Genomic DNA, 87,582 nt, shown 5'->3' with positions numbered 1-87,582 from the left:
GCCCCTTCGGTTCAAGCCCAGCGCAGCGGCTAGGCCTCCTTGCTCAGATTGGGCCCGGCGCCGCCCGCCGCCTGCTCGATCGGCGGGACGTCCGGCAGCGCCGACTTCTCCTCACCCCGGAAGGTGAAGGTCGCCGCGTCGCCGTCGCCCTCGGTGTCCACGACCACGATGTGACCGGGGCGCAGCTCGCCGAAGAGGATCTTCTCCGACAGCGAGTCCTCGATCTCGCGCTGGATCGTCCGGCGCAGCGGCCGGGCGCCCAGCACAGGGTCGTAACCCTTCTTGGACAGCAGCTCCTTGGCGGACTGGGAGAGCTCGATGCCCATGTCCCGGTCCTTCAGGCGCTCGTCCACCTTGCCGATCATCAGGTCGACGATCCGGAGGATGTCCGCCTGGGTCAGCTGCGGGAAGACGACCACGTCGTCGACGCGGTTGAGGAACTCGGGACGGAAGTGCTGCTTCAGCTCGTCCGACACCTTGTTCTTCATGCGCTCGTAGTTGGTCTTCGTGTCACCCGAGGCCGCGAAGCCCAGGTTGAAGCCCTTCGAGATGTCCCGGGTGCCGAGGTTGGTCGTCATGATGATGACCGTGTTCTTGAAGTCCACGACCCGGCCCTGGGAGTCGGTCAGGCGACCGTCCTCCAGGATCTGCAGCAGCGAGTTGAAGATGTCCGGGTGGGCCTTCTCGACCTCGTCGAACAGGACCACCGAGAACGGCTTGCGCCGCACCTTCTCCGTCAGCTGGCCGCCCTCTTCGTAGCCCACGTATCCGGGCGGGGAACCGAAGAGACGCGACACCGTGTGCTTCTCGCTGAACTCCGACATGTCGAGGGAGATCAGCGCGTCCTCGTCACCGAACAGGAACTCGGCGAGCGCCTTGGACAGCTCGGTCTTACCGACACCGGACGGGCCGGCGAAGATGAACGAACCACCGGGACGCTTCGGGTCCTTCAGACCGGCACGCGTACGACGGATCGCCTTCGACAGCGCCTTGACGGCGTCGTCCTGGCCGATGACCCGCTTGTGGAGCTCGTCCTCCATCCGGAGCAGACGGCTGGACTCCTCCTCGGTGAGCTTGAAGACCGGGATGCCCGTGGCCGTGGCCAGCACCTCGGCGATCAGCTCGCCGTCGACCTCGGCGACGACGTCCATGTCGCCGGCCTTCCACTCCTTCTCCCGCTTGGCCTTGGCGGCGAGGAGCTGCTTCTCCTTGTCGCGCAGGGAGGCGGCCTTCTCGAAGTCCTGCGAGTCGATCGCGGACTCCTTGTCCCGACGGACACCGGCGATCTTCTCGTCGAACTCGCGGAGGTCCGGCGGCGCGGTCATCCGACGGATCCGCATCCGGGAACCGGCCTCGTCGATCAGGTCGATCGCCTTGTCCGGCAGGAAGCGGTCCGAGATGTACCGGTCGGCCAGAGTGGCGGCCTGGACCAGGGCCTCGTCCGTGATGGAGACGCGGTGGTGCGCCTCGTACCGGTCACGGAGACCCTTGAGGATCTCGATCGTGTGCGGCAGGGACGGCTCCGCGACCTGGATGGGCTGGAAACGGCGCTCCAGGGCCGCGTCCTTCTCCAGGTGCTTGCGGTACTCGTCCAGCGTGGTGGCGCCGATGGTCTGCAGCTCACCGCGGGCCAGCATCGGCTTCAGGATGGAGGCGGCGTCGATGGCGCCTTCCGCGGCACCCGCACCGACCAGCGTGTGGAGCTCGTCGATGAACAGGATGATGTCACCGCGCGTGCGGATCTCCTTGAGCACCTTCTTCAGGCGCTCCTCGAAGTCACCGCGGTAGCGGGAGCCGGCGACCAGGGCGCCGAGGTCCAGGGTGTAGAGGTGCTTGTCCTTGAGGGTCTCGGGCACCTCGCCCTTGACGATGGCCTGGGCGAGGCCCTCGACGACGGCGGTCTTGCCGACGCCGGGCTCACCGATCAGGACCGGGTTGTTCTTCGTACGGCGGGACAGCACCTGCATGACCCGCTCGATCTCCTTCTCGCGCCCGATGACCGGGTCGAGCTTGGACTCACGAGCGGCCTGGGTGAGGTTCCGGCCGAACTGGTCGAGGACCAGGGACGTCGAGGGGGTGCCCTCGGCAGGCCCGCCGGCGGTGGCGGTCTCCTTGCCCTGGTAACCGGAGAGCAGCTGGATGACCTGCTGCCGGACCCGGTTGAGATCTGCGCCCAGCTTGACCAGGACCTGGGCGGCGACGCCCTCGCCCTCACGGATCAGGCCGAGCAGGATGTGCTCCGTGCCGATGTAGTTGTGGCCCAGCTGAAGGGCCTCGCGGAGCGACAGCTCCAGGACCTTCTTGGCACGGGGGGTGAAGGGGATGTGCCCGGACGGGGCCTGCTGCCCCTGCCCGATGATCTCCTCCACCTGCTGGCGGACCGCCTCGAGCGAAATCCCGAGGCTCTCCAGGGCCTTAGCGGCGACACCCTCACCCTCGTGGATCAGGCCCAGGAGGATGTGCTCGGTGCCGATGTAGTTGTGGTTGAGCATCCGGGCTTCTTCCTGAGCCAGGACGACAACCCGCCGCGCGCGGTCGGTGAACCTCTCGAACATCGTTTATCGCTCCTCAGAGCGGTCAGGCACTGAGGGGACGCTCCCCTCACTGTCCTTCCGCAGCTTAGTCCCGCAAGCGGGGACCGCTCATTCCAACTGCCGACACCGTCCGGATCACCTCCGCTCTCGCGGAGACAGAGTCGCTGCCTCCTGAGCCCGAACGCCGACATCTGCTCCAACCCGATGGTGCGAGACGATGTTCCCGCAGGCCAGGTGGTTACCCTCACCATCAGTACGCCGATGGCGAACGCGAGACACCTTTTCCTGCGTGTCGCCCCCTCCCACTAGGGATGTCTTACCCGTAGGCACTGACACTCCATGCCGGATGCACCGGTTCCCTCCGCTAAGGGCGAACATCCTTGCGCCGGTTCCCACCGCGGATCGCCACCTTCTCCGGCACTGTACGCATCCGCACCGACACCCAGCGTAACTCCGGGCCTCTTCGCACGGTTGCTGCTGACATGACCATCGTCCCCCCTCCCCGCCAACCGCTCGACCCGAGCGATGTCGCGGTACGGCAGTGGTACGAGAACGATCTCTGCTGGGCGACCGTGCCCGGCGCACCCGTACACCTCATTACGGGCCTGCGCTTCGATGTGCTCGACGTCCCGGCCGAGGCGGGGTTCGCGGCGCTGAGGCATCTGGGCCCGATTCCGGGGCCCGGCTCGCCGGTGGCGCTGCACGGCGGGCGGATGCGGCTGCTGGTCGCGGCGGGCAGCGCGGAGGAGCTGCCGGGTCTGCTGGAGTGGCTGGACTGGGGCGGCGTCGACCTGGACCTCACGGCCGTGGGAACGGGCGGTCACATGGTGGCGCCGCTTCCTCCGGGCCTGACCGGGGGGCGCGGTACCGGTTCACAGGGGGCCGCCGATTGGCTGCGGCCCCCCGAGCCTGGGCGCGAGGTGGAACCCTCGCTGCCGACGATGTCGGCGTTGGGGGGCGGTGGGGGCGCCCCCGACCTGGTACGAGTGGTGGACACGGTGGCGACGCACTGCCACCGCGTCCGGCTGCGGCGCGCGAGCACCGGGCCGTTGGCCTTCTCTTAGGCTGCTCAGCCGTTGGCCTTCTCGTAGGCCTCGCGGATGGACGCGGGAACGCGGCCTCGGTCGTTGACCTCGAGGCCGTTCTCCTTCGCCCAGGCGCGGATGGCCGCGGTGTCCTGGCTGCCGCCGGAAGTGGCGCGGGCCTTTCCGCGTCCACCCGAAGCACGGCCTCCGGTACGTCGACCGCCCTTGACGTAGGGGTCGAGAAGTCCGCGGAGCTTGTCCGCATTGGCAGTCGTGAGGTCGATCTCGTACGTCTTGCCGTCCAGAGCGAACGTCACGGTCTCGTCAGCCTCGCCGCCGTCGAGGTCGTCGACAAGAAGGACCTGAACCTTCTGTGCCACCGGATTTCCTTTCATCGATAACTTCAGGGCCGAGGGCCGCGGCGCGAGCCGCTGTTTCACGTCCCCTTATATGCAGTACTGCAGTACGTCGGAAAGCAAACCGCTTTTCCAGAGAAAACACAAACCCCTGGGAGAGACCGGGGAGAGACCGAGGAGAGGGCGCGGAGAGACCGCGAGCTCCGGGGAAGACCGGAAACATGCGCGTTTCGGACATAGGGAACCCGGGCACGGCCACCCGCCCGGAATAGGTCCCGCCCGATGATCACAGATGCAGAAGCATCCGGCTGTTGCCCAAGGTGTTCGGTTTCACTCGTTCGAGACCGAGGAACTCCGCGACGCCCTCGTCATAGGAACGCAGCAACTCCGCGTAGACATCCATGTCGACCGGCGTCTCGCCGATCTCCACGAAGCCGTGCTTCGCGAAGAACTCGACTTCGAAGGTCAGACAGAAAACCCGGCGAACACCCAGCCAGCGAGCGGTGTGCAGCAACTTCTGCAGCAACTGGTGACCGACGCCGAGACCCTTGGCGGTGGGGTTCACCGCGAGAGTGCGGACTTCCGCGAGGTCTTCCCACATCACATGCAGTGCGCCGCAGCCGACGACCTCGGCGTTGTCGTCCCGTTCCGCGACCCAGAACTCCTGGATGTCCTCGTAAAGCGTCACCGTCGCTTTGTCGAGCAGGATGCCGCGCTCGACGTACGCGTCAAGGAGGGCGCGCACGTGCGGGACATCGCTGGTCCGAGCCCGTCGGACGGTGATGGCTTTTGCGGTGACTTCGGGACTCTCTGCTCGCATGAGCGGACGCTATCGCCCGGGACGATCCGGGGATTGGCCGGGGGTCCCCTCTGTTTCGCCGGACGATTCGACGGATTCGGGGCCCTGCACGATGCGTACGGCGTCCATGAGGGCCTGCCGCTGTTCCTCGCTCATCATCCCGAAGAAGGCGACGAGAGCGGCGGCGGGGTTGTCGCTCTGCGACCACGCCTCGTTCATGAGTGCGGCGGCGTAGGCGGCCCGAGTGGAGACCGCCTCATATCGATAGGCCCGGCCTTCGGCCTCACGGCGCACCCAGCCCTTCTGATGGAGATTGTCCAGAACGGTCATCACCGTGGTGTACGCGATGGACCGCTCCCGCTGAAGATCTTCCAGGACTTCTCGAACGGTCACCGGGCGGTTCCACTTCCACACCCGCGTCATGACCGCGTCTTCGAGTTCTCCCAATGGGCGAGGCACAGTTACGACGATATCCGGAGAAGGGGAACAAAATGGGCGTACGGCTCGAAAAGCACACGAGTCATACGCCCATGGGGCCTGTCAGGGGCCCAGTGAGGGGCCGGCGCCGAGGGAGCCCGGCGCCGGGCGGGACGTGGCGTCCGGCTCAGGCGCCGGAGTCCTTGCGGCTGGAGGAGGCCTGACGGGCGGCCTCCGCGCGCGCGTACGCCGCGTCGACGGCCGCGTCCTCCTTGGCCTTGTTCGGGCCGCCCTGGGTCTTCACGATCACCCTGATGACGCCGATGAACAGCACGGCCATCACGAAGGGGGGCAGCAGCGCGGAGACGTAGTCCATGCGGCAAGGGTAGCCAGGGCCGGGCGGGCCCGGGGAAGCGGGGCACGCCCCCGCGCCGCCGGGAATCCCGCCATCCCGCCGCATCACCCGAGTGCGCCCGGTCGCGTCACCCGAGTACGCCCGGTGCGAGGCGATACGGCAGCGCGCCGACGCACCGCACCGGGCGGCGCGGGAACGCGCCCCGCGCCCTCCCGAGCCCGCTCAGACGGCCGTCAGCTGGCGGGGCGGGTTCGCGGGCGGGTCGGTGGGCTTCCGCTTGGGCGGGAAGACCTCGCCCGGGGTGGGGATGGGGCGGCGGGCCGGGCGCGGAGCGTCGGGGCGGCGCACCGGGCCCGGCTTGTCGGCGGGCTCCGCGGGGCGGTCCGGCCGGGCGGGACGGGACGGTTTGGGCTTGGCGGGTTCATTGGCGGCGGCACGCGCGCGTGCGCTCCGCTCCGCCAGGCCGCCGGGGAGGGCGGTGAGTCGGCTGCGGGACCGGGGGCCGGTGGCGGAGCGGGAGGCCGGGACGACCACCGCTCCGGCCGTCTGCGCCGCGAAGCGGGCCCGCACGTCCTGTTCCGCGAGGGCGCGGCAGCGGTCCAGGAGGGCGGCGGCGGTGGGGTTGCCGCGCAGGGCGCGCAGCGCGGCCAGGTCGTCCGGCTGGGGACGGTACCCGGTGTCCAGGGCCTCCTCCAGGAGCGCCGCGTAGCTCGTGACCGTGCCCGGGAGCGCGGCGCGGTAGCGGGCGAGGTCGGCCAGCAGGAAGGCCCTCAGACGGGCGTCCTCGTGGGTCGCCTCGTCGACGGACTCGGCGAGCCGGAGACAGTCCTGCACGTCCTCCGCCGAGGCGGGAGTGGGGTTCAGGGCGAGGGCGAGGGCACGGCGGAGCACACGCAGCTCCTCAGCGCCGAACGCCATGCCGCCGCGGGTTCCGTGGGGCGTGGGCATGCACGGAAAGGTACGCGCTAATCAGACAAAAGCGGTGCGATGGGGACGTGTGGCGTGGGCGACCACCCGGCTGGGTGGACGGAGGCGTTCCCGCCCCCGCCCCTTCGCCCCCGCTACGCCTTCGAGCTCGGATGGAAGGGGCGCGGGGAACTGCGCGGCCAACCCCCACCCACCCGCACGTACAACACGCACCGCAGCCACCCCCTCTTCCCCCAGCGGGGTCGAAGGGGCGCAGCCCCTGGTGGGGGTCCCCCCGCTCGAGCGAAGCCGAGAGTGGGGGAGGGACGGGTAGGGGCGGCGGGGGCGAGGAAAACCCTCAGAGGCGAGACACGTTGCGCTCGTACACCAGCCGCAACCCGATCAGCGTCAGCCAGGGCTCGTGTTCGTCGATCACCGAAGACTCGCCAAGGACCATCGGCGCCAGCCCACCCGTAGCGATGACCGTGACGTCCTCGGGATCCTCGGCCAGTTCGCGGACCATCCGGCTGACCACCCCGTCGACCTGCCCGGCGAACCCGTACACGATGCCCGCCTGCATGGCCTCGACGGTGTTCTTGCCGATGACACTCCGCGGCCGGGCCACCTCGATCTTGCGCAACTGGGCGCCCTTGACGCCCAGCGCCTCCACGGAGATCTCTATGCCGGGGGCGATGACACCGCCGACATACTCGCCGCGCGCGCTCACCGCGTCGAACGTCGTCGCCGTACCGAAGTCGACGACGATCGCGGGGCCGCCGTACAGCTCGACCGCGGCGACCGCGTTGATGATGCGGTCGGCGCCGACCTCCTTCGGGTTGTCCGTCAGGATCGGGACGCCCGTCTTCACTCCCGGTTCGACCAGGACGGCCGGCACGTCGCCGTAGTAGCGGCGCGTCACCTCGCGGAGCTCGTGCAGCACGGACGGAACGGTGGCGCAGATCGCGATGCCGTCGATGCCGTCGCCCAGCTCCTCTCCGAGGAGCGGGTGCATGCCCATGAGGCCCTGCAGCAGGACCGCGAGTTCGTCGGCGGTGCGGCGCGAGTCCGTGGAGATGCGCCAGTGTTCGACGATGTCCTCGCCGTCGAACAGCCCGAGGACGGTGTGGGTGTTGCCCACGTCGATCGTCAGCAGCATGGCCCGTCCCCGTCCCTACTCGGCCGCGCGCAGGTCGAGGCCGATGTCGAGGATCGGGGAGGAGTGGGTCAGCGCCCCGACCGCCAGGTAGTCGACGCCCGTGTCCGCGTACGCCTTGGCGTTGTCCAGGGTGAGCCGGCCCGAGGCCTCCAGGACCGCGCGGCCGTCGACGACGGCCACGGCCTCCTCGCACTCGATGGGGGTGAAGTTGTCCAGGAGGATCAGGTCGGCGCCCGCGTCGACGACCTCGCGGAGCTGGTGGAGGGTGTCGACCTCGACCTCGATGGGCACCTCGGGGAACATCTCGCGCACGGCCTTGAAGGCCTGGGCGACGCCGCCGGCGGCGACCACGTGGTTGTCCTTGACGAGCGCCGCGTCGGACAGCGACATGCGGTGGTTGACGCCCCCGCCGCAGCGGACGGCGAACTTCTCCAGGGAGCGCAGCCCCGGCGTCGTCTTTCTCGTGTCGCGCACCTTCGCCTTCGTGCCCTCCAGGGCGTCCGCCCACGCGCGCGTGGCCGTCGCGATGCCGGAGAGACGGCACAGCAGGTTCAGGGCGCTGCGCTCGGCGGTGAGGAGGTCGCGGGTGGCGCCGGTGACGCTGAGGAGCTTCTGGCCGGCCTCCACGCGGTCGCCGTCGTCGACGTGGCGCTCGACCTCGAACTCGTCGGAGCAGGCCACCGACAGGACCGCCTCGGCCACCCTGAGGCCCGCCACGACGCCGCCCTCGCGCGCGGTGAAGTCGGCGGTGGAGCGGGCGTCCTCCGGGATCGTGGCGACCGTGGTGACGTCGACGCCGTGGTCGAGGTCCTCCTGGATGGCGACGTTGGCGATGTCCTCGACCTCCACGGGGTCGAGCCCTGCGTCGGCCAGGAGCTGGGCGAGCGCGGGGTCGAGCCCGCACTCCAGGTATTCGTCGTCCGTCTCGGCGCCGCAGGCGCAGCCGTCGCCGCAGCCGCCGCCGGAGGCGAGGGGAAGTTCGGGGGTGCTCACGTCTGTCACTGCTCCTGGTGATGCGGCCGGGTCGGGGGGAAGTCTGCGGTATCGGTGGTGTGTACGGCGAGCGTCCGGTCCGGATTCAGCCGTACGACGATGTGGCGGCGCCAGTCGGTGTCGTCGCGCTCGGCGTGGTCCTCGCGCCAGTGGCAGCCGCGGGTCTCCTCGCGCAGCCGGGCGGCGGCGACCAGGACGCGGGCCACGCACAGGAGGTTGGTGGTCTCCCAGGTGTCGACGCCGGGCTCGGCGGTCTTGCCGTTGACGTCGAGGGCGTCGCGGGCGTCGGCGTGCAGCCGGTCCAGGGCCGCGGCGGCGGTCGCCAGGGAGGCCTCGGAGCGCAGCACGCCGGCGCCCTCGGTCATGGTCCGCTGGATCGCGAACCGTATCTCCGGGGCGAGCAGCGGGTGCGCGGGCGTCTCGGCGTACGGGACGGGCTGGGGCACGCGCGCGTGGAGGCCGTTTTCGGCGTGCCCGGCGGCGATGTCGGCGGCGATGCGCTCGGCGTAGACCAGGCCCTCCAGCAGGGAGTTCGAGGCGAGCCGGTTGGCGCCGTGGACGCCGGTGCAGGCGACCTCGCCGCAGGCGTAGAGGCCCGGGACGGTCGTACGGCCGTGGGAGTCGGTGCGGACGCCGCCGGAGGCGTAGTGGGCGGCCGGGGCGACCGGGATGGGCCGGGTGACCGGGTCGAGGCCGTTGGCGCGGCAGGCGGCGAGGATCGTGGGGAAGCGGTGCTCCCACATGTCGGCGCCGAAGTGCCGGGCGTCCAGGTACATGTGCTCGGCGCCCTGCTCCTGCATACGGCGCATGATGCCCTTGGCGACGATGTCCCGGGGGGCGAGTTCGGCGAGTTCGTGCTGCCCGATCATGAAGCGCACTCCGTCGGCGTCGACCAGGTGGGCGCCCTCGCCGCGTACCGCCTCGGAGACGAGGGGCTGCTGGCCCTCGGCGTCCGCCCCCAGGAACAGCACGGTGGGGTGGAACTGGACGAACTCCAGGTCGCTGACCTCGGCGCCCGCGCGCAGTGCGAGGGCCACGCCGTCGCCGGTCGACACGGACGGGTTGGTGGTGGCGGAGAAGACCTGGCCCATGCCGCCGGTGGCGAGGACCACGGCGGGGGCGTGGACGGCTCCCACGCCGTCGTGCTGGCCCTCTCCCATGACGTGCAGGGTGACACCGGCCGTGCGGCCCTCGGCGTCCGTCAGGAGGTCCAGGACGAGCGCGTTCTCGATCGTCCTCACGCCCGCCCGTCGCCCGCCACCCCCCTTGGCCGGGAGCGCTTCGCGCTCGCCGCTTCCGATCGCGCGTACGGCCTCGACGAGTGCCCGGGAGATCTCGGCGCCGGTGGCGTCGCCGCCCGCGTGGGCGATGCGGCGGCGGTGGTGGCCGCCCTCGCGGGTCAGCTCCAGGCCGCCTTCCTCCGACTCGTCGAAGTGGGCGCCGGTGGCGATCAGGCGGCGTACGGCGTCGGGGCCCTCGGTGACCAGGAGCCGGACGGCGTCCTCGTCGCACAGGCCCGCGCCGGCCACCAGGGTGTCGTCCAGGTGCTGTTCGGGGGTGTCGCCCTCGCCGAGGGCCGCGGCGATGCCGCCCTGGGCCCAGCGGGTGGAGCCGTCGTCCAGGCGGGCCTTGGTGACGACGACCGTGCGCAGGCCGGCGGCCTCGCAGCGCAGCGCGGCGGTGAGGCCGGCGACGCCCGATCCGACGACCACGACGTCGGCGGCGATGGACCATCCCGGGGCGGGCGCGTGCAGTCGTATGCCTGTGGTGGTCACGAGGCGGCTCCGAAGGTCAAAGGGATGTTGTCGATCAGCCGGGTCGTGCCCACCCGGGCTGCGACGGCGAGGACGGCTTCGCCCGTGAAGTCGTCCGGGATCTCGGTGAAGTCGGTCGGGTCGACCAGGGCCAGATAGTCCAGGGTGAGCGGCGGCTTCATGCGCAGGGCGTCGTCGAGGACCAGGCGGGCGGCGGCGCGGACAGCGGCCGGGCCACCCGGCGCGGCCTTCGCCATGGCGTGCGCGTCGGCCGCCGCGCGGGACTCGCCGATGGCGCTCAGGGCCTCGGCACGCGCGCGCGTGGCGGGCGTTTCGCGGGCACGCGCGCGTAGGGCCTCCTGCGCGGCGTGCCGGTCGCGGCCGGCGAACAGGGCCTGGGAGAGCGCGAGGGCCGTACGGCGTTCCGCGGCGGACAGATAGCGGTTGCGGCTGGACAGGGCCAGGCCGTCGGGCTCGCGGACGGTCGGGACGGCGACGATCTCCACGCCGAAGTTCAGGTCCCGGACCATACGGCGGATCAGGGCGAGCTGCTGGGCGTCCTTCTGCCCGAAGAACGCCACGTCGGGGCGGGTGAGGTGGAGCAGCTTGGCGACGACGGTGAGCATGCCGTCGAAGTGCCCGGGGCGGGCGGCGCCCTCCAGGCGCTCACCCATGGGACCGGCGGTGATGCGGACCTGCGGCTCACCGCCGGGGTAGACCTCGTCCACCGAGGGGGCGAACACCACGTCCGCGCCCGACTGTTCGGCGAGCTTCAGATCGGCGTCCAGGGTGCGCGGATAGCGGTCCAGGTCCTCGCCCTCGCCGAACTGGAGGGGGTTCACGAAGATCGTGACGACGACCTCGCCGTCACCGCCCGCGGTCTCGCGCGCGGTGCGGATGAGCGTGGCGTGGCCCTCGTGCAGGGCGCCCATGGTCATCACGACGGCGCGACGGCCCGCACGCGCGCGTGCGTGCAGTTCGTCGGCGGTGCGCAGCACAGTGGTGGTCATCCGGCGTTCCCTTCGGTCCCGGTGGTCCCGTTGGCTCCGTTCGCGAGTACCCCGAGAAGGTCCTCGGCCAGCTCCGGCTTCAGCAGGCCGTGGGCGAGGGCCCGGTCGGCGGTCGCGCGGGCCATCGCGAGATACCCGGCGACGGTCGACGGGGCGTGCGCGCGCAGCTCGGCGACATGCGCGGCGACCGTGCCGGCGTCCCCGCGCGCGACGGGTCCGGTGAGGGCCGCGTCCCCGGAGCGCAGGGCGTTGTCCAGGGCGGCGCCCAGGAGCGGGCCCAGCATGCGGTCGGGGGCCGCCACACCGGCCGTGCGCAGCAGCTCCATGGACTGGGCGACGAGGGTCACCAGGTGGTTGGCGCCGAGGGCGAGGGCGGCGTGGTAGAGCGGCCGGTTCTCCTCGGCGATCCACTCCGGTTCGCCGCCCATCTCGATCACCAGCGCCTCGGCGGCCAGCCGCAGCTCCTCGGGCGCCGTGACCCCGAACGAGCACCCGGCGAGCCGCTGCACGTCCACGGGAGTGCCCGTGAACGTCATCGCCGGGTGCAGCGCGAGCGGCAGCGCCCCTACCCGCAGCGCCGGGTCCAGCACCTTCGCGCCGTACCGCCCGGAGGTGTGCACCAGCAGCTGCCCCGGCCGTACGGAACCGGTCTCCGCGAGGCCTTCCACGAGCCCCGGCAGGGCGTCGTCCGGCACGGTCAGCAGGACCAGGTCCGCGTGTTGCAGCACGTCGGCCGGGGACATCAGCGGCACGCCGGGCAGCAGCGCCCCGGCCCGCCGCCTGGAGGCGTCGGAGACCCCGGAGACGGCCACCGGGCGGTGCCCCGCCAGTTGCAGTGACGCCGCCAGCGCGGGACCGACCCGACCGGCACCGACGACACCGACGGTGAGCCGCGCGGGGCGGTCCTTCGGCTCTGGTTGCTGGAATGTACTCACTCGCTGGTGGCCTTCCCGTTCCAGTCCGCTCTGGGTACCGGACGATTTCTCGTCATGTTAACGCGATTGGTTCGAGGGTCGATCGGCTGTCCACAGGCTGTGGGTTTTGCCAGGAAATGTCCGCAGGTCTCGCGGGGACGAAAACCCGATGACGGGTGGTGCGGCGCGAGGGATGATCCAGGGATGACCGACACGGCGGATCAGGCGGCGGGAACGGCACACGGGCAACCGCTTTCCGGGAGCGAGGAGTCAGCGGTGCGGGACCGGTCCGGCGAGGAGGCCGCCGGGGAGGAGTCGACGGCCATGGCCCGCTACAAGCGGCGCCGCATCGCCCATCGGGCCGCACAGCGGGTGCTGTCGCGGACGAGTGCCCTGGCGACGGTCCGCGAGCGGCTGGCGCTCCTGGACGCGGCCGGGGACGTGTACGACCTGGACGAGTCGGCGGATCTCTACGGCAACGGGATCGTCGAGACGCTGGAGGAGCGGACCGCCGCGCTGCTCGGCATGGAGGCCGCCGCGTTCTTCCCGACCGGCACGATGGCCCAACAGGTGGCCCTGCGCTGCTGGGCGGCCCGTACCGGGAACCCGGCCGTCGCCCTGCACGCCCTTTCCCACCCCGAGATGCACGAGCGGAACGCGTTCAGTCAGCTCAGCGGGTTGCGGCCGGTCCGGCTGACCGGCGAGCCGCGGCTGCCCACCGCCGACGAAGTGCGCGACTTCGACGAACCCTTCGGGGCGCTGATGCTGGAACTGCCGCTCAGGGAGGCCGGTTTCGTGCTGCCCTCCTGGGAGGAGCTGACGGAGGTCACCGAAGCGGCACACGCGCGTGACGCCGTGGTCCACTTCGACGGGGCCCGGCTGTGGGAGTCCACCACCCACTTCGACCGCACCGTGGACGAGATCGCGGGCCTCGCGGACAGCGTCTACGTGTCGTACTACAAGTCCCTCGACGCGTTCGCCGGTGCCGCGATCGCGGGCCCCAGGACACTGATCGACGAGGCGAAGGCCTGGCGGCACCGGTACGGCGGCCAGCTCTTCCAGCAGTTCCCCACCGCCCTGTCCGCCCTCGTCGGCCTGGAACGGGAGTTGCCCCGGCTGCCGCACTACGTTCGCCACGCGCGCGTGGTCGCCGCCGCGCTCCGCGAGGGCTTCGCCGAGGCCGGACTCCCCTGGGCCCGCGTGCATCCCGAGGAACCGCACACCAACGAGTTCCAGGTCTGGCTCCCGTACGACGTCGACGTCGCCGCGGAGGCCGCGGTCCGCCAGGCCGAGGAGACCGGGACGGTCCTCTTCGCCCGCCCGTGGGACCGGGGCGGCCCGGGGCTGGCCGTCACCGAGGTGGAGATCCGGGCCGCCGGGCTGGAGTGGACGGCCGAGGACGTACGGAAGGCGGTCGCGGACTTCGTGACGCGGGTGGAGAAACTCCGCGGCGAATAGGGCCGACCAGTCCGTGCGGGGGCGTTGCTGCTGCGGTGGGGGCGGGCACGCCTGGTACGGCCGAGGCCGGCCGTCAGTCGAACCTGATGTGCTTCACCCCGATCCGCGCCTGCCGCAGCCGGGTCCGCAGCGCGCCCTCGTTGTTCGGCCTGAGCCTCAGCCCGGCCAGGACGGCGATACGGTCGGCGGTCTTGGGGACGGTCGACCGGTCGGTCCACAGGTGCTCGGCGAACTCGGGTCCCTGGAGCCGTTCGAGACAGTGGTCGAGTTGCCGGACCGCCCAACTCTCCCTGCGCAGCGAGCCGCGCTTTCCCGCGAGATACGGGAAGAGGTGCCCGAAGCCGCGTTCACGCAGTCGCCTCAGTACGGTCTCGCGCTGGGCGAGGAGGGCGAAGTGCCGTACGTCGTGGCCGAGTTCGCGCAGACGGCCGACGGTCTCTTCGAAGTAGGCGGGGTTGGTCACCGTCATGGGGGCGATCACCACGCCGTCGTGCTCGGTGAGGGCGAGGTCCAGCACCTCGACCACGCCCTGCCGCCAGGAGGTCAGGTCCTGGAAGTCTCCGCGCAGTTCGGGCGGCAGCATGCGGCGCAGGCCGAAGCCGGGGTGCTCGGGGTCGCAGATGACGCTGCCCGGCAGTCGGCGCTGGAGCTCGTGTGCCGTCTGGGTCTTGCCGCCCCCGAAGGGCCCGTTGATCCACAGGAGCATGCGCGCACCCTAGTCGGCGATGATTACACCGGGGTCACGCTCACCTGTGGCTCAGGCTCAGCCCTGTCCTCCGGCCCGTACCAGCCCCGTCTCGTACGCCAGGACGACGACCTGGACGCGGTCGCGCAGGCCCAGCTTGGTCAGGATGCGGCCGACATGGGTCTTCACGGTGGCCTCGGAGAGGACCAGGCGGGCGGCGATCTCGCCGTTGGAGAGGCCCTGGGCGACGAGGATCATGACCTCGCGTTCGCGTTCGGTGAGCCGTTCCAGCTCCTTGTGCTGGGGTTCGGTACCGGTGCCGGGCAGCATCGGGGCGAACCGGTCGAGGAGCCGCCGGGTGGTGGAGGGCGCCACGACGGCGTCACCGCTGTGCACGGAACGGATCGCGGCCAGCAGCTCGCCGGGCGGCACGTCCTTGAGCATGAAGCCGGAGGCACCCGCCTTCAGCCCGGAGAAGGCGTACTCGTCGAGGTCGAAGGTGGTCAGGATGATCACCTTCGGCGGATCGGGCTCGGCACAGATGCGACGCGTGGCCTCGACACCGTCCAGCTTGGGCATGCGGACGTCCATGAGGACCACGTCCACCTCCGTCGACCGCACCACCTGAAGGGCCTCGACGCCGTCGCCCGCCTCCGCCACGACCTCCATGTCCGGCTGGGCCGCCAGCACCATCCGGAACCCGGTGCGCAGCAGCACCTGGTCGTCGACGAGCATTACGCGGATCGCCATCGGGGTCCTCTTCCGTGTCCGTTGCCGGGATGTCCGTTACAGGTGTCAGTGACTGACATGGCTGTGTCAGTGTGCGGGCTTCAAGGGCAACAGGGCGCTGATGCGGAAGCCGCCGCCGGGGCGGGGGCCCGCGTCCAGCGTGCCGCCGACCATACCGACACGCTCACGCATACCGATGAGCCCGTGTCCCCGCCCGTCGGCGCCGCCCTCCTCGTACAGCTCGTGGGGCGCGCCCTTGCCGTCGTCCTCGACGAGCAGGCCGAGGCCGTCGTCGAAGTAGACCAGCCGGACGCTCGCACCCGCGTTCGGGCCGCCATGCTTGCGCGTGTTGGTGAGGGCCTCCTGGACGATGCGGTACGCCGTCAGCTCCACACCGCTGGGCAGGGGGCGCGGGGTGCCCTCGACCTTGAAGTCCACGGGCAGTCCTGCGGTGCGGCACTGCTCGACGAGGTCGTCGATCTGCTCGACGTCGGGCTGCGGGACGTACTCGCCGCCCTCCTGGTGCTCACCGGTGCGCAGGACGCCCAGCAGGCGGCGCATCTCGGCGAGGGCCTGGCGGCCGGTGGAGGAGATGGTCTCCAACGCCTTCTTCGCCTGGTCGGGGGCGGCATCGAGGACGTACGCGGCGCCGTCGGCCTGCACGACCATCACCGACACGTTGTGCGCCACCACATCGTGCAGCTCACGGGCGATCCTGGCGCGCTCGGCGGCGACCGCGACCTTGGCCTGCGCCTCGCGCTCCCTCTCCAGCCGGGCGGCGCGCTCCTCCAGCTGGGCGAAGTACGCGCGCCGGGTGCGCAGCGAGTCGCCGAGCACCCAGGCGAGCACGAACGGCACCGTCAGCACCACCGCGAGCGCCACGTTGCCCACGGTGCCCGCCCGGTCCTCGGACCAGCGCATCTGCGCCAGTGACGACGCGCACAGGGCGCCGACCAGGGCGAACCGGGAGGCCCAGCGGGCGCCGTTCGCCGCGACCGTGTAGATGATCACCAGCATCGCGAAGTCCGCCGGCATCCTCGGCACGTCGAGGACCAGCTGCGCGACGCCCGCCACGGTGGCGAGCACCAGCATCTTCTCCGGCATACGCCGTCGCAGCGCGATCACCAGGCAGAGCAGCGACGTGATCGTCACGACCGCGGCTTCGTTCAAGTCCGACGCGTAGTCCGGGTCGACCGATCCGACCACCAGGGACATGCCGAGCAGGACGAGGGCCCAGAAGCCGTCGACCCATGTCGGATGCCTGCGGAGGAAGTCATAGAGGCGCTGCACGTAACCCAGCGTAGGGAAGGGGGCCGTGTGCGGGGGTCAACCGGAGGGTCGATCCGTGACGGGGCCACGTACTCCCCAAGGTGGAGGCCGTGTTGTCCCTTCCGCTTAGGCTGACGTGGTGAGGGATCGCCTGAGAGGCCGGGAGGACATGTCGTCTCGGGAGGACATGTCGTCTCGCGACTGCGGGTGGTACGCGGCTGGTCGCGCCCACGCGGCGGAGCCGCGTCTGTCTCAGCCCCACACCCCTGATGGGGCGCGGCCTTGGCGGGTTGCGGTCGAGGAGGCGCTGTACGGGCCGGGCGGCTTCTACCGGCGGCCTGAGGGGCCCGCTGGGCACTTTCGGACGTCTGTGCATGCGTCCGCCCTCTTCGCCGGGGCCGTCGCGCGGCTGCTCTGTCGGGTGGACGAGGCATTGGGGCGGCCGGAAGAGCTGAGCTTCGTCGACATGGGTGCCGGGCGTGGAGAACTGGTGAGCGGGGTGTTGGCCGCGCTGCCGGCCGATGTGGTCCCCCGCACGCGCGCGTACGCCGTGGAAGTCGCCGAGCGGCCGGGCGGGGTCGACGAGCGTGTCGAGTGGGTCGCCGAGGCGCCGGAGCGGATCAGCGGGCTACTGTTCGCCAACGAGTGGCTCGACAACGTGCCGGTGGAGGTCGTCGAGGTCGACTCGGCGGGCGTACCGCGACTGGTTCTCGTACGGGAGGACGGGGTCGAACGGCTCGGGGAGCCCGTCGGCGGGGAGGACGCGGAGTGGCTGGCGCGGTGGTGGCCGTTGGCGCCGGAGGAGGGGCTGCGCGCCGAGGTCGGGCTGCCCCGGGACCGGGCCTGGGCCGCCGCCGTGGCGAGTGTGGGACGAGGACTCGCCGTCGCGGTCGACTACGCGCACCTCGCCGGAGCCCGACCGCCCTTCGGGACACTCACCGGCTTCCGGGAGGGGCGGGAGACCGCGCCGGTCCCGGACGGTTCGTGCGACATCACCGCGCATGTGGCGCTCGACGCGTGTCTGGGGGCGTCCGCGCCGCCGGGGGCCCGGCTGCTGAGCCAGCGCGAGGCCCTGCACGCCCTGGGCGTCACCGGCGGCCGTCCCCCGCTGTCCCTGGCCACCACCGATCCGATGGCGTACGTACGGGCCCTCGCGAGCGCGGGCGAGGCCGCCGAGCTGACGGCGACCGGCGGACTGGGCGACTTCGGCTGGCTGGTGCAGCCGGTTGGAATTCCGAACCCGCTTGACGCCTAGCTCCGCCGGACGGTTGGAATTCCAAACCCGCTCGACACCCGGACCGGCCCGGCCCCACGAGGCGGTTGGAAATCCAAACCCACCCCGTCGCCTACTTGTCGAGGTCCCCGCCTACTTGTCGATGTCCCCCACCACGAAGAACAGCGACCCCAGGATCGCCACCATGTCGGCGACCAGCGTGCCCGGCAGGAGTTCGGTGAGGGCCTGGATGTTGTTGTACGAGGCGGAGCGGAGCTTGAGGCGGTACGGGGTCTTCTCGCCCTTGCTGACGAGGTAGTAGCCGTTGATGCCGAGGGGGTTCTCGGTCCAGGCGTAGGTGTGGCCCTCGGGGGCCTTCAGAACCTTGGGAAGGCGCTGGTTGATGGGCCCGGGGGGCAGTTCGGCGAGGCGGTCGAGGCAGGCGTCGGCGAGGGCGAGGGAGACGTGGGTCTGCTCCAGGAGGCACTCGAAGCGAGCGAGACAGTCCCCCTCGTCGCGCGTGACCACCTTGAGGACGTCCTGGAGTTCCCCGTACGCCAGGTACGGCTCGTCGCGCCGCAGGTCGAAGTCGACGCCGGAGGCACGGGCGATCGGGCCGCTCACCCCGTACGCGTGCACGGTCTCCGGGGCGAGGACGCCCACGCCGCGCGTACGGCCCCGGAAGATCTCGTTGCCGAGGACCAGGTCGTCGAAGACGCCCATACGGGAGCGGACGTCGGCGACGGCGGCACGCGCGCGTGAGGCCCAGCCCGCCGGAAGGTCCTCCTTGAGACCCCCCACGCGGTTGAACATGTAGTGCATGCGTCCGCCGGAGATCTCCTCCATGACGTTCTGGAGCTCCTCGCGCTCCCGGAAGGCGTAGAAGACGGGGGTGATGCCGCCGAGCTCCAGCGGGTACGAGCCGAGGAACATCAGGTGGTTCAGGACCCTGTTCAGCTCCGCGAGCAGCGTGCGCATCCACACCGCGCGCTGGGGCACCTCCATGCCGAGCATGCGTTCGACACCGAGGACGACGCCCAGTTCGTTGGAGAAGGCGGAGAGCCAGTCGTGGCGATTGGCGAGCATGATGATCTGGCGGTAGTCGCGCGCCTCGAACAGCTTCTCCGCGCCCCGGTGCATATAGCCGATGACGGGCTCCGCGTGCGTGATCCGCTCGCCGTCGAGGACGAGCCTCAGCCGCAGCACACCGTGGGTGGACGGGTGCTGCGGCCCGATGTTCAGCACCATGTCCGTGCTCTCGGCGGCACCGCCGATACCGACCGTCGTCTCTCTGGTCTCCGTCGGGGGAGTCATGAACACAGTCTGTCGTACGTACGCTGGCGGAATGGAGACGGGGACCTTGGAAGACGGCGCCGAGCGCGGCGATGACGGCACCGGGCACACGGACCACAGCACCGGAACCGGCACCGGCACCGGGCACGCGGACGGCGAACCGGTCTGGATCGGGCTGCCGCGCCCGCTGTTGCGGATGAGGCGGCTGTTGCTGGTGCTGTGGCTGGGCCCGATCACGGTCGCCGCGGCGGTGCTGCCGGGCTGGCTGGCCGGGCCCGCGTGGGGGGCCTTCGCGCTGCTGCCGCTGGGCCTGATCCTGTGGTGCTGGTCGATGCTGGACCGCAACTGGCGGTCCTGGCGGTACGCCGAGCGGGCGGACGACCTGCTGATCAGCCGGGGCGTGCTGTGGCACGAGGAGACGGTCGTACCGTACGGCCGTATGCAGCTGGTCGAGGTCACCTCCGGGCCGGTCGAGCGGCACTTCGGGCTGGCGAGCGTACAACTGCACACCGCTGCCGCCGCCACGGACGCCCGCATCCCCGGCCTCGAACCGGCCGAGGCCGAACGCCTCCGCGACCATCTCACCGAACTGGGCGAGGCCCGATCGGCAGGGCTGTGACCATGCCGACGCAGGACGCCGACGACGCGGTACGCGAGGGGAAGCCGGACGTGGCCGGGAAGCCGGACGACGCCATGGGGGACGACGCCATAGGCCCGGACGCACCCGGAAGCTCACCGGTGCCGGTGCCGGTGCCCGAGCCGACGCCGGAGCCGGCGTTGGAGCCGGCGTTGGAGCCGGCGTTGGAGCCGGAGTCAGTGCCGGTCGTCGAGCATCGGCTGCATCCCGTGACCCCGTTCCGGCGGGCGTGGGCGCCGGTGACGGTGGTGATCGGCTGGGCGGTGCACGATCCCGACGGGGCCCAGCGGCACCTCACCCGGCTCGACACGACCACCCTGCTGATCGGGCTGGCGGTGCTGATACCGGCGGCCGGTCTGTACGGCTTTCTGACCTGGTGGTTCACCCACTTCGCGGTGACGGACAGCGAACTGCGCATCCGTACCGGCCTCCTCTTCCGCCGCACCGCGCACATCCGGCTAGAACGCATCCAGGCCATCGACGTCACCCGCCCCCTGCTGGCCCGGATCGCGGGCGTCGCCAAACTCAAACTCGATGTCGTCGGCACCGACAAGAAGGATGAACTGGCGTATCTCGGCGAGACCCACGCCAACGCCCTGCGGGCCGAACTCCTCGCCCGCGCCGCCGGTTTCGCCCCCGAGACCGCGCACGAGGTCGGCGAAGCACCGGCCAGGCAGCTGTTGAAGGTCCCGGGCGGCGTACTCGCCATCTCGCTGGTGCTCACCGGCGGCACGTGGGGAACGCTGGTGGCCGCGATCGTCGTCCCGTCGGTGCTGTGGCTCGCCACGGAGAGCGTGTGGACGGTCCTCGCGACCGCGCTGCCGCTGATCGGCGCGGCCGGGGCGAGCACGGTGGGACGGTTCGTCGGGGAGTACGACTGGACGGTGGGCGAGTCGCCGGACGGCCTCCGCATCGACCACGGCCTCCTCGACCGCACACACGAGACGGTGCCGCCGGGACGCGTCCAGACCGTACGGATCGTCGAACCGCTGCTGTGGCGGCGGCGCCGTTGGGTGCGGGTCGAGCTGGACGTGGCCGGGTCCTCGAACTCCGTGCTCGTACCGGTCGCCCCGCGCGAGATCGCCGAGTCGGTGATCGCGCGCGTACTGCCGGGGGTGACCGTGCCGGACGCCGCCACGCTGGTACGCCCGCCGCGGCGGGCCCGCTGGTGCGTGCCGGTGTGGTGGAAGGGATACGGACTCGCCGTCGACGACACCGTGTTCGCGGCGCGGCACGGGTTGCTGCGGCGCCGACTCGACCTCGTACCGCACGCGAAGGTCCAGAGCGTACGGCTGTCGCAGGGGCCGTGGGAACGCGTCAAGGGTCTCGCCGACGTCCATGTCGACACCGGGGCGAACAAGACGGTGACGGCGCGGTTGCGGGATGCCGGGGAGGCGGCGGAGCTGCTGCGCGCGCAGGCCGAGCGCTCACGTACGGGGCGGCGGGAGGCGCGGCCGGACCGCTGGATGGCCTAGGGCCTCGCGGTGGGTCGCCCGGCGCCTGGGGCTGAGCGACTGGGGCAGCCGGACCGCGCCCCGCAAGGGGCGCGGGCAACCGCGCGACCAGCCACGAACGACCCGCGGTCGCCGAATCACACTCACACCCGAGCCATTGGGCGCCCGGCGGTCAGGCGCCTGGGCGCCCGGCGGCAACTACGACGCCGCCGTACGCAACCCCTGTACGTCGATCTGCTCCGTCTCGTCGTGGGCCGTCAGGTCGATGACCTGGCCCACCCCACGCGACGCCTCGTCGGCCCGCTTGAACCGCGCCTCGGACTCGGCCTTGTGCAACGCGAGGGCCTCCTGGCCGACCACGTCGGCGAGGTCCTCGTTCTGCACGGCCGCGATGGTCTCCGCGCCCTTCTGCGTACCGAAGAAGTCGAACCCGCCCTCGACGGCGGCCCTCCGCTGCGGCGCGGCCGGGACGACGGCCACGGCGGTCGGCACGGTGAAGTGCCCGGACGGCCGAGCGGCCGGCAGAGCCGGAGCCGAGGCCTCGGACTGCGCGGGAACGGGCTCGGCGGCCGCGTGCTCATGCCCGCCGACCGCCCCGGGCTGCCCCGCCGGATCGTCCTCCTCCACGGCGGCAACCGGCACCGGCTCCGTCTGGACCTCCTGGGGACGCCCCTGGCGGGACCCCCCACCGGTCGGCCCGTCCGGGTCCCCCTTGGGGGAACCGTCCTCACCGGAGCCGTCCTTCGACGAACGCCCCTTGGCGGGTCCATCGACGGCGGGTCCATCGACGGAGGCGTCGGCGGACACGTCGTTCGAAGGCGCGCTCGCGGGATCGTTCGCCTGCTCACCAGCCCGGTCGGCGGCCTCGCCGACGGGCTCCTCCCCGGCCTCCGACTTGACCTCGGGCTCGGCCTCGTCCTCCGACACGGCCTGCTCCTCGGCCTCTACGCCGGCCTCAGGCTCGTCCCCGTTCTCGACGTTCTCGACCTCAACCGCGTCCTCGGCACCGGTCTCCGACCCACTCTCGGCCTCGACGTCAGAAACGCCCTCGATCCCGGTCTCGGCCACAGCCTCCGCTTCGACCTCAACCTCGTCGGCCTCCCCCTCAGCGGCCCCCTGCTCCGCCGCCCGCTGAGTGATGATCCGCTCCAACGCCGAGTTCGCCCGCAGGAACAGCGAGGAACCGGCCGGCGAAAACACCCCGGCGGCCACCTCCTTGCCCTCGGCTCCCTCTTCATCACCCTCGGCCTCGGCCGCGACCTCGGCTTCCGCACTCGCACCCTGACCGGCGGCCGAACCACCGTCAGCCCCACGAGTCCCCCAAGGAACCCCCGGCGCAGGCACCCCCTGCGGCGGCACCGGCGAAGTCTGCGCGAACGTACCGGCACCGACACCGACACCGGCACCGGCACCGGCACCGGCCGACAACGCCCGCCCCTCCCCCGGACCCGTCGTCTCGATCTCCAGCAGACGGCGGCCCTCCAGGGCGCTCGCCCGCTCGGTCTCGGCGGTGGCGTACCGACGCAGCAGCGCGGCATGCTCGTTGCGGAGGTTCGCCAACTCGGCCCGCTTGGCGCGCAGCTTGTGCTCCAGCTTGGTGCGCAGCTCGCGGGACTCCTCCAGGTCGGTCTCCAGTTCGGCGACCTTCTCCTCGTGCCGCCACTCGTCACTCGCCCGCGCGCGCGTGAGGTCCGCGACGCGTTTGCCCGCCTCGACGTCCCAGCGGCGCATCACGGCGGCGCCGACGGCCGCGGTCGCCGCGGCGACGGCGGCGGAGACCCGTAGCACCGCCGGCTCGGAGAACATCCAGGGCCCGAGGGCGCAGACGAGCGAGACGCCTGCGATCGCCGTGGGGGGCAGCAGCCTGTGCAGAGGCGGTGAATGGCGGTGACGTCCACGTGGCATGGCCAGAAACTTACCGCGCGTAGGCGAATGATGGTGCCCCGGGCCGTAAAAACTCAGCCGCCCCCTAAGCTCTCACAAGCCCTCACAAGCTCCCTCACCACCCCGGCACCAATGCGTCCACCGGCGACTCCTCTACTGGATCAACTCCCGCGATTCCAGATACGCCTTGGCCACATCGCGTTCTTTCCCCCACGGCTTCCGTACTGCTTCCCGCACGGCGGAATTCCGATGAATTGCGGACCCGCCCCGGGATCCCCCAGTGGTCGTCCCTCATCGGTCACTCAACCGCCCGCTGATCCACTGCAACGTCGCCGGGATCTCCCGCCGCCATGTGTTGAAGTTGTGTCCGCCGCTGTCGAGGATGATCGACGAGATCCGGGTCGGCTGTTTGTCCTTCACCAACTCGATGAACTTCAGCGTGGACTTGTAGTTGGTCTCTCCCTGCCTGCTACTGGTGACCAGCAAAGACGTGTCGGGCGCCGGCCGGTGCTTCAGGTACCAGAAGAGATCGGCCTCGTTCTTCAGCGTCTTGTTCCCCTGGAAGAGATCACCCGTCGTCGGGTCGATCGGCGCCTTGTAGTACGGCGAGAGGCCCGCCCCGGCGGCGTACGTCTCCGGATGGTGGATCGCGAGTTTCAGCGCGCAGTATCCGCCGGTGGAGTCGCCGACGATGCCCCAACTCCCGGGTTTCTTCCCGACCCGGTAGTGGTGGCCGACGGCGTCCGGGAGGTCCTTGGCGAAGAACGACTCGGTCTGCGGCCCGCCCGGGATGTCCACGCACTCGGTGTCGCGCGGCGGCGCGACGGTCGGCCGCAGCATGACGAGGATCATCGGCTGCGCCTTGCCGTCGCGGGCCAGCCTGCGGGCCGTCTGCGGATAGCGCAGGCCCTTGATGAGGGCCTCGGCGGTGCCGGGGTAGCCGGTGAGGACGACGGCGGCCGGGAAGGTGCGGGTGCGGTACCGGGACTGGAAGTACTCCGGCGGCAGATACACGTACGCGGGGCTCGCGATCCGTGACGTACGGCCCACGATCTCGACCTTCTGGATCTGGCCGCCGACCTGGGGCCGGGCGCCGCCCGCCGAGTTGATCCGCCGGGTGTCGAGCACCCGCAACGGCCCACCGGTGTCGGCCCCGTCGTGGTCGACGACGACGCCCTGGCCGGTCTCCTGGCCGAGGAGGTCGGCCCAGCTGGCGTAGAAGCCGAAGGCCTGGTTGGCGGCGAGGCCGATCGCGGCGAAGACGGCCACCTGCGTGGCCAGCAGGACGCCGATCCGGCCGCCGACGGCACGCCAGCCCCGACGGGCCAGCTTCGGCCACAGCCACACCGTGCCCATGAACAGCAGCACGGCGGCCACAACCGCCAGCGCCAGCGCATTGTTGCTCGTAAGACCCATCGGCTCGTCCCTCGCCGCCCCTTCTTTCCTCGTTTTTCCTTGACCTTTGGTTCAGCTTTGCGGTGCAGAGTGAACCTCCCTCGCCAAGGCACCGTCCTAGAGGGCGCAATGTCGCCGGATGCCGGAAAGGCACCGGATCCAAGGTCTCTCGCGGAACTACGGGATGCGATGTCTGTCAGGACAGATAGGGAAATGTCGGGTGAGGTTCCGGTTCGCTCGGGCCGACCCCAGGCTCAGGAGTCGAGCCGACTCCCGTCGAGCGCCGTCCGGCGCGTGAACGGCGCACTGCGCGTGAACGGCGCACTGCGTCGCGCACTGCGCGGACCACGCCCCGAGGCCGTGCCCACGCTGGTCGCCCGGGCCTGCGCGTTCGTCGGGCTCGTGGATGTCGCGGCGGGCGTCTTCCCCCGCTTCCGGCACAGCCGTATGCACACGATGGCCGAGGTACTGCCCGGCGCGCTCGGTCCGTTCGCCGCGGCTCTGTCGCTGAGCGCGGGCGTTCTGCTGCTCCTGCTCGCCCACGGTCTGCGGCGGCGAAAACGACGGGCGTGGCGCGCGGCCGTCGTCCTGCTGCCGGCCGGGGCGATCGCCCAGTTCGCCTACCGTCACTCGCTGATCGGCGCGCTCATCTCCCTGGCACTGCTCATCCCGCTGGTGCGCCACCGCGACGAGTTCCGCGCGCTGCCCGACCCACACAGCCGCTGGCGGGCGCTCGCCAACTTCATGCTGATGGGCACCGCTTCGATACTCCTCGGTCTGGTCGTCGTCAGCGCCCATTCCCAGCACATGATCGGCGACCCCAGCCTCGCCGCCCGCCTCGAACACGTCATCTACGGCCTGTTCGGCTTCGAGGGCCCGGTCGACTACACCGGCAACACCTCCTGGACGGTGGCCTTCTCCCTCGGCGCCCTCGGTCTGCTGACCGCCGTCACCACCATCTACCTGGCTTTCCGCCCCGAGCACCCGGCGGCCCGGCTCACCGCCGACGACGAGGCCCGGCTGCGCGCCCTGCTGGACAGGCACGGCGGCCGTGACTCCCTCGGCCACTTCGCGCTCCGCCGCGACAAGGCGGTCGTGTTCTCGCCCAGCGGCAAGGCGGCGGTGACGTACCGCGTCGTCTCCGGTGTGATGCTCGCCAGCGGCGACCCGATCGGCGACGTCGAGGCCTGGCCCGGCGCGATCGAACGCTTCATGGACGAGGCCAGGGCCCACTCCTGGACCCCGGCCGTCATGGGCTGCTCGGAGACGGGCGCCGAGGTGTGGACCCGGGAGACCGGCCTGGACGCCCTCGAACTCGGCGACGAGGCGGTGGTGGATGTCGCGGATTTCTCTCTCGCCGGGCGCGCGATGCGCAACGTGCGTCAGATGGTGAAGCGCATCGAGCGGCTCGGTTACGAGACCCGGGTACGGCGCGTCCGTGACCTCGGCGAGGCGGAGCTGGACCGGATCCGCCGCGCCGCCGAGGACTGGCGCGGCACCGACACCGAGCGCGGCTTCTCCATGGCGCTCGGCCGCATCGGCGACCCGACCGACGGCGACTGCCTCATAGCCACCGCCCACAAGGCCGACGAGACACCCGGCCCGTACGGCGACCTCAAAGCCGTACTCCACTTCGTCCCCTGGGGCCCCGACGGCGCCTCCCTGGACCTGATGCGCCGCGACCGTTCCGCCGACCCCGGCATGAACGAACTCCTCATCGTCGCGGCCCTCCAGGCGGCCCCCCGTCTGGGCGTGACACGGGTGTCGTTGAACTTCGCGATGTTCCGCTCGGCCCTGGCCCGCGGCGAGAAGATCGGCGCCGGCCCGGTGCTGCGCGCCTGGCGCGGTCTGCTGGTCTTCCTCTCCCGCTGGTTCCAGATCGAGTCGCTGTACAAGTTCAACGCCAAGTTCTGCCCCCGCTGGGAACCCCGCTTCGTCGTCTACGCCGCCTCCCGCGACCTGCCCCGCATAGGCTTCGCCGCCATGCAGGCCGAAGGCTTCGTCAACCTCGCCCTCCCCCGCCCCCTGCGCCGCCGCACCAAGGCCCCCAGCCCGTGCGCCCACCGGGTGGCGGACCACGCGCTGACCGAAGGAGGCGTACGAGCGGCCTAGGGTGCGTTTTGAAAGTGCTGGTCACAGCCACTCGTTGATGGCTGCGACCAGCACGGTCGCCTCGTAGCGAACTGCCAACTTGTCGTATCTCGTGGCGACAGCGCGGTGCCGCTTGAGGCGATTGATTCCGCACTCGACCGCGTGGCGCTCCTTGTAGTCGGCCTTGTCGAACTTAGGTGGCCGGCCGCCGTGGGAGCCGCGGTTCTTGCGGTTGGCGATCTGGTCGCGCTTCTCCGGGATCGTGCAGCGGATACCGCGCTTGCGCAGGTAGGCACGGTTCGCGCGGGAGCCGTACGCCTTGTCGGCACGCACCTTGTCCGGCCGGGTGCGCGGGCGGCCCGACCCGAGCCGGGGCACCCGGATGCGGCCCAAGACCACCTGGAACTGCGGGGAATCACCGCGCTGTCCTGCCGTGATGACCAGCGACATCGGTTTCTGGGCCTGCTCGACCGCCAGGTGGAGCTTGGTTGTCAGCCCGCCCCGGGAGCGTCCGAGCCCGTGGTCGTCGGGCTCGATGAACACACCGCCTGGCGGCTCGATCTGCAGATCCCCTTTTTGCGGGCGCCGGCCGCATGCTGGTGGGCGCGGGCGATGGTCGAGTCCACCGAGACGTCCCAGGTGATCAGTCCCTCGGCGTCGGCCTGGGCCTGCAGCTGTTCGAAGATGCGGTGCCAGGTGCCGTCCCGCTGCCAGCGGCGGAACAGGCCGTAGACCGTCTCCCACGGGCCATAGCGCTCGGGCACGTCCCGCCAGGAAGCACCGGCGCGGGTGCGCCACCGTATGCCGTCTATCAGTTGCCGCTTGGTGTGCACCGGTGGCCGTCCAGGCTTCTTGCCGACCGGGAGCAGGGGCTCCAGCTTCGCCCACTGTGTATTCGTCAGATCATGCCGCCCCACGAAGTGGGATCTTGACACATCAAGATCCACATATGAAACGCACCCTAGCACGGGCCCCCGGAACAGACCTGGGCGAGAGCCTCACAGCTACCCCCGTGCCCCGGGGCTCTCGCTCAGGTCGCAGACGAACCGGCAGCGAAGGCAAGCAGAAGAATGCAAGCAGAAGAATGATCGGTCACAGGGCCTAGGCTTGACGCATGAGCAAGCAGAACCGGCGCGGCCGGGTGGCCGGAATGCCCCTGTGGGACCGTTGCGCGGTCATGGGCGTCGTCAATGTCACCCCGGACTCGTTCTCCGACGGCGGCCGCTGGTTCGACACCGCGGCGGCGGTGAAGCGCGGTCTGGACCTGGTCGGCGAGGGCGCGGACCTCGTGGACGTCGGCGGTGAGTCGACCCGCCCCGGTGCCACCCGCGTCGACGAGGCGGAGGAGCTCAAGCGGGTCATCCCGGTCGTCCGGGGCCTGGCCTCCGAGGGCGTCATCGTCTCCGTGGACACCGTGCGCGCCTCCGTCGCCGAGCGGGCGCTCGCGGCCGGGGCCGTCGTCGTCAACGACGTCAGCGGCGGCCTGGCCGACCCCGCGATGATCCCGGTCGTCGCCGACGCGGGCGCCCCCTTCGTCGTCATGCACTGGCGCGGTTTCATGGAAGGCGGCAACGTCAAGGGCATGTACGAGGACGTCGTCGCCGAGGTCGTGGACGAGCTCCACGCGCGCGTGGAGGCCGTTCTGGAGGGCGGTGTCGCGGCGGACCGCGTCATCGTCGACCCGGGCCTCGGCTTCTCCAAGGACGCCGACCACGATCTCGCCCTGCTCGCCCACCTCGACCGGTTGCACGGCCTCGGCCACCCCCTGCTGGTCGCCGCCTCCCGCAAGCGGTTCCTCGGCCGGGTGCTGGCCGGACCGGAGGGCCCCCCGCCGCCCGCGCGGGAACGTGACGCCGCCACCGCCGCCGTATCCGCCCTGGCCGCTCAGCAGGGCGCCTGGGCGGTTCGCGTGCACGAGGTGCGCGCCACCGCCGACGCGGTCCGTGTCACCCGTGCGATCGAAGGGGCCCGGGAGCGGTGAGCTCGGCCCACACCGATGTCGAGCAGGTCGAACTCGCCAACACCGCCTTCTACGAGGCACTGGAGCAGGGAGACTTCGAGACGCTCTCCTCGCTCTGGCTGGACCCCGCCGACCTGGGCGTCGACGAGGAGTACCACGACCCGGCGGAGACCGGCGTGATCTCCTGCGTGCACCCCGGCTGGCCGGTCCTCACCGGGCGGGGCGAGGTGCTGCGGTCGTACGCGCTGATCATGGCGAACACCGACTACATCCAGTTCTTCCTCACCGATGTGCATGTCTCCGTCACCGGTGACACCGCTCTGGTGACCTGCACCGAGAACATCCTCAGCGGTGCCCCGGCGCCGGACGGCAGCGACGAGCTGGGGCCGCTCGTGGGGCAGCTGGTCGTCGCCACGAATCTGTTCCGGCGCACGGCCGACGGCTGGAAGCTCTGGTCGCACCACGCCTCCCCCGTGCTGACCGAATCCGGTGACGACGAGGGCGAGGACCCGCCGTCCTGAGAAGTGATCGGTCCGCCGCCCTGCAGAAGTGATCGACCCGCCGTCCTGAGAAGTGATTGGAAACACGGTCTGCGGGTAGGGGCGGCTTCCGACCCGTGAGCCGCCGTCTTCCCCCGGGGGAAACGCCCGATGAACCCGGTCTGTACAGGTGCCGGAACCGGGCGTCGGTGGGTGAGCGCTGTCAGTGGCCGCAGGTAGATTCGATGGTGGCCGGTGTGGCGACCGCACACGGAGGACACCGGCCGGGGTCCCGGCCCGCGGCGCAGCCGCTGTGTGTACGGGCCGGAAGAGCACCGCCCGACGACTGCAGGAGTGATTCGCGTGGATCGTGTCGCGCTGCGCGGCCTCAGGGCCCGTGGGTACCACGGAGTGTTCCCGCACGAACGCGAGGAAGGCCAGACCTTCGTCGTGGACCTGACGCTGGGCCTGGACACCCGGCCGGCCGCCGCCGCCGACGATCTGACGAAGACCGTGCACTACGGGATCGTGGCGGAGGAGGTCGTCGCCATCGTCGAGGGCGAGCCGGTGAACCTCATAGAGACGCTCGCCGAGCACATCGCCCAGGCGTGCCTGAAGCACGACGGGGTCCAGGAGGTCGAGGTCAGCGTGCACAAACCGAACGCGCCGATCACGGTCCCCTTCGACGACGTGACCGTCACCATCACCCGGAGCCGAGTATGACCGCGTTCTTCACCGAGGGTCAGAGCGACCCGACCGTACAGCCGGTGCCCGCCTCCGTCGTGGAGAAGGTGGACGCCGCCGACACCACCCTGCACAACCCGCGACGGGCCGTGATCTCCCTGGGCTCCAACCTGGGCAACCGGCTGGAGAACCTCCAGGGCGCCATCGACGCGCTGGAGGACACCCCCGGCGTCCGCATCAAGGCCGTCTCCCCGGTGTACGAGACGGAGCCGTGGGGCGTGGCCCCCGGCAGCCAGCCGAGCTACTTCAACGCCGTCGTCGTCCTGAAGACCACCCTGCCCCCGTCGTCCCTGCTGGAGCGCGCCCACGCCGTCGAGGAGGCCTTCCACCGCGTACGGGACGAGCGGTGGGGACCGCGCACCCTCGACGTGGACATCGTCGCGTACGCCGACGTGGTCTCCGACGACCCGGTGCTGACCCTGCCTCACCCGCGCGCGCACGAACGGGCCTTCGTCCTCGCCCCCTGGCACGACGTCGAGCCCGAGGCGCAGCTTCCGGGGCGCGGCGGTGTGGCCCAGCTCCTCGCCGACATCACCAGGGAGGGCGTGTCGCCCCGCGCCGACCTGGAACTCCAGCTGCCCGCGTAGTCGTTAAGGTCTACCGGGTCGGGATCGTCCCCGGGACCGTCCGGAGCTCCTCCGGACCGCTTCCGGACGGCCGCCGGACCCGTACGGACCGTCTGGCTCATCGAAGGGGCATCGTGAAAGAGCTGCGCATCAGGACGCTTGCCGCGGTGTTCGTCGTGGCCGGGGTGCTGTCCTGGGCGGGAGCCCGGCTGTGGAACTCGGTGGGGACCCTGCCCAGCGTCCCGCTGGCCGCGCCCATCGTCCTCGCGCTGATCGCCGCCGTCCTCACGGCCACGGCCCTGTCGATCCGCAACCGGCTCAAGGCCCAGCGGGAGCGCCGGCCCGACGCCAAGGGGGTCGACCCCCTGATGGCCGCCCGCGCGGTCGTCTTCGGCCAGGCCAGCGCCCTGGTCGCCGCGCTCGTCGCCGGGATGTACGGCGGCGTGGGCGCCTTCCTGCTGGAGTACCTGGAGGTCCCGGCCCGCCGCGACCAGGCCATCTACGCCGGCTCCTCCGTCGTCGCGGGCATCGCCGTCATAGTGGCCGCGTTGTTCCTGGAGCGCGTGTGCAAGCTTCCGGAGGACGACGACGACAACGGGAGCGCGGCACGGGCGGCGTAGCCGGTCACCAGGGTTTGACGGTCCGGCGGGTCAGCGCGCCAGTATCAGACTCATCGCCTCGGCGCGGGTCGTAGCGTCCCGAAGCTGGCCGCGCACCGCCGAAGTCGTCGTCTTGGCGCCCGGCTTGCGGATGCCACGCACCGACATGCACATGTGCTCGGCCTCGATGACGACGATCACCCCACGAGCCTCGAGGATCTTCATGAGGGAGTCGGCGACCTGCGTGGTGAGTCGTTCCTGCACCTGCAGACGACGAGCGAACACCTCGACCAGCCGGGCAAGTTTCGACAGGCCTGTGATCTTGCCGCTTTCCGCCGGAATGTACCCGATGTGAGCTACACCATGAAATGGCAGCATGTGATGTTCACAGAGCGATACGATCTCGATGTCTTTGACCAGGACCATCTCGTCATGCCCGATATCGAACGTGGTCGTCAGGACGTCCTCGGGCTCCTGCCCATGTCCCGCAAGGAGCTCTCGATAGGCCCGAGCCACCCGCGCCGGCGTCTCCCTGAGGCCCTCCCGGTCGGGGTCCTCCCCGACCGCGATCAGCAACTCCCGTATGGCGTTCTCGGCGCGTTTCCTGTCGAACTCGCCGATGGTGCCCTCGCCGTCGAGCGTCACGGGGTCGGTCATGTGGTGCCTCGCTCCTGTGCCTGCGACGCATACGGATTACGCGTCTGCCGTACGGCCATACGTAATGCCGCGCCCCCCAGGCTAGAACCAGGGGGGCACGGCATCCATTCCGGACCTGGTGAGACGGCCGTGGGCCGGGAGCGGGGCTTCCGGTGGCCGGCTCTCACCGCGGGTGTCAGCTCTCCGGACGCTCCTCCGCCACGGCGTCCACGGCGGCGTTGGCCGTGATCGCCGGGCTCGCGCCGTTGGCGCCGTTCGTCAGTGCGAGCTCCTTGGGGGAGAGCACCGGCGGACGGGTGGAGGGGGTGCGGCGGGAGGAGCCGGTCCAGGCGGGCCGGGGCGGGCGCTTGACGACGGGGGCGAAGATCTCGGCGATCTCCTCCTTGCCCAGTGTCTCCTTCTCCAGCAGCTGGAGCACCAGGTTGTCGAGGACGTCGCGGTTCTCGACCAGGATCTCCCAGGCCTCGTTGTGCGCGTTCTCGATGAGCTTCTTGACCTCTTCGTCCACCAGGGCGGCGACCTCTTCCGAGTAGTCGCGCTGGTGAGCCATCTCACGTCCGAGGAACGGCTCGGTGTTGTCGCCGCCGAACTTGATGGCGCCGAGACGCTCGGTCATGCCGTACTGGGTGACCATCGCGCGGGCCAGGTTGGTGGCCTTCTCGATGTCGTTCGCGGCGCCGGTGGTCGGGTCGTGGAAGACCAGTTCCTCGGCGGCGCGACCGCCCAGCATGTAGCCGAGCTGGTCGAGCATCTCGTTGCGGGTGGTCGAGTACTTGTCCTCGTCCGGCAGGACCATGGTGTAGCCGAGGGCACGGCCACGGGACAGGATCGTGATCTTGTGGACCGGGTCGGAGTTCGGGGAGGCCGCCGCGACCAGGGCGTGGCCGCCCTCGTGGTACGCGGTGATCTTCTTCTCCTTGTCCGACATGATCCGGGTCCGCTTCTGGGGACCCGCGACCACGCGGTCGATCGCCTCGTCCAGCATCTGGTTGTCGATCAGCTTCTTGTCGCTGCGGGCCGTCAGAAGCGCGGCCTCGTTCAGGACGTTGGACAGATCGGCACCCGTCATGCCGGGGGTACGGCGGGCGACGGCGGAGAGGTCGACGTCGGGCGCGACCGGCTTGCCCTTCTGGTGGACCTTGAGGATCTCCAGGCGGCCCTGCATGTCCGGGCGGTCGACGGCGATCTGCCGGTCGAAGCGGCCGGGGCGCAGCAGCGCCGGGTCGAGGATGTCGGGGCGGTTCGTCGCGGCGATGAGGATCACACCGCCCTTGACGTCGAAGCCGTCCATCTCGACGAGGAGCTGGTTCAGGGTCTGCTCGCGCTCGTCGTGACCGCCGCCGAGGCCGGCGCCGCGGTGGCGGCCGACCGCGTCGATCTCGTCGACGAAGACGATCGCCGGGGCGTTCGCCTTGGCCTGCTCGAACAGGTCACGGACCCGGGAGGCACCGACACCGACGAACATCTCGACGAAGTCGGAACCGGAGATCGAGTAGAAGGGGACGCCCGCCTCGCCGGCGACGGCGCGTGCGAGGAGCGTCTTGCCCGTACCGGGCGGGCCGTAGAGCAGCACACCCTTGGGGATCTTGGCGCCGACCGCCTGGAACTTGGCGGGCTCCTGCAGGAACTCCTTGATCTCGTGGAGCTCCTCGACGGCCTCGTCCGCGCCCGCGACGTCGGCGAACGTGGTCTTCGGGGTGTCCTTGGTGATGAGCTTGGCCTTGGACTTCCCGAAGTTCATCACCCGGGAGCCGCCGCCCTGCATCTGGTTCATCAGGAACAGGAAGACGACCACGATGAGGACGAAGGGGAGCAGCGAGAGCAGGATGCCGACGAAAGCGTTCTGCTTGGTCGGGGAGACCGTGTAGCCCTCGGGGATCTGCTTGTTCTGGAACTTGTCCTGCAGGGTGTTGGCGAGGGTGAAGCCCTGGTCGCCGATGTAGCTCGCCTGGATCTTCGAGCTGCCCTCGATCTCCTCACCCTTCTTGAGCTGGACCTTGATGGTCTGCTCTTCGCCAGTGGTGAGTTTGGCTTCTTGGACCTTGTTGTCGTTGATCGCCTGGACGACCTGGCCCGTGTCCACCGTCTTGTAGCCGCCGGACGAGCCGACGACCTGCATCAACACGACCACGGCAAGGACGGCCAGCACGATCCACATGACTGGCCCACGGAAGTATCGCTTCACGTCCATCCATACGGAGCGGTGCCGCCCCGTCCCTCCTGCCATAGTGAGTTTGATAAAGACTGTTCTTCGGACGGTACCCCAGCATTGTCACCCGAAGCCGCATGGGAGCCGTTCGGGACTGATGGCAATCCCGTCCTCGCATCCTCCAACGGCGCGGAACCCGCTGGGGTTCCCGAGCGTCTTGGGAAGACCGGCCCGTATTCGTGACGAGGACGACACCTGCCTCGTGACGAGGGCGTTGCAGCCGCCGCAGACGGCGTCAGCCGCCGTAGACGTGAGGCGCGAGCGTACCCACGAACGGGAGGTTGCGGTACTTCTCGGCGTAGTCGAGGCCGTAGCCGACGACGAACTCGTTGGGGATGTCGAAGCCGACCCACTCGACGTCGAGGGCGACCTTGGCGGCGTCGGGCTTGCGCAGCAGGGTGCAGATCTTCAGTGACTCGGGCTCACGGGAGCCGAGGTTGGAGATCAGCCAGGACAGGGTCAGGCCGGAGTCGATGATGTCCTCGACGATCAGGACGTGCTTGCCCTTGATATCGGTGTCGAGGTCCTTGAGGATCCGCACCACACCGGAGGACTGGGTGCCCGCGCCGTAGGAGGACACCGCCATCCAGTCCATGGTGACCGGGGTGGACAGCGCCCGGGCGAGGTCGGCCATGACCATCACCGCGCCCTTGAGGACGCCGACGAGAAGCAGGTCCTTGCCCTCGTACTCCGTGTCGATCTTCGCGGCCAGCTCGGCCAGCTTCGCGTCGATCTCTTCCTTGGTGATGAGTACCTGCTTGAGGTCCGCACCCATGTCTTTCGCGTCCACCCGCATCACTTTCGGTCGTGCCCCATTTTGGCTCGCTCCGGGGCGCCCGCCGCCCCGCGCGAGGGGGCTCGGGGCCCGTGTGAGGGGCCCCGCCGGGAGTCCGGTTTCAGCCTTGCCGAATCACCAGTCTGCCACCCTGCCGTTGGGCGACGACCCGGCCGGGGAGATTGATGGCTCCCTGGCCGCGCCAGCCGGTGATGAGCCGGTCGACTTCCTCGATGTGGCGGGCGAAGAGGGAACCGGCCGGGGCGCCCGCCTCGATGGCGGCACGGCGCAGGATGCGGCGGCGTACGGCGGGCGGTAGGGCGTAGAGCTTGGCGCACACCAGGAAGCCGGAGGCGTCGCGTACGGAGTCCTCGGCCTGGCGGGCCCAGGAGTCGAGGGCGTCGGCGTCGTCGCGGGAGAGCTGGGCCGTACGGGCGAGGGCCTCGACGACGCCCTTGCCGAGCGCCTTCTCCAGGGCGGGCAGGCCCTCGTGCCGCAGTCGGGAGCGGGTGTAGGCGGGGTCGGTGTTGTGGGGGTCGTCCCAGACGGGGAGGGACTGGACCATGCAGGCCTTGCGGGCGGTCTGCCGGTCGAGCCCGAGGAAGGGGCGGCGGTAGCGGCCGTCGGCCCCCGAGACCGCGGCCATACCGGACAGGGAGCGGATGCCGGAGCCGCGGGCGAGGCCGAGCAGGACGGTTTCGGCTTGGTCGTCGCGGGTGTGGCCGAGCAGGAGGGCGGTGGCGCCATGGCGTTCGAGGGCGGCGTCCAGGGCGGCGTAGCGGGCGTCGCGGGCGGCGGCCTCGGGGCCGCCGTCACGGCCGACGGTCACGGCGACGGACTCGGCAGGGTCGAGGCCGAGTTCCCGCAGACGCAGGACGACTTCCTCGGCGCGCAGCTCGGAGCCCGGCTGCAGTCCGTGGTCGACGGTGATGCCGCCGGCGCGGATGCCGAGCTTGGGCGCCTCGAAGGCGAGGGCGGAGGCGAGCGCCATGGAGTCGGCGCCGCCGGAGCACGCCACGAGCACGAGCGGCGGGAGGGGCTGCTCGTGTGCGGTGGCTGCGACGATCGCGGGCTCCGCGCCCCGAGGCTCGGCGAACGCGGGCCGTGCGGACTTCGACCCGGCGGACACGGCTGCGGGGGGTACGGCCGTGGGGGGCGCGGGCTCCGGTTGTGCGCCCGTGACGGGCGGCGCGCCGGGGGTCGCGTAGGCGGGCGTGCGACGGGTCGTGTTGGCGTGGTGTTCGGTGAGGATGTCGTGGAGTACGCGGCGGACCGCCAGGCGTATCGCCGCGACCGCGGGGTGGGGACCCATGTCCGGTTCCCTTCATGAAATTGTCGGGGGGTGAGCCCGAGGTCGGTCACTCAGAGTGTGTAGATGGTGACAGAACCGAGCCGTTCCCCGAGCATTGCACGCCTACCCATCGCTCACGGTCCCTCGAACGGGTGACGGGAGGAGCGTTCGCCCGCCGTCGGCCGGATTCGTTCACCACGCTCACGCGCAGCTCACGATTCGGCCTTGCGGTGCACCCGCGCGATCCAATCCGCCGGTTTGGCGATCTCCGCCTTGGTCGGCAGGGTGTTCGGGGAGGTCCACACCCGGTTGAAACCGTCCATGCCGACCTGTTCGACGACCGCCCGTACGAACCGCTCCCCGTCCCGGTACTGCCTGAGTTTGGCATCCAAACCCAGCAGCTTGCGCAGGGCGAGGTCCAGGCGTGAGGCGCCCTTCGCGCGCCGCTGCTGGAACTTCTCGCGGATCTCGGCGACCGAGGGCACGACCGCCGGGCCCACGCCGTCCATCACGAAGTCGGCGTGTCCCTCCAGGAGCGACATCACCGCGGTGAGGCGGCCGAGGATCTCCCGCTGGGCCGGGGTCTGTACCAACTCCACGATCGAGTGACCGTCGTCGCCCGCCTCTCCCTCGGGTCGGCCACCCGCGAGTGACTGGGCGGCCTCCCGGATGCGCTCCAGGAAGGTCATGGGGTCGACCTCGGTCTCCCCCAAGAACGACTGGATTTCGCCCTCCAGGTGGTCTCTGAGCCAGGGCACCGCCGTGAACTGCGTCCGGTGCGTCTCCTCGTGCAGACAGACCCAGAGGCGGAAGTCATGGGGCTCCACGTCGAGCTCGCGCTCCACGTGCACGATGTTCGGCGCGACCAGCAGCAGCCGGCCGCCGCCGTTCTCCCCGGCCGGAAGGTCACGGGTCGCCGGGGCGAACGTCTCGTACTGGCCGAGGACGCGGGAGGACAGGAACGACAGCAGCATCCCCAGCTCCACGCCGGTGACCTTGCCGCCGACCGCGCCCAGCACGGCCCCGCCCGGTGTGCCGCTGCGACGTTCCTGCATCTTGTCCAGCAGCGGCTTCAGCAGCTCACGGAAGCCTGCGACGTTGGCCCGGACCCAGCCGGGGCGGTCGACGACCAGGACAGGTGTGTCGTCGGCCGTGTCGGGGAGCATCCGCGTGAACCCGCGGACGTGCTCCTCGGACGCCTTCGCGTGTCGGCGGAGCTCGGCGACGATGGCCCGGGCCTCGTCGCGGCTCACCTCGGGGCCCGGCCGTACCAGCCGGGTCGCGGTCGCCACCGCGAGATTCCAGTCGACCATCTCGGCACCACCGATGCGAGTCATTCTTCAACCGTACGGGAGCGCTGCCGCTTGGGGCAGGCCGTGAGGTGGGGGGTGGGTGCCTGTTGTTCTCCGGGTGCGGGTGGTCTGTGGTTGCTCGCGCAGTTCCCCGCGCCCCTTGAAGCACGGGGCTGCGCCCCGGCTTTCCAGAGTGCGATCACTCCACGGTCAGCGGCAACCGCAGGCTGCCACCGCCGAGGCTGCCGCGTCCAAGGCCTTTGGGGCTGCCTCTCGGTCTGTTGTGTCCGTGGCCAGGAACGCGAAGGCCAGGAGGCGGCCGTCGGCGTCCACGACCGTTCCCGCCAAGGTGTTGACGCCGGTGAGGGTGCCGGTCTTGGCGCGGATCACTCCGGTGCCCGAGGCGTCGGGGGTGTAGCGGCCGGTGAGGGTGCCGGTGAAGCCGGCGACGGGGAGGCCGGTGAGGACTGGGCGGAGTTCGGGGTGGGCCGGGGTCGCGGAGGCGGCCAGGAGGGTGGTGAGGAATTCGGCGGTGAGTTCGTTGCCCCGGCTGAGGCCGCTGCTGTCGGCGAAGTCGACGCCGTCCAGGGGGAGTTCGAGTGTCTTCAGCTGCTTCTTGATCGCCGCCGCGCCGCCTTCGAAGCTCGCCGGTTCGCCCGTCGCGATCGCGACCTGGCGGGCCAGGGCCTCGGCGATGTCGTTGTCGCTGTTGGTGAGCATGCGCTCGACGAGGGCCGAGAGGGGTGGGGAGGAGACCGAGGCGAGCTCGTCGGCGTTCTTCGCCGCCTTGGCGGAGCCCTTCGAGGTGGTCTTGATGCCCCGGTCCTCCAGGAGGGCCGCGAATTTCGCGGTCGCGTCCGCCGCCGGGTCGGTGGAGCGGGTCGCGGTGCCGCTGGTGGAGTCGTCGAGGCGGGCCTCGTCGACCATCAGCGGGGTGACTAGGGCGATGTTGCCGTCGACGCCGATGGTGTGGAGTTCGGGGCCTTCGTAGAGGGAGGTGTCGTAGGTGAGGGTGATCTCGTTCAGGTGGCGCTCGGCGAGGGCGGCGGCCGTCTTGTCGGCGAGGGTGCGCAGGCTCGCATTGCCGGCGCCGTCTTCGCGAGCGGTGAGGGTGGGGTCGCCGCCGCCCACGAGGACGACGTCGGCGGAGTCGGGCTTGAGGACCGTACGGGTCTCGATGCGGTGGTCGGGGCCGGCGGCCGAGAGGGCCGCGGCGGCTGTGGCGATCTTGGTGGTGGAGGCGGGGGTCAGCGGCTTGTCGGCGCCCTTGGCGTAGAGCAGCCGGCCGGTCGCCACGTCGACGACGGCCGCGGCGGGGTGGGGGCCGAGCGCCGGGGCGCTCAGGAGCGGGTCGAGGGTGTCGGCGAGCGCGGCGGCGCCGGGCGCGGATCCGGAGCCGGCGGCGCCGCCCAGCGCGGCGAGCACGGAGGGGGCGCTCGGCGCGGGCTTGGGCGCCCCCGCGGACCCGGACGACGTACCGGAATTACGTCCGTGATCTGCGCCACCCTGGCGACCCCGCGACGCGGCCCAGTCGTGCTCGGCCGTACGCTGACCGGAGGAGTCCCAGGGTCCGGCGGCGGTCACCACCCCGGCGGAGAGCACCAGTCCCAGGGTGGCGGCGCAGGCGGTGAGCTGGGGGGTCGTGAGCTTCTTCGTACCCCTCGCGAGCTGCGAAGAGCCGGCTGTGACGGCGCTCGCGGCGCGTACGACACCGGGTTTCACGGCCTGTGCGACGCGCGCGGCGCCGGGCCGCACGGCGTGCGTGACGCGCACGACGCGCGGTTTCACGGCGCGCGCGACCCGCACCACATGCGGTCTCGCGGCCCGCCAGACCCTCGGCTCAGGCACGACCACCAGCCCCTTTCGCGATCACACACCAGCGTGAGGGACACTTAACCACCAGAACTATGTGTTGATCATGGAGGAGCCACCGGTGGAGTTCGACGTCACGATCGAGATCCCGAAGGGTTCGCGCAACAAGTACGAGGTGGACCACGAGACCGGTCGGATCCGCCTGGACCGTCGTCTCTTCACCTCGACCGCCTACCCGACCGACTACGGCTTCGTCGAGAACACCCTCGGCGAGGACGGCGACCCGCTGGACGCGCTGGTCATCCTGGACGAGCCGACCTTCCCGGGCTGCCTCATCAAGTGCCGTGCGATCGGCATGTTCCGGATGACGGACGAGGCCGGCGGCGACGACAAGCTGCTGTGCGTCCCGGCGACCGACCCGCGCGTGGAGCACCTGCGTGACATCCACCACGTCTCGGAGTTCGACCGCCTGGAGATCCAGCACTTCTTCGAGGTCTACAAGGACCTGGAGCCCGGCAAGTCCGTCGAGGGCGCCGACTGGGTCGGCCGCGCCGAGGCCGAGGCCGAGGTCGAGAAGTCGTACAAGCGCTTCAAGGAGCAGGGCGGTCACTGACCCCCTGGTCCCTGTGGACTTCTTGCTCGAACGGGCCGTGTGCCCCCTCGTGGGGCACGCGGCCCGTTCGCGTGTGTGTACGTATCGGGGGGTAGCTGTGCGCATACTGAGGCGTACCGAGAGGTGTCGTACAGGGAGCGCGGCGGAGTGGGAGTGACGGAGCGCGAGAGCGACCGCAAGCCGGTGTCGGACGAGGCGGGTGAGGCCTTCGAACCGGTGGACATCACCCCGGTGCCGGGGGCGCCGGGGACCCTTGGGATCGACGGCGAGTCGTCGGTGACGTCGGAGTTCGCGATCCCCGTCGGGCTGGATGTGTCGGCCGTCGCCACGGAGTCCGAGTCGCAGACGACATCCGAGTTCGCGCTGCCCGAGGGGCTGGTGCCGCCCGAGCCGATGTCCGGGGAGCCGGAGGGGTCGGCGTTCAGCACGCCGCGTACGTACCGGGTGAGGGACGCGCCGCCCGCGTTCACGCCGCCCAGCGGGATACCGGCCGTCAGTCTGACCAAGGACGTGCCCTGGCAGGACCGGATGCGCACGATGCTGCGGATGCCGGTGGCCGAGCGGCCCGCGCCGGAGCCGGTGCGTGTGGAGGGCGAGCACGGGCCCGCCGTGCCGCGTGTGCTCGACCTGACGCTGCGCATCGGCGAACTGCTGCTCGCCGGCGGGGAGGGCGCGGAGGACGTGGAGGCGGCGATGTTCGCCGTGTGCCGGTCCTACGGCCTGGACCGCTGCGAGCCGACCGTCACCTTCACCCAGCTGTCCATCACCTACCAGCCGTCGCTCGTGGACGATCCGGTCACGGCGTCCCGGATCGTACGGCGCCGGGCCACCGACTACACACGGCTGGCGGCCGTGTTCCGGCTGGTGGACGACCTCAGCGAGTCGGAGACGGCGATCTCGCTGGAGGAGGCGTACGGGCGGCTCGCCGAGATCCGGCGCAACCGGCACCCATATCCCGGCTGGGTCCTGACCTCGTCCAGCGGACTGCTCGCGGGCGCCGCCTCCACGCTGGTCGGCGGTGACGCCGTCGTCTTCGTCGCCGCCGCGCTGGGCGCCATGCTCGGCGACCGGCTCGCGTGGCTGTGCTCCGGGCGCGGGCTGCCGGAGTTCTACCAGTTCCTGGTCGCCGCGATGCCCCCGGCGGCGATCGGGGTGACGCTGACCGTGGCGCGCGTCGACGTGGCGGCGTCCGCCGTCATCACCGGTGGGCTGTTCGCGCTGCTGCCCGGGCGGGCGCTCGTGGCCGGTGTCCAGGACGGGCTGACCGGGTTCTACATCACCGCCTCCGCCCGGCTGCTGGAGGTCCTGTATCTCTTCGTGGGCATCGTGGTGGGGGTGCTGGTGGTCCTCTACTTCGGCGTGCAGTTGGGCGCCGAGCTCAACCCCGACGCCGCGCTCGGCGACATCGAGCGGCCGGTGTGGCAGCTCGTCGCCTCGATGCTGTTGTCGCTGACCTTCGCGGTGCTGCTTCAGCAGGAACGATCCACCGTGCTGGCGGTGACCCTCAACGGGGGTGTCGCCTGGGCCGTTTACGGTGCCATGCACTACGCCGGGGGAATCTCGCCGGTGGTCTCCACCGCTGCGGCTGCCGGGGTGGTGGGGCTGTTCGGGCAGCTGTTGTCCCGGTATCGGTTCGCGTCCGCGTTGCCTTATACGACGGCCGCGATCGGGCCCCTGTTGCCGGGGTCTGCCACGTATTTCGGGCTGTTGGGGCTGGCGCAGAACGATGTGGACGCGGGGTTGGTTTCGCTCACCAAGGCTGCGGCGTTGGCCATGGCCATCGCCATCGGGGTGAACCTGGGGTCGGAGTTGTTCCGGCTGTTCCTGCCGGGGGCGGCTCGGGCGGGGCGGAAGGCCGCGAAACGGACCCGGGGGTTCTAGCGCCCAATGGCTCGTGGACGACTGGATTGTTGGCGACCGCGGCTTCGTCGTGGCTGGTCGCGCGGTTCCCCGCGCCCCTGAAAAACCACCGCGCCCCTCGGTGACAAGGGGCGCGGGGTCCTGGTTGTCAGTACTGCGGGTAGTTCTGGTCCTGGGGGTACTGCTGCTGTTGCGGATACTGCTGGGCGTACGGCTGCTGTTGGGGCTGTTGCTGGTAGCCGTAGTCCTGGTGGTTCTGGTTGCCGTAGGGCTGGTTTCCGTAAGCCTGGTTCTCGTAGCCCTCGTTGCCGTAGGTCTGGTTCTGGTTGTACGGCTGCTGCTGCGGGGCCTGCTGGTGGTACGGCCGGCCGGGGTTCTGGTCGGCCGACGGGATGCGGCGGAGTTGGGTGGTCGCGTCGTCCATGACCTGGGGGGCCGGGGCGGGCGCGGGCTGGTTCTTCTTGGCCTTCCTGGCCTTCCAGAACTCGAAGATGATCGGGAGCACCGAGAGGAGGACGATCAGGATCAGCATCGCCTCGATGTTCTTGCGGACGAAGTCGATCTGGCCGAGCCAGGAGCCGAGGAGGGTGACGCCCGCGCCCCAGAGGATGCCGCCGACGACGTTGAAGACGAGGAACGAGCGGTACCGCATGCCACTGACGCCCGCGATGATCGGCGTGAACGTGCGCACGATGGGCACGAAGCGGGCCAGGATCAGGGACTTCGGGCCGTGCTTCTCGAAGAACTCGTGGGCCTTGGTGACGTTCTCCTGCTTGAAGAGGCGGGAGTCCGGCCGCTTGAAGAGGGCGGGGCCGACCTTCTTGCCGAACATGTAGCCCGCCTGGTCGCCCAGGATCGCGGAGACGCAGATCAGCACGATCGCCAGCCACAGCGGGAAGTCCAGCGTCTTGGCGGTGATCAGCATGCCGGCCGTGAACAGCAGCGAGTCACCGGGCAGGAAGAAGCCGATGAGCAGGCCGGACTCGGCGAACACGATCAGGAGCAGGCCCCAGATGCCGAATGAGTCGAGCAGATAGTCCGGGTCCAGCCAGCTCGGTCCGAGGGCGATCGTCGTCACGGTTCCGGGCTCCTGGGGGTGAGGGAAGTGAAGGCCTTGGGCATGGACCCAAAGGGGTGACCAACGCTATCAACGCTCGGTCACCCCACTAGGTTCCACCGGCTCCCCCAGAGTGCACTGTGCGCGCACTGAGACCAAGCTGTGCCGTCGGCCGGGGGATCAGGGGCGGCGACGGGCCGCGTTGGCGGTGATGGCCTCCTTCAGGTGTTCCGCGAGGCCGGGGCGCATGGAGTCGTAGAACGCCTTGAAGCGCTCGTCGGAGACGTACATCTCGCCGAGGCACTGATGCATCTCGTACGGGCATTCGTAGTACCACGTGCCGATATGCCGCCGGTGCTCCTCTGCCATGTCCATGGCCCGCTCACCGGTCGGCGGCACGCCCTCGGCCATCAGGGCCGTGTAGCGCTCGGCCCAGTCGTCCGCCTCGGCCATCAGGCGTTTCCAGTCCTCCTTGGTGTACGAGGCGGCACGGCGCTGCGACTCGGCGTACGCCTCCGTGCCGCCCCAGCGCTGTTCCGCCTCGTCGGCGTACTGTTCGGGGTCCTTGTCCCCGAACACCTCGAACCGTTCCTCGGGGGTGAGGTTGATGCCCATCTTGCGTGCCTCCATGGCGTGCTCCACGGCCGCGGCCATCTTCTGCAGCTTCTCGATCCGGGCGGTCAGCAGGTCGTGCTGGCGGCGCAGGTGTGCGCGCGGGTCCGCGCCCGGGTCGTCGAGCAGGGTCGCGACCTCGTCGAGGGGGAAGCCGAGCTCCCGGTAGAACAGGATCTGTTGGAGCCGGTCGAGGTCGGCGTCGCCGTAGCGGCGGTGGCCCGCGTGGGTGCGTTCGCCCGGTACGAGCAGGCCGATCTCGTCGTAGTGGTGCAGGGTGCGCACCGTGATCCCGGCGAATGCGGCGACCTGTCCCACGGTGTAGCTCATGCTCCGCTCCCTTGTCCCTTTCTCGGTACGCGCTCCAGGCTGGGTCCTCACGCCACGTGAGGTGCAAGCCGTGCACTTCGCTACGTCGCCGGGTTGTCGAAACGCACTGCGTACGCGGCGGAGGCGGTTCGCAGTGCACTCCGCGAAGCCGCGCCCCGCAGACCGTGCACTTGTGCAATGGTCCACTGCCCGGCGGGCTTCCTAGGGTGGGTCTCGTTCAACCGGAACCGTCCCGTCGTGAGGCCGGGACATCGGTCGCTGCTCGATCGGCTGGTTCCGTGGGCGAGACGCGTGGCCCGTCACGGGGGTGCGGGCCAGCGGATCGTCCATGGGCGGGACAGTGGCGCCTCTCTCGGGCCCTCCACCCCCATGAGAGGAACTTCCTTGACCCAGAGCAACGTCGAGGGTGTCTCGTTCGCCAGCATCAGCGCCGCGTCGGAGGGGGTGGACGGCTCGCAGCTGTCGATCGTGCCCCTCTTCGCGGGCGACGGCGGCAGGTTCACCGCTCATCTCGTCGTGTGGCCGCCCGACTCGGAGCGCCATGAGTGCCTGCACGAGGACTTCGCGGAGGCCGCGCACATCGTCGCCGGAAGCATCGTCGACGAGGACGGCACCGAGCACCGGGCGGGTGAGCTGTGGATGCGGCCGGCGAACCACGTCCACCGTCCGCGTGCCGGGGCCGAGGGGGCCCGTCTCGTGCTGTGGCGGGTGAACGTACCGGCCTCGTGAGTCGGTCGCCGCTCCGGGACGGCCGTGATCACCGGGTCATCGGATCACGGATCACGGGTCACGGGTCACGGGTCACGGGTCACGGGTCACGGGTCATCGGATCACGGGTCACGGATCACGGATCAGGGGTCATGGCTCACTGGATCACCGGAATCACCATGATCGCCTGCGCATGTGTTGGGGCACGTGCGCAGGCTTCCCGGCCGGAGACGCCGGAGATGCCGGAGACGCCGGAGGCTCGGTGGTGGGGTCAGGGGCGGGGCGGCTGGGTCAGGGGCGGGCGGCCGAGCAGGACGTGCAGGGCGAGGGCGATGTCCGCGACGGTCATCACATCCGTGTCGTGGACGCCGATCATCTTCGTGGAGAAGTCCATGCCGAGGAGCGTGGCCGCGTCCCGGGTGTGATTGCGGACGGTGGCCTCCGAGAGGCCGAGGGCGCGTGCCGTTTCCTTGGTGCTGAGATTGTTTTCCAGCCATACGCAGAGGGTCTCCACGAGATCCCGCTGATCGGCCTGTACGGGTCCCAGCCGGTCCTCCGCCCAGGCCTTGACCGTGCCGTCGGCGGCGCCGGTCATCATCAGCGCGGCGAAGTCGGGGGCGTCGACGGGGTCCGCCGGGTCGTCGTCCGGGTTCGGCAGGGCCAGTATGTCGAGCGCGAGAAGGGTCAGGACGCGGTCGTTCATCGAGCCGCGGAGGTCGAGGGAGAGGATCTTTCCCGCTCTGTTGAGCCGCTGCGTGACCGTGTTGCGGTGGACACCGAGGCCGCCGGCGGCTTCCGTGTGCTTGAAGCTCAGGGCGGTCGGGAGGGTTTCGAGCAGCAGTTTCTGCTCGTCGCCACGGCCGGTGAAGTCGTTCAGGAGCGGGGCCATGAGGTGGGCGGCCCAGGCCTTGGCCTCTCTTCTGGGCAGCAGCGGGGCGAACTTGACCTCGGACCCGCCCAGACTTATTCGCTGCGGGGTCGCCGCCGCGTTGCCCACCGCCGACAGTGCCTCCATGTAGCCGACGGCGGTCTCGGCGAGCGGGTGCAGTCGGCTCTGGCCCATCAGATGGCCCTGGCGTTCCGCGATCAGGTCCCTGAGGACCGTCTCGACCCGGTCGTGCTCACGCAGGGGGTCGAGGACGAGGATGTGCTTCGGCTTGCCCGGGCAGGCCGACACGATGGCCTGGTCCGCCAGGGCCCTCTCGCACCACCGCAGGGTGTCCTCCCGGTCGTGGGGGCCGGTGTCGACCACGTAGACCCGGGCGGTTTCCGTGTCCAGCAGGGCTTGCGCGGCGCCGGTGTAGACGACCTGCGCCAGCACCGTCTCGCCCCGCATGAGCAGCTGGAACGCGGCGTGCCGTACCGAGCGCGGTGTCTCGACCTCGGTCCGGTGCTCCCGGCGGGCCTGGTCGCACAGGCCGAGGAGTTTCGCCGCGTGCTGGATCAGCGTCGCGGCGGCGGTGTCGAAGGGGGTGTGCGAGGCGATGGCCAGCCGTGCCTCGTCGTCGGAGTCGGGAGCGCCGGGGGAGATGGACACGATCCGGGTGTGCATGGCACCGGGCCCCGGCGGGGTGGCGTTGTGGGTCTCGGTGATCACGGCGTGGGCCAGTCCGGCCGGCGCGCTGTCCGGGGCCGCCGCGAGGACACCGCGCCGGGCCGAGGTGACGAGGACCTCCGCGTCCAGGGCCACGGAGAGCCAGTCGGCGATGCGCCGGGTCGCCGTGGGGTCGGCGAGCCGGGTCGGCAACCGGCTGAGCAGCCCGTCGAGGTGCTCGACCTGCCGCTCCGCGAACCGGGCGCGCTGTACCTGTAGATCCTCGTTGACCCGCTCCCACGCGGTGGCCTCCGCGGAGGTCGTCAGCAGGGGGAGTTCAAGGCTGTTCGCGACCGCCTGGGTGGGTTCCGGGAGGGCGTGCAGGTCCTGGCCGTGGGCGGCCAGGACGAGCCCGGCCGCCTTGTGCCGGGCCAGCAGTCGGATCAGGTGGTCGAGGGCCTGGGCGGTGGGCCGTGACGGCGCGGGGGTGTCCAGGGAGACCAGGAACAGCGTCCCGTTTCCGGTCGAGGAGTCGGCGAGCCCGTGTTGAAGGTCGGCCATGGGTCGTGCGACGACCTCGGTGACCCTGGTCGGGCCGAAGCGGGACGAGTGGGCGGGCTGGAGGAACCGCAGTCTCAGCTGCGGCCTTTCCTTGATCAGGTACTCAAGGGTGGGCAACTCCGCTGTCCTCCCTCGGGACACTTGTGGATCCGCAGATCACCGAACTCCGTCCGCCGTGTGTGCTTTTGCCACGCCCACGGTGCCCCCGCGTCAGCGTAATGGATGGGTGGGGGCTGGTCGCTCCCGCGCGGCGGAGCCGCCCATCGATCCGCCGCCGCGTCGTGCGACGAGAACGCCGTCGGGTCGTGGGTGTCCTCGGGGCCACCTTCGACGGGTCGGGGGTGCGGCCGGGTTTTCTCGCCCCCGCCGCCCCTACCCGTCCCATCCCCCAGGGGCTCTGCCCCTTCGACCCCGAACCGGCCCGGGGGCCGAGCCCCCAGCACCGCATCGGCACTCAGCCCCCAGCGGGCCCCGGCCCCGCCCCCATCGGCCTCCGGCCCAATATCGCCCCCCCCCAACTCCCCCATCAGCCTCCGGCTCAACATCACACCCAGCCCCTCCTCGGCCCTTGGCTCGACATCACACCCAGCCCCGCATCGGCCTCCGGCCCAACAACGCCCCCGACTCCCCCATCGGCCCCGGCATCCCATCAGCCCTCAATTCCCCCCTCGGCGCCAGCGCCCCACCGACCCCGACTCCCCCAGCGGCACCCGACCCACCCATCGGCCCCAGCCCAACAGCACCCCCGGCCCCCATCGGCCCCAACTCCCCCATCGCCCCCCAACCCAACAGCCCCCCTCCCCCAGCCCTCCGACCCCGTCCTCAACCGTGGGGCGGACCAGGTGTGCATCTGGCCGCTCGGGCTATTTGCTCAGCCGTGTGAACCTCCGTACCGCCAGGGGGAAGAAGACCGCCAGCAGGGTCAGGGGCCACAGTGTGGCGGGCCAGATGTGGCCCGGCTCTCCACTCGGGGCGGCGAAGAGGTCGCGTACGGCTGTCGCGGTGTGGGACAGGGGGTTCCACTGGACGGCCGTGCCGAGCCAGCCGGGCATGGAGTCGGGGGTGGCGAAGGCGTTGGAGAGGAAGCCGACCGGCCAGACGAGGATCTGAACGGCCGTCACCAGCTCCGGTTTTCCGGCCACCATCGCCAGGTGGATGCCGATCCACAGCATGGCGAAACGGAACAGCAGGAGGAGTCCCAGCGCGCCGAAGAAGGCGCCGGGCCCGCCGTGCGCGCGCCAGCCGAGCGCGTACGCGACGCCGATGAGAACGGTCATGCCCAGCGCGGACTGGAGCATGTCCGCGATCGAACGGCCCACCAGGACGGCCCCGTTGGTCATCGGCATGGCACGGAAGCGGTCGATCACCCCCTTGTTGAGGTCCTGGGTGACGGCGAGCAGCGTGCCCTCCAGACCGAAGGCCATGGTGAGCGCGAGCATGCCGGGGAACAGGTAGTCGAGGTAGTCGCCGGTGACTCCGCGACCGCCGCCGACGAGGTAGCCGAACATCAGCAGCAGCATCACGGGGAAGACGATCTGGACGACCGACTGCACCGGCTGCCGCGCCCAGTGGGCGAGTTCGCGGCGGGTCATGGTCCAGGAGTCGGTCAGGGCGTACGTGGTCACACGGCCTCCTTCACCCGGTGGTCCTCGGCCCTGCCGTCCCCGGTGAGGTGCAGGAACACCTCGTCGAGTGTCGGACGGCGCAGGGCGATGTCCTCGGCCTCGACACCGGCCTCCTCCAGGGCCCGTACGACGGCGGAGAGGGCCGTCATGCGGTCGGTGACCGGGGCGCTGAGGAGGCGGCGGTCGGCGTCCACCGCGATGTCGTCCTTGGGGACGGGCAACAGCGCCACGGCGGCGCCCAGTTGGCCGGCGTCGCGCAGGACCACGTCGATACGGTCGCCGCCGAGCGCGCTCTTCAGCTCGTCCGCCGTGCCGTCGGCGATGACGCGGCCCCCGTCGACGACCGAGACACGGTCGGCGAGTTGGTCGGCCTCCTCCAGGTACTGGGTGGTGAGCAGGACCGTCGTACCGCCGCCGACCAGGGACCGTACGGAGTCCCAGACCTCGGCGCGACCGCGGGGGTCGAGGCCGGTCGTGGGCTCGTCCAGGAAGAGCACCTCCGGTTCGCTGATCAGGGACGCGGCGAGGTCGAGGCGGCGCCGCATGCCGCCGCTGTACTGCTTGACGGGCTTGCGGCCGGTGCCGGCGAGACCGAAGCGGTCCAGGAGTTCGGCGGCCCGCACGCGCGCGTGGCGGTTGCCCAGGTGGTAGAGGCGGCCGAACATCTCCAGGTTCTGCCGACCGCCGAGTTCCTCGTCGAGTGCGGCGTGCTGGCCGAGCAGGCCGATACGGAAACGCACCTCACGCGCGCGTGCCACCACGTCGTGGCCCGCCACCTCGACACGGCCCGCGTCGGGCTTCAGCAGGGTCGACAGGATCCGGACCAGGGTCGTCTTGCCCGCGCCGTTGGGCCCGAGCACCCCGTGCACGGTGCCGCGGGCGACCAGGAGGTCGAGCCCGTCGAGAGCGACCTTGCCGCCCTTGCCGCCGTATTTCTTGCGTACCCCTTCGACAGTGATCGCCGAGTCGACCATGAGACCCCCTTGTTAGTCAAACTTGACTACTTGGAGTTGAAGATAAGTCCGAGGTCCCGCACTAGTCAAACTTGATTAACAAGCCACCGGTCGAGCGGTAAACCCACTCAGCGGACGTCCTGCCTGGTCAGCAGTCATCCTCCGGGTAGCGGTTCTCCGTCGCGTACGGGTTCTTCTGGCCCTCCGCCAGGACGCCGACGAACGGGTCGCCCTCGCCGGCGAAGGTGTAGGCGCCGGCGCGGATGCGTTCGATGAGGCCGCGGGTCCACCGGGCGCCGGTGTCGGCGGAGGTGACCCAGTAGTTCATGATCTCGCCGATGTGGCCGAGCTGTTCGGGGCCCTCCTCGGGCGTGTAGTACTCGGTGACCGACTTGCGCCACTCCTCGATGCCCCGCACCCGCTCCGCGAGGAGTCCGAGGACCTCCTCGCGGTCGAGGTCGACCATGCAGCCGAGCGCGGCGGAGAACACATCCGGCTTCTGGTCGTAGGTGGTGAGGGACTCGCGCACCAGCCTCAGGTATTCCTCGGTGCCCTTCTCCGTGATCTCGTACTCGGTACGGGGCGGTCCGCCGACGGTGGAGGGGGCGATCTCGTGCGCGTGCAGGAGGCCCTGTTTCGCCATCTGCTTCAGAGCGTGGTAGATCGAGCCGGGCTTGGCGTTGGACCACTCGTGCGCGCCCCAGTACTCCAGGTCGTTGCGCACCTGGTAGCCGTGGGCCCGCCCGTGCTGACGCACGGCGGCGAGCACGAGAAGACGGATCACTGACATGGGGTCCAGAGTAGGACGCAGGAGGTCAACGGCAGGCCGGGCCCCGCGGACGGGCGACGACCTCGAAAGCCGCCGCTCCTCGCCCCAGGGACCGGGATCGGCTCACGCGCCGGAGCGGCCGTCAGAACGGGAAGTGGCTCCGCCCGTGCTGGACCGAGATCCACTTCTGGGTGGTGAAGACGTCGACCGTGGTTTCGCCGTTGAGGCGGCCGATGCCGGAGTGCTTCTCGCCGCCGAAGGGGACGAGGGGCTCGTCGTGGACGGTGCCGTCGTTGACGTGGAACATCCCGGTCTCGATCCGCTTGGCGAAGGCGACGCCGCGCTCGATGTCCCCGGTGTGGACGGAGCCGCTGAGACCGTACGGGGTGTCGTTGACGAGGCGGACGGCCTCCTCCTCCCCGTCGAAGGGGATGAGGAAGACGACGGGGCCGAAGACCTCCTGCTGGAGGAGGGGCGAGTCGGCCGGGAGGTCGGTGAGGACCGACGGCTCGACGAGGTTGTTGGTGGTGGTGCCGTGGACGAGGGCCGTGGCGCCCTCGGCGATCGCCTGCTCGACGACGGCCGTGACGGAGTCGGCCTGGAGGGAGTTGATGACCGGGCCGATGACCGTCTGCGGGTCACGCGGGTCGCCGACCTTCAGGATCTTCACCTTCGCCACGAACTTCTCGGTGAACTCGGCCCGGATCGAACGGTCGACCAGGACCCGGTTGGCGGCCATGCAGACCTGGCCCTGGTGGACGTAGCGGGAGAAGACGGCCGCGTCGACGGCGTAGTCGATGTCCGCGTCGCCGAGCACCACCAGTGCGCTGTTGCCGCCCAGTTCGAGGATCGAGCGCTTGAAGTGCGAGGCGCAGACGGTGGCGACATGGCGGCCGACCCGGTCGGAGCCGGTGAAGGAGATCAGCTTGGCGACCGGGTGCGCGATGAAGGAGTCGCCGATCTCGGCGCTGTCGGTCACGACGACGTTGAACAGACCGCCCGGCAGGCCCGCGTCCTCGAAGATCTTCGCGAGCAGGGTGCCGCCGGCGATCGGGGTGTTCTGGTGCGGCTTGAGCACCACGCCGTTGCCGAGGGCGATGGCCGGGGCGACCGACTTGAGGGAGAGGAGGAAGGGGAAGTTGAAGGGGCTGATGACACCCACGACGCCGACCGGTACGCGATAGAGGCGGTTCTCCTTGCCGTCGATCGGCGAGGGGATGATCCGGCCCTCGGGACGCAGCGCCAGATGCATCGACTCACGCAGGAACTCCTTGGCGAGGTGCAGTTCGAAGCCGGCCTTGAGGTGCGTACCGCCGAGCTCGGCGATGATCACCTCGGTGATCTCCTGCTCGCGCTCCTCTATGAGCCGCAGGGCCTTCTCGAAGACGGCGCGCCGCGCGTACGCGTTGACCTTGGCCCACTCCTTCTGGGCGGCCTCGGCGGCCCTGAAGGCCGCGTCCACTTCGTCGACCGTGGCGATCGTGATCGACGCGAGCTTCTCGTCGTCGTACGGATTGAAGTCGATGATGTCCCAGGAACCGGAGCCCGGGCGCCACTCCCCGCCGATGTACTGCTGGGCCAGGTCGGTGAAGTAGGACGACATGTGATCCTCAATCAGTCGGCATTGATCAAAGATTGATCACACGTCATCGTACTTCTGAGAAAAGGGAGTTGGAGAGTTAATCGGGGGACTCTGCGAAGACTCTCAGGCAGGCCGCCGACGCCCAGGAGCAGGCAGACCGCCGCCGCTCAGGAGCAGGCAGACCGCCGCCGCTCAGGAGAGCTGCAGCAGACCCCGCAGCAGGTCCCGGCTCTCCGCCGGGGACGGGCTGTCGTCCTGGAGCTGCTTGATCGCCCGCTCGTACTGGGTGACGTCCTCGCGCTTGTCCAAGTACAGGGCACTGGTGAGCTGTTCGAGGTAGACGACGTCGGAGAGGTCGGACTCCGGGAAACTGAGCACGGTGAAGGCGCCGCTCTCGCCGGAGTGGCCGCCGAAGCTGAACGGCATCACCTGGAGCCGTACGTTCGGGCGCTCGGAGATCTCGATCAGATGCTGGAGCTGGCCCCGCATCACTTCCCGGTCGCCGTACGGGCGGCGCAGCGCGGCCTCGTCGAGGACACAGTGGAACTCGGGGGCGCTCTCGGCGACCAGATACTTCTGACGCTCCATGCGCACGGCCACCCGCTTGTCGATCTCGGCCTCGCTCGCGCCCTTCATCCCCCGGGCGACGACCGCGTGCGCGTACGCCTCGGTCTGCAACAGGCCGTGCACGAACTGCACCTCGTACGACCGGATGAGGTGCGCGGCGGCTTCGAGGCCGACGTAGGTGGGGAACCAGCTGGGCAGGACGTCCGAGTAGCTGTGCCACCAGCCGGCGACGTTGGCCTCTTTGACGAGGGAGAGAAGGGAGTTGCGCTCGGCCTCGTCGGTGACGCCGTAGAGGGTCAACAGGTCCTCCACGTCACGGGTCTTGAAGCTGACCCGGCCGAGTTCCATACGACTGATCTTCGACTCGGAGGCGCGGATCGAGTACCCGGCCTTCTCCCGGGTGATCCCCTGCGCCTCGCGCAGCCGCCTGAGATGCGAGCCCAGCAGCATCCGCCTCACCACCGACCCACTCGATTCACCGGCGCCCACGTTCGTCCAGCCTCCCCAACCTTCTTCAAGGGCCGCAGTCTGCCACTAAATCACTCCGATCCGCACTCGTCCGGTTACAGAAATGGAAAGTCTTCAACAGGTGAGACGGGGGGTACGCGTGGGGTGCGGCGGTCGGGCAACCGGCGGGAGTTGACCGGAAAACACAGGGAACGGCCAGAGAGCCGTCCGGCGGTGCCCGGCATCCGGCAACAAGAGGGCGGAAGAAATGTCCAGGAAGCGGTACCGTAGGGTCCATTTCGGGCGCGTGCACGTGCATCTGCCCTTGCATCTGCTGTACGCATCGGAAACCATGGTCCCGCGCCACCGCTGCTGTCTCGCAACGACCGCGATCGATCACGGGGAGTGCCTCGCATGGGGACGAATGGATCGACCATGCTCGAACCCTTACGGCAGGGACTTCCACCACTTGATCCCGCGACCGTGTCCAACGCCGCGTCCTGCGCGCTGCCGCCCCGCTACGAAGCGGTGCGCGAGGCGAGACAGTTCACCCGGGGCACCCTCGACCAGTGGCACATGGGCGACCGGTTCGACGACATATGCCTCGTGGTCTCGGAGCTCGTCACCAACGCGCTGCGCCACGGCCTGCCCACGGCCGCCGGCGCCGGCCCCGCCCAGGAACCTCCCGTACGGCTGCATCTGATGCGCTGGACGGAGCGGTTGGTGTGCGCGGTGCGCGACCCCAGCCACGACAGCCCGGTCGCGCGCGACTCGGACGACTTCTCGGCGGAGTCGGGGCGCGGACTGTTCCTGGTGGAGTCGTTCGCGGACAGCTGGGGCTGGCATCCGCTGGCCGGCACGCTCAGCGGCAAGGTGGTGTGGGCGCTGTTCCGGGTGCCCCCGGTGACCGCCGGGCGGTCCGACCGATGAGGAACCGCGGCGCTTTTCGGCGCCGCGGTTCTACGCGTGTCACGGCGGCCGACGCCGCGCCCGTGAGCAGGTGTTATCCGACCAGGTGGTCGAACTCGCCGTCCTTGACGCCCAGGAGCATGGCCTCTATCTCGGCGCGGGTGTAGACGAGCGCCGGGCCGTCCGGGAAGCGGGAGTTGCGCACCGCCACGTCGCCGCCGGGCAGCCGTGCGAACTCCACGCAGTTCCCCTGCGAGTTGCTGTGCCGGCTCTTCTGCCAGGCCACCGCGTGGAGCTCGGTCAGCTCCGTCGCGGCCATGCCGTTGTACACGTCATCCACGCCGTACACGTCGTGGTCCACAGGTAGCTCCCCGGGTGGTGCAGTGATGTGCAGTGGTGTGCGTGCTGGTGCGCACTGGCTCTGGTGTGGCCATTGGTGTTGCTGATGCTGCGGTCAACTGCCCCGGATCATAGCTTTGTTCACGTGCGGATGCATGGACAGATGCATATGCGCATGCACTGGCAGATGCACGTGCACGAGCCATGACCCTCGGTTACGACAACTGCCCTCGGTTACGGCATCTGTGAGACGTATGACGGGGCGTTCCTGTTCCATTCGGGGCCGAGTCGGCTTTCCGGCGCGGTCTCGTCATAGCTACGCACGCTGTTCAGGGCTGTGCCGTTCAGCGAGAAGGTGCGAACGCCCGCAGGTTGGCGGAAAACGAGCGGCCCCGGGGAGGTGGTGGGACCTCCCCGGGGCCGGGTGGGGGTGGTGGACGGTGGGCGGTGAGTGGCGGTCAGGGGGCGCGGTCGATGGTCGACCGCGGGTTCAGCGGGAGGAGTACGGCAGGAGGGCCATCTCCCGGGCGTTCTTGATCGCGCGGGCGAGTTGGCGCTGCTGCTGGGCCGTGACCCGGGTGACCCGGCGGCTGCGGATCTTGCCGCGGTCGGAGATGAAGCGGCGCAGCAGGTCGGTGTCCTTGTAGTCGATGTATGTGATCCCGGCCTGGTCCAGCGGGTTCGGGCGGGACTTGGCGGGCTTGCGCTCGTGCTTGCGGACCATCGGGGTCAGACCTCCAGGAAGGTGTCGAAGGGGCGCGGCAACCGTTCCCAGGCGTCGCGCCCGGCGGCGTACTCGGCGTCGGTGAGCAGGCAGGACTCCAGGAGCCGTTCGAGTCCGTCACGGTCCAGGCCCGGGGAGGTGAAGACGAGGTGCTGGCAGCGGTCGCCGTGTTCCGGGTGCCAGTCGAGGGCGGCGGCGGCACGGCGTACCGGCGGGACCATGTCCCACGCCGCGTCCGGGAGCGAGGCGAGCCAGGGGCCGGCCGACTCCACGCAGAGGGCTCCGCCGGCGGCGTCCCAGTGCAGCAGGGTGTCCGGGCGCTCGGCCAGCCAGAACCGGCCCCGACTGCGGGCCGCCGCGCAGCACAGGTCTTCGAGGGCGGCGTAGAGGCGCTCGGGGTGGAAGGGGCGGGTGCGGTGCCAGACGAGTGTGGTGACGCCGTGTTCGTCGGCGTCGGTGGGGAGGAGGGCGCAGGCGGGGTGCTGGGCCGCGGCAGCCGCCTCTACGTCGAAACCGGCGAAGGCTGCCGCGACGAGCGCCGGGGAGCGCCGTGGGGGTTGTTGTACGTCGTCGGGTGCGGGTGCGTCGTGGCCGGTCGCTCCACCGCTCTCGGCTTCGCTCGAGCGGGGGGACCCCCAACGCGGCGTAGCCGCGGATGGATGCTGCCCCGCGCTTCTGGCGGTGCTGCCCGCGCCCTCTTCGGCAACGCGCGCCTCGAACCAGTTCACCCATGTGTCCGCCCCGTGTCCGGCGTCGTCGCCCTCGATGGGGACGCGGTGGGCCGTCGGGTGGAGTTGGGCGAGCAGGGCCCTGTCCTCGTCGTCGGCCTCCGGCGAGTCCAGTACGGCCAGGACGGGGGCGTACTCCAGCTGGCGGGCGAAGGTGTCGGCGACGGTGCGCTGGTCGGTGGTGGCGGCGGCGAGGCCGCGTTCGGCCAGGTCGTCGCCGTTGGCGAGGTAGGGCAGAAGGAGGGCCGGGTCCACGGCCGTGATGACCGAGGTGAGCCGCAGCCCGCCGGCCGCGACCACCTCGGCCATCGCCTTGGGCTCCACCGAGTCCCACAGTTCGACCACGGCGAGCCGGGTCAGGCCCGCGTCGGCGAGCCGTTCCAGCTCGGGGACGAGGTCCTCGCGGAGGGCGCAGCACGCGCAGTCGTTGACGAGCGGGGTCTCGCCGGTGGAGACGAGGCCCGTGGCGTCCCGGACGGTCCGGACGACCTTGGCGTCGGGACCGTCGGTCGCGGTCGACAGGTCGTGGTGCAGCGCGACGCTGCCCGGGACCCCGGCGAGCAGCGCCTCCACGGCGGCCCGCCGGGCATCGGCGTGCAGACCGCCGACGATCGCGACAGACAGCTTGGTCACGTCCGTCAGCCCCGCTTCTTCCCGTACCGCTTCTCGAACTTCTCCACGCGCCCCGCCGTGTCCAGCACACGCGCGGTGCCCGTGTAGAAGGGGTGGCTGACGTTGGAGATCTCGACGTCGACCACGGGGTACGTGTTGCCGTCCTCCCACTCGATCGTCTTCTCGCTCGTCATCGTCGAGCGGGTGAGGAAGGCGTGGTTCGCGGCGCGGTCCCGGAAGACGACGGGCCCGTACGACGGGTGGATGCCCTTCTTCATCGCGGGTCAGCGCTCCTCTCGGAAGTCGACGTGCCGGCCCACCATCGGGTCGTACTTGCGCAGCGTCAGCCGGTCCGGGTCGTTCCGGCGGTTCTTGCGGGTGACGTAGGTGTAGCCGGTGCCGGCCGTGGACCGGAGCTTGATGACCGGACGGAGTTCGTTGCGTGCCATGCTGGTACCTTACTGAAAATGAATTCCATTTACACCACCCGCCAGAGAGAGGTGCATCACCCTTGTCCGCCCACTGCATGCTGACCGGCGCCCAGCCCGGCTTCGGCAACCGGATCTCGCACTCCCACCGGCGCACCTCCCGCCGCTTCGACCCGAACATCCAGTCGAAGCGGTACTGGCTGCCCAGCGAGAACCGGTACGTCCGCCTCCGGCTGAGCGCCAAGGGGATCAAGACCGTGGACGTGATCGGCGTCGAGGCCGCCGTGGCACGGATCCGTGCCCGTGGCGTGAAGATCTGAGAGGACGGGTCCGATGGCGAAGAAGAGCAAGATCGCGAAGAACGAGAAGCGGCAGGAGATCGTGGCGCGGTACGCCGAGCGGCGGGCCGAGCTGAAGGAGATCATCCGGCGGCCGTCCTCGACGGATGCCGAACGGGCCGCCGCCCAGCGGGAACTGGGCCGGCAGCCGCGTGACGCCAGCGCCACCCGCGTACGCAACCGGGACCAGACCGACGGCCGGCCGCGCGGTTACTTCCGGGCGTTCGGGCTGTCCCGGGTGAGTCTGCGGGAGCAGGCGCACGCGGGGTTCCTGCCGGGGGTGCGGAAGTCGTCCTGGTAGCCGCCCGGGCGTCCTGGTGGCCGCCCGGGCGTTCGGGGAGGCGTCCGGGCGTTCGGGGAGGTGTCCGGTTCCCGGGGAGGCGTCCGGGCGTTCGAGAGGCGTCCGGTTCCCGGGGAGGCATCCGGGCGTTCGAGAGGCGTCCGGTTCCCGGGGAGGCATCCGGGCGTTCGAGAGGCGTCCGGTTCCCGGGGAGGCGTCCGGTTCCCGGAGAGGCATCCGGGCGTTCGAGAGGCATTCGGTTCTCGAGGAGGCGTCTGGTTCTCGGGGAGGCGTCCGGTTCGTCGTCACAGTTCCGGTGAGTGGTTCTCACAGTTCCCGGCCATCTTTCGGAGAGCGCGTCCTGGTAGCTTGCCGCTGTCGCCGCGGCGACCGGATCCGGCCAGACCTTTGGGAGACCTGCAGTGAGTACGGCGATGACGGCAAGGACCGTGACGAGGGCGACGTCCGCTCGTCGGCGCATGCGTGTCGCGGTCGCGGCGGCCGGACTGGCAACCGCGCTCGTACTGACCGGGTGCAGCAGTGACGACGGCGGCTCCGAGGCCAAGGAGCCGTCGGCCATCCCGTCGGCGACGGAGGCCGCTGACGGCGACGGCGGCTCCGGGGGCTCCTCCGGCGCCCAGTCCGAACTGCAGGGCAACTGGCTGGCCACCACCGACGGCAAGGCGGTCGCCCTCTTCGTGAACGGCGACGAGGCCGCGGTCTTCGCGGGCACCTCGGTGTGCAGCGGCAAGGTGACCGACGAGGCGAACATGCGGATGATCGGCCTCAAGTGCACCGACGGCAGCAAGGACCGCACCGAGGGCATGGTCGACTCCGTCAGCTCCAAGTCGCTCACCATCACGTGGGAGGGCGATGTCGGCAAGGAGACGTTCCAGAAGACCGAGGGGGCGCTGCCCTCGGGGCTGCCGACGGATCTGCCGACGGCGACCGCCGGGTCGTAGGTGACGGCCGCCGGGTTGTGGACGGCGGCGACCGCCGGGTCGTAAACGACGACCACCGGGTCGTCGACGGCGTAGATCATGTCCGGGGCGAGCCGCGAGTGGTTTGTGGATCGTGACTACGGCGAGCCTCGGATCGTGGATCATTTGTCGGGCGGGCCGCGGAACCTCCGGGTTTCGCGGCCCGTTCGCACACCCTCCACCACCGGCTGCGACAGCAGCCATGAACCCCCGGGAACCGACTTCATGCGCACCGCTTCCTTCGCCACCGCCGCCGCGCTCCTCGCGGCCCTCACGCTCACCGCCTGCAGCAGTGGCAGCGACGACGGGGACGGCGGTGGAAACGGCGGGGACACCGCCACCACGGGTGCCAGTGGCTCCGGTGGCGCCTGTACGGCGAAGGGCCTCGCCATGGAGGTCGGTCCCAGCAGTGCCGCGCCGGCCGCCGGGGACGAGGGTGCCGTGCCGGTCACGGTGACCAACAAGGGTGACGCCGCCTGCACCCTGAAGGGCGCCCCCACTGTCGAGCTGTCCGCCGGTGACAAGTCCTGGAAGCTCCAGCCGCAGGAGGGCGTGTCGCAGGACACCGAGCTCAAGCTGGAGGCGGCTCAGACGGCGACCTTCACGGTCTCGTACGTACGCGGGGTCGCGGGTGACACGGCCAAGAGCGCCGCGGTGGACTCGCTGAAGGTCACCCTGCCCGGGGACAGCGAGGCGAACGGCTTCAAGTGGCCGGACCCCGAGGTCGCGGTCAAGTCCGAGGACGCGTTGGACGCGACGGTGGGGCCGTTCCTGCCGGCGGGCGACTGACTCAGGGGTTCGCGGGGGTTGGGGAAAAGCGGTGCCCACCATCGTGCAGCTGCCGACCGGCGACGCCCGCTCGGTCCGGAACCACGGGATCGGGGTGGGCAAGACCGCCGAGCGGCTCGGCGAGGCCCGGCCGCCGGCGGCGGTGCTGTCCTGGCTTGCCTGGTGCCGCGAGGGCGACCACGACGCACCCGCCGTGCCGACCCGGGCGAAACGGCTCGCCGTGCCGGGCTCGGAAACCCCGGCACGATCGAGATGGTGATCGACCGGCTGATCGCCCGCCGCGAGGTCCACATGCGGCGAGAGGTCCACATGCGGGAGGAGACCTTCTACCGGATGCTCTACGAGACGGTCGGCACACCTCGGTGCGCGGACCCGGTACCGGCTGGGATCTGCACGAGTACCGCCGCTCCGCCCTGACCCACCTCGGCGAGCAGGGCGCCTCGCCGCTGATGCTCATGGCGAAGTCTCGGCACAAGAAGCCGGAGAAGGTCCGCCGCTGCTTCAAGCCGTTCCCCAAGGCAATCGCCGAGCTCACCAGCCTGCTCGCGCCCGGCAGCAGCACGCGGTGACGACGCTCACCGCGTCTCGATGTCGTAAGTGGTGCCGTCGGCGACGGCCTGGAGTTTGTCCGGGTTGGCCACGTTGTGGATGGCGGTGATGCGGCCGTCGGCGTCGAAGTCGAAGGTGACGGTGGCGATCACACGTCCCGGCCCGCTGAACACCATGCCCGGCCCGCCGTTGATCTCGACGAGTCCGGCTTTCATGTCGGCGGGCTCGACGCCCTGGTAGGTGACGGTGCCGATGGCCGCGAACCAGGCGGCCACCGTGGCCGCGCCCACAACCGGGCGCAGGGCCTGGCGGACCTTGCCGCCGCCGTCGGTCCACAGGGTGACGTCCGGGGACAGCAGTTCCATCAGGGCGTTGACGTCCCCGCCGGTTGCGGCGGCGAAGAACCGCTCGGTGGCCTCGCGCTGCCGCGACCGGTCGGCGGCGAAGCGCGGTCGCCGGGCCCGCACGTGCTCGCGGGCTCGGTGCGCGGCCTGCCGCACCGCGGCTTCGGAACGCTCCACCGCCTCCGCGATCTCGGCGTGGCTGAAGCCGAAGACCTCCTTCAGCACGAACACCGCGCGCTCCAGCGGACTGAGCGTCTCCAGCACCACCAGCATGGCCATTGACACCGACTCGGCGTCCGTGACAGCCTCGGCGGCATCCCCGCCGGTGAGGATGGGCTCCGGCAGCCACGGCCCCACATAGGTCTCCCGCTTGTGCCGGGTGGAGCGCAGCCGTTCCAGCGCCAGGTTCGAGACGATCCGCGTCAGGTACGCCTTGGGGTCGGCCACCTGCGAGCGGTCCGCGGCAGACCACTTGATCCAGGCATCCTGGACCGCGTCCTCGGCATCGGCCGCGCTGCCGAGGACGCGGTAGGCCACGGAGAACAGCAGCCGCCGGTGCTCGTGGAAGACCTGATGGTCCGGGTGGGCGGACAGGCCGGTCACTTGGCCCCCCGGACACGGGTGAAGCGGCCCCCGCGGGGCCAGAACGCACCAGAGGCAGGCATCTTCGTCATACGGCCATACGTCGGCCAGGGCGAGGCAGTCACCGTCTCCTTGTACCGGACGGCCATGCGTCCGGTCAGGCAGATCCGGCGCGGGCTGTCGTCGGGCCGGGTGAACTGCACCACCGCGTCGCCTCGCCCCAAGCTCACCGGCGTGTGGTAATAGCCGAAGCGGAACGGCTTGGGCTGCTTGCCCTTGAGTACACGGTCGATCGACAGCGCGGCGTGCACCCCGCTCGGCATGCCGCCCTGGCACGTACCGTGCATGACGCCGTAGCCCTGGCGGATCGCGGCCGCGTCGCCGATCGCGTACACATCGGGGTGGGACACCGACCGCAGCGCGGCGTCGGTGACGATGCGTCCGCGCTCATCGACGGCCAGCCCGGCGGCGACCGCCAGCCGCGACACGCGCGTGCCGCTGGTCCACAGGACTGCGTCGGCGGCGATGCTCTCCCCGCCTGCCAACTCCACCGCGTCGGGCAGCACCTTGGCCACCTCGACACCGACGCGCACCTGGACGCCCAGCCGGTCGAGCGCGGCGCGCAGATACGCCTTGGCCTTCGGGCTCATGGCCGCCCCGGGCTCCTGCCTGCCCAGCAGCACGACGTTCAGCCGCGGGTGCCGCTCGGCGATCTCCGCGGCCGACTCGATACCGGTCAGCCCGCTGCCGGCGACCACCACCGTGCCGCTGCCGAGCCACGCCAGCCGGTCGGCCAGCGACTCGGCGTCCTGGGCACTGCTCAGGGTGTACGCGTGGTCCTCGGCCCCCGGCACCGCCGAGGTGTCGGCGACCCCGCCCAGCCCGTACACCAGCGTGTCGTAGTGCAGGACCCGGTCGTCGTCGATCCGCACGGTCTTCGCGTCCGCGTCCACCGCCGTGACCCAGCCGCGCACGAACCGTGCGCCCGTGCCCTCCAGCAGCTCCGGGATGCTCAGCTCGGCGAGCCGCTGCCCGGTCGCCGTCATGTGCAACCGCATGCGTTCGGTGAACCGCTCCTGCGCGTTCACCACGGTCACCTGCACATCCTCGTGCCGCTTGGCCCGCGCCGCGAGCTGGACGGCCGCGGCCATGCCTGCGTATCCCGCCCCCAGGATCGCCACGCGGTGCGCGTTCGCCGTGCTGGTCTCCTGCCGTGCGCTCATCGTTCCGTCCTCCTCGGCTCGCTTACTGACGCCCACCAGATGGGAGCAGGCGGCCTGGACGTGACATGGGCCGGATGTGACGCGCGACACAGTCCGAATCGGGGCCCGCCGGAAGGTGGTCGAAGGGGTCCGCGAAGCCGCCCTGGCCGGCGGCTTCGTCACGATGAGCACCGCCGGCAGGTCCAGGGCGTCGTCGACCGCCCGGGTCGTCAAGCAGGTCGCGGTGGCCGGCAGGGTGGCCAGGCGCCGGGAGTCGTCGTGCCGCTTGAGCAGGGACGCCTTGCCGTCCACCCCATACCGGGACAGCTCCGCCGGCCGGCGCGGCGGTATCGCCGAGACGTCGGCCTCGCCCATCCCCAGGTCGGCGATCTCCTGCGCCCGCTTCAGCACCCGCTTCCTCTGCGGGCCGGAGATCCGTACGGCTTGGCGCCGGTTCTCGTTCCGGTGTTCCTCAACCCCCTTTACGGCAGCCGGGGCCGGGCCCTGACCTGGGCTCGGTCCGCTGCCTCCGTGCCCTGTCGCCAGCCGGTGGCGTCGCTGACACCTCGTACGCGGGTGGTGACGGTGTCCGGGAACATGTGGGTGAACCGGTCGCGGACGGCGACGTCTCGGGCGGCGAGGACGGGGAGCAGGTCGCCCGCGTCCTCGGCGCCGGTTTCGGCCACCTGCGCATCGGCGACCTCGGCCAGCCTGTCACCTATGCGGTGGGCGTAGGCGGCCAGGAAGGACTGCCGGAAGGTCTTGGTCCGCTTGCGGCCGCCCTTGCGCTGGGCCGCCTCCGCCTTGGTCATCGCGGTGGTGGCCTGGACGAGGAGCGAGGTGTAGAGCAGTTCGACCGCCTCCAGATCGGCCTCGAAACCGACGACCGTGGAGAAGCCGAGGGCCTCGCTCCAGACGGCCTCGCAGCGGTTGGCGCGGGCGACCGCGTCGAGCAGTACCGCCTTGGCCGTCTCGTACGGCGGGTCCACGCCGATGCGGCAGGCGCCGGGCGCGTCCTTGGTGTGGGTGCGGGCGGCGAGCAGCGCCTCGTCGATGCTGTGCCGCGCCATCAGCTCCTGCGCCTTCGCGCTGAGCGCCTCCGCCTCCTCCGGGAAGCCGGTCGCCTCCGCCTTGGCGAGCAGGGCGCGGATACGGGTGAGCATGCGGGACTCGGGGTCGCGGGGGGTGGGGGCGGTCTGGGGCCGGTCCCGGTCCAGGGGTTCCAGGGCGGGCAGACGGAGGAGCAGGCGGTACAGCTCCAGGGTGGTGGTGGCCTGTGAGAAGCGGTCGGTGTGGGGGGTCGGCCCGGGTTTGAGTTCGGGTTCGGGTTCGGCGAGGGTTCTGACCTCGTCGAGCTGGGCGGACCAGCGGGGGGTCGGGGGCGGTCGGTCCCCTGCCTGGTGCTCGTCCACGACGAGCCGTGCGAGCAGGCGTACATGCGGGCCCTCCAGCTCGCGCCGCGCGAACCGTACGACATCGGCGGGCTGCCAGCCGCGTCGCCAGGCGCCCGCGACGAACTCCCGGCCTCGCCGGGCGAGTTCCGCGTCGGCCGACGGGTCGGCGGCGAGCAGCGAGGCGCCGGTGTCGAGGGCGGTGTCGGTGTCGGCGTAGAGGGCGGCCTCGAAGGCGCGGTCCACGGTGGGGGTCGTACTGCTGGATCTACTACTGCTACTACTGCTACGGCTACGGCTGCTGCTCACGTCTTCGATCGTGTCATGGGGGGGTGGGGGTGCCCCCGGGGGCGGGTGGGGCTGCTCCGGGGCGGGTGGGCAGTCGACCCGGCTGCCCGGCTGCCCGTGGCTCGGTTGGAATCACGGCCGTGTGAGGTAGGGCCGGCCATACCGGTAAGACGCCCTTCAGGGGGCGGGGTGGGGGCGGTGCTGGGGCTGGCGGTCGGGGTGGTGAACCTGGCCGGGTTGGCGGGTGCGTTGGGGTGTTGGCGGCGCCGGTGGGGGTGGAGGGACTGGTGGGGTGGAGGGACTGGTGGGGTGGAGGGGGACTGTGCACCGGGCGTTCCGGTCCGTGAAATCGGGTCGCCGTTCTTCGGGGCGGCGGTCAAGCATGGCGGGCATGGTCGACACATCTCTCTACGCAGCGTTTCTCGTCGCGGCCTTCGCCCTCTGTGTGACTCCGGGGCCCGACATGATGTTCATCGTGGCCGTCGGGGGGCGGGGTGGGCCGGCGGCCGGGGTGATGGCCGCGGCGGGCGTGGCGAGCGCCATGCTCGTGCACTCGGTGGCCGCGATGCTGGGGCTTTCGGCGCTGTTCGAGACGTTGCCGGCGCTCTATTACGTACTGCGGTGGCTGGGGGCGGCGTATCTGCTGTACCTCGCGGTGAAGGCGTTCCGGGATCGGTCGGTGCCGGGTGAGGAGGGCGCCGGTGAGGGGGATGCCGGTGCACCGGGCCCCGGTGGAGGGACGGGGACGTCGGCCGGGCGTCGGCGGGGGCTGCGGCGGGCCTTCTGGCAGGGGGCCATCACCAATCTGCTCAACCCCAAGGTGATCCTCTTCAACGTGGCGTTCCTGCCGCAGTTCGTGGACCCGTCGCTCGGTCATGTGCGAGGGCAGCTCCTGTTGCTCGGCGTCACCATCGTGGTCATGGGCTTCCTGTGGGACGGCACGATCGGGCTGCTCTCCGGCCGTCTCTCCCAGTTGCTGCGGCGCAGCCGACGGGTGGCCCGGGGGCTGAACATCTTCACGGGGACGGTTTTCGCGGGGTTGGCGGTGCGGTTGGCTACCTCACCGAAGTGAGAGGGACGCCGCAGGGCGCCTCAGCATGTCAACTTGAGGTTGACAGTGATGCACTGTCAACCTACGGTTGACACATGACGACGAACCCACGAGTTTCGGCTTCCGTGCGTCTCGACGACCTCATCGAAGCCATCAAGAAGGTCCATCCGGAACCGCTCGACCAGCTTCAGGACGCGGTGATCGCCGCGGACCACCTCGGTGACGTGGCCGACCATCTGATCGGCCACTTCGTGGACCAGGCGCGGCGGTCGGGCGCGTCCTGGACGGACATCGGCAAGAGCATGGGGGTGACCCGGCAGGCGGCGCAGAAGCGGTTCGTGTCGAAGGCCGAGAACGACCTCGACCCCAACCAGGGGTTCGCCCGTTACACCCCGCGGGCCCGCAACGTCGTTACGGTCGCGCACAACGAAGCCAAGGCCGCGGGGAACGCGGAGGGGGTGCCGGCGCATCTGGTCCTCGGGTTGCTCTCCGAGCCGGAGGGGCTGGCGGCGAAGGCGATCGTGGCGCAGGGGGTTTCGTTGGACGCGGTGCGGGAGGCGGCGCTGGCGGAGCTGCCGGCGACTGTCGCCGAGGTGCCCGAGCTCATTCCGTACGGGGCCGAGGCGAAGAAGGTCCTCGAACTCACCTTCCGTGAGGCGCTTCGGCTCGGGCACAACTATGTGGGGACCGAGCATCTGCTGCTCGCCCTCCTTGAGTTCGAGAACGGGGAGGGCGTGCTGAGCGGGCTGGGGGTCCGCAAGGATGCGACCGAGGCGAACGTGGCGGAGGCCTTGCGGGCCCTGACGGAGGGGCAGGCATAGAAGGCGCCCCGGAACCGTGTCTGCGCGTGGAAGACCCCGGAGTCGCAAGGAATGCTCCGGGGCCTTCCGTGCGCTGCTTTCCGAAAAGCGTCAAAGGCTCACGCAGCCGGAACGGAAGCCCGAGGGCGGAGGAGCCGCACCTCCGGTATCCCGGCAGGAGGCCACCGGACCGGCAGCAGCCGACGTCAGAAAAACGACCGGCCGGACCGTCCACTCGACCCACGCGTCACGCGTGTTGAGCGAGAACCCGCACGGCTCACCCCGATGGAGGGCGGCGACGGCGCCCAGACAGCCGCCGCCGTCGATCCAGCCGAAGGCACGGGCCATCTCGCGCGGCGGAAGCGCGGACACCAGTAGCCGTACGTCCACCCGGATCTTGCGGATGGCCTGGGCCGGATTGGTCGTGGCGTACGTCGCCACGGATGTGATCGCGTCGGCGGACAGAGAGCGGTACGTGATCCGCTCACACCAGAAACCCGGCTGTGCGAAGGGCTGCGGCCCGAGGGACCGTTCTACGCGGCGAGACATGAGGCCACCCTTCGAACGGTGCCAGGTGAGGAGACAGGGCGGGCGAGGGGGAGTGGCTCGACCGTGAAGGCGTAGCGGATGCCGTCCTCGTCCTGGGCCAGGAAGAGGTACGGGCGTCCCGCCGTCATGAGGTCCAGCGCCCGCTCGTGCTCACGCGTGTCGCCCAGCCACGCGGCCACTACACGGGCGTACGGCGGGTCGAGCTGGTCCGCCACGTCCCCGGCCCGACCGCGTAACCACCGCAGGGCCAACCGCGGGGTACGGACGCGGTGTTCGCCGAGCGGGGCCCGGCGACCATCGAGCGCGTGGGCGACGACCCGAACGCGGTACCCGTCCCCGGCCTGCCTCCACCAGGGGGTCTGCCACGACGGCGTCATGACAGCGCCCCGTCCGCTCCGTCCGACAGGACCAGCAGCACCCATACGGTCTTGCCGACCCCGTCGCGCGGACTCACACCCCAGTCGTCGGCCAGCGCCTCCACCAGGGCGAGCCCTCGGCCCGCCTCGTCGTCCGTTCCCGCCTGCCTCAACTCCGGTTTCCCCTCCCCCGCGTCGGAGACCTCGATCCGCAACTCCGTTCCGGCCAGTTCGAACCGGACGCCGATACGTCGACCGTTGGTCGTTCTGGCGCGGACGGCGTTGGTGGCCAGCTCGGAGAGCAACAGCAGGGCGCGGTACGCGACTTCGCCGCCCACATCCCATATGGCGAGCTGGTCCCGCAGCACCACCCGAGCACGGCCGACGCTGCGGCGGTGTCTGGGGAAGGTGTGCGCGATGGTCCGCATGGGCGCGGGCGGCACGGTTCCTGCGGCTACAGCTCTTGTGGGCATGGCTCATCCCTTTGGGAGCGGGTTGATAGCACATCAACGTCACCCCTCCGTCACATGCAGCGACGGTGAGTAACTAGATCCAGAGTGCTTTGCGGTTGCCCCATTCGCAACAGACTCTTTGGAAATGTTCCATGATCTTTTTCGGGGGCTACTGTTCTGCTGGCAAAACCCACATGGAGGGGGTACTCGTGGCCGCATCGCGCCCAACAGTTCGACGCCGTCGCCTCGCCGAGTTGCTGGTCGAGTTCCGGGAAGCCGCCGGGAAGAGCGTTGATGAAGCAGCAGAGCGCATCGGCTGTCACCGAACGAAGATCAACCGGATCGAGAATGCTCGACTGGGCATCTCTCTGGGCGAGTTGCGCGACCTGCTGACGTTCTACGGCGTCGAGGACCCTGCTCAGGTGGACGCGATGGTGTCTCTTGCCCAGCGCAGCAGGGAACCTGGCTGGGTGCAGCGCGCAGGTCTGGCGCGGCCGACGTACACGGACTTCATCGACTACGAGAGAACCGCCGACTACATCCGGTCGTACCAAAGCACCCTGATCGCCGGCCTGTTGCAGACACCCGACTACGCGCGGGAGGTCATCGCCGCGACCCCAGCCCCTCTTACGCAAGAAAAGGTGGACGTGTTGGTGGAGGCACGCATGAAGCGCCAAGAGGTCCTGGCGCGGTCCGCCTCTCCGCGGCTGTGCGTCATCGAAGGGGAGGCGGCTCTACGACTCCAGGTGGGCGGCCGAGAAGTGATGCGCAAACAGTTGGAACATCTGGAGACGATGGCTGACCACCCGTCCGTAGAGGTGCAGGTCATCCCCGATCGGGCGGGAGCACACGCCGGTCTGGCCGGATCGTTCGTGCTCTTCGCTTTCCCCAGCCTGTCGTTCTCCGACGTCGTGGCTGTGGAGCACCACACGGGGACGCTCTACATGGAGACCCCCGACGAAACAGCGGACTATACGCTCATCTTCGATTCGCTCCGATCAAGCGCCTTGAGCCCCGGCGACAGCCTCGATCTGATCGCCCGGGTACGGCAGGAGCTGTAGCGGCATGACGTAGAGAGGCACACGAGGGATGAACACCCGCAACCTTGAGATCGTGACCTGGCGCAGGAGCAGTTACAGCGGATCGGGCGGCGACTGCGTCGAGGTCGCCGACGGGTTCCCCGGCATTCTTCCCGTGCGTGACAGCAAGAACCCGGCGGGTGCGCGTCTGGTCTTCGAGGCTCGCGCCTGGGCCTCGTTCATAGGCGCCGTGAAGGCCGCCGGGTTCCCTCCCTTCATCTGATCGCTACGTGTCCCCGTCGCGGCCCCGTAGTGACGACAGGACCAGCCGACTGTCGCGGGTGGTCAGCGCCGCCGCTGTGGCGGCGATCGACAGGCCGAGCGCGATGAGTAGGGGGGACACCGAGTCGTCATCAAGCACTTACCGCTCTGCGCACGGCCACCATTGAGAGCCCGTGCGGAGTTCCGCTTGAGGATCAGATGCCCGTTCCCGTCCGTGGCTCAGTCGTCCTCATCGACGGGTTCTGGTTCGCGGATGTAGGCGAGGTCGAGAACGTAGCGTTCGGTGACGGGGCAGTTGTTCCAGGCTTCGAGGAGTTGGCCGTCGGAGGAGTCGTCGGTGAGCTGGTCGAGGGTGGTGTCGTAGTAGTCGGCGGCTGCCTGTCTGTTCTCCCACCAGGCATGGCCCTCGTATACACCTGGGCGGGGCAGAGTGACGTCGTCGCCGGCGGGGCCGCGGTCGAGTTGGCCGATGACGAGGGTGCCGGTTTCGGACTCGATAGTGATGGCGACGTGACCTTCGGCTTCGGCGGGTGGCGCGGGAGGCGTGTCCCAGATACGAATGGTCACCTGGACGTCCATGTCGGGTTGCAGGCTGAGGAGGTACAGGTGACCATTCGTATCTGGGACACGCCTCCCGCGCCACCCGCCGAAGTCCAGGGCCTCTTCGTCGCCGAGGTAGGCATCGGCGTCGTACACCTCCAGTACGCAACGGCCTGGAGTGGCAGTGACGTTGTGTTCGGCGAGAAGAACCATGGCCAGTGGGCCTTCCTGCTAGTTGGTGATCTTCATGTAGAAGGGGTCGCCGTCCAGAACGCGGTTGAGCGTGTACATCTGAAGAAGGCGCTCTCCGCCCCTTCGGTTGTCCGGGCCGTCGATCAGTCGGACGGAGAAGCGGTTGTCGCCCTTGGTGGAGCCTTCTTTCGTGGAGGCGAAGGGGTACTCGTCGCATTGCAGACCACTGCCGGAGTAATTGCCCCAGACCTTCTCGCATTCCCGAATCGAATTCTTGCGGTTGTTGTCAATCTTGGCCTGGTCGACCAGCCGGTGCAGCGGTTCTTTCGTCCCCGGAACGCTCTTGCCGGGCCAGGAGGGGAAGGTGCGCTCGGGACGGTACAGGGCGTCGTAGATGTGCAGGGCGCTCTCGTTGACCGCCTTGTCCTTGCGGCTCATCACGAGTTCTACACGGGCCTTGGAGAAGACGGTGCCCTTGTGCTTGCCCGCGCTCTTCCCTGCGTAGTCGTAGCGGACGCTCGATGTGTAGGCGTTGCCGCCTCCGGTGAAGGGGGCGGCGTTGGGGGAGCTGACGCTCAGGTCCATCGAGACGGTCGAGAACACGCGCTGCGCGTTGCCCTTGTCGAACAGGGCTCCCTTGTCCGGGGAGGTATAGGTGAGTGTCCAGTGCGGCTTGCTGTCCCACATGCCGAGCAGTCCGTCGCGGGCCTCGGTCTCCGGGGCGTTCACCTTGGGGTCCGGGTCGCTGCTGGAGGCGTTGATGTTGTGGCGGAAGTGCTGGCCGATCCGCCATTTCTTGGCGTCTTCGGTGGGTATCGGCTGGACGCGTATGTTCTCGATGCTGGCGACGTAGTCGACACGGCGGCTGCCGTCGTAGGCGAAGCCGAGGACCCATTGATCGAACCAGAGACGGCCCAGGTTGGTGGTGCCCTTGACGTCCCGCAGGATCAGGTCGTAGGGCCGCTTCTGACAACTTTCGAAGCGGGACTTGATCCAGCCGGTGGCTGTCCTGGCCTTCGCGGCCTGCTTGGCGCACTGCTTCCGCAGATCCTTTTGGTCTGGGGGATCCGCGACAGCCGCCGTCTGCCGCGTCACGCCGTCAACGTCGTGGGAGCGAGCGTACTCGACGTACGGAACCGGCCGGTCAAGGCCGCGTAGTTGGTCGGCGGGGAGCGAGGCGGCATCGACGAAGACACCGGCCTTGGACGCCGAAACGTCCGTGGGCGAGGCGGCGTGTGCGGCAGTGGTGGTGGCTGAGGTGAGCAGTGTCAGGATCGCCGTGGTGGCGGTGGCGCGGGCGAAACGTATGCATGCGGTGCGGAGGGTCACCAGTGGACTCCTTGCATGTGCGGGAAAACGGCAGGGCGTCTGCGGCCTGTGGCAACAGCGGTGATCACAAGGCGTCGCAGAGGTCGCCCCAGCACGCCTCCAGCAGTGCGCCGGTGTGTGCGGAGTAGCGGGCGGTGAAGCCGTCGAAGAGGCGGTCGGTGTTCTGCAGTCCGCGAGTCCGGCTGGTGGAAGTGACCGTCCAGACGGTGGTGCCGGTGTCGTCGGCCGCGCGCAGGTGCGCCTGCAACCCGGTGGGTGAAACGGGCGGCTCGATGGAGAGCGTGCGTGCGGAGACGCCGAAGGCGGCGGCGGCCCGGGTCCGGATATCGGCGGCTGAGACGTCCGCGTCGGGCGTGGTGTTCTTGGTCGTGCCACGGGACAGCAGAGCGGCGGCGTTGCAGACCCGCATGGTGACCACGCACTCCGACAGCCCTGGCACGGTCGACAGGCAGTTGTCCGGATCACTCTCCAGGCACGCCCGCAGGGCCTGCTGGTCCACGCCGTTGAATGTGCTGGGAAGGTCGCCGACGGCGATGTCCCCGCTCTTGGCCGAGGTTGCGTGCGCAGGACCTGGTGAGATCGCCGCGGTGGCCTGTCGGCGCGGCTTGCTCGCCGTCCACTGCGTGAACTTGCTGCCGTCGGTCAGCTTTGTGGTGAAGCAGTTCGGCGGCTTACGGCTCGCGCTGCACGCGGGAAGCGTGACGGACCTGGCCACATTGCCCGTCGCGACCTGCTCCCACACCTTGTTCCCGGTCATGAACTGCATGCGGTTCGCGATGGAGGGGACGTTGATGTACTTCGGCCCCGTCACCTCGAGGCCGACGTCGATACGGTTGGTGCTGCCGCCCAGCACTTTGAGCTGCTTGGCTGTGGAGCCGACCTTGTTGAAGTCGTAGAGCACATCCCACTGGTTGCCGCCGGCCTGGCGGACGGTCATATAGGTGTGGTTGCGCTTGTCCGGCTTGGTCGGGTTGACTCCGGCGGTGATGGCCTTCGTGCGGCCACCGCTGTTGGTCAGCTCCGACCAGCGCGGCCCGTACGTGCGTGTGGTCTTCCCCGTTTTCTCCGCGTACAGCCCGATCTCGATGTTGGGGGCCAGCGGACTGCTTGAGGTGTTCGGGCTGACGCGCAGGTAGTTGGCCACCTGTACGGTCGCGGACCCGGTGTTGGTCTGATCGAATGTGATCGGTACGTTGCGCCAGGTGGCGAAGCCTCCGATCATCGGCTCGCCCGGCTGGCTGCATGTCATCGCCCAGAACGTGATGCGAGCGTTGTACCGGAGGCTGCAAGCCTCCTTGGGAGCTGCGGCACTGGCCGACGGAGCGATACCGAGAACAGTGAGTGCGATGGCTCCGGCGCACGCCGAAGCCAAGAATCTCGCGCGCGAACGCGACAAGGTTCCCCCTATAAATGATCAAGCTTGGTCACAGGGAACCTACATCTACACGATCCTCAACACAGCTTTTTATAAGACAAGTTGTCTGTGTCTCCCGTAGTGATCGTTGCCGCGCCCACCGCGAACGCTCAGGCAGCGCTGGAGGCACCGCCCCCGTGTCGTACGAAGCCCCCTGGTCAGGGGCCGTTGTCAGACCCCCCTGGCAGACTCGCCCCATGACCGACCGATGGGCTCTCGTGTCGGCCGAGGACGGTGGCGTGGAGGTCGCCCCCCTCGGCGCCGCCGGGCTGCCCGCGGGGCCGGCGGAGTGGGAGCCGGATGCGGCGGCGGCGGTGCGGCGCCGGCCGGGTGTGGGCCGATGGGTGTGGCGGGCGACCGCCGAGGTGTACCCGGCTCTGCTCGCCGCGGGGGTCCGGGTGGAGCGGTGCTACGACATCGAGGTCGCCGAGACCCTGCTGCTGGGCCACGAAGGCCGCCTCGGCGAACCCCGCTCCGCAGCCGCCGCCCTCGCCCGCCTCCGCCACACCCCGGTCCCCCCGGACCCACCCCTCCGCACCGCCGGCCCCGCCGCCCAGCCCTCCCTCTTCGAGCCCCGCCCCGTCCACGTACCCCTCACCGACCTCATCGAGGTCCATGCCGACCAGCAGCGGCGGCACGATGCCACCGTCCACCCGGAGCGGATGCGGCTGCTGACGGCGGCCGAGTCCGCCGGCATGCTCGTCGCCGCCGAGATGAACCGCGCCGGTCTCCCCTGGCGCGCCGACGTCCACCGCGAGGTCCTGCACGAACTGCTCGGCGAGCGCTACGCGGGCGGCGGCGAACCACACCGCCTCGCCGAGCTCGCCGACGAGGTCTCGAACGCCTTCGGGCGCCGTGTGCGGCCCGATCTGCCCGCCGATGTCGTCAAGGCGTTCGCGCGGGCCGGCATCCGGATCCGCTCCACCCGCCGCTGGGAGATCGAGAGCATCGACCACCCCGCCGTGAAACCCCTCCTCGAATACAAGCGGCTGTACCGCATCTGGGTCGCCCACGGCTGGTCCTGGCTGCAGGACTGGGTGCGGGAAGGACGGTTCCGGCCTGAATTCCTGGCGGGTGGCACCGTCACCGGGCGCTGGGTCACCAACGGCGGGGGCGCCCTGCAGATCCCCAAGGTGATCCGCCGGGCCTGTGTCGCCGACCCCGGCTGGCGGCTGGTCGTCGCCGACGCCGACCAGATGGAGCCACGGGTGCTCGCCGCCATCTCCCGCGACCCCGGGCTCATGGAGGTCGCCGGCCGCGACACCGACCTCTACCAGTCCGTCTCCGACCGCGCCTTCTCCGGCGACCGCGCCCAGGCCAAGCTCGCCGTCCTCGGCGCGGTCTACGGGCAGACCTCCGGGGACGGGCTGAAGAACCTCGCCGCACTGCGCCGCCGGTTCCCGAAAGCCGTGCAGTACGTCGACGACGCGGCCCGCGCGGGCGAGGAGGGCCGGCTCGTACGGACCTGGCTCGGGCGTACCTGCCCACCGGCGGCCGGCTCCTCCGACGACGCGGCGACCGAGGAAGCCGGCATCCCCCAGGCCGACCAGGACGTCCCCGCCGACCGGGAAGGGGGACAGGGCAACGAGTGGGTGCCCGGCTACGCCTCCGCGAACTCCCGCGCCCGAGGCCGCTTCGCCCGCAACTTCGTCGTCCAGGGCAGCGCCGCCGACTGGACCCTGCTCCTCCTCGCCGCCCTCCGCCGCGCCCTCGCCGGCATGGCCGCCGAGCTCGTCTTCTTCCAGCACGACGAGGTGATCGTGCACTGCCCGGCGGAGGAGGCCGACGCCGTGGTCGCGGCCATCCGGGAGGCGTCGGACCTGTCGGCCCGTCTGACCTTCGGGGAGACGCCGGTGCGGCTTCCGTTCACGACGGCGGTGGTGGAGTGCTATGCCGACGCCAAGTGAGAACGGCCGCGGGACGACCGAGGAAGGCCGTACGGGAGTCGTGATCGATCAGGCGGCGGTCGCCGATCGCTCAGGCGTCGCCCGCCAGCAGTGCCCGGAGTTCTCCCGTCACCGTCGAGGCCGTGCCGTCCAGGGCGGTCAGGGCTCGCCGCCATTCGCGGTGGGCCTCCTCGGTGCGGCCCCGGGCCCGCAGCAGCAGGCCGCGTTGGTGGCGGGCGAGGCCGGCCACGTACTGGTCGGCGCGGCGTTCGGCGAGGTCGAGGAGGTGGGCGCATTCACGGTCGGCCCGGTCCGTCCGCTCCAGCTCCCGCAGCGCCCGTACGAGACCGAGGCGGGTCTGGGACTCGCCCTGCCAGTCCTCGTCGTCGCCGAGGACGCGCAGGCTCTGCTCGAAACTGCTTACGGCGGCGGCCGGTTCGCCGAGCCTGAGGTGGGCGTAGCCGATGTTGCAGTGCGCGGTGTGCCGTACGACGACGCTGTCCGCGACCTCACCGAGGGCGAGACTCCGTTCGTGGTGGGCGATGGCGGCCCGCGCGTCGGTGTGCTTGGCCAGGTTGCCGAGGTGGCTGAAGGTCACGGCCTCGCCGTACGGGTCGCCGAGCTGCCGGGACAGCTCCAGGCTCTGCCGCAGCGTCTCCTCGCTCTCCGCGTACCGGCCGAGGCTCTCCAGCACGAGCCCCCGGTTGTTGAGACAGCGCCGTACGCAGGAGACCACGCCCAGCTTCCGCCACAGGGTCAGGCCCTGTTCGTTGAGGTCGAGCGCCTCCGCGGCACGGCCGGACATGAAGTGCAGCCCCGCCCGGTCGGTCAGCGCGAACGCCTCCGCCTCGTCGTCCCCCGACGACCGCGCCACGTCCAGGGCGAGCCGCCCCAACACGTCCAACTCGGCGAGCCGGCCGCCTCGGTGCAGATAGGGGAACAGATAGCGGACGAGAACGGGCACGTACGCCGCAGTGCCGCCGCCACTGGGGTCGCCGTGTTCACGGGCGCACCGTTCCACGAGGGCGACGATGTTGGGGAGTTCGCGGTCACCCCAGGCGAAGGCCTCCTCGGCGGAGGCGAAGGGCGGCTCGGCGGACCGCGCTTCCTCGGGGTCGGGCACCGTGGCCGTGGCGGTTGTCATCGCCGTGGCCGCTGTGACCGCCGCTGCCGTCGTGATCCCCGCTTCCGTCGCCGTCGTACGCAGCCGTTCGTCGCGCTCGTACCCCGGCGGGAGCAACACCAGCAGGCTCTGCCGGGCCCGCGCCACATACCAGCGCAGGGCCTGTTCGACGGCCCTGCTCACTCCGACGGCCCCGGTGGCCCCGACCGCCCCGACGGCTTCCGCGGCCTCGGCGGAGCCGTTCGTGTCGGCGAGTTCGCGGGCGAAGTGGCGTACGAGGTCGTGGGGGACGTAGCGGCCGTAGGTGGTCTCCTCCAGGAGGGCCACGTCGACGAGGCGGTCGAGGGCGGCCTCGGTGCGGAGTTCGTCGGTGCCGGACAGGCGGGCCAGGAGGGGAGCACCGTACGCCGGCAGATCGAGGGCGCCGATGAGGCGGAGGGTGTGGGCGGCGTCGCGGTCGACCGTGCGATCGGAGGCGCGCAGGGCCTCGTGGGCGACGGCGAGGGAACGGCGGACGCTCAGATCGTCGTATTCGAGGTGATGCAACCGCCCTTCCGTGGCGGCCAGTTGACCGGCCAGCGCGTCGGGTGTGAGCGCGCGCCGGGCGGCGAGGCGGGCCGCGACCACACGGAGGGCGAGCGGGAGCCGGCCGGTGAGCGCGACGAGGGGATGGGTGGCGTCGAGGCCGGCCGCGCGCCCCGACGCGGCCCGCAGCAGCGCCGCGCTCTCGTCGTCCGAGAGCGGGGCCAGCGGGAAACGGTGGGCGCCGTCCAGCGCGGCGAGCGGCGAACGACTCGTCACGATCACCGCGCACCCGGCGCCGGCCGGCAGCAGCGGGCGTACCTGGGCGGCGTTCGCGGCGTCGTCCAGCACCATCAGGGTGCGGGTCGGCGCGAGGGTGGAGCGGAGCAGTGCGGCGGCCTCGTCCGGCTGTTCGGGGATACGGCGGGGATCGGTGCCGAGGTCACGGAGGAGGGAGGCGAGTGCCTGGGCCGGGGTGAGGGGCGTCATGCCCGGGGTCGCGCCGTGCAGGTTGACGTACAGCTGGCCGTCGGGGAAGCGGTCCGCCAGTTCGTGGGCGAGGTGGAGGGCCAGGGCGCTTTTGCCCACGCCGGCCATGCCGCTGATCACGGTGACAGTACGGGTGCCCTTCGGGGCGGTGGGGCGCCCCATGGCTCGGGGGGAAATGTGGTTCGGCGGGTGCGGGTGCGTCGTGGTTGTTCGCGCCCGCGCGGCGGTGGCCGAAGATTCAATGCCGCCCCGCGCCCCTTTCGGGGGCGCGGCCATGTCGAGTACTTGCCGTAGCTGCACAAGCACCTCCTCGCGACCCGTGAAATGCGCCGGCGGAGGCGGTAGTTGAGCTGGGCGCGGCGGCTCCTCGGCAGCTGCCGTCGCCGAGGGCTCCGCCTCCTGCGGACCCTGTTCCCGCAGAACCTCCAAGTGGGCCTCGCGTACGGCCGGGCCCGGTTCCACGCCCAGTTCGTCCAGGAGGCGGGCCCTGAGGTCACGGTGGACGGCCAGGGCCTCCGCCTGGCGGCCGGTGCGGTGCAGGGCCAGCATCAGCAGGCGGTGGAAGGCCTCCCGCAGCGGATGCTCGGCGACGAGCGCGGCGAGTTCGGGGGCCAGCGCGGCGAGAGCGTCGGTCGCCTCGGCACCCTGCGCCAGATGGAGCTCGGCATCGCACCGCCACTCCAACAGCAACAGCCGTGCCTCCTCCAGTCGTTGGACGAACGCCTGGGCGCCGAAGTCGGCCACGGGCAGGCCGCCGAGCGGGGTGCCCCGCCAGAGTGCGAGCGCGGCGGTGGCCTCGCGGACGGTGCGGGCCCAGTCGCGCTCGGCGTGCGCGGCGCGTGCGGCGGCGACGTGGGACTCGAAGACGCGGACGTCCAACTCGCCCTCGCCGACCCGCAGCAGATACCCCGGCGGTATCGCGCGCAGCCGCTCCGGGTCGTCCAACAGCCTGCGCAACCGGGTCACATGGTTCTGCAGGGACGCCTGCGCGGACGGCGGCGGCGCCGCGTCCCACAGCACGTCCTTCAGCGCGTCGACCGAGACGATCCGCCCGGGTTCGAGCAGCAGCGCCACGAACAGGGCGCGCACCTTGCCGCTGCCGACGGGCCGTACCCCGGCGTCGGCGCCCTCCGCGTCGTACAGAACCGGCGGACCCAGCAGTCCGAACCGCAGCCCGTCCCGCATAGAACTCGCCCGCTGCCTTCCCGCACCGACCTACCGGGCCACCCCCGTGGCGAGTTCGCCTCCCGTACGGCTCCGGTGGAGCCGTTGGGCTCATGTTAGCGATCCGTTGGCGAAACCTGATGTGATCACTTCATCGGATCCGGCGCCGACGGCGCACGCGGAAGGCGTAGCTCGGGGGAGCGCCGCCGCCGCTGCCGGGTCCGGAAACCGCACAGCACGAGTGCCCCGGTCGGTGGAGGTGAACGACCGGGGCACTCGTGTGTGTTGCCTGGGCGCCCGAGGGCCTGGCGTGTCCGTGCGGGGGCGCTCGTGTGCGACCACCCGGGGCACAGGATGGGCGACCTCCCGGGTCACAGGATGGGCGGCCTCCCGGGTCACAGGATGGGCGGCCTCCCCAACCGGGTCAGTCGCCACACCGTCCGCCATCGCATGGGGCGTCGCTCGCCGCCCGACTCGCGCCAGCCCTCCGTGAATCCGCCGAACCACGCCCGCAGTCCGCCCGTCGACCGGGTGCGCAGCAGGGTGATGAGGACCCATACCCCCAGGTGAACGGGGATGAGGGGCAGGGGCAGTCGGCGGCGGGCGAGCCAGACGCGGTTGCGGGCGTTGACGCGGTAGTAGATGGCGTGCCGGGCGGGTGAGGTCTTCGGGTGCTGGAGGAGGAGTTCGGGGGCGTAGCGCACGGTCCACCCGGCGTCGATCGCCCGCCACGCCAGGTCGGTCTCCTCGTGCGCGAAGAAGAACTCGGCGGCCCAGTCCCCCGTCTCGGCGAGCATGGCCATGGACAGGGCGTGTCCGCCGCCGAGGAACCCGGTGACCGGCCCGCCCCGCAGCGGGTCCTTGGCCCCGACCCTGGGTACGTGCCGTCGCTGGGTCTCGCCGTGCTCGTCGGCGATCCGGAACCCGACGATGCCGAGCCGGGGGGCGCCCGCGTACAGGTCCCGTACGCGCCGCAGCACATCGGCGTCGACGAGCAGCCCGTCGTCGTCCAGTTCGACGACGACGTCGATGTCGCCGAACTCCCGCAACCGCTCGATGGCCACGTTCCGCCCGCCGGGGCAGCCGAGGTTCTCGTCGACCTCGATGAGCGTGACCTCGCCGGGCAGGCCGAGCCGTTCGGCGAACTCGGGCAGCGGGCAGCCGTTGCCGACGACGACGATCCGCTCCGGCGCGAGATCCTGCTTGGCCACGGAGGCGAGCAACGCGTCGACCTCGGCGGGCCGATTTCCCATCGTCACCACCGCGACAGCGATCCGGGGCCCCGCCTCCACCACGACATCCACCTCATCCGTGTCCGTCCCCGACCGACCGCCGAGGACAGCCGACGCCCCCGCGCACCGACCGACTGACTACGGCGGGGATGCTAGTCGTTCACGTCAAGGACTACTTCAGGACTCCTCAAGTACGCCGATGGCGACGGCGAGTCTCCCGTCCCAACCCGGGCCTACTCTTCCGGCATGGGAGCGCCGAGAGAGCCGCACACGTCGCGTGGGCCGCTGGGGACGCCGGAGGAGGTGGCCTACCGGAACGCCGTCAGGCGGTACGTCCTCCCTCGCGCCGAGCGACGGAGCATCGGGCGCTACGGCGAGTTGATGAGCGGCCGTTTCCTCCGCTTCGAGGGCGCCACGCGCAGACGGTTCCTGCACCCGCTGCTCGTCGACGCCGCGTCGATCACGGACGCCGACCTGAACACCCTGCTCTCCTACGGCTGGCGGCCCCGGCTCACGGCGGCGTGGCTGATCGGCGTGTCCCGCAGGGCGTCGTACCGGGCCCGGATCGGCGAGCTGCTGCTGGACAGCGAGGTGGTGTACGCGGGAGTGGGCTACTGCTTCGCCCTGGCCCGTCTCGGCAGCCACGAGGACGCCGAGATCCTCACCGCCTACCTGAACCGCTATCTGCCCCGCACCGACCTGCACTACGACCAGCCCACCGCCCTGGGCGCCCTCCTGCGCCTCGACAGCCGACTGGGTACGGCCCACGCGGCGCCGTTCACGGAACCCGGCGGCCTCTTCGACCGCTGGGTGGCCGGCGTCGGGCAGATGGGCCATCCCTCGTACTCACCGGCCGAGGTGCAGTCGTACATGGACCGGGTCTGCGACTTCTCCGACGGCTGGACCCTGCCGGGCTGAGGCCCCGGTCCGTCGTCGGGCCCCCGCCGGATCACGCCCGCAGCGGGTTCGTCCGGGTCGCCGCCAGCAGGTACCACGCCGTCGCCCCGGTGTGCCGGTACGGGTAGTAGCCGAAGCCGAAGCCCGTGTCGAGGGGGCTGCTGGCCGAGACGACGCCCGCGCGTTCGGGGAGGGCCGTACCGCCGACCGTCTGGCCGGTGCCGAGGAGGTCCTGGGCGCGTTCGATGGAGTCGAGGAGCCGCCGGGCGCGGGTCTCGTCGCCGCGTGCGCCCCGGTCGCGCAGGGCCAGGGCGAGATGGGCGGTGCCCTCGAACCACACCCCGTTCCGGTCCGGCTTCGGCTGGAACTCGGCGATCGGCGCATCCTCGTTCGCGAGGAGGCTCGCCGAGCTGAAGGTGACGCCCTCGTACGACTGTCCGGCCGGCACCGTGCTGTTGCGCCGCTCGGCGTGGTCGAGGACGGCCAGTTCGGTGGCCGCCCAGTCCAGGGAACGGGAGTGGCGGCCGGAGTCGAGGGCGAGGTGGGTCCAGGTCTGGGTGTCCTCGGGGATCGGGGACGTGTTGACGTTCACGCCGTCGTTGGTGCCGGTGTAGAAGAAGCCGCCGGACGAGCCCTTGGCGGGCTCCCACATCCCCTTCACGAAGGCCTCGGCACGCGCGCGCCGCTCCCACCACACCCGCTCCCCGGTGAGCCGGGCGAGCCGTCCGAACAGACAGATCAGGTCGGTGTTGTGTTCGGTCGAGGTGAACGGCAGCTTCTCGTTCGCCCCGTTCACGCCGAACTTGTAGCCGCCGAGGGGCTCGTCGGTACGACCGTTCCGCTCGATCCACTCACCGATCCGCACCGCGGCGGCGAGGAAGCGCCGCTCCCCGGTCCGCCGGGCCAGGGCGCTCAGCGCGATCCCCGCCCACGCCATGTCCCCCACGGCCGTACCGGTGAAGCCGAACTGGGTGCCGACATTGGCCGTCCCGTCCGCCCGCACGAACCCGTCCGGCTGCGGCACCCCGTCGAAGAAGACGTACGGCCCGACGTTGTACGCCTGGCGCAGCCTGCCGTCGTCGTACGCCGGGTCGTGCTCCTGGGCGTGGATCAGGGCGTCCCCGAGCGCCACGGCCCTGGTCCGGCCCTCCTCGGTGCGCACCGCGAGATGCGCGAGGATCGCCAGCGCGTTGTCGTACGTGAAGGCCGTGCTGAACAGGCCCGCCTGGTCGGTGTAGCTCTGCGTCAGCCGGATCTCCCCGTGGTCCGGGTACGCGTCCATCGCGGCGGCGAGGAAGGCGTACCCGCGCCGCCGGGCGTCCGCCCCGTCGGCGCCGGCCGCACCGGCGGTCCGAGCCTCGCCGACCGCCCGGGCGGTGCCGGAGCCGATGGCGGTGAGCGCCGTCGCGGCCCCGAGCCCGGTGCCGAGGAGCGTACGACGGCTGAGCCGCGGGCCTTGTCCGCCGGTCATGCCGGTCATACCGGTCATGGGGGTCTCCCTTGGAAGGTACGGGGCTTGAGGGCGACCCGCCTTTGAGAGCGCTCTCAAGCACACTGCGCGCTCATTCTGCTGGTGCGCGTGGGACGGGTCAACGCCCATGGAGCGTAAGCCGATTGGCGGGATACGGGTCGGCCGCACGGCCGGGTGCCCGGTCGTGGCGCGAAACCCGGGCGCCCCGCGCACTGCCCCGTGCGTGCGAAACCCAGGCGTCCCGCGCACTGCCCCGTGCGCGGGACGCCGTCGGCCGGAAGCCGGGACCCCCGGTGCTCGCGGACTCCGCTACGCCGCCCCCGGCACCCCGGCTTCCGGCACGCGAGGTCACTCCTCCACGACAGTGATCTCGCGGTCGTTCACCGGCTGGGTCGGCCGGTTGCTCTTGGGGAACAGCTCCTTGTACGTGGCGACCTCGCCCTTGGCGACCGGGACGGACTCCTTCAGCACGGTCCACTTGACGCCCTCGGCGCAGGGCGGGGTCGTGAGGGAGCCGTCGTAGCGGTACTGGTCGCGGTCGCCCGGCAGGAACCTGGTGAGGTCGAAGGCCTTGGTGACCTTCTCGGTGGCGCCCTCCTCGGTCGGCAGCTTCGAGAACAGGTCGGCGAAGGCGGACCCGCCGGACTTCGCGTCGTCCGCGTCATCCGTGTCGTCCTCGGTGTCCATCAGCACGCCCACGACGGCGAGCGCCCCGTCCTTGCCGGCGTGCACGAAGTGGACCTCCATCTCCGAGTGCTCACCGTCCTCGGTGTGCTCGCTCGGCAGGTGGAAGTGGAACTGCTTGAGGTCGTACGTGGTGCCGTCGAGGACGATCCGGCTGCCCTCGGAGACATTGGCCTGGATGGTGTGGCCGTTGTTCACGAGCTCGGCGGTGACGGGCCGGTAGTCGATGGTGACGGCCTTGTTCACCGGTGCGTCGACGGCCTTGTCGTCGTCCAGGTCGATCGGGGACTGCTCCTTGCCCGCCTCGCACGCCTCGAAGTCCTCGGCGAGGGTCGCCCAGTTCGCGGGGCCGTCGGCGCCCTCGTAACCCCAGTGGGCGTTCTCCTTCTTCTCGTCGGCCTTGTCGTCCTTCTCGCCGGTCTTGTCGCCGGCCTTGTCGGCCGCCTCGGACGACGCGGACACGTTCACCCGGCCCTTCGGCTCGGCGTCGTGGTCCGCGCCGCAGGACGTGACCGTGAGGACACAGAGGGCGGCGACTCCGGCCGTCGCGGCCATACGTATGACACGGGAAGACATGCTTGTTCCACCTCGCGGAGGTCGACTGAACGTGGGGGTCGGCCACCCACTGGGTGCCGAACACCACTGTTCGATGTCGTCGAACAGCGCTGGGACAAGCGAGGAACAGGGGAGAGCCAGGCAAGGTAAGAGGACGTACAACATTGGCCCGCCGGCCTCTTTCCCCTCCGCGCCGGACGTCGGGAAGCCGTCCGCGAGTCCGACTTGTCCGTTTCTTGTGCAGCGCGCAGGCTGAGGACTACGAGTGAGAGACCCGGCGCGAATCGAGCAGGAATGGACACCAGAAGGCCGGTTTCCCAGCACGCATCCGGTCACTGTGCGTACGCGGCCGATGCGGCGGCAGCCACCATCAGCCCCGAAGGCATCGTCATGGGCTGGAGCGAGGGGGCTCGACGGCTGCTGGGCCACCGCGCGGCGGACGTCGTGGGGCGTACGGCGGCCGACCTGCTCGTCCGCACGGAAGGGTCCCCGGCGGAAGGCTCCGTCACGCCCCCGTTCTCCCTCGCCGACCTCGCCGACCTTGCCGACCTGCGGGACTCCCCGGACTGGACCGGCCCGGCCACCCTCCGGCACCGGGACGGGCACGACGTCGCGGTGACCCTGCGCGCGTATCCCTCGCTGGACGGGGAGGGACGTGTGCAGAGCTTCGTCGTGACCGCCGCCCCGGCCGACCGCCCCGCCGCCCCGGCCACCGGGCCCGCCACCTCCCGTGCCTCCGACGCCCCCGCCACCTCCCGTACCCTCGACACCCCCGAGGCCGCCCACGCCCGGCGGCTGGTCCAGTGGGCGCACGCGCAGTCGCCGCTCGCCATGTCCACCTACACCAAGGGCCCGCACGGATGGCGGCGGAACGAGGCCGCGTCGGAGAACACCCCGGGCAGCCCCCCAGAGTCGGAGAACACCCCGGGCAGCCCCCCAGAGGTCGACGCGGTCGCCGAGGCGGACTTTCTGCGGCTCGTCGAGCAGGTGGCCGAGGAAGGGCGCCCCATGCGCCACGAGCGCACCACCCCGGGCCCCTTCTCCTCCCGTCAGCAGGCGTGGATCACCGAGATGTGGCCAGTGCGGGACCCCGTCACCGGTGAGGTGTGCGGAGTGGGCACCGCGACGTTCGACAGCAGCGAGGAGCACTGGGCGCGCCAGCGGCTGGCCCTGCTGAACGAGGCCGGCACCCGTATCGGCAGCACCCTCAACGTGCAGCGAACCGCCCAGGAGCTGGCGGATCTGGCCGTCCCCCGGCTCGCCGACTTCGTCAGCGTGGACCTGCTCGACTCCGTACTGCGTGGCCAGGACCCGGCGCCGGGGCCGCTCGACGCGCGGGTGCGGCTGCGCAGGGTCGCGCACCAGTCGACGCAGGAGGGTGTGCCCGAGGCGGCGGTGGCCCTGGGCGCGCTGGACGCGTACCCCTCGTTCTCCCCGCCCGCCCGCGCGCTGGCCACCGGGAAACCGCTGCTCAGCGGCTTCGACGACCCTGACTACCTGCGGTGGATCCAGGAGGACGGCAGGCGGATGGAACGCGTACGGGAGTTCGGGTTCCACTCGATCATGTCCACGCCGCTGCGGGCCCGCGGGGTCACTCTGGGGGTGGTGCTCTTCGCCCGCCGGGAGGGTTCGAAGCCGTTCGAGCGGGACGACCTGGTGCTCGCCGAGGAGCTGTCGGGCCGGGCGGCCGTGGGCATGGACAACGCGCGCCGGTACACGCGGGAGCGGATGAACGCGCTGACCCTCCAGCGCAGTCTGCTGCCCCAGGATCTGCCCAGGCAGGTGGCGGTCGAGACGGCGTACCGCTATCTGCCGGCCGGTTCGGGGGCCGGGGTGGGCGGCGACTGGTTCGACGTGGTGCCCCTGTCGGGCACCCGTGTCGCCCTGGTCGTCGGCGACGTCGTCGGACACGGCCTGCACGCCTCCGCCGCCATGGGACGACTGCGCACGGCGGTGCGCACCCTCGCGGACGTCGATCTGCCGCCGGACGAGCTCCTCACCCACCTCGACGATCTGGTCGCGCATCTCACCTGGAACAACGAGGCCTTCCCCGACCAGATGGAGATGCCGCACGCCGGTGAGATCGGCGCGACCTGCCTGTACGCCGTCTACGACCCGGTCTCCCACGTGTGCACCCTCGCCAGCGCGGGCCATCCGCCGCCGGCCGTGCTGTCCCCGGACGGCACGGTCAGTCTGGTCCGGCTCTCCCCCGGGCCGCTGCTGGGGGTCGGCGGGCTGCCGTTCGAGGCGACCGAGGTCGAACTGCCCGAGGGCAGCCTCCTCGCCTTCTACACCGACGGGCTGGTCGAGGCCCGCGACCACGACATCGGCCTCGGCCTCGACCGGCTGTGCGAGGCCCTGGCCTCGCCGGTCCCCTCCCTGGAGACCACCTGTGACTTCATCCTCAAGGCGCTGCTGCCCGAGACCCCCGCCGACGACGTGGCCCTGCTCCTCGCCCGTACCCGCACCCTGCACACCGACCAGGTCGCCGCCTGGTCCCTGCCCTCCGACCCGGCGATCGTCGCGGACGCCCGCGCGCAGGTGTCCCGGCAACTGGCCCTCTGGGGGCTCCAGGAGGCCGCGTACGTCACCGAACTCGTGGTGAGCGAACTGGTCACCAACGCCATCCGCTACGGCGCCGTCCCCATCGGCCTGCGGCTCATCCGCGACCGCACCCTCATCTGCGAGGTGTCCGACGCCAGCAGCACCGCCCCCCACCTCCGCCGCGCCCGCGTCTACGACGAGGGCGGCCGGGGCCTGCACATGGTCGCCCAGCTCACCCAGGGCTGGGGCACCCGCCAGACCTCCACCGGCAAGACCATCTGGGCCGAACAGCCCCTACCGACCACCTGACGATGACACCCCGAGGACCCGCCACCCCCGCGCCCGACGGCGGCACGCACATCCTCGGGCTCGTCTACCCCCCGGCCGGCCGTGGCCACGACTACACCGGGATGCAGCTGGCGTTCATCGGCGGTGTGGCGGAGGCCGCGACGACGTACGACTACGACGTCCTGCTGTCCCCGGCCAACGAGGTGGACGACCCCTCGTTCCAGCGGATGACCGACGGACGGGTGGACGGCGTGATCGTGATGGAGATCAAACTGGAGGACGAACGGGTCGAACACCTGTCCAGGACCGGCTTCCCCTTCGTCACGATCGGCCGGAACAGCCGGGCGGAGGAGACCAGTTGGGTCGATCTGGACTTCGCCGGACTGGCCCGCGGCTGCGTCTACCACCTCGCCGACCTCGGCCATCGCCGGATCGCCTTCGTCAACAGGTCCGAACAGCTCTTCCAGAGGGGCTACGGCTTCGCCCACCTCGGCCTGGAGGGCTACACCAAGGGCATGGCGGAGCAGGTGCTCACCCCGCACGCGTACCTCTGCGACGACGAGGTCACCGCGGGCGAGGCGGTCCTGGAGCAGATCCTGCGCGACGACCCGGCGACCACGGCGCTCGTCACCCTGAACGAGGCCGCGCTGGAGGGCCTGTACCGGGGACTGATCCGCCACGGCCGCAACGTCCCCCGCGACTTCTCGGTCGTCGGCGTGGCCGCCGGCACCTGGGCGGAGCAGGTCGACCCGCAGCTCACCGCCGCGGAGATCCCGGCCAAGGAGATGAGCCGGGTGGCGGTGGAGCTGATGGTGCGACGGCTCACCTCACCCGACGCCCCGCCCCGGCATGTCCTCCTCAAACCCCTGATATCCCTCCGCGGCAGCACCGGCCCCTGCCGCCCGGTCCCCGGCTCGGAACCCGAACAGGAATTCCCGGACCTGGACCACTTCCCCGATCTGCCCGACCTGCCGGACCTACCGGGCTCCGACTTCTGAGACCTGGTTCCGACGCCCCGTCACCGTCAGTCACCGTTCTCGACACCTCCGTTCTCGACACCTCAGGGAGCAGCGCATGTCCCACCCCCTCGACCGCCGCGGTTTTCTGCGCGCCGCCGGTGCCGGCGTGGCCGCCCTCGGCCTCGGTTCCGCCCTGGCCGCGTGCGGCTCGGACAAGGGGGGCGGCACGGTCACCCTCAGATGGTGGGACTACTTCACCCTGGAGAACTTCCAGCCCGGCATGACCGCCCTGATCAAGGACATCGAGGCCAACGTCCCCGGCGTACGCATCGACCGCCGTACGTTCCCCTTCGCGGACCTCGACCGGCAGATCACCCTGGGCGCGGTCTCCGGCGACCTCCCGGACATCGCCATCGTCGACAACGTCGCCATGAACACGTTCGCCGGCAGCGGTCTGCTGGCCGACCTCACCGAGCGGGTCGAGGAGTGGGGCCAGGCGGACCAGTACTACAAGGGCCCCTGGGACGGCTGCCAGGTCGAGGGCAGGACCCTCGGCATCCCCAACAACAGCAACTGCCTCGCCCTGTACTACAACACCGAGATGCTCGACGCGGCGAACGTGGAGCCGCCGGCCACCTGGGACGAGCTCGCCGACACGGCTCAGCGGCTGACCAGCGGGGGCCGGTTCGGTCTCGCCATGAGCGCGATCAGGACGGAGGAGGGGGTGTTCCAGTTCCTGCCGTTCCTGTGGCAGGCCGGAGGCGACCTGGACACCTTCGCGACCTACGGCACGACCGCGCTCGCCTACCTCGACGACCTCGTCACCAAGGGCTCACTGTCGAAGCAGTGCGTGGGCTGGACCCAGCAGGACGTCAACACGCGGTTCGTCAACGGGCGGGCCGCGATGCAGATCAACGGCCCGTGGCAGCTGCCGACCATCAAGAAGACGAACGTGGAGTACGGCGTCGTCGCGCTGCCCCGCGACAAGGAGGCGGCCACCTGTCTGGGCGGCGAGAACTGGGTGGTGATGGCGAGCAGCGACCACCAGGACAAGGCGTGGCAGGTGCTGGAGTACACCCAGCGCCCCTCGGTCCTGGTGCCGTACCTGGTGGCGTTCGGCAACCTCCCGGCCCGCAAGGACCTGGCCGACACCGGCACCTGGGCCTCCGACCCGGCCCTGCGGCTCTTCCTCAGCCAGTTGCCGGTGGCCCGCCCCCGGCAGTACGGCCCGAACTACGCGGACGCCTCCCAGGCCGTCGCCGAGGCCGAACAGTCCGTGCTCACCGGGACGAGCGCCCCTTCGACCGCCGCGAAGTCCGCCGCCACGAAGATCGACAAGGCCCTGGAGGAGAGGTGAGGGCAGGCCGGCGCACTGGCGGAGAGATGAGGGCGGGCCGGCCCGAACCCCGCCCTCTCTCCACCCGCCGAAGACGCGCCGGTTGTCTCTTCTCCCTCCCCGGCCTGCTCTTCCTCGGCCTCTTCCTGGCCTACCCGCTGCTCTACAACGTGTGGACGTCCGTGCATGCGGTACGCCTGGCCGAACTGCTCGGCGGGAACGCGGAGTTCGTCGGCCTCGACAACTACCGGACGACGGTCGACGACCCGGACTTCTGGCACGCCGTACGGCTCTCGGCGGTGTTCACCGTGGGCTCGCTGCTGTTCCAGTTCACGATCGGCTTCGCGCTGGCCCTGCTGTTCGCCCGCCCGTTCCCCTGGAACGGTCTGCTCCGTTCGCTGCTGCTGGTGGCGTGGCTCCTGCCTCCCGTGGTCAGCGGCACCCTCTTCCGCTGGATGCTCGACCAGGACGCCGGCGCCTACAACGCGCTGCTCCGCGCGGTCGGCCCGGACGATCTCGCCCACGACTGGCTCATCGACCCCGGCACCGCCCTGGCCGGGGTGATCTTCGCCAACATCTGGGTGGGCGTGCCCTTCAACATGCTGCTGCTCCTGGTCGGCCTGCACACCATCGACCCCGAACTCCACGAGGCCGCCGCCCTGGACGGCGCGAACGCCTGGCAGCGCTTCCGCTGGATCACCGTCCCGCTGATGCGGCCGGTCTCGGTGACCGTGCTGCTCCTCGGTCTCGTCTACACGTTCAAGGTCTTCGACATCGTCTTCGTGATGACGGGCGGCGGCCCCGTCGACGCCACCAGCGTGCTGTCCCTCTACGTCTACGAGATCTTCTTCAAGTTCTTCCGCTTCGGCGAGGGCGCGGCGGCCGGCCTGCTCCTGCTGCTCGTACCGCTGCTGGCCGGGGCGTGGTACGTACGCCGGCTGCGCGGGGAGGGGGAGGCGGCGTGAGGCGGGAGGGGACGGCGGAGGGGAGGCTTGGCACGAAGGCACAGGGGAGACTGGGCGGCCGGGTGGGCAAGCGGCGCCCGCGACGTGGTCGGCCCTGGCTGCTCACCGCCTACGCCACCCTCCTCACAGCCGCCTTCCTCCTCCCGGTCTACTGGATGGTCAACACCAGCCTCACCAGGCCGGACCGCATCCTCGCCGAGACCCCGCAGTGGTTCCCCACCCCGCCCACCACGCAGAACTACACGACGGCCCTGTCCGACGACGCCCTGCTGCGTGCCCTGCTCAACAGCGTGGTGATCTCCTGCGGGGTGGTCGCGCTGACCCTCCTCCTGGGCGTCCCCCTCGCCTACGCCCTCGCCCGCGTCCGGATGCGCGGCTCCGGAACGATGGTGTTCGCCCTGCTCATCGCCCAGCTCCCGCCCAGCATCGTGCTGGCGGCCCCGCTGTTCATCCTGGAGCGCCGGGCCGGGATCGACGACACGTACATCGGACTGATCGCGGCGGACACCACCCTCACCCTGCCCTTCGCGGTGATCGTGCTGCGTCCCGTCCTACGGGCCGTGCCGAGGGAGTTGGAGGAGGCGGCCCTGGTGGACGGCTGTGGTTCGATGGGGGTGCTGCTGCGGGTGGTCCTCCCGATCATGACCCCCGGTCTGGTGGCCGTGTCCGGTCTCTCCTTCCTGATCGCCTGGGGCGAGTTCGTCTTCGGCCTCACCCTCGCGGCGGAGCCGGCTGTCCAGCCGGTCACCGTCCTCCTCAACGCCTTCGTCGGCACCCACGGCACCGCCTGGGGCGCCCTCATGGCCACCGCCACCGTCATCAGCATCCCGGTGGTCTGCGTCTTCGCCGCGTTCCAACGCTTCATCGTGGGCGGGCTGACAGCGGGGACGACGAAGGGGTGAGGCGGACCGGGGGGACCATGGCGGTGCGGGGGGCGGGGCCGGGGAGTCGGTGTGGTGCAACGGCTCCCGTGAGCGGCCTCCGCCCCGCATGACGAGGGGCGCCCCCTCACTCCGTGCGCAACGCCGTAGCCGTACCGGCCCTCGCCGCCCACCCCGCCGGGAGCAGCGC

Annotated in this window: 80 protein-coding genes and 1 pseudogene; 31 read left to right on the top strand and 50 right to left on the bottom strand. The window is 70.6% G+C overall.

Translation table 11 applies throughout. The features are described from left to right. Window positions 1-29 precede the first annotated feature (29 nt). Window positions 30-2,555 (bottom strand): ATP-dependent Clp protease ATP-binding subunit, encoded by a 2,526-nt coding sequence (locus STRIP9103_RS04045; RefSeq protein ID WP_009297948.1) that lies wholly within the window; start codon window positions 2,553-2,555, stop codon window positions 30-32. Between the two features lie 461 nt (window positions 2,556-3,016). Here STRIP9103_RS04045 and STRIP9103_RS04040 point away from each other — a divergent pair, with 461 nt between their 5' ends. Continuing rightward, on the top strand, window positions 3,017-3,598 hold the full coding sequence (locus tag STRIP9103_RS04040) for an SCO3374 family protein (protein WP_048819643.1): 582 nt from the start codon (window positions 3,017-3,019) through the stop codon (window positions 3,596-3,598). 5 nt (window positions 3,599-3,603) lie between these two features. Here the strand turns inward: STRIP9103_RS04040 and STRIP9103_RS04035 are convergent, their stop codons facing one another. The 10 genes from STRIP9103_RS04035 to STRIP9103_RS03990 form a co-directional block, all read right to left on the bottom strand. After that, the gene (locus STRIP9103_RS04035) at window positions 3,604-3,939 is read right to left on the bottom strand and encodes a histone-like nucleoid-structuring protein Lsr2 (RefSeq protein WP_009298016.1); all 336 of its coding nucleotides are present in this window, start codon (window positions 3,937-3,939) and stop codon (window positions 3,604-3,606) included. 262 nt (window positions 3,940-4,201) lie between these two features. Beyond that, window positions 4,202-4,735 carry an amino-acid N-acetyltransferase gene (locus STRIP9103_RS04030; protein WP_009298036.1) on the bottom strand — a complete coding sequence of 178 codons (534 nt, stop codon included), beginning with the start codon at window positions 4,733-4,735 and terminating at the stop codon, window positions 4,202-4,204. Window positions 4,736-4,744: 9 nt separating this feature from the next. After that, window positions 4,745-5,173, bottom strand: coding sequence for a BlaI/MecI/CopY family transcriptional regulator (locus STRIP9103_RS04025; RefSeq protein WP_258539353.1), 429 nt, complete (start codon window positions 5,171-5,173; stop codon window positions 4,745-4,747). Window positions 5,174-5,318: 145 nt separating this feature from the next. Beyond that, window positions 5,319-5,507 (bottom strand): hypothetical protein, encoded by a 189-nt coding sequence (locus STRIP9103_RS04020; RefSeq protein WP_009298088.1) that lies wholly within the window; start codon window positions 5,505-5,507, stop codon window positions 5,319-5,321. Window positions 5,508-5,708: 201 nt separating this feature from the next. Beyond that, window positions 5,709-6,404: a hypothetical protein gene (locus STRIP9103_RS04015; protein WP_048819641.1), complete on the bottom strand. Its 696-nt coding sequence runs from the start codon at window positions 6,402-6,404 to the stop codon at window positions 5,709-5,711. A 346-nt stretch (window positions 6,405-6,750) separates the two neighbouring features. After that, window positions 6,751-7,548, bottom strand: coding sequence for a type III pantothenate kinase (locus STRIP9103_RS04010; protein ID WP_009298006.1), 798 nt, complete (start codon window positions 7,546-7,548; stop codon window positions 6,751-6,753). Window positions 7,549-7,563: 15 nt separating this feature from the next. Then, window positions 7,564-8,541 carry a carboxylating nicotinate-nucleotide diphosphorylase gene (gene nadC, locus STRIP9103_RS04005; RefSeq protein ID WP_009297955.1) on the bottom strand — a complete coding sequence of 326 codons (978 nt, stop codon included), beginning with the start codon at window positions 8,539-8,541 and terminating at the stop codon, window positions 7,564-7,566. Between the two features lie 5 nt (window positions 8,542-8,546). Continuing rightward, window positions 8,547-10,316: an L-aspartate oxidase gene (locus STRIP9103_RS04000; RefSeq protein ID WP_009297945.1), complete on the bottom strand. Its 1,770-nt coding sequence runs from the start codon at window positions 10,314-10,316 to the stop codon at window positions 8,547-8,549. Next, window positions 10,313-11,305, bottom strand: a complete 993-nt coding sequence (panC, locus tag STRIP9103_RS03995) for a pantoate--beta-alanine ligase (RefSeq protein WP_009297991.1) — start codon at window positions 11,303-11,305, stop codon at window positions 10,313-10,315. Before panC ends, STRIP9103_RS04000 begins: the two co-directional genes overlap by 4 nt. Continuing rightward, a complete protein-coding gene (locus STRIP9103_RS03990) occupies window positions 11,302-12,240 on the bottom strand; it encodes a Rossmann-like and DUF2520 domain-containing protein (protein WP_009298039.1) in 939 nt (312 codons plus the stop codon). Before STRIP9103_RS03990 ends, panC begins: the two co-directional genes overlap by 4 nt. A 303-nt stretch (window positions 12,241-12,543) precedes the next feature. Here STRIP9103_RS03990 and STRIP9103_RS03985 point away from each other — a divergent pair, with 303 nt between their 5' ends. Next, entirely contained in the window at window positions 12,544-13,677 is a 1,134-nt protein-coding gene (locus STRIP9103_RS03985; protein WP_048819656.1) for a threonine aldolase family protein, read from the top strand. Window positions 13,678-13,750: 73 nt separating this feature from the next. On the opposite strand, the gene STRIP9103_RS03980 is transcribed toward STRIP9103_RS03985, so the two are convergent. From STRIP9103_RS03980 to STRIP9103_RS03970, 3 genes are all read right to left on the bottom strand, one after another. After that, on the bottom strand, window positions 13,751-14,383 hold the full coding sequence (locus tag STRIP9103_RS03980; RefSeq protein WP_009298055.1) for an AAA family ATPase: 633 nt from the start codon (window positions 14,381-14,383) through the stop codon (window positions 13,751-13,753). A 57-nt stretch (window positions 14,384-14,440) separates the two neighbouring features. Then, window positions 14,441-15,112: a response regulator gene (locus tag STRIP9103_RS03975; protein ID WP_009297947.1), complete on the bottom strand. Its 672-nt coding sequence runs from the start codon at window positions 15,110-15,112 to the stop codon at window positions 14,441-14,443. Window positions 15,113-15,178: 66 nt separating this feature from the next. Then, window positions 15,179-16,381 carry a sensor histidine kinase gene (locus STRIP9103_RS03970; RefSeq protein ID WP_009297963.1) on the bottom strand — a complete coding sequence of 401 codons (1,203 nt, stop codon included), beginning with the start codon at window positions 16,379-16,381 and terminating at the stop codon, window positions 15,179-15,181. Between the two features lie 115 nt (window positions 16,382-16,496). Between STRIP9103_RS03970 and STRIP9103_RS03965 the strand changes: the two genes are divergently transcribed. Further along, a complete protein-coding gene (locus STRIP9103_RS03965) occupies window positions 16,497-17,615 on the top strand; it encodes an SAM-dependent methyltransferase (RefSeq protein WP_009297952.1) in 1,119 nt (372 codons plus the stop codon). Between the two features lie 111 nt (window positions 17,616-17,726). Here the strand turns inward: STRIP9103_RS03965 and STRIP9103_RS03960 are convergent, their stop codons facing one another. Next, the gene (locus STRIP9103_RS03960; protein WP_048819655.1) at window positions 17,727-18,887 is read right to left on the bottom strand and encodes an NADH-quinone oxidoreductase subunit D; all 1,161 of its coding nucleotides are present in this window, start codon (window positions 18,885-18,887) and stop codon (window positions 17,727-17,729) included. A 31-nt stretch (window positions 18,888-18,918) separates the two neighbouring features. Between STRIP9103_RS03960 and STRIP9103_RS03955 the strand changes: the two genes are divergently transcribed. Together STRIP9103_RS03955 and STRIP9103_RS03950 are read left to right on the top strand one after the other, a co-directional pair. Next, window positions 18,919-19,485: a PH domain-containing protein gene (locus STRIP9103_RS03955; RefSeq protein ID WP_078613788.1), complete on the top strand. Its 567-nt coding sequence runs from the start codon at window positions 18,919-18,921 to the stop codon at window positions 19,483-19,485. A gap of 2 nt (window positions 19,486-19,487) precedes the next feature. Next, window positions 19,488-20,978 (top strand): PH domain-containing protein, encoded by a 1,491-nt coding sequence (locus STRIP9103_RS03950; protein WP_234022112.1) that lies wholly within the window; start codon window positions 19,488-19,490, stop codon window positions 20,976-20,978. Between the two features lie 177 nt (window positions 20,979-21,155). Here the strand turns inward: STRIP9103_RS03950 and STRIP9103_RS03945 are convergent, their stop codons facing one another. Both STRIP9103_RS03945 and STRIP9103_RS03940 read right to left on the bottom strand, forming a co-directional pair. Continuing rightward, the gene (locus tag STRIP9103_RS03945; protein ID WP_009297997.1) at window positions 21,156-22,862 is read right to left on the bottom strand and encodes an ICP22 family protein; all 1,707 of its coding nucleotides are present in this window, start codon (window positions 22,860-22,862) and stop codon (window positions 21,156-21,158) included. Between the two features lie 270 nt (window positions 22,863-23,132). Next, window positions 23,133-24,257 (bottom strand): alpha/beta hydrolase, encoded by a 1,125-nt coding sequence (locus STRIP9103_RS03940; protein WP_009297989.1) that lies wholly within the window; start codon window positions 24,255-24,257, stop codon window positions 23,133-23,135. A 192-nt stretch (window positions 24,258-24,449) separates the two neighbouring features. Between STRIP9103_RS03940 and STRIP9103_RS03935 the strand changes: the two genes are divergently transcribed. Continuing rightward, window positions 24,450-26,348 (top strand): phosphatidylglycerol lysyltransferase domain-containing protein, encoded by a 1,899-nt coding sequence (locus STRIP9103_RS03935; protein ID WP_086019218.1) that lies wholly within the window; start codon window positions 24,450-24,452, stop codon window positions 26,346-26,348. 21 nt (window positions 26,349-26,369) lie between these two features. Here the strand turns inward: STRIP9103_RS03935 and STRIP9103_RS45905 are convergent. After that, window positions 26,370-27,244 (bottom strand): IS5 family transposase gene (locus tag STRIP9103_RS45905; RefSeq protein WP_411572367.1). Its coding sequence is split into 2 segments (ribosomal slippage): window positions 26,370-26,852 and window positions 26,855-27,244, totalling 873 coding nucleotides; the frame shifts between segments, so codons are not numbered across the junction. A gap of 197 nt (window positions 27,245-27,441) precedes the next feature. Between STRIP9103_RS45905 and folP the strand changes: the two genes are divergently transcribed. The 5 genes from folP to STRIP9103_RS03900 all read left to right on the top strand — a co-directional run bounded on the left by folP (window position 27,442) and on the right by STRIP9103_RS03900 (window position 30,696). Next, entirely contained in the window at window positions 27,442-28,308 is an 867-nt protein-coding gene (folP, locus tag STRIP9103_RS03920) for a dihydropteroate synthase (protein WP_009298086.1), read from the top strand. Next, window positions 28,305-28,808: a nuclear transport factor 2 family protein gene (locus tag STRIP9103_RS03915; RefSeq protein ID WP_009298079.1), complete on the top strand. Its 504-nt coding sequence runs from the start codon at window positions 28,305-28,307 to the stop codon at window positions 28,806-28,808. The genes folP and STRIP9103_RS03915 overlap by 4 nt, the downstream gene beginning before the upstream one ends. A 321-nt stretch (window positions 28,809-29,129) precedes the next feature. Then, the gene (folB, locus tag STRIP9103_RS03910) at window positions 29,130-29,489 is read left to right on the top strand and encodes a dihydroneopterin aldolase (protein WP_009297977.1); all 360 of its coding nucleotides are present in this window, start codon (window positions 29,130-29,132) and stop codon (window positions 29,487-29,489) included. Further along, on the top strand, window positions 29,486-30,097 hold the full coding sequence (gene folK, locus STRIP9103_RS03905; RefSeq protein WP_009297995.1) for a 2-amino-4-hydroxy-6-hydroxymethyldihydropteridine diphosphokinase: 612 nt from the start codon (window positions 29,486-29,488) through the stop codon (window positions 30,095-30,097). Before folB ends, folK begins: the two co-directional genes overlap by 4 nt. Window positions 30,098-30,210: 113 nt before the next feature. Further along, on the top strand, window positions 30,211-30,696 hold the full coding sequence (locus STRIP9103_RS03900; protein WP_009298034.1) for a DUF3180 domain-containing protein: 486 nt from the start codon (window positions 30,211-30,213) through the stop codon (window positions 30,694-30,696). A gap of 30 nt (window positions 30,697-30,726) precedes the next feature. Here STRIP9103_RS03900 and folE read toward each other — a convergent pair whose 3' ends face one another. The 6 genes from folE to dacB all read right to left on the bottom strand — a co-directional run bounded on the left by folE (window position 30,727) and on the right by dacB (window position 38,753). Next, complete coding sequence (gene folE, locus STRIP9103_RS03895) at window positions 30,727-31,332, bottom strand: GTP cyclohydrolase I FolE (RefSeq protein WP_009298053.1); 606 nt, start codon at window positions 31,330-31,332, stop codon at window positions 30,727-30,729. A 175-nt stretch (window positions 31,333-31,507) separates the two neighbouring features. Further along, window positions 31,508-33,523, bottom strand: coding sequence for an ATP-dependent zinc metalloprotease FtsH (ftsH, locus tag STRIP9103_RS03890; protein WP_048819637.1), 2,016 nt, complete (start codon window positions 33,521-33,523; stop codon window positions 31,508-31,510). Between the two features lie 253 nt (window positions 33,524-33,776). Beyond that, window positions 33,777-34,337: a hypoxanthine phosphoribosyltransferase gene (hpt, locus tag STRIP9103_RS03885; protein WP_048819636.1), complete on the bottom strand. Its 561-nt coding sequence runs from the start codon at window positions 34,335-34,337 to the stop codon at window positions 33,777-33,779. A gap of 100 nt (window positions 34,338-34,437) precedes the next feature. Next, entirely contained in the window at window positions 34,438-35,628 is a 1,191-nt protein-coding gene (gene tilS / locus STRIP9103_RS03880; protein ID WP_009298002.1) for a tRNA lysidine(34) synthetase TilS, read from the bottom strand. Window positions 35,629-35,819: 191 nt separating this feature from the next. Beyond that, window positions 35,820-36,944, bottom strand: a complete 1,125-nt coding sequence (locus STRIP9103_RS03875; protein WP_009298072.1) for a zinc-dependent metalloprotease — start codon at window positions 36,942-36,944, stop codon at window positions 35,820-35,822. A gap of 165 nt (window positions 36,945-37,109) precedes the next feature. Continuing rightward, complete coding sequence (gene dacB / locus STRIP9103_RS03870) at window positions 37,110-38,753, bottom strand: D-alanyl-D-alanine carboxypeptidase/D-alanyl-D-alanine endopeptidase (protein WP_009298064.1); 1,644 nt, start codon at window positions 38,751-38,753, stop codon at window positions 37,110-37,112. A 79-nt stretch (window positions 38,754-38,832) separates the two neighbouring features. On the opposite strand from dacB, the gene STRIP9103_RS03865 reads away from it, so the two are divergent. Both STRIP9103_RS03865 and STRIP9103_RS03860 read left to right on the top strand, forming a co-directional pair. After that, window positions 38,833-39,324, top strand: coding sequence for an inorganic diphosphatase (locus tag STRIP9103_RS03865; protein ID WP_048819635.1), 492 nt, complete (start codon window positions 38,833-38,835; stop codon window positions 39,322-39,324). 153 nt (window positions 39,325-39,477) lie between these two features. After that, on the top strand, window positions 39,478-41,205 hold the full coding sequence (locus STRIP9103_RS03860) for a threonine/serine exporter family protein (RefSeq protein ID WP_181810936.1): 1,728 nt from the start codon (window positions 39,478-39,480) through the stop codon (window positions 41,203-41,205). Window positions 41,206-41,332: 127 nt separating this feature from the next. On the opposite strand, the gene STRIP9103_RS03855 is transcribed toward STRIP9103_RS03860, so the two are convergent. Then, window positions 41,333-42,262 (bottom strand): DedA family protein, encoded by a 930-nt coding sequence (locus STRIP9103_RS03855; protein WP_009298008.1) that lies wholly within the window; start codon window positions 42,260-42,262, stop codon window positions 41,333-41,335. 159 nt (window positions 42,263-42,421) lie between these two features. After that, window positions 42,422-43,183, bottom strand: a complete 762-nt coding sequence (locus STRIP9103_RS03850) for a MerR family transcriptional regulator (protein ID WP_009297999.1) — start codon at window positions 43,181-43,183, stop codon at window positions 42,422-42,424. A 384-nt stretch (window positions 43,184-43,567) separates the two neighbouring features. Between STRIP9103_RS03850 and STRIP9103_RS03845 the strand changes: the two genes are divergently transcribed. Further along, on the top strand, window positions 43,568-43,912 hold the full coding sequence (locus STRIP9103_RS03845; protein WP_009298084.1) for a hypothetical protein: 345 nt from the start codon (window positions 43,568-43,570) through the stop codon (window positions 43,910-43,912). Window positions 43,913-44,162: 250 nt separating this feature from the next. Here the strand turns inward: STRIP9103_RS03845 and STRIP9103_RS03840 are convergent, their stop codons facing one another. The 6 genes from STRIP9103_RS03840 to STRIP9103_RS03810 all read right to left on the bottom strand — a co-directional run bounded on the left by STRIP9103_RS03840 (window position 44,163) and on the right by STRIP9103_RS03810 (window position 51,932). After that, window positions 44,163-46,103, bottom strand: coding sequence for a helix-turn-helix domain-containing protein (locus tag STRIP9103_RS03840; protein ID WP_009298041.1), 1,941 nt, complete (start codon window positions 46,101-46,103; stop codon window positions 44,163-44,165). Between the two features lie 746 nt (window positions 46,104-46,849). Then, window positions 46,850-47,611, bottom strand: a complete 762-nt coding sequence (locus STRIP9103_RS03830; protein ID WP_009298025.1) for an ABC transporter permease — start codon at window positions 47,609-47,611, stop codon at window positions 46,850-46,852. Next, window positions 47,608-48,585 (bottom strand): ATP-binding cassette domain-containing protein, encoded by a 978-nt coding sequence (locus tag STRIP9103_RS03825; RefSeq protein WP_009298037.1) that lies wholly within the window; start codon window positions 48,583-48,585, stop codon window positions 47,608-47,610. The genes STRIP9103_RS03830 and STRIP9103_RS03825 overlap by 4 nt, the downstream gene beginning before the upstream one ends. A 127-nt stretch (window positions 48,586-48,712) precedes the next feature. Then, window positions 48,713-49,354: a PadR family transcriptional regulator gene (locus tag STRIP9103_RS03820; RefSeq protein ID WP_048819633.1), complete on the bottom strand. Its 642-nt coding sequence runs from the start codon at window positions 49,352-49,354 to the stop codon at window positions 48,713-48,715. 121 nt (window positions 49,355-49,475) lie between these two features. Then, window positions 49,476-50,936 (bottom strand): aldehyde dehydrogenase family protein, encoded by a 1,461-nt coding sequence (locus tag STRIP9103_RS03815; RefSeq protein ID WP_009297987.1) that lies wholly within the window; start codon window positions 50,934-50,936, stop codon window positions 49,476-49,478. 171 nt (window positions 50,937-51,107) lie between these two features. Further along, the gene (locus tag STRIP9103_RS03810) at window positions 51,108-51,932 is read right to left on the bottom strand and encodes a helix-turn-helix domain-containing protein (RefSeq protein WP_048819632.1); all 825 of its coding nucleotides are present in this window, start codon (window positions 51,930-51,932) and stop codon (window positions 51,108-51,110) included. 432 nt (window positions 51,933-52,364) lie between these two features. On the opposite strand from STRIP9103_RS03810, the gene STRIP9103_RS03805 reads away from it, so the two are divergent. Beyond that, a complete protein-coding gene (locus tag STRIP9103_RS03805) occupies window positions 52,365-52,859 on the top strand; it encodes an ATP-binding protein (RefSeq protein ID WP_009297975.1) in 495 nt (164 codons plus the stop codon). 73 nt (window positions 52,860-52,932) lie between these two features. Here STRIP9103_RS03805 and STRIP9103_RS03800 read toward each other — a convergent pair whose 3' ends face one another. The 5 genes from STRIP9103_RS03800 to rpmG form a co-directional block, all read right to left on the bottom strand. Next, window positions 52,933-53,199 (bottom strand): DUF397 domain-containing protein, encoded by a 267-nt coding sequence (locus STRIP9103_RS03800; RefSeq protein ID WP_009298007.1) that lies wholly within the window; start codon window positions 53,197-53,199, stop codon window positions 52,933-52,935. Between the two features lie 468 nt (window positions 53,200-53,667). Then, complete coding sequence (rpsR, locus tag STRIP9103_RS03795; protein ID WP_009298089.1) at window positions 53,668-53,901, bottom strand: 30S ribosomal protein S18; 234 nt, start codon at window positions 53,899-53,901, stop codon at window positions 53,668-53,670. Between the two features lie 5 nt (window positions 53,902-53,906). Continuing rightward, the gene (locus STRIP9103_RS03790) at window positions 53,907-55,262 is read right to left on the bottom strand and encodes a GTP-binding protein (protein WP_009298020.1); all 1,356 of its coding nucleotides are present in this window, start codon (window positions 55,260-55,262) and stop codon (window positions 53,907-53,909) included. Between the two features lie 5 nt (window positions 55,263-55,267). After that, a complete protein-coding gene (locus tag STRIP9103_RS03785) occupies window positions 55,268-55,519 on the bottom strand; it encodes a type B 50S ribosomal protein L31 (protein ID WP_009298076.1) in 252 nt (83 codons plus the stop codon). Window positions 55,520-55,525: 6 nt separating this feature from the next. Continuing rightward, window positions 55,526-55,690 carry a 50S ribosomal protein L33 gene (gene rpmG, locus STRIP9103_RS03780; protein WP_009297985.1) on the bottom strand — a complete coding sequence of 55 codons (165 nt, stop codon included), beginning with the start codon at window positions 55,688-55,690 and terminating at the stop codon, window positions 55,526-55,528. 62 nt (window positions 55,691-55,752) lie between these two features. Here rpmG and rpmB point away from each other — a divergent pair, with 62 nt between their 5' ends. The 5 genes and pseudogenes from rpmB to STRIP9103_RS45890 all read left to right on the top strand — a co-directional run bounded on the left by rpmB (window position 55,753) and on the right by STRIP9103_RS45890 (window position 58,625). Then, window positions 55,753-55,989 (top strand): 50S ribosomal protein L28, encoded by a 237-nt coding sequence (rpmB, locus tag STRIP9103_RS03775; protein ID WP_009298042.1) that lies wholly within the window; start codon window positions 55,753-55,755, stop codon window positions 55,987-55,989. A gap of 13 nt (window positions 55,990-56,002) precedes the next feature. Then, window positions 56,003-56,308, top strand: a complete 306-nt coding sequence (gene rpsN / locus STRIP9103_RS03770; RefSeq protein ID WP_009297943.1) for a 30S ribosomal protein S14 — start codon at window positions 56,003-56,005, stop codon at window positions 56,306-56,308. 413 nt (window positions 56,309-56,721) lie between these two features. Continuing rightward, complete coding sequence (locus tag STRIP9103_RS03765) at window positions 56,722-57,249, top strand: hypothetical protein (RefSeq protein ID WP_009298013.1); 528 nt, start codon at window positions 56,722-56,724, stop codon at window positions 57,247-57,249. Between the two features lie 243 nt (window positions 57,250-57,492). Continuing rightward, window positions 57,493-58,056, top strand: coding sequence for a DUF4232 domain-containing protein (locus STRIP9103_RS03760; RefSeq protein ID WP_009297970.1), 564 nt, complete (start codon window positions 57,493-57,495; stop codon window positions 58,054-58,056). Between the two features lie 31 nt (window positions 58,057-58,087). Then, window positions 58,088-58,625: pseudogene (locus tag STRIP9103_RS45890) on the top strand (hypothetical protein). A 6-nt stretch (window positions 58,626-58,631) separates the two neighbouring features. Here STRIP9103_RS45890 and STRIP9103_RS03750 read toward each other — a convergent pair. From STRIP9103_RS03750 to STRIP9103_RS03740, 3 genes are all read right to left on the bottom strand, one after another. Then, window positions 58,632-59,552 carry an RNA polymerase sigma-70 factor gene (locus tag STRIP9103_RS03750; RefSeq protein ID WP_009298028.1) on the bottom strand — a complete coding sequence of 307 codons (921 nt, stop codon included), beginning with the start codon at window positions 59,550-59,552 and terminating at the stop codon, window positions 58,632-58,634. Beyond that, a complete protein-coding gene (locus STRIP9103_RS03745; protein WP_048819651.1) occupies window positions 59,549-60,754 on the bottom strand; it encodes an NAD(P)/FAD-dependent oxidoreductase in 1,206 nt (401 codons plus the stop codon). The genes STRIP9103_RS03750 and STRIP9103_RS03745 overlap by 4 nt, the downstream gene beginning before the upstream one ends. Before the next feature lie 461 nt (window positions 60,755-61,215). Then, on the bottom strand, window positions 61,216-62,433 hold the full coding sequence (locus tag STRIP9103_RS03740) for a DUF2786 domain-containing protein (RefSeq protein WP_048819631.1): 1,218 nt from the start codon (window positions 62,431-62,433) through the stop codon (window positions 61,216-61,218). Window positions 62,434-62,803: 370 nt separating this feature from the next. Here STRIP9103_RS03740 and STRIP9103_RS03735 point away from each other — a divergent pair, with 370 nt between their 5' ends. Together STRIP9103_RS03735 and STRIP9103_RS03730 are read left to right on the top strand one after the other, a co-directional pair. Further along, window positions 62,804-63,484: a LysE family translocator gene (locus STRIP9103_RS03735; RefSeq protein WP_048819650.1), complete on the top strand. Its 681-nt coding sequence runs from the start codon at window positions 62,804-62,806 to the stop codon at window positions 63,482-63,484. Between the two features lie 74 nt (window positions 63,485-63,558). Then, the gene (locus STRIP9103_RS03730) at window positions 63,559-64,284 is read left to right on the top strand and encodes a Clp protease N-terminal domain-containing protein (RefSeq protein ID WP_048819630.1); all 726 of its coding nucleotides are present in this window, start codon (window positions 63,559-63,561) and stop codon (window positions 64,282-64,284) included. 90 nt (window positions 64,285-64,374) lie between these two features. Here the strand turns inward: STRIP9103_RS03730 and STRIP9103_RS03725 are convergent, their stop codons facing one another. The 3 genes from STRIP9103_RS03725 to STRIP9103_RS03715 are packed head-to-tail and all read right to left on the bottom strand — an operon-like array spanning window position 64,375 to window position 65,641. Next, the gene (locus STRIP9103_RS03725; RefSeq protein ID WP_009298048.1) at window positions 64,375-64,812 is read right to left on the bottom strand and encodes a hypothetical protein; all 438 of its coding nucleotides are present in this window, start codon (window positions 64,810-64,812) and stop codon (window positions 64,375-64,377) included. Next, window positions 64,797-65,189 carry a hypothetical protein gene (locus STRIP9103_RS45150; RefSeq protein WP_009297958.1) on the bottom strand — a complete coding sequence of 131 codons (393 nt, stop codon included), beginning with the start codon at window positions 65,187-65,189 and terminating at the stop codon, window positions 64,797-64,799. The genes STRIP9103_RS03725 and STRIP9103_RS45150 overlap by 16 nt, the downstream gene beginning before the upstream one ends. Next, a complete protein-coding gene (locus STRIP9103_RS03715; protein WP_063747259.1) occupies window positions 65,186-65,641 on the bottom strand; it encodes an ATP-binding protein in 456 nt (151 codons plus the stop codon). Before STRIP9103_RS03715 ends, STRIP9103_RS45150 begins: the two co-directional genes overlap by 4 nt. A 188-nt stretch (window positions 65,642-65,829) precedes the next feature. Between STRIP9103_RS03715 and STRIP9103_RS03710 the strand changes: the two genes are divergently transcribed. Together STRIP9103_RS03710 and STRIP9103_RS03705 are read left to right on the top strand one after the other, a co-directional pair. Then, the gene (locus STRIP9103_RS03710) at window positions 65,830-66,681 is read left to right on the top strand and encodes a helix-turn-helix domain-containing protein (RefSeq protein WP_009298051.1); all 852 of its coding nucleotides are present in this window, start codon (window positions 65,830-65,832) and stop codon (window positions 66,679-66,681) included. 28 nt (window positions 66,682-66,709) lie between these two features. After that, window positions 66,710-66,922: a DUF397 domain-containing protein gene (locus tag STRIP9103_RS03705; protein ID WP_009298011.1), complete on the top strand. Its 213-nt coding sequence runs from the start codon at window positions 66,710-66,712 to the stop codon at window positions 66,920-66,922. Between the two features lie 218 nt (window positions 66,923-67,140). Here the strand turns inward: STRIP9103_RS03705 and STRIP9103_RS03700 are convergent, their stop codons facing one another. The 3 genes from STRIP9103_RS03700 to STRIP9103_RS03690 all read right to left on the bottom strand — a co-directional run bounded on the left by STRIP9103_RS03700 (window position 67,141) and on the right by STRIP9103_RS03690 (window position 70,231). Further along, entirely contained in the window at window positions 67,141-67,674 is a 534-nt protein-coding gene (locus STRIP9103_RS03700; protein WP_009297950.1) for a hypothetical protein, read from the bottom strand. Between the two features lie 18 nt (window positions 67,675-67,692). Continuing rightward, window positions 67,693-68,982 carry a NucA/NucB deoxyribonuclease domain-containing protein gene (locus STRIP9103_RS03695; RefSeq protein ID WP_009298044.1) on the bottom strand — a complete coding sequence of 430 codons (1,290 nt, stop codon included), beginning with the start codon at window positions 68,980-68,982 and terminating at the stop codon, window positions 67,693-67,695. A 64-nt stretch (window positions 68,983-69,046) separates the two neighbouring features. Next, entirely contained in the window at window positions 69,047-70,231 is a 1,185-nt protein-coding gene (locus STRIP9103_RS03690; protein ID WP_234022109.1) for a hypothetical protein, read from the bottom strand. A 362-nt stretch (window positions 70,232-70,593) separates the two neighbouring features. On the opposite strand from STRIP9103_RS03690, the gene STRIP9103_RS03685 reads away from it, so the two are divergent. Further along, window positions 70,594-72,303 (top strand): bifunctional 3'-5' exonuclease/DNA polymerase, encoded by a 1,710-nt coding sequence (locus STRIP9103_RS03685; protein ID WP_048819628.1) that lies wholly within the window; start codon window positions 70,594-70,596, stop codon window positions 72,301-72,303. A gap of 70 nt (window positions 72,304-72,373) precedes the next feature. Here the strand turns inward: STRIP9103_RS03685 and STRIP9103_RS03680 are convergent, their stop codons facing one another. Beyond that, window positions 72,374-75,601 carry an AfsR/SARP family transcriptional regulator gene (locus STRIP9103_RS03680; protein WP_009298000.1) on the bottom strand — a complete coding sequence of 1,076 codons (3,228 nt, stop codon included), beginning with the start codon at window positions 75,599-75,601 and terminating at the stop codon, window positions 72,374-72,376. A gap of 374 nt (window positions 75,602-75,975) precedes the next feature. After that, complete coding sequence (locus tag STRIP9103_RS03675) at window positions 75,976-76,884, bottom strand: glycosyltransferase family 2 protein (RefSeq protein ID WP_411572366.1); 909 nt, start codon at window positions 76,882-76,884, stop codon at window positions 75,976-75,978. Between the two features lie 174 nt (window positions 76,885-77,058). Between STRIP9103_RS03675 and STRIP9103_RS45145 the strand changes: the two genes are divergently transcribed. Beyond that, window positions 77,059-77,730, top strand: coding sequence for a DUF6000 family protein (locus STRIP9103_RS45145; protein ID WP_078613784.1), 672 nt, complete (start codon window positions 77,059-77,061; stop codon window positions 77,728-77,730). Window positions 77,731-77,761: 31 nt separating this feature from the next. Here STRIP9103_RS45145 and STRIP9103_RS03665 read toward each other — a convergent pair whose 3' ends face one another. Both STRIP9103_RS03665 and STRIP9103_RS03660 read right to left on the bottom strand, forming a co-directional pair. Continuing rightward, window positions 77,762-79,198, bottom strand: coding sequence for a YyaL domain-containing protein (locus STRIP9103_RS03665; protein WP_009298074.1), 1,437 nt, complete (start codon window positions 79,196-79,198; stop codon window positions 77,762-77,764). Between the two features lie 330 nt (window positions 79,199-79,528). Further along, entirely contained in the window at window positions 79,529-80,440 is a 912-nt protein-coding gene (locus tag STRIP9103_RS03660; RefSeq protein WP_009298018.1) for a carbonic anhydrase, read from the bottom strand. A gap of 273 nt (window positions 80,441-80,713) precedes the next feature. On the opposite strand from STRIP9103_RS03660, the gene STRIP9103_RS03655 reads away from it, so the two are divergent. From STRIP9103_RS03655 to STRIP9103_RS03635, 5 genes are all read left to right on the top strand, one after another. Next, window positions 80,714-83,272 carry a SpoIIE family protein phosphatase gene (locus STRIP9103_RS03655; RefSeq protein ID WP_009297965.1) on the top strand — a complete coding sequence of 853 codons (2,559 nt, stop codon included), beginning with the start codon at window positions 80,714-80,716 and terminating at the stop codon, window positions 83,270-83,272. 2 nt (window positions 83,273-83,274) lie between these two features. Beyond that, a complete protein-coding gene (locus STRIP9103_RS03650) occupies window positions 83,275-84,249 on the top strand; it encodes a LacI family DNA-binding transcriptional regulator (protein WP_009297984.1) in 975 nt (324 codons plus the stop codon). A 76-nt stretch (window positions 84,250-84,325) separates the two neighbouring features. Then, complete coding sequence (locus tag STRIP9103_RS03645) at window positions 84,326-85,567, top strand: sugar ABC transporter substrate-binding protein (RefSeq protein WP_009298068.1); 1,242 nt, start codon at window positions 84,326-84,328, stop codon at window positions 85,565-85,567. Window positions 85,568-85,593: 26 nt separating this feature from the next. Continuing rightward, window positions 85,594-86,511: a carbohydrate ABC transporter permease gene (locus STRIP9103_RS03640; protein WP_009298062.1), complete on the top strand. Its 918-nt coding sequence runs from the start codon at window positions 85,594-85,596 to the stop codon at window positions 86,509-86,511. Then, complete coding sequence (locus STRIP9103_RS03635) at window positions 86,508-87,413, top strand: carbohydrate ABC transporter permease (protein WP_009298010.1); 906 nt, start codon at window positions 86,508-86,510, stop codon at window positions 87,411-87,413. The genes STRIP9103_RS03640 and STRIP9103_RS03635 overlap by 4 nt, the downstream gene beginning before the upstream one ends. Window positions 87,414-87,582 lie beyond the last annotated feature (169 nt).

The organism is Streptomyces ipomoeae 91-03 (assembly GCF_000317595.1).
GTDB classification, from domain to species: Bacteria; Actinomycetota; Actinomycetes; order Streptomycetales; family Streptomycetaceae; genus Streptomyces; species Streptomyces ipomoeae.
This window is presented reverse-complemented; position numbering and strand designations above follow the sequence as displayed.

Bases quoted from the DNA above. Each gene is read 5' to 3' on its own strand.
- STRIP9103_RS03825 (WP_009298037.1), bottom strand. From the start codon at position 48,585: ATGGTCGACTCGGCGATCACTGTCGAAGGGGTACGCAAGAAATACGGC.
- STRIP9103_RS04045 (WP_009297948.1), bottom strand. From the start codon at position 2,555: ATGTTCGAGAGGTTCACCGACCGCGCGCGGCGGGTTGTCGTCCTGGCT.
- STRIP9103_RS03945 (WP_009297997.1), bottom strand. From the start codon at position 22,862: ATGCCACGTGGACGTCACCGCCATTCACCGCCTCTGCACAGGCTGCTG.
- STRIP9103_RS03650 (WP_009297984.1), top strand. From the start codon at position 83,275: ATGACACCCCGAGGACCCGCCACCCCCGCGCCCGACGGCGGCACGCAC.
- STRIP9103_RS03685 (WP_048819628.1), top strand. From the start codon at position 70,594: ATGACCGACCGATGGGCTCTCGTGTCGGCCGAGGACGGTGGCGTGGAG.
- folK (WP_009297995.1), top strand. From the start codon at position 29,486: ATGACCGCGTTCTTCACCGAGGGTCAGAGCGACCCGACCGTACAGCCG.
- STRIP9103_RS03950 (WP_234022112.1), top strand. From the start codon at position 19,488: ATGCCGACGCAGGACGCCGACGACGCGGTACGCGAGGGGAAGCCGGAC.
- STRIP9103_RS03645 (WP_009298068.1), top strand. From the start codon at position 84,326: ATGTCCCACCCCCTCGACCGCCGCGGTTTTCTGCGCGCCGCCGGTGCC.
- STRIP9103_RS03700 (WP_009297950.1), bottom strand. From the start codon at position 67,674: ATGGTTCTTCTCGCCGAACACAACGTCACTGCCACTCCAGGCCGTTGC.
- STRIP9103_RS03640 (WP_009298062.1), top strand. From the start codon at position 85,594: ATGAGGGCGGGCCGGCCCGAACCCCGCCCTCTCTCCACCCGCCGAAGA.
- STRIP9103_RS03785 (WP_009298076.1), bottom strand. From the start codon at position 55,519: ATGAAGAAGGGCATCCACCCGTCGTACGGGCCCGTCGTCTTCCGGGAC.
- STRIP9103_RS03760 (WP_009297970.1), top strand. From the start codon at position 57,493: ATGCGCACCGCTTCCTTCGCCACCGCCGCCGCGCTCCTCGCGGCCCTC.
- STRIP9103_RS03725 (WP_009298048.1), bottom strand. From the start codon at position 64,812: ATGTCTCGCCGCGTAGAACGGTCCCTCGGGCCGCAGCCCTTCGCACAG.
- folE (WP_009298053.1), bottom strand. From the start codon at position 31,332: ATGACCGACCCCGTGACGCTCGACGGCGAGGGCACCATCGGCGAGTTC.
- STRIP9103_RS04020 (WP_009298088.1), bottom strand. From the start codon at position 5,507: ATGGACTACGTCTCCGCGCTGCTGCCCCCCTTCGTGATGGCCGTGCTG.
- STRIP9103_RS03985 (WP_048819656.1), top strand. From the start codon at position 12,544: ATGGCCCGCTACAAGCGGCGCCGCATCGCCCATCGGGCCGCACAGCGG.
- STRIP9103_RS03680 (WP_009298000.1), bottom strand. From the start codon at position 75,601: ATGCGGGACGGGCTGCGGTTCGGACTGCTGGGTCCGCCGGTTCTGTAC.
- STRIP9103_RS04010 (WP_009298006.1), bottom strand. From the start codon at position 7,548: ATGCTGCTGACGATCGACGTGGGCAACACCCACACCGTCCTCGGGCTG.
- STRIP9103_RS03975 (WP_009297947.1), bottom strand. From the start codon at position 15,112: ATGGCGATCCGCGTAATGCTCGTCGACGACCAGGTGCTGCTGCGCACC.
- STRIP9103_RS03875 (WP_009298072.1), bottom strand. From the start codon at position 36,944: ATGACTCGCATCGGTGGTGCCGAGATGGTCGACTGGAATCTCGCGGTG.
- rpmG (WP_009297985.1), bottom strand. From the start codon at position 55,690: ATGGCACGCAACGAACTCCGTCCGGTCATCAAGCTCCGGTCCACGGCC.
- STRIP9103_RS03745 (WP_048819651.1), bottom strand. From the start codon at position 60,754: ATGAGCGCACGGCAGGAGACCAGCACGGCGAACGCGCACCGCGTGGCG.
- folP (WP_009298086.1), top strand. From the start codon at position 27,442: ATGAGCAAGCAGAACCGGCGCGGCCGGGTGGCCGGAATGCCCCTGTGG.
- STRIP9103_RS03850 (WP_009297999.1), bottom strand. From the start codon at position 43,183: ATGAGCTACACCGTGGGACAGGTCGCCGCATTCGCCGGGATCACGGTG.
- rpsN (WP_009297943.1), top strand. From the start codon at position 56,003: ATGGCGAAGAAGAGCAAGATCGCGAAGAACGAGAAGCGGCAGGAGATC.
- STRIP9103_RS03690 (WP_234022109.1), bottom strand. From the start codon at position 70,231: ATGACATGCAGCCAGCCGGGCGAGCCGATGATCGGAGGCTTCGCCACC.
- STRIP9103_RS03705 (WP_009298011.1), top strand. From the start codon at position 66,710: ATGAACACCCGCAACCTTGAGATCGTGACCTGGCGCAGGAGCAGTTAC.
- STRIP9103_RS03665 (WP_009298074.1), bottom strand. From the start codon at position 79,198: ATGACCGGTATGACCGGCATGACCGGCGGACAAGGCCCGCGGCTCAGC.
- tilS (WP_009298002.1), bottom strand. From the start codon at position 35,628: ATGGGTCCCCACCCCGCGGTCGCGGCGATACGCCTGGCGGTCCGCCGC.
- STRIP9103_RS03980 (WP_009298055.1), bottom strand. From the start codon at position 14,383: ATGCTCCTGTGGATCAACGGGCCCTTCGGGGGCGGCAAGACCCAGACG.
- STRIP9103_RS03655 (WP_009297965.1), top strand. From the start codon at position 80,714: ATGGACACCAGAAGGCCGGTTTCCCAGCACGCATCCGGTCACTGTGCG.
- rpsR (WP_009298089.1), bottom strand. From the start codon at position 53,901: ATGGTCCGCAAGCACGAGCGCAAGCCCGCCAAGTCCCGCCCGAACCCG.
- STRIP9103_RS04040 (WP_048819643.1), top strand. From the start codon at position 3,017: ATGACCATCGTCCCCCCTCCCCGCCAACCGCTCGACCCGAGCGATGTC.
- STRIP9103_RS03955 (WP_078613788.1), top strand. From the start codon at position 18,919: ATGGAGACGGGGACCTTGGAAGACGGCGCCGAGCGCGGCGATGACGGC.
- STRIP9103_RS03805 (WP_009297975.1), top strand. From the start codon at position 52,365: ATGCTCGAACCCTTACGGCAGGGACTTCCACCACTTGATCCCGCGACC.
- STRIP9103_RS04015 (WP_048819641.1), bottom strand. From the start codon at position 6,404: ATGGCGTTCGGCGCTGAGGAGCTGCGTGTGCTCCGCCGTGCCCTCGCC.
- STRIP9103_RS03660 (WP_009298018.1), bottom strand. From the start codon at position 80,440: ATGTCTTCCCGTGTCATACGTATGGCCGCGACGGCCGGAGTCGCCGCC.
- ftsH (WP_048819637.1), bottom strand. From the start codon at position 33,523: ATGGACGTGAAGCGATACTTCCGTGGGCCAGTCATGTGGATCGTGCTG.
- STRIP9103_RS03940 (WP_009297989.1), bottom strand. From the start codon at position 24,257: ATGGGTCTTACGAGCAACAATGCGCTGGCGCTGGCGGTTGTGGCCGCC.
- STRIP9103_RS03810 (WP_048819632.1), bottom strand. From the start codon at position 51,932: ATGCTGCTGGGCTCGCATCTCAGGCGGCTGCGCGAGGCGCAGGGGATC.
- STRIP9103_RS03960 (WP_048819655.1), bottom strand. From the start codon at position 18,887: ATGACTCCCCCGACGGAGACCAGAGAGACGACGGTCGGTATCGGCGGT.
- hpt (WP_048819636.1), bottom strand. From the start codon at position 34,337: ATGCGGGTGGACGCGAAAGACATGGGTGCGGACCTCAAGCAGGTACTC.
- STRIP9103_RS03715 (WP_063747259.1), bottom strand. From the start codon at position 65,641: ATGCCCACAAGAGCTGTAGCCGCAGGAACCGTGCCGCCCGCGCCCATG.
- STRIP9103_RS03765 (WP_009298013.1), top strand. From the start codon at position 56,722: ATGACGGCAAGGACCGTGACGAGGGCGACGTCCGCTCGTCGGCGCATG.
- STRIP9103_RS03935 (WP_086019218.1), top strand. From the start codon at position 24,450: ATGTCGGGTGAGGTTCCGGTTCGCTCGGGCCGACCCCAGGCTCAGGAG.
- STRIP9103_RS03815 (WP_009297987.1), bottom strand. From the start codon at position 50,936: ATGTCGTCCTACTTCACCGACCTGGCCCAGCAGTACATCGGCGGGGAG.
- STRIP9103_RS45145 (WP_078613784.1), top strand. From the start codon at position 77,059: ATGGGAGCGCCGAGAGAGCCGCACACGTCGCGTGGGCCGCTGGGGACG.
- STRIP9103_RS04030 (WP_009298036.1), bottom strand. From the start codon at position 4,735: ATGCGAGCAGAGAGTCCCGAAGTCACCGCAAAAGCCATCACCGTCCGA.
- STRIP9103_RS45150 (WP_009297958.1), bottom strand. From the start codon at position 65,189: ATGACGCCGTCGTGGCAGACCCCCTGGTGGAGGCAGGCCGGGGACGGG.
- STRIP9103_RS03820 (WP_048819633.1), bottom strand. From the start codon at position 49,354: ATGTCAGTGATCCGTCTTCTCGTGCTCGCCGCCGTGCGTCAGCACGGG.
- STRIP9103_RS03735 (WP_048819650.1), top strand. From the start codon at position 62,804: ATGGTCGACACATCTCTCTACGCAGCGTTTCTCGTCGCGGCCTTCGCC.
- STRIP9103_RS03730 (WP_048819630.1), top strand. From the start codon at position 63,559: ATGACGACGAACCCACGAGTTTCGGCTTCCGTGCGTCTCGACGACCTC.
- panC (WP_009297991.1), bottom strand. From the start codon at position 11,305: ATGACCACCACTGTGCTGCGCACCGCCGACGAACTGCACGCACGCGCG.